Below are 114,755 nucleotides of genomic sequence, written 5' to 3'. Positions count from 1 at the left end.
GTCCAGACCACCAAGGAAATCTACCCAAACACCGAGATGTTCAGCCTGTCCCTGGTGTTTATCGTGTTGATCGGCTGGATCATTTCCAACGCCTTGCAAGTCATGCGGCCATTGACGTTTTGGGCGATGCCCGCTGTCGGTATCTGGCTGCTGGTCGCATTAGCGCCGGCCGCCATACCTTCGCAAATCGTCAACAGCAAGATGCCGGATCAGTTTATTGCCGAGCACCTCGATGCATTGGCGCAAACCTCCTCTTTGCTGAGTAACGACCTGGGGGCGGCGTCGGCGTTGTCCTGGCGTTTGAAGCGGCCACAAATCGACCTGTTCAATACCGTTGGCGAGCTGAAATACGGCCTCGCCGACCCGGCCATGGACTCACGCAAAGTCACCAAGGACAGCGTCGGCAAGTGGATGGCCGAGGCACGAAAAAAAGGCGCGGTTGGCGTGGTCATGCGAGTGAACAGTGTTCAGGAAGTGCAGGAGGTCGAGCTGTTGCCTATCGACGGCGTACGCTATGAGCGAGGCAATCTGCAGATCCTGATATTTCCGAAAACCGGCCCTGACAGCGTTTCTGACAAAGTGCCGACTGGAAACCCCTCATGAAATTCTGGACCCGTGACAAGGGCCGGTTGACGCTGCTGCTGGGCGTTACCGCGTTGATTCTGTTGTTGGGGCTAGGCACCCGTGAGTTATGGGGCGCGGAAACACGTTGGGCCAATATCGCGTTGCAGATGCTGCAAAGTGGTGACTATTTCGACCCCTACCTCAAAGGTGGGGCCTATTACGACAAACCGCTGCCCTCCTATTGGTTGATCACGGCTTCCGCCTGGTTGACCGGCGGTTTGAACCACTGGTCATTGCGCCTCTCCTCGGTGATCGCCGCGTGGCTGAGCGTGTGGCTGGTGTACCTGATCGGCGAACAGCTGTTCCGCAAAGGCACCGGTTTGATTGCCGGGTGGATGCTGGCGACCACCTTCTATTTTGTCTTTTGGGCACGGGTGGCCACGGCCGACATCCTCACGGTGTGCGGCGTGCTGGCGGCGGTGTGGTGGTATTGGCGCGGACCGGACGACACCCGCGTCGGTCGTTACCTGGTGTTTTTCCTGCTGCTGTCCCTGACCTCGCTGTTCAAAGGCTTGATCGGTTTCATCCTGCCGGGTTTGTTGCTGCTGCCGCATCTGGTGCAGGAAGGGCGCTGGAAACGCCACCTCAATCTGCGGCTGTGTGCCGCCCTGCTGATTGCCGGCGTTTTCTACATGACCCCGTTCATGCTCTCGCATGTTTACGGTGCCCCGACTTATGGCGAAAGTGGCCTGGGCCTGGTGTTGCGCGAGAACGTCGTCCGGTTTTTCCAGCCGTTCGATAACATCGGCCCGATTTACACCTACCTGCTTTACCTCCCCGTCTACACCTTGCCGTGGGCGCCTTGCTGGCTGTTGGCGTGCTGGGTCGCGTTGCGCAACTGGCGCAGTGTCGAGCCCAATACCCGCTGGCTGCTCTGGGGCCTGGGGTTGCTGATGTTGTTTTTCACTGCCAGTGGCAGTCGACGCAGCTACTACGTGCTGCCGCTTGTGCCCTTCGCGCAACTGCTGGGAGCGTGGTGGATCACCCGACGCATGGCTGAACGCAACGTGGTCGGCACGTTGGTCAGTCGCGGCTTGAAGATCGGCTTCGGAGTGAGTGCCGTCGCATTAATGGCCGTGCTGGGCGTGCTGTATCCCTGGACCAACAGCGGTGGCGGCGTGATGGACTTCGGTGACAGGGTCAAGCTCGAGGCCAGCAAACGGGCTCCCTTGAATCACTGGCGCATGGTGATGATCGACGTCGACAACAAAGTGCCCATGTACCTGCAAACCGGTGGCCCAACGTTTTATTACGTGCAGCAAACCGACGACTTCCCGCGCACCGGCGACACCGCCGCGCTGATGGCCTGGTTGGACCGCACCAGTGGCCAGCACTGGAATCCGCAACTCACCATTGTTGTCGCGCAGTACCGCAACGGCGATGCGCTGCCGCTGAACTACCTGAGTGCCGACCACCAGGTCATCACCACCACGCCCACCAACGGCGAGCGACTGTTTCACGCCCGCGAAGACCAGAGCGTGGCGTTTATTCCGGAGTGATCCACAACGAAAAATTCAAACTCCGGGCCGCGCTTCCCGGCGTGCCTTTGAGAGCGGTACTATCCTTTCGCCACTATTTACACCGCAGCGGCTGCCCGCCGGTTGCTCACAACAAGGTGCGCGAAACGAATTTCTGCCGGGCAAGCCGCTGAGGGCTGCTAATCTGAATGAAAATGACATGTATTAACGGTTTCTTTGACGTTTTTTTCTCATTTTACGTTCTACATTCCCTGCCATTCAAAACATGCAAATGATTCGCATTGATTGGCTAGCGAATCGCCGTGCATGACCACTAAGAAAGAACAGGAGCTGCCCCCGGAATGACGCCCTCTTTCCCTGCGTTTTTCAAAACCGCACTGCTGACCACCGCTCTGATCAGCGCCGGGCACGTGTATGCCGCTGAGACCGACGGCATCGTGGTCTACAACGCTCAACACGAAAGCCTGACCAAAGCCTGGGTCGAGGGTTTCACCAAGGAAACCGGGATCAAAGTCACGGTACGTAACGGCGACGACACCGAGATGGGCAATCAGCTCGTTCAGGAAGGCGCCGCTTCTCCGGCCGACGTGTTCCTGACCGAGAACTCCCCGGCCATGGTGCTGGTGGACAACGCGGGCCTGTTTGCACCGGTCGCGCCGACCACGCTGGAACAAGTCGATGCGGCTTATCGTCCGGCGCATGGCAAATGGGTCGGAATCGCTGCGCGCTCCACGGTATTCGTCTACAACCCGAGCAAATTGCCTGCAGCCGATCTGCCGAAATCGCTGATGGACCTCGCCGGGCCCAACTGGAAAGGCCGTTGGGGCGCCTCGCCTGCCGGTGCCGATTTCCAGGCCATCGTCGCCGCCGTGCTGGAACTCAAGGGCGAAGCCGCCACCCTTGAGTGGCTCAAGGGGATGAAAGCCAACTACACCGCCTATCGTGGCAACAGCGCCGTGCTCAAGGCCGTCAACGCCGGCCAGGTCGACAGCGGTGTGATTTATCACTACTACAGCTTCGGCGATCAGGCCAAGACCGGTGAAAACAGCAAGAACACCGCCCTCTTCTACTTCAAGCATAAAGATCCGGGTGCCTTTGTCAGCGTCTCCGGTGGCGGCGTCCTGGCCTCCAGCAAACACAAAGAAGAAGCACAGGCACTGCTGAAGTGGATCACTGGCAAGGAAGGCCAGAAAGTCCTCGAAACCGGCAAATCGTTCGAATACGCCGTGGGCAAGAACGCACCGTCCAATCCTAAACTGGTGCCTTTGCAGCAGCTCGATGCGCCAGCAGTCGATGCCTCAAAACTCGACAGCAAAAAAGCCGTGGAGTTGATGACTCAGGCGGGACTGCTCTAATTGATTCCTGAAACCCTCCCAGGGGCTATCGCCACGGCGATGCCCTCGAACTTGCGACGACGCTTCCGTGGCGTCTTCACAGGTCGCGGCGGCGTGTGGGTGATCGGTTTGTCCGTACTGATCTCCCTCCTGTCGCTGCTGCCGATTGCCTTCGTCATCGGCGTGTCGATTCAAACGGGCTGGGCGGCCATCGTGCCGCTGGTCTTCCGGCCTCGCGTCGCTGAACTGCTGATCAACACCGTGTTGCTGGTGGTGATCACCATTCCGTTGTGCGTGATGCTGGGCCTGGCGCTGGCCTGGCTGACAGAGCGCACCAATCTGCCGGGCCGACGCACATGGTCACTGCTGGCCACCGCCCCGCTGGCGGTGCCGGCCTTTGTCCACAGCTATGCGTGGGTGAGCCTGGTGCCACCGATTCACGGGTTGTTTGCCGGCGTGCTGGTCTCGGTCATCGCCTACTTCCCGTTTCTGTACCTGCCGATTGCCGCCACCCTGCGCCGGCTCGATCCAGCCATCGAAGACGTCGGCGAATCGTTGGGACTCAAACCGTGGGCGGTGTTCTTTCGGTTGGTGCTGCCACAGCTGCGCCTGGCCATTTGCGGCGGCGCGTTGTTGGTGGGCCTGCATTTGCTCGCCGAATATGGCCTGTACGCGATGATCCGCTTCGACACCTTCACCACCGCAATTTTCGACCAGTTCAAATCCACCTTCAACGGCCCTGCCGCCAACATGCTGGCCAGTGTGCTGGCCCTGTGTTGCCTGGCGATGCTCACCGCCGAATCCGCTGCTCGCGGCACAGCGCGTTATGCCCGGGTCGGCTCAGGAAGCGCACGCTCTCAGCGGACTGTGCGTCTGGGCTCACGGGATATCGCGCTCGGCCTGCTCCTGCAAGGCATCACCTGCACACTGGCGCTGGGCGTGCCATTGATCACGCTGGGCAAGTGGCTGATTGCGGGGGGCACGCAAGTCTGGCAACTGGACGATCTGCTGCCGGCGCTGCAACAGACGTTGCTGTTAGGCGCTGCGGGCGCGGCCCTCACTACCTGCGCCGCGATCCCGATTGCCTGGCTGTCGATTCGCGCGCCGGGTCGACTGCAACGGGTGCTGGAAAGCTGCAACTACATCACCAGCTCGTTGCCGGGGATTGTCGTGGCGTTGGCCCTGGTCACGTTCACCATCCACTTTGCCCGGCCGATTTACCAGACCACGATCACCGTGTTGCTGGCGTATCTGCTGATGTTCTTGCCCCGGGCCCTGGTGAGTCTAAGGGCCGGTATTGCCCAGGCACCGGTGGAACTGGAAAACATCGCGCGCAGCCTCGGCCGCTCGCCGGGGCGGGCCTTGTGGCTGATTACCCTGCGCCTGGCCGCGCCGGGGGCCGCCGCTGGCGCTGCGCTGGTGTTTCTGGCGATCACCAACGAACTCACCGCCACCCTGCTGCTGGCGCCCAATGGTACGCGCACCCTGGCCACCGGCTTCTGGGCCATGACCAGCGAAATCGACTATGCCGCCGCTGCACCCTATGCCCTGTTGATGATCCTGCTGTCGCTTCCGCTGACCGGACTTCTTTATCACCAATCCAAACGAACGGCTGGCCGATGAACGCTCTTGAACTGCATGCCATTTCCAAGTCTTACGGCGACCATCAGGCGCTGGAAAACATCAACCTGTCGGTACCCGCTGGCAGTCGGACGGTGATTGTCGGACCGTCCGGTTCAGGCAAGACCACCCTGTTGCGGATGATCGCCGGTTTCGAATTCCCGGACACCGGCCGGCTCTCACTCAACGGCCAGACACTCGTCGACGAGACCCACGAGGTGCCGGCGCATCAGCGTTTGATTGGTTACGTGCCCCAGGACGGCGCCCTGTTCCCGCACATGACCGTGGCCGCCAATATCGGTTTCGGGCTTGCGAGCAAGGGCAGCGAAAAAAACGAGCGTATCGCCGAGCTGATGGACAGCGTGTCTCTGGACGCGAACATGGCCAATCGTTGGCCCCATGAACTCTCCGGCGGCCAGCAACAGCGTGTAGCGCTGGCACGGGCATTGGCGCAACAGCCGCGCCTGATGCTGCTGGACGAGCCGTTTTCCGCCCTCGATACCGGCCTGCGCGGCGCCATGCGCAAAATGGTCGCCCGGCTGCTGTCCGATGCCGGCGTCACCACCATCCTGGTCACCCATGACCAAAGCGAAGCGCTGTCGTTTGCCGATCAACTGGCAGTGATGCGCGACGGTCGGCTGGTGCAATCCGGCCATCCCCTGGATCTTTACCGCTACCCCAACGACGAACAGACCGCGCTGTTTCTCGGGGATGCAGTGGTCATGCCGGCCCGCATCGAAGCCGGCTGGGCCCATTGCGACCTCGGCCGGATACCGGTGAACAACCATCGCAACAACAGCGCGGCGCAGATCATGCTGCGTCCCGAACAACTGCAACTGGTCAGCGCCCAGCCCAGTCCCACCGAGGCTACCGGCTGCCGCGCGGTGGTCACCGACCGGGATTTCAGCGGCAATACCTGCACATTGACCGTCGAGCTGGAAGCCCCGACTGCCGGCGAACTGACAGGACGGTCATTAACGGTTCGCAGCTCAGGCATGTATGCGCCCCCTGCCGGCAGCGCGGTTCACGTCTCGACCATCGGCCATGCCCACGTGTTCAGCGACGTTTGACAGCGATGCGTCAAAGATCAAAGCGATCCACTGCTCGGCGCCGCTCGTTGTCGTCGCGTACATCGTAATTGGCGGTGGTCTGGATGTTGCTGTGATGCGCGAGTTTCTGCGCGATCGATAAATCGTGCTCTTCAATCACGCGGGTGATGAATGAACGGCGAAAATCATGCGGCATGATCTTGACCCCGACTTCGGCACCGCGCTGGCGCGCGATGTAATAGATCGCATGTTTGGTCACGCGCTCACGGGTGATATGGCTGCCACGGCGAATGCGGTTGAACAGAAACGGGTCATCCACCTCGCCTTCCTTGAGCTGTGATCGACGGAACTCGAGCCAGGCTTCCAGCTTGGCGAAGGCCCAGGCCGGCGCGTACTTGATCAATTGCTTGTTGCCCTTGGCCGTCACCCGCAGGCTGCGCTCGGCAAAATCGACCTGCGACAGGTCAAGGTTTACCGATTCGGACTTGCGCATCCCCGAACCGTACAAAATCCCGATGATCGCCGCGTCCCGCAACCCTTGTGGGCGTGGATCGGCGGCACACACCGCCATCAACTCCTGGATCAGCGTGCGCCGCAAGTTGCGCCCTTGCGACAATCGGGTGCCGGCAATGCCTTTGACCGAGCGCATTTTCAGCAGGTGTTCCTGGCTGATCAGGCTCATGCGCCACGCCTCATTCATTACCCCGCGGATCGCGTTCACATACAACGAAGATGTGTTGGGCGCATAGCCGTCTTCGCGCAACGCCGCGACCAGCGCAATGACATCTTCTGGCTGCAGCTGATGCCAGGGAATTTCCTCGATGTTCATGTCTTCGAAGCCCAACCGGTCGGCGGCATCCTGCAATACATAACGCATGGTCAGCTGACTGGAGGGCGCGAGCCGGGCCAGGTAGACCGTCAACGGGTTGGTCTTTGAAGCAACAGGATGGGTAACAGGTAAGTCAGTCAAACGAAACGGCCTTGAGTTAAAACACTGCAGTAAAACAACTAAGGATTGAAACATTCCTCATCTAAAGCGGAGACTTCCGTAGGACTTTTCTTCTGAAAACCACGATGAACGGCAGGAGTCTGAACAGTGCCTGTATGGCTCTCAGATAAATGATTTGCCGACCGGGTTTTCATGTTCCTTTCACGAAATTGCGCATACCCTCAATGAGCTGCGACTGTCCCCCACAGGCCTCCAACGTGCCGACCGGAACAGAAAAAGTCAATTGATGCGATTTGTCACACTTTCGGTGTAACCAATTGAAGCAGCTTATTTTTTATCGACTACGCTTGCCTTGGATCCAACACATCCAGTATCAATGTTCGTCCAATTCCAGCCCGAGGTGCCCATGAGTCAGGCGTTTCTCCCCTTTTCCCGCCCAAGTATCGGCGATGAAGAAATTGCAGCCGTCGAGCAAGTATTGCGCTCCGGCTGGATCACCACCGGGCCAAAAAATCAACAATTGGAAGAGCAGTTCGCCAACTATGTCGGATGCCGCCACGCCGTTGCACTTTCCTCGGCCACCGGTGGCATGCACATCACCTTGCTGGCCTTGGGCATCGGGCCGGGCGATGAAGTCATTACCCCGTCCCAGACATGGGTGTCCACCGCCAACATGATCTGCCTGCTGGGCGCGACGCCGGTGTTCGTCGACGTCGACCGCGACACCCTGATGAGCGATCTGGACAGCATCGAGGCCGCCATCACCCCACGTACCAAAGCCATCATTCCGGTGCACTACGCGGGCGCTGCCTACGATCTCGACCCGCTGTATGCGCTGGCTGACAAACACGGCATTCCTGTCATCGAAGACGCCGCCCACGCCGCGGGTACCTTCTACAAAGGTCGTCATGTCGGTTCCAAGGGCACGGCGATCTTCTCGTTTCACGCCATCAAGAACATGACCTGCGCTGAAGGCGCGATGTTTGTCAGCGACGATGAAGCGCTGGCCAATCGGGTGCGCATGCTCAAGTTTCACGGCCTCGGCGTCGACGCCTATGACCGCCTGACTGGCGGCCGCAAACCGCAGGCGCAAGTGATTGAACCGGGTTTCAAATACAACCTGGCCGACATCAATGCTGCCATCGCCCTGGTGCAACTGGAGCGACTTGAAGAAATCAACGCTAAACGCACCCAGCTGGCACAAACGTACTTGCATCGCCTGGAAGGCTGCGCCGTGCAACCGCTGGCGATACCGACTTACCCGCAACAACACGCCTGGCACCTGTTTATCCTGCGCATCGACGCCGAGCGTTGCGGCCTGGACCGTGAAGCGTTCATGAAGGGCTTACAGGAGCAGAACATCGGCACTGGCATCCACTTTATCGCCACCCATTTGCACACGTATTATCGTCAGCGGTTCCCGAACATTTACTTGCCTGACACCGAATGGAATTCGGCCCGGCTGTGTTCGATTCCCTTGTTCCCCGACATGACCTGCGATGATGTCAATCGTGTGGTCGATGCCATTGAAAACGTTATGGACAGATCTCAGTGAAACCTTACCCAATCCGTTGCGTGTCGGTTGTTATCCCGGTCTACAACGAGCAAGACAGTCTGCCCGAGTTGCTGCGGCGTACCGAAGCGGCCTGTGCGCAGCTGCACCATGAATACGAAATAGTGCTGGTGGATGACGGCAGTCGCGACAACTCGGCGCAAATCCTCGAAGAGGCTGCCAGTCGCGAAGGCAGCCCGGTGGTCGCGGTCATTCTCAACCGCAACTATGGTCAGCATGCGGCAATCATGGCCGGTTTCGAACACTGCAAAGGTGATGTCGTCATCACGCTCGATGCCGACCTGCAAAACCCGCCTGAAGAAATTCCGCGACTGGTGGCCCAGGCCGAACTCGGTTATGACGTGGTCGCCACCGTGCGCAACAACCGTCAGGACTCGGCCCTGCGTCGCTGGCCGTCGAAACTGATCAACATGGCCGTGCAGCGCTCGACCGGCGTTGCCATGAGCGATTACGGCTGCATGCTGCGTGCTTATCGCCGGACCATCGTCGACGCGATGCTGGCCTGCCGAGAACGCAGCACCTTCATCCCGATCCTGGCCAACAGTTTTGCCCGGCACACCACGGAAATCCTGGTGATGCACGCCGAGCGGGAACACGGTGAATCCAAGTACAGCCCCATGCGCCTGGTCAATCTGATGTTCGACCTGATCACCTGCATGACCACCACGCCGTTGCGCCTGCTGAGCATCGTCGGTTTCGCCATGGCCGGCCTGGGTGTGCTGTTCGCCATGACCTTGATCTTCTTGCGCCTGGTGTTCGGCGCCGAATGGGCCGGGGACGGTTCGTTCGTGCTGTTCGCCGTGCTCTTCGTCTTTACCGGCGGGCAATTCATCGGCATGGGCCTGCTGGGCGAGTACCTGGGACGCATGTACAGCGACGTCCGCGCCCGCCCGCGCTTCTTTGTCGAAAAAGTCTTGCGTAGCCAACCCGCCGCACCCGCTCCCGTTGTCACCGTTGACGGCCTCACTTCCACTTCAGATCAGGTTCTCTCATGAGCGCAAAAGCTGTTGTCTTCGCCTACCACGATATTGGCTGTGCCGGTATCGAATCCCTGCTCGCGTCCGGCTTTGAAATTGCCGCCGTGTTCACTCATGCCGATGACCCGAAAGAAAACGCGTTCTACGGTTCCGTTGCGCAATTGTGTGCCCAAAAAGGCATCCCGGTGCATGCCCCTGAAGATGCCAACCATCCGCTGTGGATCGAGCGCATCGCCAAACTCAACCCGGATTACCTCTTCTCGTTCTACTACCGCAACCTGTTGACCGAGCCACTGCTGGCCACCGCCCGCAAAGGCGCCTTCAACCTGCACGGTTCGCTGCTGCCACGCTACCGCGGCCGCGCCCCGGCCAACTGGGTGCTGGTGAACGGTGAAACCGAAACCGGCGTGACCCTGCACCGCATGGTCAAGCGCGCCGATGCCGGCGCGATCATCGCTCAGCAAAAGGTTGCCATTGAACGCAGCGACACCGCGCTGACCCTGCACGGCAAATTGCGTGTGGCCGCGGCCGACCTGTTGCGCGACAGCCTGCCTGCCCTGTTGCAAGGCAAAGTCACCGAAACGGCTCAGGACGAGTCCAAAGCCACGGTGTTCGGTCGCCGCACCGCCGCCGACGGCAAACTGTTCTGGAAGAAACCCGCTGAAGAACTGTTCAACCTGGTCCGTGCGGTTACCCAGCCGTACCCGGGCGCGTTCTGCGACGTGGGCGAGCACAAGCTGATTGTCTGGAGCGCCGAAGTGGCCAAGGGCAATGAAGGTCAGGCGCCGGGCCGTGTGATCAGCGTCGATCCACTGCGTATCGCCTGCGGCGAAGACTCGCTGGTGATCACCGCCGGTCAGCGCAATGACAACGGCCTGTACCTGAGCGGCCCGCAACTGGCCAACGAATTGGGCCTGGTCGACGGCTCCGTCCTGCGCGGCGCGGAATCCGGGCGCAAGCCACGTCGCACCCGCGTGCTGATCCTCGGCGTCAACGGCTTCATCGGCAACCACCTGTCCGAGCGCCTGCTGCGCGATGACCAGTACGAAGTTTATGGCCTGGACATCGGTTCGGACGCCATCGACCGCCTGCGCAGCCACCCGAACTTCCACTTCGTCGAAGGCGATATCAGCATTCACTCCGAGTGGATCGAGTATCACATCAAGAAGTGCGACGTGATCCTGCCACTGGTAGCGATTGCCACCCCGATCGAATACACCCGCAACCCGCTGCGCGTGTTCGAACTGGACTTCGAAGAGAACCTGAAGCTGGTTCGCTACTGCGTCAAATACAACAAGCGCGTGATCTTCCCGTCGACTTCCGAAGTCTATGGCATGTGCCAGGACAACAACTTCGACGAAGACACTTCCAACCTCATCGTTGGCCCGATCAACAAGCAACGCTGGATCTACTCGGTCTCCAAACAGTTGCTCGACCGTGTCATCTGGGCCTACGGCCAGAAAGGCCTGAATTTCACCCTGTTCCGCCCTTTCAACTGGATGGGCCCACGTCTGGACCGTCTGGACTCGGCACGTATCGGCAGCTCCCGCGCCATTACCCAGCTGATCCTGAACCTCGTGGAAGGCACGCCGATTCGCCTGTTCGATGGCGGCGAGCAAAAGCGTTGCTTCACTGACATCGCGGACGGCGTAGAAGCCCTGGCGCGGATCATCGACAACGAAAACGACGCCTGCAACGGTCAGATCATCAACATCGGCAACCCTGAGAACGAAGCGAGCATTCGCCAGCTGGGCGAAGAACTGCTGCGCCAATTCGAAGCTCACCCGCTGCGCGACAACTTCCCACCGTTCGCCGGTTTCCGCGACGTAGAAAGCAAAGCCTTCTACGGCACCGGCTACCAGGACGTGTCCCATCGCAAACCAAGCATCGCCAACGCCAAACGTCTGCTGGACTGGACGCCAACCGTGGAGATGAGCGAGACCATCGGCAACACCCTGGATTTCTTCCTGCGTGAAGCCATGCTCGAAATCGCGGACAAGCGCTAATGCAGGCAGGCCTTCGAATCGATGTCGACACCTACCGAGGCACCCGTGAGGGGGTGCCCCGGCTGCTGGAAATCCTCGACGAAGCGCAGGTCAAGGCGACGTTCTTCTTCAGCGTCGGGCCGGACAACATGGGGCGCCACTTGTGGCGCCTGATCCGCCCGCAATTTCTCTGGAAAATGCTCCGTTCCAATGCCGCCGGGTTGTACGGCTGGGACATTTTGCTGGCCGGCACTGCCTGGCCGGGCAAACCGATCGGCCGTGACCTGGGGCATTTGATGCGCCAGGCTCAGGCCGCCGGGCATGAAGTCGGCCTGCACGCCTGGGATCACCATGGCTGGCAGGCCAATGCCGGACGCTGGAGCGACGCGCAACTGATCGAGCAAATCCGCCGGGGCGTCGACACGCTCAGCGACATCCTCGGAAAGAAGATCGACTGTTCGGCCGCCGCCGGTTGGCGTGCGGACGAGCGCGTGATCGAAGCCAAGCAAGCATTCGGCTTTCGCTACAACAGCGACTGCCGGGGCCAGAGCCTGTTTCAGCCGACGCTGGCAAACGGTAGTTTGGGTGCACCGCAGATACCGGTGGACCTGCCGACCTTCGATGAGGTGGTTGGCCCAACGGTCGCTGCCCAGGACTTCAACGCGTTCATTCTTGACCGTTTTTCCCCCGACAAACTCAACGTCTACACCATTCATGCAGAAGTAGAAGGGATTCTGATGGCCAACAATTTCCGTCAGCTGCTGGCCGATGCGCGCCAGCGTGACATTCATTTCCAGCCCTTGGGCGATCTGCTGCCCGACGCGCCCAACACCTTGCCCACAGGACGTGTCGTACGCGGCACCCTTGAAGGTCGCGAAGGCTGGTTGGGAGTGCAAGGCGCATGAGCAAACGCTGGGCACTCCCCCTGCTGCTGGTCCTTTTCGTCCTGGGTTATCTGCTGCCACTGGGCACCCACGGCTTATGGATCCCGGACGAAACCCGTTACGCACAGATCAGTCAGCACATGCTCCTGAGCGGCGACTGGGTGTCGCCGCATTTCATGAGCGTGCGCTATTTCGAGAAACCGGCGGCGGGTTACTGGATGATCGCCGCCAGCCAGGCGCTGTTCGGTCAGAACCTGTTTGGCGTGCGGTTTGCCTCGGCGCTGAGCATGGGCCTGAGCGTGCTGCTGTGCTTCCTGATCGCCCGCCGATTGTGGAACGATCCGCGCAAGAGTTTTGCCTGCGCGCTGCTGTACATGAGTTTCAGCGTCATCGCGGGTCAGGCCGGTTACGCCAACCTTGATCCGCAATTCACCTTATGGGTCAACCTGAGTCTGGTGGCGTTGTGGTTTGCGCTGGACAGCGACGGCCGCCGGCAAAAAATCATCAGCTGGGCGGTGCTGGGTCTGGCCTGCGGCATGGGCTTCATGACCAAGGGTTTCCTGGCCTGGTTGCTGCCGGTGCTGGTGGCCCTGCCCTACATGATCTGGCAGAAACGCTGGAAAGAACTGCTGACCTACGGGCCTGTGGCGATTGTCGTGGCCATCGCGGTGAGCCTGCCCTGGGTGCTGGCGGTTCATTCGGAAGAGCCCGATTACTGGCGTTTCTTCTTCTGGCACGAACACATTCAGCGCTTTGCCGGTGAGGACGCCCAGCATGAAGAGCCGTTCTGGTTCTACCTGCCGCTACTGGTCGGTTTCAGTCTGCCGTGGGCGGCGTTGTTGCCGTCGGCGCTGAAACAGGCCTGGCAAACCCGACGCCAGTCCAGCATCGGCTTCCTGCTGCTATGGCTGGTGATGCCGCTGGTATTTTTCAGCATCAGCAAAGGCAAACTGCCCAGTTACATCCTGCCGTGCCTGCTGCCCCTGGCCTTGTTGCTGGGTCATACACTGGCTGACCGGCTGAAGCTGGAACAGGGACGGGTGCTGGGGCTCAACGGGTTGCTCAACCTGGTGTTGGGTCTGGTGACCCTGATCGCCTTGGTCTACCTGCAACTGAAAAAGCCGCTGTACGACCATGAACTGCACAACCTGGTGCTGGTGTTCATCGGTTTGATCGGCTGGATCATGGCCAACCTGCTGCAAGCCTTCAGGCCATTGCAATGCTGGGCTGCACCGGCATTCGGCAGTTTGTTGCTGATCGGCTTGATACCCGCCGGACTGCCTAACTCGGTGGTCGCCAACAAGACCCCCGACCAATTCATCCTCCATCACATGGATGAACTGGCGCAGACCGGCAAATTGCTGAGCAACGATCTTGGCGCCGCATCGGCGCTGGCCTGGCGCATGAAGCACCCGGATGTGTCCTTGTACAACTCGGTAGGCGAATTGAAATATGGTCTCGCCTATCCTGACTCGGCACAGCAACTGGTCACTGTCGGCCAGGTTCAGCAGTGGATGCGCGACGCCCGCCGCAGCGGCTCCGTCGGTGTGGTCATGCGGGTCAAGGGTGAGGACGAATTGCAGGAAATCGAATTGTTGCCCAAGGACGGTAAACGCTATGAACAGGGCAACCTGGTGATCCTGATTTTCCCTCAGGAGGCGCCATGAGCCTGCTACTGGTTCTGGTCGCGTGCCTGTTGACGTGCCTGGGTCAGATTGCGCAGAAATACGCCGTGGAGAGCTGGCGTGGCCAGGCTTCGGGATGGGGCGCGAAACTGCGCTCGCCCTGGCTGTGGCTGGCGCTCGCCGCGCTCGGGTCAGGCTTGCTGGTCTGGCTGCTGGTGTTGCAGCGCCTCGAAGTCGGCATCGCCTACCCGATGCTCAGCCTCAATTTCGTATTGGTCACCCTGATCGCCCGCTTCGTCTTCCACGAAACCATTGATCGCCAGCACTGGTTCGGCGTCGCACTGGTGATCGGTGGCGTGGTTCTGCTGGGGCAACACGCATGAGCCTGCGTCGCGGAATCACGTTCGCCCTGGGCAGCGTGGTGCTGGGCAGCGCGGCGCAACTGGGCATGCGCTGGAGCATGACGCGCCTGCCCTCGCCGGAAAACTGGCTGACCGCCAGTTTCGAACCGGTCCCGGTGCTGGTCGTGCTGAGCGCGATCCTGGCCTACGCCCTCTCGATGCTCTGCTGGCTGGCCGCCCTGCGGGACTTGCCGCTGGGCCGGGCCTACTCGCTTTTGAGCATCAGCTACGCGCTGGTGTACGTGCTGGCCGCCAGCCTGCCGCTGTTTCACGAATCGTTCAGCCTTTCCAAGACCGTCGGGGTGGCATTGATCATTCTCGGGGTCATCACAATCAACTCTCGTTCAGTCCGTGCGACCGAACTCCGGGGTGCGTCATGAAAATCAGTGTATTTGGTAGCGGTTATGTGGGCTTGGTCCAGGCAGCTGTCCTGGCTGAAGTTGGCCATGATGTGGTCTGCATGGACATCGACGAGAAAAAAGTCGCGCTGCTGCAACAGGGCCACGTGAGCATTTTCGAACCAGGGCTGGCCAGTCTGGTACGTGAAAGCCTGGAAGCTAAACGACTGCAGTTCACCAGCGACGAAAAGCTGGCCGTCCAGCATGGCGAGGTGCTGTTTATTGCAGTGGGCACGCCGTCCCGGGACGATGGTTCGGCGGACCTGAGCTATGTGATGTCGGTCGGTGATGCCGTGGCGCGGCATCGCGAACAACCGGTGATTCTGGTGGAGAAGTCCACGGTCCCGGTGGGCACCGGCGACGCGTTGCAAGCACATATCGACAAGGCCCTGGTGAAAGCTGGCCGTGTGTTGCAGTTCGATATCGTTTCCAACCCCGAGTTTCTCAAGGAAGGTTCGGCCGTCGCCGACTGCCGGCGCCCAGACCGGATCATCATTGGCTGCGAACGTGACGAAGTGCGCGAAGTAATGCGCGACCTCTATGCACCGTTCAACCGCAACCACGACCGCGTCATGTTCATGGACCTGCGCAGCGCCGAACTGACCAAGTACGCCGCCAACTGCATGCTGGCCACGAAAATCAGCTTCATCAACCAGATTGCCGAACTGGCCGAACACCTGGGCGCCGACATCGAATCGGTGCGTCTGGGCATCGGCGCCGACTCGCGCATCGGTTATCACTTCATTTACCCCGGCTGCGGTTATGGCGGCTCGTGCTTCCCCAAAGACATGCGCGCACTGATTCACAGCGCCCAGGAAGCGCACTGCTCCAGCGACCTGCTGCAAGCGGTGGAAGCGATCAACGAGCGTCAGAAACACAAACTGTTCGAGCGGATCAACGCGTTCTACCGTGGTGATCTGCGGGGCAAGACCTTTGCCGTCTGGGGCCTGGCGTTCAAGCCCAACACCGATGACATGCGTGATGCGCCGAGCCGGGTCCTGCTGGAATCGCTGTGGGCCGCCGGAGCCAATGTCCGCGCGTATGATCCGGAAGCGATGCAGGAAACCCAAAAACTCTATCCGAATGAATCGAAGCTGATGCTCATGGGGACGCCCGAATCGGTATTGACCGGCGCCGATGCCTTGATCGTCTGCACCGAGTGGCAACAGTTCAAGGCCCCGGATTTCGACCTGATCGAACAACGTCTGAACGCTCCCGTGATCTTCGACGGACGCAACCTGTACGACGCCGAACGCCTTGAACGCAGCGGTTTCAAATACTTCCCGATGGGCCGTGGCGAGTCACGCAACCTGCCGATCCCGCTTCAGCAATGGCCGGCAGACTCGGTCGTCGCGTGATCACCCTGTCACCCACCCGCCAGCAGTCCCTGGGCATCGGGTTACTGGCACTGATCCTGTTCAGTGCCGGGGTTTATCAGCAGGCGGCCATCGGTTTCGATTCGCGGTTCGTGATGTTTGCCCAGGAAATGCTGCGTAACGGGCCATCGGTGTTCCCCACCACCTATGGCCAGCCTTACGCCGACTACTCCGCCCTTTCGACGCTATTCATCTGGCTGCTGTCCTTGCCATTCGGGCAGGTCAACAGCCTCAGCGCCTGGCTGCCGAGCGCGATGGCGGGTGCGGTGATTGTCACGCTGATGTATCGCTTGCTGGCGTCCTACTCCCGACGCTGGGCGCTGCTCAGCATTGCCTTGATGCTGATGACCAGTACGTTCATCACCGAAGCTCGCGCGGTGTCCCAGGACCTGATACTCGCGGCGGTCGCGTTTTCGGTGTTTTACCTGGGGTATGCCGCCGACCACTTCGCAGCACAACGCCGCTGGTGGCTGATTTTTGCCCTGTTGGTCCTCGGCTTCGGGGTGCGCGGACCGATCGGGCTGGTGGTGCCCACAGGCATTCTGTGCAGCTACTTTTTGCTCAATCGCCAATGGCGGCATTTGTTTGGCTTCGGCCTGACAGCCGCCGTGTTGTTGGCCGTGAGCATCGGCACATTGTTGTGGCTGGCCGACACCGAAGGCGGCCCGGCCTTCATGCAAGACGTGGTGCGCATGCAGTTCATGGGGCGCATGGACGGCAGCGAAGGCGCCAGCGGAGCGCTGTATTATTTCACCAGTTCGATGGGCAACTATGCGCTCGCCTATCCGCTGGCCTGGCTTGCGTTGGCGGCGATTGCGCTGACCCGACCGCGCCAGGCAGGCCCTGCATGGCGCCTGTTGCAGTACTGCATGGCGGCCGGGTTGATTGTGATGATCGGGTTGTCGATCCCGCAGGCGAAAAAGGCCCGTTATCTACTGCCGATGTTGCCGATGGCGGCGATTATTGCGGCGTATCCGTTTCAGGTCGCGCAAGGGCGGTTGTTTGCCGCGTTGCGCGGTTTGATGCAGGGGTTATGGTTGCTGATCCCGATACTCATGATCGTTGGATTGGTGGTCGCTCAGCGCCGGTTTCCCGAGCAACTGACGTCGATCCGCTCGATCGTGATCCTGCTCGGCGTGTTGCAGGCCATCGCCCTTGCCACGCTGTTCAAGCCCCGTTGGCGCGCAGAGACGCTGGCTTTTTGCGCGGTGCTGGCGGTGTGGTCGGTGTACATGAGCGTGTTCGAACCGGTTGAGCGTCGGCTCTATGACACCCGCACATTCAGCCTTGCCGTCTATGAGCAGGTTAAAAAAGCGCCGGCGCCATTGGTGCTGCACAGCATGGGCAAAGATGCCAAGGCGATCAAATTCATGGTCAATATCCCGCATGACTTGCAGCCGCTGTTTACCGACTCGATCCCGGAACTGCAAAGTCTCTCCGGACCCGCGTGGTTGATGATGGACCTGAACGCCTACATCGCCTTGCAAGGCACTGCGCTGGGTAACTTGCAACCGGTGTTGAGCGGGCGATTCGACAAGAATGATTTCGTGCTGCTGCATAAACAAACCCCGTAGAACGGCGCACAGAAAGTTGCTGTTAGCGGCCCCTGCTTGTTTCACGCAGGTGCCTTCAGATCGACCCCCAACGCCTGCGCAAACGCCTTGACCAGCGGACTGCGCACGGTGTTGTGGCGCAGGATCAGATTGAACGGCGTGACGATGTTGATCAGGTCCGGGCGCACCGCGCGAAACTGTCCCTGAGCCACCATCGTCGCTGCATAATGCTGCGGCAGAAAACCGACAAAACGACCGGTCTTGATCAACAGCGCCACGGCTTCCACCTGGGTGGCGGACGCCGAGAAACTGTCGTAGTGAGCAAAGTTCAGCTTGTCCCGATGAATCGCGTAGCGATGGTTGATGCACTCATGGTGCCTGAGCACATCGCTGCCCATTTCGGCGTCCGGCGTCGAAAACAGCGGGTGACCGACAGCGCAATAAACTTCCGAGCGTTCTTCATACAGCGCGTAATAATCAAACTCCTCTCTTTTCTGGTACACCGGCACGATCCCCGCCACTAATCGCCCCTCTACTACGCCCCTTTCCACTTCATCCAGTTGAGACGACTGAAGTTGAAACCTTACTTTCGGCGACTCTTCATTAATTCGTCTAAGCGCTACAACTAACGGTGAATTAGCATCGGAAATCGTATTGTCGATAACGCCCACCCCAAGATCGCCGATAAGTTCGTTTTGCGCTGAACTAAGGCGATCTCGAAAGTTATCGACCGAGGCAAACAAATCGATCGATGCCTGATACACCAATCGCCCTTCTTCGGTCAGGTGAAAGCCTTCTCTACCCCGGGTACACAAGCGCATGCCAATGCGGATTTCCAGGTCAGATATCTGTTTGCTGATCGCCGCCAGCCCCACATTCAGCTCATTTTGCGCCGCACTAAAGCCTCCGGCCTCGACCACGGCCTTGAATACCTTGAGCAATTTGAAGTCCAGCCCACTGAGGGCCAGCGGTGCCCGTTGCAGCGGTTTTGGCGGCGGGTTTCCGGAATTGGAAAGTGGGGTTTCCATAATGCTTATTTACCTCTGGCGCCGTATTCAACAACCTGTGTCCAACAACAAAAATAGTGCCGGTAAATAATAATGACCACAGAAAACCAGGCTTGGCAACTGCCAATAAATTCCGTACTTCAGTGCCAACTCACTGATGTTCAACGACTAAAAGCTGACACTTCGATCAGCTCTCGTGACTTCGCAACTGCGCTTATCCCCTGCCCTTGAATTTGATTAGGCCGAACCTCGCCCGAATGATTTTCGACGCGTGTTCCAGGCCCGGCATACCGATTTCAGTTCGCTTTACCGACGAGGAAAACAACAATGTCTCAAACCACCGACCGTCTCTGGGGTGCCCGCTTCAAAAGCGGCCCGTCCGAAGCCCTGGCGGCCCTGTCCCGTTGCCCCGAGCGCTACTTTCGCCTCACCCCGTACGACCTCGCCGGTTCCAAGGCACATGCCCGTGAACTGCAGCGTGCCGGGCTGCTGACCGAGCAAGAAACCCTGACCATGCTCGATGCGCTGGAGCGCATCGGTGATGACTTCCGCGCCGGCCGCATCGCCCCGACGCTGGACGACGAAGACGTCCACACCTTCATCGAACGCCTGCTGACAGAACGCCTCGGCGCCTTGGGCGGCAAGCTGCGTGCGGGCCGCTCGCGCAACGACCAGACCGCCAACGACCTGCGCCTGTTTTTGCGTGATCACGTCCGCACCCTGGCCGTCGAAGTGCTGGCCCTGCAACAGGCCCTGGTCGATCAGGCCGAGCAACACATCGAAAGCATCTGCCCGGGCTTCACCCACTTGCAGCAGGCGCAACCCATTGTCTTCGCGCACCACTTGCTGGCTCACTCGCAATCGATGCTGCGTGACGTGCAACGCCTGGTGGATTGGGACATACGCACCTCACTGTCGCCACTCGGCGCTGCGGCCATGGCCGGTTCCGCCATTGCTCGCCTGCCGCAACAGTCGGCCAAGGAAATGGGCTACAGCGGCGTCTGCGAAAACTCCATCGACGCCGTCGCCAGCCGCGATCACGTCGCCGAATTCCTGTTTATTGCGAGCATGCTCGGCATCAACATTTCCCGCCTCGCCGAAGAATTTTGCCTGTGGTCGTCGCGGCAATTTCGCTGGGTTGCGCTGGACGATGCCTACGCCACCGGCAGCTCGATCATGCCGCAGAAGAAAAACCCGGACATCGCCGAACTGGCCCGGGGCAAGGCGGGTCGCCTGATCGGTAACCTGACCGGTTTGCTCTCCACGCTGAAATCCCTGCCGCTGTCGTACAACCGCGACTTGAGCGAAGACAAGAACGGCGTGCTCGACAGCGTCGACACCTTGCTGCTGGTACTGCCGGCCATGGCCGGGATGGTCGCAACCATGAAGGTCAACGTCGAAGAACTGCGTCGTCAGGCGCCACTGGGCTTCACCCTCGCCACCGAAGTCGCTGACTGGCTGGCCATGCGCGGCGTGCCGTTCAAGGAAGCGCATGAGATTACCGGTGCGCTGGTCCAGGCCTGCGAGAAACATGACCTCGAATTGTGGGAAGCCTCGCCGGCATTGCTGGCCGAAATCGACCCGCGCCTGACGCCTGAAGTGCGTGACAGTTTGACCCTGGAAGCCGCCATCGCCGCCCGCAGTGGCTGGGGCGGCACCGCACCGCAACAGGTGCGCGAGCAGATCGGCCGCCTGAAAACCGCCCTCGCCGCGCAACAGCAGTGGACCGAGGACTATCAGGGTTTCCGCCTCTGAGGCAAGACACAAAAACCTGTGGGAGCGGGCAAGCCCGCTTCCACAGGGATCAAGTTGGACCTGTGATACCAGTGTACGGAGAAACAACATGAGCCAGACCCAGGCAGAACGACTCCAGTCGGAGCGCAAACTGGCGGAAAACCAGTTCGACATCACGCAATACCAGCATGTGCCACGGCGTTATTACGGGCGGATTTTCTTCGCCACCCTCATCGTCGTCGCCATTCTCGGTCTGGTGCGGGCCTTCGCCGAAGGCAAGATCGAATGGTCGTACATCGGCCAGTTCCTGACCTCCCAGGCGATCATGTGGGGCTTGCTCAACACCGTCGTCATGGCCGTGCTGGCGATGGCGCTGGGCATTATTTTCGGGGTGATCACCGCGATCATGCGCATGTCGGCCAACCCGATCCTGCGCTACGTGGCCGTGACCTACACCTGGCTGTTTCGCGGTACGCCACTGATCCTGCAACTGCTGTTGTGGTTCAACCTCGCATTGATTTTCCCCACCATCGGCATCCCCGGCCTGTTCGAAATGGACACTGTGAGCCTGATGACGCCGTTCGTGGCCGCCCTGCTCGGCTTGAGCATCAACCAGGGCGCCTACACCGCCGAAGTGGTGCGCGCCGGGTTGCTGTCGGTGGACACCGGCCAGTACGAGGCCGCCAAGTCGATCGGCATGCCGCGCCTGCAAGCGCTGCGCCGCATCATTCTGCCGCAGGCCATGCGGATCATCATTCCGCCGGTCGGTAACGAGTTCATCGGCATGGTCAAAATGACCTCGCTGGCGAGCGTTATCCAGTACTCGGAACTGCTCTACAACGCCCAGAACATCTACTACGCCAACGCTCGCGTGATGGAGCTGCTGATCGTCGCCGGTATCTGGTACCTGGCCACGGTCACCGTGCTGTCCTTTGGTCAAAGCCGCCTGGAGCGTCGTTTCGCTCGCGGCGCCGGCAAGCGTTCTTGAGGAGCCCCACATGAGAAGCATCGTCAAGGCCGTGAGCCTGAACAAATATTACGACCAGTACCACGCGCTCAAGGACATCAACATCGAAGTCGAGCAAGGCGAAGTGCTGTGCATCATCGGCCCGTCCGGCTCCGGCAAAAGCACCTTGCTGCGCTGCGTCAACCAGCTGGAAAAGATCGACAAGGGCGGCCTGTGGGTCGACGGCGAACTGGTGGGTTACCGCGTCGTCGGCAACAAACTGCACGAGCTCAACGAGTCGCAGATCGCCCGTCAACGCCTGTCCACCGGCATGGTGTTCCAGCGTTTCAACCTGTTCCCGCACATGACGGTGCTGCAAAACATCATCGAAGGGCCGTGCCAGGTGCTCAAGCGTTCGCCCAAGGAGGCGCACGAAGAAGCCGTGGAACTGCTCGCTCGCGTCGGCCTGGCCGACAAGCGCAACAGCTACCCGATCGAGCTGTCGGGTGGCCAGCAACAACGCGTGGCCATTGCCCGCGCCCTGGCCATGCGGCCCAAGCTGATGCTGTTCGATGAACCCACTTCGGCACTCGACCCGGAACTGGTCGGTGAGGTGCTGTCGGTGATGCGCGATCTGGCGCAAACCGGCATGACCATGATCGTCGTCACCCATGAACTGGGCTTCGCTCGCGAGGTTTCCAACCGCATGGTGTTCATGGACGGCGGGCAGATCGTGGAGGCAGGAAGCCCCGAAGAAATTCTAATAAGTCCGCAAAACCCGCGCACCCAAAGCTTCATTTCTGCCGTTCGAACCTAAGCGCTGTTTGGCGCTCACAACACTCATAAGAGAACGACCATGAAGAACTTCGTTATTCCAGCAGTACTCGCCGGCCTGATGGCTTCCAGCTTCACCTTCGCCGCCGAATTGCCGGCCAGCATCAAGGCCAAGGGCGAGATCGTGGTAGCGATCATGCCGAACTACCCACCGATGGATTTCAAGGACCCGGCCACCAACACCCTCACCGGCCTGGACTATGACCTGGGCAATGCCCTGGCCGAGCGTCTGGGCGTGAAGATCAAATGGCAGGAAACCGGTTTCGAACAGATGATCAACGCGCTGACCACCGACCGCGTGGACATGGTCTTGTCCGGCATGACCGACACTGCCGAGCGTCAAGCCAGCGTGACTTTCGTTGACTACTTCACCAGCGGTCCGCAGTTCTACACCCTGCAGAAGAACAAGGACTTCAACGAGATCATCGACCTGTGCGGCAAGAAAGTCGGCACCAGCCGCCGCACCACCTTCCCGTCGGAAATCGCCGAGTGGAGCAAGGCCAACTGCGAAGCCGCCGGCAAGCCTGCAATCAACGTGATCGGCACCGAAGGTTCGGCCGATGCCCGGGCGCAACTGCGCCAGAGCCGTATCGACGCGGCGATGCAGGGCAGCGAGACCCTGCCTTACCTCAAGACCCAGGAAAAGGACATGTACAAAACCGTAGGCCTGCCGATCTCCTCGCAGTTCACCGGGTTGGGCGTGAGCAAGAAAAAGCCTGAGCTGAGTGAAGCAGTGAAGGTCGCGTTGCAGAGCATGATTGATGACGGCAGCTACCAGACCATCCTGAAGAAATGGGACCTGGAACTGGGCGCGATCAAGACTGTGACCATCAACGCCGGGAAATAAGCGGCAGGCTCGCTCCCACAATGGTCTGGGCCAAACACAATTTTTGGCCGACCAATAAACCTGTGGGAGCGGGCTTGCCCGCGATGGCGATCTGTCAGGTGACATAGATGTTGAATGTGCCGGCCTCATCGCGGACAAGCCCGCTCCCACAGGTTTTGTGGTGTACCTATAAATGAATGGAGTGCCACTGATGTCCTCCTCGCTGCAACCCACCTGGCCCGCCCCGCACAAAGCCTGCCTCGCCCTCGCCTTCGATCTCGATGGCCCGACCGGCGATGCCATGCTCAATGGCTCGATCTGGCACAAGCCCGAGTACTTCGGTTTCGGCGGTTACGGCCCTTACCGGGCGCTGCCGCGGATTCTCGACCTGCTGGACGAATTCAGGATTCCAACGACCTTCTTCGTCCCCGCCTGGGTCGTGGAGAACTGGCCGACACAGTGCCAGGCGATTATCGAGCGCGGGCATGAGGTGGCGTACCACGGCTACAAACACGAATCCTTTTACGCCCTGACGCTGGACCAGCAAAAGGACGTGATGAAGACATCACGCGAGGTGTTCTGGAAACACCTGGCGATCCGCGCCGAAGGCTTTCGCACCCCGTCCGGCGATTGGCGCGCCGAGACCCCGGCGATGCTGGTTGAAGCCGGCGTGACCTATTCCAGCAGCATGCGCGGCGATGACCGGCCGTACCTGGTCAAGGTACCCGGCCACGACACGCCGTTGGTGGAAATTCCCGGCCGCTGGGAAATGGACGACTACGCCTCCCTCGCCTACACCCGTGCCCCGAACTTCCCCTCGGGCCTCGACCGCACCGCCAGCTACGCGCTGACCCTCGACAACTGGTGCCGCGAATACGACGGCGCGATGAACGAAGGCCTGTGCCTGACCACCTTGTTCCACCCCAAGATCACCGGCAAACCGGGACGCATCCTGTTGCTGGAAAAACTCTTTGACCACATGCGCCAGCGCGATGACGTGTGGTTCGCGACCTGCCGCGATGTCGCCCAGTGGTGGCTGAAGGAGCACCACCATGGCTGATTTCACTGTGTGGCCTCAAGGCAAGCGCTGTGCCGTGGTGTTGACCGTTGATTACAACGACATCCACGGCATTCTGACCCAGGCGCCTGAAGTCGCCGGGCGCGACAAGACGCTGTCTGTCTGGCGTTACGGCAGCCAACGCGGAGTCGAGCGCTTACTCGGTTTGTTCAAGGAACTGGGGGTGTCCAGCAGTTGGTGCATCCCCGGCATCGTCGCCGAGGAAAACCCCGAACACCTCCGCGCAATACAGGCCGGCGGGCATGAAATCGCCTGTTCAGGCTATCGCCACCAGAACTATGACACCCTCGATCTCGCCCAACAGAGCGCTGAGATTGCCAAGGGTTGCGCAGCGTTGACCGCGCTGACCGGCCAGCGTCCGACGGGGTTTCGCATCCCGGCCGGCAACGGCGCACCGGGTTTCATCGAGGCCTTGAGGGATCAGGGCATTCGCTGGTCTTCATCATGGCGTGGCGATGACTTGCCGTTCAAGCATCCGACTGCACCGGAAGTCATCGAGTTGCCGCTGCACTATGAACTGGAAGACGAGCCGTATTTCGCCTTCAACCTGAGCCCTGCCGTGCCTCCGGCGCAGTCGCGGATCGCGTCTTACAGCCACACCCTGGGCAACCTGCAAATGGACTTCGCCGGGTTCCACCGGTTTGGCCTGTGCTACGTGCTGCGCCTGCACCCGGAAATCATCGCCACGCCGGGGCGCATCGGTGTCCTGCGCGAATTGCTTGAGGGCATTCAGCAACACAAAGATGTGTGGATCGCCACCGCCGCTGAAGTCGCGCAGTGGTGGGCCGGTTCGGCGCAGCCTGTGGCCGAGGATCACCCGGCCTCGGTGTATGAGCGCCATTATCGGGATTACCTCGTATGACCGAACGCATGCAGCGACTGGCGCAGTTTTGCGTCGACACTCGCTACGAAGACTTGCCCCCGGCTTTGGTGACGCAAGCCAAGCGGCACATTCTCGATACCTTCGGCGCGACGTTGGCCGGTTCTGTGAGCGACGTGGCGAAACAGGCGCAACAGGTGTTCGCGGGTGAAACCGGTGAAACGTTGGTCTGGGGCACCGGATTGCGGGTCGGGGCCATTCAGGCGGCCATGCTCAACGGCGTCGCGGCCCATGCGCTGGAACTGGACGACACCGGTGGCTGCGACCATTCCGGCGCGGTGGTGCTTCCGGCGGTCATGGCGGCGGTATCGATGTCGCCCCCCCTGTCAGCGGTCGCGAGCTGATCACCGCCGTGGTCATCGGCTACGAAGTTGGCCGGCGCGTGCTGGAAGCCTGTGGCGGTTACTCGGCGCACAACGGCGCGGGCTGGCACTCCACCGCCACGTGCGGTGTATTCGGCGCGGCCGCGGCGAGCGCACGGATCCTGCGTCTGGACCTTCAGCAAACGTTATCGGCGCTGGGCATCGCCGGCAGTTTCAGTGGCGGATTGTGGGCGTTTATCCATGACGGCTCGCACAGCAAAAAACTGCACAGTGGCCGCGCCGCGGAAGGTGGATTGCTCGCGGCACGGTTTGCGCAGCAGGGCATCAGTGGGCCAACGAAGTTGTTCGATGATGTCTGGGGCGGTTTTCTGAAAACCCTCGCCGGCGTGACATCGCAGCCCGAGGCACTGGACGCCGACGTGGGCGTCGTGTGGAAACTCGCCCGCTGTTCGATCAAGCCTCATGCCTCGTGCCGGGGCACGCATTCGGCCATCGACGCATTGGGGCTGTTGCTCGATCAATTGCAGGTCGATGTCGATCAGGTCGAAGACATTCATGTTTCGCTGTGCGGGTTTCTTCAAGGCATGTGCGGCGACCAGGAAGTCAGCACCTTGGCGGCGGCGCAGATGAGTTTGCCGTATGCCCTGGCTGCACGGTTGGTTCATGGTCATTGCCGGTTGCAGGCCTATGACGATGCGCAACGCCGTGATCCGCGTATCGCGCACTGGATGTCGCGCGTTCGCCTTGAAGTGGACCCGCAACTGTCAGAGGATGGCGAGCCGGTTGTCAGCCTGCGAACCGTGGACGGTCGGCAGGCAAGCCTGTGTGTCGACGTGCCGCTGGGAGCGCCGGGGAATCCGTTGAGTGATGCGGCGTTGGAACAGAAGTTTTTCAGTCTGGCCGGGCGGGTGATGTCGCAGGAACGGGCGGCGCAATGGCTTGGGCAGTTGTGGCGGCTGGAGGAGATGGAATCGGTTCGTTTGCTGGATCGGTGGCTGGTTTGATCAAGAGGTTGAATCGGCTGACGCCATCGCGAGCAAGCTCGCTCCCACAGGGCAATGCATTCCAAATGTGGGAGCGAGCTTGCTCGCGATGGCCGCGCCTCGGTCTGCCGGTAAACACTCAAAAAACCAAATAAGGACATTTGCCCCACCGTGGCCACTTACTCGCTCGTTATCCGCCGCTTGATGATTGTCTCGCTGACGATTGTCGTCAGCCGCGCCATCACCAGTCCGCTGCTCACGCTGTTCCTGAGCAACAAACTCGGCCTCAACCAACAGGACGTCGGTTTGCTGCTAGGCATCGCGGTGTTTATCGCTACCCTGCTCGCGCTCTACGGCGGCTACATCATCGACCGTCTGGAAAAGCGCCGACTGCTGATCCTCGCCATGCTTTCCAGTGCCATCGGCTTTGTGCTGCTGACCTTTGCCGAAAACCTCTACCTGACCACCGCCACGCTGGTGATCACTGAAACGGCATCGGCGCTGTTCCTGATCGGATCGAAAGCGATCCTCAGCGAAAACCTGCCCATGGGCCAGCGTGCCAAGGCCTTTTCCCTGCGCTACACCTTGACCAACATCGGTTACGCCACCGGGCCGATGCTCGGCGTGGTGATTGCCGGGGTGTACCCGATTGCGCCATTTCTGATTGCCGGTGGCATCGCGTTCTTCAGCATCTTCCTGATGATCGGCATCCCCAAGGACTCGGCCCCGGTGCCCGCCATCGGCCAACCCCAGAGCTTTCTCAAGACGCTGATCACCCTGAAAAACGACCGCACGCTGATCATGTTCACCTGCGGTTGCCTGCTCAGTACTGTGGTCCACGGCCGGTTCACCTTGTACCTGTCGCAATACCTGCTGGTGACTCACGATTCCAAACGCGCCCTGGAAACCATGGCCGCCCTGCTCGCTTGTAACGCCATCAGCGTGATCCTGCTGCAATACCAGATCGGCCGGTTTCTCAAGCGCGAACAACTGCGCTACTGGATTGCCGGCGGCACCAGCCTGTTCATCGTCGGTTTGATCGGCTTCAGCCTGGCCGACAGCCTGGTGTCATGGTGCGTGGCCATGTTCATCTTCACCCTGGGCGAAATGATCATTTACCCCGCCGAGTTCCTCTTCGTCGACACCCTGGCCCCGGAAGAATTGCGCGGCAGCTATTACGGCGCGCAGAATCTCGCCGCACTCGGCGGCGCATTGAGCCCGGTGATCTGCGGCTTCCTGCTGATGCACACCCCCGCACCGACGATGTTCTATGCCTTGAGCGCACTGACCGCAATGGGCGGATTCCTGTGCTTCATGAGTGGACGGCGCGTGGCAATACTGCAAAATTAATGCACTGAAACTGCATTAATATGAATTTGTCAGTAGATGGATTCAACGGCACACTGTGCCCCGTTCCTCCCCCAATAGTTGGAACACCTTCAAGGGCTTTCTGGATATCCCAGCCAAGCCTTTTTTTTGCTCGTTTTTTTGTTCACGGATCAACTTCATCATGCTCGCTCGCTGGTTGCCCGCCGCCATCAACACCCGCCCTTCCGAATGGAGCCGTGCCGCCATCGGCATGGCCCTTGGGACGCTGTTCAGCGTCTGGGTTTGCGGGCAAGTGTTTGGCATGGAAGTGGCGCAGCACCTGATCGGCCCGCTGGGTGCATCGGCCGTGTTGTTGTTCGCTGTGTCCTCCGGCGCCCTCGCCCAGCCGTGGTCGATTCTGGGCGGCTACTTGAGCGCCGGAGTGGTTTCGCTGCTGGTTGCCCATGTGCTCGGGCGAACCCTCGGCAGTGCCTGCCTGGCAGCGGGCATGGCGCTGATGTTGATGTGCTGGCTGCGTTGCCTGCATCCGCCGGCCGGGGCTTTGGCATTGCTGTTGGTGCTGGCCGATCCGGCCACCATTGCCATGGACTGGAAGGCCCTCGGCCCGGTGATGCTCGGTGCCTCGGCGATGCTGCTCAGCGCCCTGGCCTACAACAACCTGACGCGCATTCGCTACCCCAAACGCGCCAGCGAACCGGTGGCCGTGATCCCCGCCGATCACCCGCCTGTTGACAGCCAGGCCATCACTGCCCAAGACCTGAAAATGGCGTTGGCGGACATGGAGGCGTTCTTCGATGTCACGCCTGAAGACCTCGAACAGCTGATCCATGCCAGTGAACTGCACGCCAAGCGGCGCAGTATCAGCGAAGTACTCAGCAAACGCATTTAACCAATCCTTGTGGGAGCCGAGCTTGCTCGCGATAGCAGTGTGTCATTCAACATTTATGTTGGCTGACAGGACCCCATCGCGAGCAAGCTCGGCTCCCACAAGTTTGTTGCAAAAACGCAGACAGGACCTGCACATTTCCCGGTTGTACATCACAAATTTGCACTGGTACGATCCTGCATCGCTCGCGCGCGAGCTTCTCTATAAAGAACAATAAAAGCAGGGAGTTAGTGATGACTGCTCAGGTTTTATCGAAGGGGACTTCGTCCATGGACGCCACGCAAAACGAAGTGCTGGCCGAGGTTCGCAACCACATCGGTCACCTGACCCTCAACCGCCCCGCCGGCCTCAATGCCTTGACCTTGGACATGGTGCGCGACCTGCAGCGTCAGCTAGATGCCTGGGCTCAGGATCCACACGTACACGCGGTGGTCTTGCGCGGTGCCGGCGAGAAAGCCTTCTGTGCCGGCGGCGATATTCGCTCGCTGTACGACAGTTTCAAAAGCGGCGACACGCTGCACCAGGATTTCTTCGTCGAGGAATACGCCCTGGACCTCGCCATCCACCATTACCGCAAACCCGTGCTCGCCTTGATGGACGGCTTCGTCCTGGGCGGCGGCATGGGTCTGGTGCAAGGCGCCGACCTGCGAGTAGTCACCGAAAAAAGCCGTCTGGCGATGCCGGAAGTCGGCATCGGCTACTTCCCGGACGTCGGTGGCAGCTACTTCCTGCCACGCATCCCTGGCGAGATTGGGATGTACCTCGGTGTCAGCGGTGTGCAGATTCGCGCGGCGGATGCGCTCTACTGCGGGTTGGCCGACTGGTATCTGGAGAGCGAAAAACTGGCCGTGCTGGACGACAAACTCGACCAGCTCGAATGGCACGACACGCCGCTCAAAGACCTGCAGGGCTTGCTGGCTAAACTCGCGGTGCAGCAACTGCCCGACGCACCGCTGGAAGCGCTCCGCCCGGCCATCGACCACTTCTTCGCCTTGCCCGATGTGCCGAGTATTGTTGAGCAATTGCGTCAAGTGACGATTGCCGACAGCCATGAGTGGGCACTGACCACCGCCGACCTGCTGGACAGCCGTTCGCCGCTGGCCATGGGCGTGACCCTGGAAATGCTCCGTCGGGGTCGGCACTTGAGTCTGGAAGACTGCTTCGCCCTTGAGCTGCACCTGGACCGTCAATGGTTCGAGCGCGGCGACCTGATCGAAGGCGTGCGCGCCTTGCTGATCGACAAAGACAAGACGCCGCGCTGGAACCCGCCGACCTTGCAGGCGCTGGACGCCAAGCATGTCGCGAGTTTCTTCACAGGCCTTGATGAGAGTGGGAACTGAGCCATGCACGATATCGAATTGAGCGAAGAGCAAGTCATGATCCGCGACATGGCCCGGGACTTTGCCCGCGGCGAAATCGCGCCCCATGCGCAAGCCTGGGAAAAGGCTGGCTGGATCGACGACGGTCTGGTGGCGAAGATGGGTGAACTCGGGCTGCTGGGCATGGTGGTGCCTGAAGAATGGGGCGGCACCTATGTCGACTACGTGGCCTACGCCTTGGCGGTGGAGGAGATTTCCGCGGGTGATGGCGCTACCGGTGCGCTGATGAGCATTCACAACTCGGTCGGGTGCGGCCCCGTTTTGAACTATGGCACTGAAGAACAGAAACAGACCTGGCTGCCGGATCTGGCCAGCGGCCAGGCCATCGGCTGCTTCTGCCTGACCGAACCACAAGCCGGTTCCGAAGCGCACAACCTGCGCACCCGCGCCGAACTGCGCGACGGCCAGTGGGTGATCAACGGCGCCAAGCAATTTGTCAGCAACGGCAAGCGCGCGAAACTGGCGATTGTGTTTGCCGTGACCGATCCGGACCTGGGCAAACGCGGCATTTCGGCCTTCCTGGTGCCGACTGACACTGCCGGTTTTATCGTCGATCGCACGGAACACAAGATGGGCATCCGCGCCTCCGACACCTGCGCGGTGACGTTGAATAACTGCACCATTCCTGAAGCCAACCTGCTGGGAGAGCGCGGCAAAGGCCTGTCCATCGCCCTGTCCAACCTCGAAGGCGGCCGCATCGGCATCGCCGCGCAAGCCTTGGGCATTGCCCGAGCCGCGTTCGAAGCGGCGCTGGCCTATGCGCGGGATCGGGTGCAATTCGACAAGCCGATCATCGAACACCAGAGCATCGCCAACATGCTCGCTGACATGCACATGCAGCTGAACGCCGCGCGATTGCTCATCCTGCATGCGGCGCGCTTGCGCACCGCCGGCAAACCCTGCCTGTCGCAAGCTTCACAGGCCAAGCTGTTTGCCTCGGAAATGGCCGAAAAGGTGTGCTCGTCCGCGATTCAGATTCATGGTGGTTATGGGTATCTGGAAGACTATCCAGTGGAGAAGTACTACCGGGATGCGCGGATTACGCAGATTTACGAAGGGTCGAGCGAGATACAGCGGATGGTGATCGCCCGCGAGCTCAAAAACTATCTGGTCTGAAGCCTAAAAGCATCGCGGGCAAGCCCGGCTCCCACAGGTTATGTGTCAATGGAAAGGACACCGATAACCTGTGGGAGCCGGGCTTGCCCGCGATGGCGTCAGTCAAAACGCCGCATTACTTACCTTTGAACTCAGCCTCACGCTTGGCAATAAACGCGGCCATCCCTTCCTTCTGATCCTGCGTCGCAAACGCCGCATGGAACACCCGGCGCTCAAAGCGCACGCCTTCGGACAGGCTCACTTCGAACGCACGGTTGACGCTCTCCTTGACCATCATCGCAATCGGCAGCGACTTCTTGGCAATCAGCGCCGCAACTTTCAGCGCTTCGTCCAGCAGTTCATCCGCCGGCACGATCCGCGCGACGATGCCGCAACGCTCTGCTTCCACTGCGTCGATCAAACGCCCACTCAGGCACATTTCCATGGCCTTGGCTTTGCCCACGGCGCGGGTCAGGCGCTGGGTACCGCCCATGCCCGGCAGCACGCCGAGGTTGATTTCCGGCTGGCCGAACTTGGCATTGTCGCCCGCCAGGATGAAGTCGCACATCAGCGCCAGTTCACAGCCACCGCCCAAGGCAAAACCGTTGACCGCGGCGATGATCGGCTTGCGGCGGTTGGCCACGCGATCGCTGTCGCTGAACAGGTCGTCGATGTAGATTTGCGGGTAGGTCAGCTCGGCCATTTCCTTGATGTCGGCGCCGGCGGCAAAGGCTTTTTTCGAGCCGGTCAGCACGATGCAGCCGATGTTCGAATCGGCTTCCAGGCCATCAAGGGCGTGATTCAGCTCGCTGACGATCTGCGCGTTCAACGCGTTCAGCGCTTGCGGGCGGTTCAAGGTGATCAGGCCGACGCGGCCATGGGTTTCCAGCAAAATCGTTTCGTAACTCACAGAGGAACTCCTTCTTATAAATTGCGCGAAATAACCATGCGTTGAATATCGCTGGTGCCTTCGTAGATCTGGCAGACCCGCACGTCGCGATAAATGCGCTCCAGCGGGAAATCGTTGAGGTAACCGTAACCGCCGAGGGTTTGCAATGCCGAGGAGCAGACCTTTTCGGCCATTTCCGAGGCGAACAGCTTGGCCATGGACGCTTCGACCAGCGCCGGTTTGCCGCTGTCACGCAACGCCGCCGCGTAATGCACCATCTGGCGGGCCACGGCAATTTGTGTGGCCATGTCGGCGAGGCGGAACGCAACCGCCTGGTGTTCGATGATCGGTTTGCCGAAACTCTCGCGCTCACGGGCGTAGTCACGGGCCGCTTCGAACGCGGCGCGAGCCATGCCCACCGATTGCGACGCAATGCCGACGCGGCCACCTTCGAGGTTGGCCAGGGCGATTCGATAACCTTCGCCCTCTTCGCCCAAACGGTTGGCGACCGGGACTTTAACGTCTTCGAACAGGATCTGGCAGGTGTCGGACGCGTGCTGACCGAGTTTGTCTTCGACCCGCGCGACTTTGTAGCCCGGCGAATCGGTCGGTACGATCAACGCGGTGATGCCACGTTTACCCGCGCTCGGGTCGGTCACCGCGAACACAATCACCACCCCGGCGTTTTGCCCGGAGGTGATGAACTGTTTGCAGCCGTTGAGCACGTAGTGATCGCCTTCCAGCCGTGCGCGGGTTTTCAGGCCGCTGGCGTCGGAACCGGCCTGCGGTTCGGTCAGGGCAAAGGCGCCAAGCATTGCACCACTGGCCAAGGGCTTGAGGAAGCGTTCTTTCTGATCGTCGTTGCCATAGTGCAGGATCGGTACGCAGCCGACCGAGTTGTGCACGCTCATGATGGTCGAGCATGCGCCGTCACCGGCGGCGATTTCTTCCAGGGCCATGGCGTAGGCCAGGTAACCGGTGTCGCAACCGCCCCACTGCTCCGGCACCAGCATGCCGAAGAAGCCGAGCTCGGCCATTTCACCGATGGCTTCCTTGGGGAAACGGTGTTCGCGATCCCACTCGGCGGCGAACGGTTTCAGCCGTTCCTGGGCAAACTGCCGGGCGGCTTCGCTGATCTGCAGTTGTTCGTCATTGGGAATCATGCCAAGTCCTTAAAATAAGCCTGTCGTACAAAATGACGGGTTGAAACACTGAACCTGTAGGAGCGAGCCTGCTCGCGATGGCGGTCTCATAGTCAACATTTCTACTGACTGATACACCGCTATCGCGAGCAGGCTCACTCCTACAGGGACTGAGTGCTTCAGTAGAGGCATTCAACCGCCATGGCCGTGGCTTCGCCGCCGCCGATGCAGATCGCTGCGACGCCGCGTTTCAGGCCTTTCTGGCGCAGGGCCGAGAGCAAGGTCACGAGAATCCGCGCGCCCGACGCACCAATCGGATGGCCCAAGGCGCACGCGCCGCCGTGAACGTTGACCTTCTCGTGCGCGATTTCCAGTTGGGTCATCGTTACCAGACTGACCACGGCGAACGCTTCGTTCACTTCAAACAGTTCGACCTGGTCCAGCGACCAGCCGGTTTTCTTCATCAACTTCTTGATCGCGCCCACGGGTGCCACCGGGAACAGGCCCGGTGTGTCGGCAAACGCCGCGTGGCCGTGAATCACGGCCAGTGGTTTCAGCCCTTGTTTCTCGGCTTCGGAACGGCGCATCAGCACCAGTGCCGCCGCGCCGTCGGAAATCGAACTGGAGTTCGCCGCCGTGACCGTACCGCCCTCGCGGAACGCTGGTTTCAACGAAGCAATCTTGTCCAGTTTGGCTTTCGGTGGCTGTTCGTCGTTGCTGATCAGTACTTGCTCCTTGCCGACCATGACCGACACCGGGACGATCTCGTCCTTGAAGCTGCCGTCCTTGATCGCCTGCTGCGCGCGGGTGGTCGAGGCGATGGCAAAGGTGTCTTGCGCTTCGCGGGTGAACCCGTTGGTTTCCGCGCAATCCTCGGCAAAAGTGCCCATCAGGCGGCCCTTGTCGTAGGCATCTTCCAGACCGTCGAGGAACATGTGATCGAGCACACGGCCGTGGCCCATGCGATAACCGCTGCGCGCGCGGTCCAGCAGGTACGGCGCGTTGGACATGCTTTCCATGCCGCCCGCGACCACCACGTCAGCACTGCCGGCCATCAGCATGTCGTGGGCCAGAATCGCTGCTTCCATGCCCGAACCGCACATCTTGTTGAGCGTGGTGCAACGGGTCGATTTGTCCAGCCCGGCGCCCAGTGCAGCCTGGCGCGCCGGCGCCTGGCCGAGGCCAGCGGACAGCACGCAGCCAAACAGCACTTCTTCAACGGATTCGGCGTTGATGCCGGCGCGCTCGACCGCGGCACGGATGGCCAGGGCGCCGAGCTGCGGCGCGGTCAGGCTTTTCAGGTCGCCCTGAAACCCGCCCATCGGGGTGCGGACGGCGCTGACGATAACAATCGGATCGTTGGCAATGGTCATGTCAAAACTCCTTACTTGGCGGCCATGCGCAAGGCACCGTCAAGACGGATCACCTCGCCGTTGAGCATGCTGTTTTCAATGATATGCCGGACCAGCGCGGCGTACTCGCCGGGTTTGCCCAGGCGCGGCGGGAATGGCACGCCAGCGGCCAGCGAATCGCGCACTTCCTGGGTCATGCCGGCCATCATTGGCGTTTCGAAAATGCCCGGGGCGATGGTCATCACGCGGATGCCAAAACGCGCCAGTTCACGGGCGGCGGGCAAGGTCAGGCTGACGATGGCGCCTTTGGATGCGGCATAAGCCGCCTGGCCGATCTGGCCGTCATAGGCAGCGGCCGAGGCCGTGTTGATGATCACGCCGCGTTCGCCATCGGCGTCCGGCTGGGTTTCGGCGATGGCCGCCGAGGCCAGGCGCAGCATGTTGAAGCTGCCGATCAGGTTGACGTTGATCACCTGGCTGAAACTGGCCAATGCATGCGGGCCGTTCTTGCCGAGGATTTTCTCGCCGCGCACGATACCGGCGCAATTGACCAGACCGTTGAGGCCACCGAAGGCTTTGACCGTGGCCTGCACCGCCGCTTCCGCCGCCGCTTCGTTGCTGATGTCCGCGACCACGCTTTGCGCGCCCAGGCGCTGGGCCTGCGCCGCCACGGCCTCGGCATTCATGTCCACCAGCATCACTTTGGCGCCGGCCGCGACCAGCATTTCAGCCGTGGCGGCCCCCAGGCCGGAAGCACCGCCGGTGACCAGAAAAATCTTGTTTTCGATCTGCATCATTGTTTCCTTGGATTCAAGCTGAAACGTTCTTCGCGGCGGCCTCTTGAGCCTTGGCGATTTCCTGGTTGCGCAAGATAAAGCGCTGCAATTTGCCGCTAGGGGTTTTCGGCAACTCGCTGACAAATTCGATTTCACGGGGATAGGAATGCGCCGCCAGACGCTTGCGCACGTGTTGGCGCAGTTCTTCAGCCAACTCCGGTGTGGCGCGGTATTGCTCGCAGATCACGACGAAGGCCTTGACCAGTTCGGTGCGCTCCGGATCGGGTTTGCCGACCACCGCTGCCTCGACCACGGCCGGGTGCTCGATCAACGCACTTTCCACGTCGAACGGGCCGACGCGGTAGCCGGAGGTGGTGATCACGTCATCGCTGCGACCGACGAAGCTGATGCTGCCGTCCGGGTTCCACTCCACGGTGTCGCCACTTAAATAATAGTCGCCGACGAACGCTTTGGTCGGCGCGCCTTCATAGCCGTTGAACCAGCACATCGGCGACTGGGTACGATCGATGGCCAGAATGCCGGGCTGACCGACGCCGAGCTCCTTGTATTCTTCGTCCAGCACCACGATGCGGTGGCCAGGCGAGGCAAAACCGGCGGCGCCAACGTGAACCGGGTGTTCCAGTGCATGGTGATTGCACAGGACCATGCCCAGTTCGGTCTGGCCGTAATGGTCGTGGATGACCACGCCGAGGTTGTCGGCGAACCAGCGGATCACTTCCGGGTTCAGCGGTTCGCCGGCGCTGCTGACGATGCGCAGCTTGCCCTTGATCGACTTGGCGAACTCGTCGCCGCCCGCGATCAGCAGGCGGTAAGCCGTCGGCGATCCGGTGAGGTTGGTAATCCCGTACTTGTTGATCACCCGGCAGGTACTTTCGAGGGTGAATGGGCCATCGTAAAAGGTGATCGGATGCCCCATCGACATCGGCCCGGTGACGCCGAAATAGATGCCGTAGGCCCAGCCCGGATCGGCCACGTTCCAGAACGCGTCTTCGGGACGCAAATCCACGGCGTCGCGGGTGTAGCTCTGGAACGCGACGATGGCTTTGAGCGGCACCGACAAGGCTTTCGAAGGGCCGGTGGTGCCCGAAGTGAACATCAACAGGAACGGGTCTTCGCCGGTCAGCAGCACCGGTTCGCAGTCGGCGGAATAATTCGCCAGTTCGGCCCAGAAGCTGTAATCGCCACGGACGATGCCCTGGCCTTTGGCGCCACCGACGGTGACGACGGTCGGGCAGTCGGCGACTTCAGCGAGTTTCGGGCGATTGACCGCGTCGGTCACCACGACTTTGGCCCCGGAGCAGCCGAGACGGTGTTCGATGGCTTTGGGGCCGAACGCGGTAAACAGCGGCTGATACACCGCCCCAATGCGCCAGGTGGCGAACACGGTGATCAATAATTCGATGTTGCGTGGCAGGAGGCCGGCGACCTTGTCGCCCTTCTTCACCCCTTGGGCCAGCAGGAAATTGGCAAAACGCGCGGCCTTATCCTGCAAGTCGCAGAAGGTGTACGTGGCGCTGGCGCCATCGCGCCCTTCCCAGAACAGCGCAATGCGCCCCGGCAAGGCATGCCGGTCGCAACACTCGACACAGGCGTTGAGCGCTTGCAGGGAACCGCTGAGTGCGGCGTCGACGGTGTGCTGATAATTGAACTGTGATGTGGCAGACAAGTAATCGCGCATTGCCAGAATCCCTTTGTATTTTTATTAGGTTGGGGGAACCGTAAAAACCAGGGAAATACTCGCTCTGTGGGCAGAACGGGGCAATGGTCAAAGTTATCAAGTTGCGTGACTGCTTTGGCCAAGGTTCAGGAGGTGGGGCGCCTGAGCGGACGCCATCGCGGGCAAGTCACGCTCCCACAAGGGACTGCATTCCAAATGTGGGAGCGTGGCTTGCCTGCGATGGCGTCGGTCGTATCTATACAGGGTTTGGATCAGTGCGCTTCGTTCAGAATCAGGCTGCGGTAATGCCCCGGATTAGACCCCGACCACTTGCGGAACGCCTTGTAGAACGAACTGGCATCGGCAAACCCCAACCGCGTCGCGATCTCGGCGAAGCTGATGCTCGGCTCGGCCAGCCAGACGATTGCCAGTTCCTTGCGCACGCTGTCCTTGAGCCCTTGATAGGTCTGCCCTTCTTCCGCCAGACGCCGGCGCAAGGTTGAGGCCGATATGCACAGTTGCTGCGCCAAGGGTTCGGTCTCGGGCCACTGTTCAGCGGGGAGCTGTCGCAAGTTGTGCTTGATTCGGCTCGCAAGGCTTTCCGGATCACGGTACTTGACCAGGATATTGGCCGGCGCATGGGCCAGGAAACGCTTGAGTTCTTCCGGGCTGCGCTTGATGGGTAAATCCAGGCAGTCGGCCGAGAAAATCATCCGGGTGCGCGGGCGGTCGAAGCGCAGGTTCTCGGAGAACATCACCTGATAGTCGTCGCAAAAATCCGGCGCGGCGCAGCGCAATTCGATGGCCAGAATCGGGATGCGCCGCCCGGCCAACCAGCAGGCCACGCCGTGGACGATCATCCAGTAGGTAAAGTAGGTGAAGGCGCGACGCGGGTCCTGGTCGTCTTCCAGCAGCACGATTTCGGCCAGGCTTTGCTGGCGAACCAATTGCGCGGGCACGTGTTCGAGCATCAACGACAGAAAGCTCAACCCCGTGGTCAAACCAGCAGCGAGGCTGGGCTGAACCATGGAGCAACGACAAAGAAATTCGAGGCTGCCGGACTTGAGCTTGCGCGGGTCCATGCCAAAAAATTCGTCATCGCCACGCCGGGCCAGCAAGCGCCAGAGCCGCGCATAGGCGGTGGCCGGAACACGGGCATCGGTGGTCTGCAGCCAGGCCGGATCGATGCCGACCTTGTTCAACACCTCGTCGGTGGCCTGACCGGGGGCGCAACTTTGCAGCAGCGCTTCGCGCACCAGTTGAATGGAGATGGTGTCTTTTTCCGACATTGAGCGCGGTGAGCCCTGTTGTTTTTTGAGTGTGGGCATCTTACCGCAGCCGTTTGCCCAGTGCAGATCCCTGTAGGAGTGAGCCTGCTCGCGATAGCGGTGTGTCAGTCACCTCAGTTGCTGACAGTCAGTCCGCCATCGCGAGCAGGCTCACTCCTACAGGGGAATGTGTGATGCTCAAGGTCGTTCAGGTTAGGTTCAGGTAAATGGCAATCAACCCCATATGGGAATGAGTGTCATTATGTTACAAATTAGCACCCTATCTAATTCCACCGGTGCTGAATGCTCGTTCCTTTCCTGATCATGCTGCGCGAAGGCATTGAAGCCGCGTTGATCGTTGGCATCATCGCCAGCTACCTCAAGCAAACCGGCCGTGGCCAGTGGATGCCCGCCGTGTGGATCGGCGTGTTCCTCGCCGCCGCCCTGGCCCTGCTGGTGGGCGGTGGCCTGGAGCTGGTCAGCGCCGAGTTCCCGCAGAAACAACAAGAGCTGTTTGAAGGCGTGGTCGGTCTGGTGGCCGTCGGCATTCTCAGTTCCATGGTGTTCTGGATGCGTAAAGTGGCGCGTTCGATCAAGCATTCCTTGCATGTATCCCTTGATCACGCGCTGACCGGTTCCAGAAACCAGGTGTTCGCGCTGATCGCCATGGTGTTTTTCGCCGTGGCCCGGGAAGGCCTGGAGACAGTGTTCTTCCTGCTCGCCGTGTTCCAGCAAAGCGAAGGCCCCGCCGCGCCCATCGGCGCCCTGCTCGGCCTGGCCCTGGCCATCGTCATCGGTTTCCTCATCTATACCGGCAGCATGCGCCTGAACCTCAGTGCGTTTTTCCGCTGGACCGGGTTGTTCATCCTCGTGGTCGCCGCCGGCATTCTCGCCAACTCGGTGCAGGCGCTGCATGAAGCCGGGCTGTGGAATCACCTGCAAACCGTGCTGTTCGATTTCAGCGCCACGCTGCCGATGGACGGCCCGCTGGGCTCGGTGCTGGCAGGCATGTTCGGCTATCAGGACGCGCCAACCGTCAGCACCCTCGGCGCTTATCTGATTTACCTGGTGGTGGCGCTGGGGATGTTTTTTCTCCCGGCCCCGGCACCCGCAAAACAGTCTTCTTCCGTTTCCAGTCAGTAAGGGCTTTCATGTCAACGCCTACTCCAAATGTGGCCGCACCTTCCAGGGCTTTGCGCTGGGCGGTGGCCGGTTCGGTGATCGTGATGATCGCCGCCGGCGGCCTGTTCTACTACGCCTCGAACATGGCCGCGGCCAAACGCCAGGCCAACCATGACGAAATCGTGGTGAACATTCACCCGCACAGCTGCGAGCCGAATGCGTTGACGGTCCCGGCCGGTCGCGCCAGTTTCCGCATCGTCAACCGCTCGGACCGCGCCGTGGAATGGGAAATCCTCGACGGCGTGCTAGTGCTCGAAGAGCGCGAGAACATCGCGCCGGGCCTGAGCCAGGTGATCAACGCCAACCTAGCGCCCGGCGACTACACGATCACCTGTGGCTTGCTCAGCAACCCGCGCGGCACCTTGCACGTGACCTCGACGGCCGCGTCCGACGCCGCCGCCAAGGCCAAACCGTCGATGGCCGCGTTCATCGGGCCGCTGTCGGAATTTCGCGTGTACCTGAGCAGCCAGAGCACGGCGCTGATCAAAGCCGTCACCGCGCTTGAGCAAGCGATCGAGGCCGGCGACCTCAACCAGGCCCAAGCCTTGTACGTGCCGGCCCGTGCCGCGTATCAACGCATCGCCCCGGCCGCCCAGCGCCTGGCCGAACTGGACAACGCGATCAATGCCCGCGCCGACTATTTCGAAAAACGCGAACAGGACCCGGCCTTCGTCGGCTTCCATCGCCTGGAATACGCGCTGTTCCAGCAACGCAACCTCGACGGTCTGACGCCAGTGGCGCAACGCCTGACCAGTGATGTCACCACGCTCAAACAACAATTGCTCGCCGAGCCGCTGCCGCCGGAACAACTGGTGAGCATTGTGGTGCGCAACCTCAACACCCTCGCCGACGTACGCGCCAGCAGCGGTGAAGAAGAACGCTACAGCCACACCGACCTCAACGGATTCGCCGCCAACCTCGACGTCGCGCACAAAGTTGTCGAGCTGTTGCGACCGATGCTGAGCAAGATCGCCGCTGACGTTCTGTCGAAGATCGACAGCGCCCTCGCCGCCTTCGACAGCGAACTCAATGGCCTCAAGGTCAAGGACGGCTACGCCAGCTACGACAGTGTCAGCGCCGAACAACGCAAACAGATCGCCGACAAGGCCCAGGCACTGGCCGACGCCCTCGACACCATCGATCCCGCCCTTGGCCTGTCCGGCCTGTAAGCAGAAGACGACATTCAGATGAACGATTCAGAGCAATTCAACCTCCAGCGTCGCCGGGTCTTGATGGGCATGGGCGCCGCCGGTATCGCATTGGCCGGCAGCGCCCTGAGCTGCCCGGCGATGGCCGCCAGCCCCGCGCAAGTTACCGAAGCGCCGAGCAGCGACCAGACCGAAGACCGCCACGCGTTCCATGGCAAACACCAGACCGGCATCGTCACCCCGCGCCCGGCGTCGGGCATGCTGGTGTCGTTTGATGTGTTGGCCAGCAACCGCGAAGACCTCGAGCGGCTGTTCCGTACCCTCAACGAGCGCATCGCGTTTTTGATGAAGGGCGGCCCGGTGACCCAGGTCGATCCTAAATTGCCGCCAGTGGACTCCGGGATTCTCGGCCCGGTGGTGACGCCGGACAATCTGACCATCACCGTCTCGGTGGGCGAGTCGCTATTCGATGAGCGCTTCGGTCTGGCCAACGTCAAACCCAAGCGGTTGATACGCATGGTCGGTTTCCCCAACGATGCGCTGGAAGCTGACTGCTGCCACGGCGACTTGAGCGTGCAGTTCTGTTCCAACACCACGGACACCAACATCCACGCCCTGCGCGACATCGTGAAAAACCTCCCGGATTTGCTGCTGGTGCGCTGGAAACAGGAAGGCAGCGTGCCGCCGCAGGCCCCGGCGAAACCGGGTGTTCCGGCACAGAGTGCGCGCAACTTCCTCGGTTTCCGCGACGGCTCGGCCAACCCTGACTCCAACAACGCCAACGCCATGGACAGCATTGTCTGGGTCCAGCCCGACAGCGATGAACCGGCCTGGGCGGTAAATGGCAGCTATCAAGCGGTGCGGATTATCCGCAACTTTGTCGAGCGCTGGGACCGCACGCCGTTGCAGGAACAGGAAAGCATTCTCGGACGGGTCAAAAGCACCGGAGCCCCCATGGGCGGCGCCCATGAAACCGAGGTGCCGGACTACGCCAAAGACCCGGAAGGCAAACTGACCAAACTCGACGCGCACATCCGCCTGGCCAACCCGCGCACCGCCGCGACCCAGGCCAACCTGATCCTGCGCCGTCCGTTCAACTACTCCAATGGCGTGAACAAAAACGGTCAGCTCGACATGGGCTTGCTGTTCATCTGTTACCAGGCCGATCTGGAAAAAGGCTTCATCACCGTGCAAACCCGTCTGAACGGCGAACCGCTGGAGGAATACCTCAAGCCTGTCGGCGGCGGCTACTTCTTTACTTTGCCGGGTGTCACGGGCGATCAGGATTTCATCGGTCGCTCGCTGCTGGACGCCACTCATTCAACAACAACCGCCTAACAACGCCCAACACGGAACCGCCCCATGAAAAAGTCGCCACTCGCTTTGCTGCTGACCCTTGGCTTGCTCAACACTCCGTTTTCAGCGTTCGCGGCGACCGCGCCGCTGGACCTGGTGGGGCCGGTCTCGGACTACAAGATCTACGTCACCGAACAACTGGACGATTTGGCCAGCCATACCCAGCCATTCACCGACGCGGTGAAAAAAGGTGACTTGGCCACCGCGCAAAGGCTCTATGCCCCGACCCGCGTCTACTACGAGTCGATCGAGCCGATTGCCGAGCTGTTCAGTGACCTGGACGCGTCCATCGACTCCCGCGTCGACGACCACGAAAAAGGCGTGGACGCCTCCGACTTCACCGGCTTCCACCGCCTCGAATACTCGCTGTTCTCGGAAAAAAGCACCCAAGGCCTGGGCGACCTGGCCGACGGTTTGAACAAAGACGTCAAGGATCTGCAAACCCGCGTCGCTGGCCTGACCTTCCCGCCTGAGAAAGTCGTCGGCGGCGCGGCGGCGTTGCTGGAAGAAGTGGCGGCGACCAAGATCTCCGGCGAAGAAGACCGTTACAGCCACACCGACCTGTATGACTTCCAGGGCAACGTCGACGGCGCAAAGAAAATCGTCGACCTGTTCCGACCGCAGATCCAGAAGCAGGACGCGGCGTTCATCGCCAAGGTCCACAAGAACTTCGCGACCGTGGACAAGATCCTGGCCAAGTACAAGACCAAGGACGGTGGTTTCGAAACGTATGACAAGGTGAAAGAGAGCGACCGCAAGGCGCTGGTTGGGCCGGTGAATACGCTGGCGGAAGATTTGTCGACGTTGCGTGGGAAACTCGGTTTGAACTGAGGTTTTGTAGCGTCTGGGCTGTCCCCATCGGGAGCAAGCTCGCCCCCACAGGGGTTTTGTGTTGGTCACAGTTTCAGTGTGGGAGCGGGCTTGCCCTCGATGGCATTATCACTATCACCGATATTCCCCCCGCTTTCCCGATACCCGCGCTACCATCCCCGCAAACAATAAAAGCTCACGGAAGGCTCACCCCATGACCCCCGCCACCTTCGACCTGCGCCCATTAATGGTGGCCAACATGGCCTGTTCCATGTCGATGATGGCGTTTGTCTCGCTGATCGGCCCGATTGCCCGGGTGCTGGGCCTGGCCACGTGGCAGGCCGGTGCGGCGGTGACGGTGTCCGGGGTGATCTGGATGCTGCTGGCCCGCCCGTGGGGCCAGGCCAGTGATCGCTATGGCCGGCGCCGCATTCTATTGATCGCCACCGCCGGTTTCACCCTCGCCTATTGGGCCTTGTGCCTGTTCATCGACGCGTCATTGCGATTCTTGCCATCGGCGCTGCTGGGGTTCATCGGTTTGATGATCGGCCGCGGCTTGATCGGCGTGTTCTATGCCGCGATCCCGGTGGGCGGCAACGCGCTGATCGCCGACAACATCGAGCCGCAGCACCGCGCCAAAGCCATGGCAGCGTTGGGTGCGGCCAACGCCTGTGGCCTGGTGATCGGGCCGGCCATCGCCGCGTTGCTCTCGCGTTTCAGTTTGAGCCTGCCATTCTACGTCATGGCCGTCCTGCCGTTACTGGCCTTTCTGGTATTGCGCTTCAAGCTCAAGGGCCAGGAATTGCACCTGCGGCAAGTACCGCGCAAGGTGCACCTGAATGATCCGCGCCTGCGCCGGCCCATGGCGGTCGCGTTTGTGGCGATGCTGTGTGTGTCGATTGCGCAGATCACCGTCGGCTTCTTCGCCCTCGACCGACTCGGCATGAGCCCGGCCGATGCCGCGCAAACGGCGGGCATTGCCCTGACCATGGTCGGTTTCGCGTTGATCTGTTCGCAACTGGTGGTGCGCCGGCTGGAATGGCCGCCGCTGCAGTTGATCCGCGCGGGTGCACTGGTGGCGTCTGTGGGATTTGCCAGCAGTATCCTCGCGAATACCGCGTGGGGCTTGTGGCTGTGCTTTTTCGTTTCGGCGGGCGGGATGGGGCTGATTTTTCCGTCATTCGCCGCGTTGGCGGCGAACGCCGTGGACGCCTCGGAGCAAGGCGCGACCGCTGGCTCCATCGGCGCTGCGCAAGGCTTTGGCGTGGTCATCGGGCCATTGGCAGCCACATTGATCTACGACCTGGACCCGCGCCTGCCCTATCTGGCGGCCGCTTCGCTACTGCTGCTGGTGGCCCTGTGGCCAAAGCCCCCGGCAGCGCTGAGCCTTACAGAATCCGATAGAGCAACCGCTCAATCCGCACCCGACTGACGCGCGTGAGGAACTTGGCCACGGCCGGCGGGTAGTCCAACAGCGTTTCGAGGTTCTGGTAACGCTCGATGCGCTGGGTGTTTTGGAAAATCTCCACCAGCTCAGCCTTGCGCGGCTCCAGCAACTCGCCTTTCGGGTCATCGATCAGCAGCGCGTTTTCCAGGTCAAGACGGAACGCTCGCGGGTTGAGGTTGTTGCCGGTCAGCAAGGTGTAGCGCTGGTCGATCCACATGCCTTTGAGGTGATAGGTATTGTCGCCATCGCGCCACAAATGCAGGTTCAGCTTGCCGCTGTCGATGCTGTGTTGATGGCGTTTGGCAAAACGTCGCAGGCTGATCTCATACAGGTACGGCAGCGCCGCGATCACCTTGAACGGCTCGCTGGGCGGGATGTAGAAATCGTTGGCGGTCTTGTCGCCGACCACGATGTCGACCTTCACGCCCCGGCCCAGCGCCCGGTTGATTTCCCGGGTCACCGCCAGCGGCAAGTTGAAGTACGGCGTACAGATGGTCAGTTGATGCTGGGCGGTGGCGATCAGCTCGCAAATCACCCGGTTCAATGGATTGTTCTTGCCCACACCGAGCAACGGACTGACGCACAAATCGCCTTTCAGCGTGGTGCCGGCGGTGGTGTCGTAGGCGGCGTGCTTGAGGCGGCTGCGCAGGTCGCCGATGTCGTTGCGCAGGCTGCGGGTGGTCGGCAGGTTCGGCAAGTCGAGGCGGTGCACGGCTTTGGACGCGATGAACCCGTGCTGGATCAAGTGCTGCATGGAGTTGGCCAGCGCCTGGTTCTGCAGCACGTGATAGCGGTCGAAGCGGTACTTGTCGAACTTGTGCAGGTACACATTGTTCAGGCTCGCACCGCTGTAGATCACGCAGTCATCGATGACAAAGCCTTTCAAATGCAACACGCCAAACAACTCGCGGGTCTGCACCGGCACGCCATACACCGGCACTTCACTGGCGTGGGTGCGCGTCGCTTCCTGATACCACGCAGAGTTTCCCGGTTGCTTGCCGGCACCGATCAGGCCGCGCTGGGCGCGCAACCAGTCCACCACCACGACCACGTCCAGCTGCGGACGCGCCAGTTTGGCGGCGTGCAAGGCATCGAGGATTTCCTGCCCGGCTTCGTCCTGTTGCAGGTACAGCGCGACGATATAGATGCGGTGCGTGGCCTGGGCAATTTTCTCCAGCAGGCAACGACGAAACTCGGCAGCGCCGGAAAGGATGGTGACGGCATCGGCGGTCAGCGGAAAACTGCGCAGTTTGGGCAGCAGAGGGCGTTTGAAAAGCGACGGCATAGGGCTCGCAGTGGGTCGAATCCGAAGAATTCAAGAGCTTACACCATGGATGGGCCTGGGTCTTGTTACCGTCTGTAATGGCCCCATCGCGAGCAGGCTCGCGCCCACAGGGAAACGCATTCCAAGTGTAGGCGTGAGCCTGCTCGCGATGGGCAATAACAGACAATATAAATTTTATATTGACCAAGGAGAACGTACGTTCTACTGTTCGCCACATGAACGAATTAACCAGCAACACTACGCGCGACATCATTCTGGATGTCACCGAAAAGTTGATCTATAAAAGTGGCATCGCCGCCACCGGCATGGACCTTCTGGTGAAAACCGCCGGTGTCTCCAGAAAAAGCATCTACCGCTACTTCGCCAACAAGGAGGAGCTGACCGTCGCAGCCCTGCAACGCCGCGATGTGCGCTGGATGCATTGGTACAGAACTGCCGTCGATCAGGCTGAAACACCGGCCGACCGCCTGCTCAACCTGTTTACCGTGCTCAAGGCCTGGTTCGCCTCGGAAGGCTTCCGCGGTTGCGCCTTCATCAATACCAGCGGCGAAACCGGCGACCCGCAAGACCCGGTCCGCCTGGTCGCCAAGGAACACAAACAGAAGCTGCTCGACTACGTGCGCGAGCTCTGCACCGAACATGGTGCCAGCGATCCGGAGAACACGGCCAGACAGCTGCTGATCCTGATCGACGGTGCCATTACCGTGGCGCTTGTCATGGGTGATCACAGTGCCGCCGATAATGCGCAATGCATGGCGCGAAAGTTATTGGACCTGTAACACTTTATATAAGCGTGACAATGTGTTTGAACGTTATTTTTATTGGGAGACTTTACATGTCTAACGCTGAAGTTCGTCCGCCATTGCCCCCTTTCACCCGCGAGTCGGCCATCGAAAAAGTTCGCCTGGCCGAAGACGGCTGGAACTCTCGCGACCCGCAACGGGTATCGCTGGCTTATACACTGGACACCCAATGGCGCAACCGCGCCGAGTTCGCCTACAACCGCGAAGAAGCCAAAGGTTTCCTCACCCGCAAATGGGCCAAGGAGCTGGATTACCGCTTGATCAAGGAACTCTGGGCCTTCACCGGCAACCGCATTGCCGTGCGCTATGCCTATGAATGGCACGACGACTCGGGCAATTGGTTCCGTTCCTACGGCAACGAGAATTGGGAGTTTGATGAAAACGGCCTGATGGCTAACCGGTTTGCCTGCATCAACGACCTGCCGATCAAGGAAAGCGAGCGCAAGTTCCACTGGCCACTGGGACGTCGGCCGGATGATCATCCGGGGCTGTCCGACCTCGGCCTGTAAATTCACCCAGATCCAATCTGTAGGAGCGAGCCTGCTCGCGATTGCGGTGTATCAGTCACTGTATATATCGACTGACACTCAGCCATCGCGAGCAAGCTCGCTCCCACAGGGGACGATGGTGTTGCGCAGATCCCATGTGGGAGCAAGCTTGCTCGCGATGGGGCCAGACCAGTCGCCGCAGAAGTCGGATCTAGGTAAGATACCGCCCCTTCCCCGCAGCCCTTTCCTGCACCCCGCCGAATAAGCCGATTCCATGCCTTTCGAACTCAGCGTTGACCTCACCACCCTGGCCATTCTGGCTGTCGTTGCCTTTATAGCCGGCTTCATCGACGCGATTGCCGGGGGCGGCGGCCTGCTCACCACGCCGGCACTGCTCACCGCCGGCCTGCCGCCGCACCTGGTGCTGGGCACCAACAAGTTGAGTTCCACCTTTGGCTCGGCCACCGCCAGTTTCACCTTCTACCGACGCAAGCTGTTCCATCCCCGACAGTGGGTGCATGCCATCGTCGGCACCCTGATCGGCGCATTGACCGGCGCCATCGTCGCGCATTACTTGCCGGCCGAGTGGCTGAACAAAATGCTCCCGGTGATCGTCTTCGCCTGCGGCGTGTACCTGTTGTTCGGCGGTACACCCAAGGCACCGCTGGACAGCGATGCACCGATCAAGAAAAAGTGGCAATCGACCCAAGGCTTCAGCCTCGGTTTCTACGACGGTGTGGCCGGTCCCGGCACGGGTGCATTCTGGACCGTCAGCACCCTGCTGATGTACCCCATCGATCTGGTGAAGGCCAGCGGCGTGGCGCGCAGCATGAACTTCGTCAGCAACATTGCGGCGCTGTCGGTGTTCGTGTTTTCCGGGCAGGTGGACTGGATCATCGGCCTGAGCATGGGCGTGTCGGTGATGGCCGGCGCATTCTTCGGCGCTCGCACCGCCATCAGCGGCGGCGCGAAGTTCATCCGTCCGGTGTTCATCACCGTGGTACTGGGCTTGACCGTGCGGTTAGCCTGGCAACACTGGTTCAGCGTGGCCTAAGCGCCGCGCCACGTAGACGTCGATCAGGTACCGGGCAATCGAGCGTGACGCCGGCAACGGCGGCAGCGCGTGGACGTTGAACCACTGGGCGTCTTCGATTTCATCTTCCTGACAGACAATCTCGCCACCGGCGTACTCGGCATGGAAGCCGAGCATCATCGAATGCGGGAACGGCCAGCACTGGCTGCCCAGGTACTGGATGTTCTTGACCTCGATCTGCACTTCCTCGCGAACCTCGCGAATCAGACAGTCCTCAGCCGACTCACCCGGCTCGGCAAACCCGGCCAACGTGCTGTAGACCCCGCTGACAAAACGCGGCGAACGCGCCAGCAGCACTTCATCGCCACGGGTCACCAGCACGATCATGCTCGGCGAAATCCGAGGGTAATAGCGCAAATCACAAGGCTCGCAGTACATCGCCCGTTCACGCGGAACTTGCGTCGCCTCCTGCCCACAATTGCCGCAGAAGCGATGCTCACGGTACCAGGTGCCAATTTGCGCGGCATAGCCGAGCACCTTGTACACCGTGTGATCGCCCTCAAGCATGAACGCCCGCAGGCCTTTCCAGTTGCAACCCGCAACGTCGCTGGCGCTGCGCAGTTCCAGCAGATAGACCGGCTCACCGTCGAGATGGCCGATGCCGTGTTCGGCGAGAATCGGCAAGTCCTGACGCTTGAGCCATTCACGCGGGAACAGCGCGCCATTGTCATCGAACAGGAAGCCTTCCGGGCTGCGGGCCACGGCCCAGCCGCCGGGTTGATCGGTGTCCAGTACTGCAGTGGTCCAGCGAGAAGTCATGTTTAATCAGTCCAGAAATTCGGGTTTCTGTTTGCTCATATGGGCGGCCATGGCCACGCGCAAATCGGTGGATTGCAGCATGGCGGCGTTCCAGGTGGCGACGTATTCGAGGCCGTCGTCGATGCGGTGGTCGCGCATGTAGCTGATCATCTCTTTGGTGCCGGTGACCGCAATCGGCGACTTGCTGGCGATTTCCCGGGCAATGCCCATGACGCCCTCCAGCAGGCTGGCAGTGTCGCTGTAGACGCGATTGACCAGGCCGATGGTGCGCGCTTCCTCGGCGCCAAACGTGCGACCAGTGTAAGCCAGCTCACGTAGCATGCCGTCACCGATGATACGCGGCAAGCGTTGCAAAGTGCCTACATCCGCCGCCATGCCGATATCGATTTCCTTGATCGAGAATTGTGCGTCTTCGGCGGCGTAGCGCATGTCGCAGGCGGCGATCAGATCAATCGCACCACCCAGGCAATAGCCTTGAATCGCTGCCAGCACCGGCTTGCGGCAATGGTCGACGGCATTGAAGGACGCCTGCAGGGCGAGAATCTTGCGGCGCAGCAGGCGTGCATTGCGGCCGACGTCCTTGCCCAGTTCATTGGCCACGCCAGCCAGCATCATCAGGTCGATGCCGGAGGAGAAGTGCTTGCCGGCACCGCTGAGGACTACCACGCGCGCTTCATCGGTGTCGTCGATCCACTGGAAAATCTCGATGATCTCGCTCCAGAACGCGGCATTCATGGCGTTGATCTTTTCCGGACGGTTGATCTGCACATGGGCGATGTTGTCGGCGAGTTCGACGGTGAACGCGGTGTACTGAGACATGGCAGTGATCCTTTTACCGGGCAAAAAATGAGGTCCGGACTATAACAAGGCATTGGCGGGGGGAGTAAGGCAGTGGTTCGGCCAAAAGCGGGACTCTGCAGGGATTTGTGCTGTCTGGGTGAGCCTGCTCGCGAAGGCCACACCACCGATCTAACTGCCCTTAACCGCGACGAACGCCGCGGTCTCATAAGGCACCGTCACCACATCCCGCCCACGCAACGCCGGCTCCCCGGCAATCAACGCCCGAACCTGCTCATCCACCCTCGCCCGCTGCGCCTGCGGCAACGCCGCAATAAAACTGGTTGAACGCACTCGATTGAAAATCACATCCTCAGGCGCCCCTGTATGGCCATGGCTGAAATGCTGCGCCTGCAACGACCCAAACGCCGGGTGAGGAAACGCCTGGCGCCAGGCACCGGTGTAATAGCGCGGCGTATCGCCTTCCAGCGCATTGACGATCGCATCCAGTTTCGGCACCCAACTCACCCGGGTATCGCGCACGTTCCACACCAACCCCAACCGCCCACCCGGTTTCAGGACCCGGGCAATTTCGGTCAGCGCTTCGGCACTGGCAAACCAGTGGAAGGCCTGGGCGCAGACCACCACGTCCACACACGCATCCGGCAGCGGCAGATCCATGGCAGTGCCGCTCACGGCCAACACCTCGGGATGAGCCAGGGAGAGTTTTTCCAGCATCTGCGGTACGGGCTCAACGGCAATCACCTGCGCCCCGGTCGCCAGCAAGCGGCCGGTGAATTTGCCGGTGCCGGCCCCCAGGTCGATCACGGTGCTGTCCGCGTTCAAGCCCAGCGTACCGGTCAACCAGTCGGCTACGGCCGGCGGATAGTCCGGGCGGCCGCGAACATAGGTGTCGGCGCCGGTCTTGTATCCCGCCGCTGCAGAATGATGAACGTGGTCTTTCATGGCAGTTCTCCGCTGGACAACGAATGCTGTCGAGCATAGCGCCAAGGTTTAAGCTTTCCTTGTAATGATCAGCACAAAGAAATGAATAATTGTTCACGCTGCGGTGTTCTTGTATCAGCACCACGAACGATGGTGGATCAAACCCTGGAGCCTTGCCCATGAACCTGCGTTTTGCTGTTTTCACCGCCCCGCTGCTGCTTGCCGGTTGTCTGACGGCAGCGCTGACCAGTTCCCTGGCCCTGGCCCATGGCGACGAAGATGAGCCCGCCAAACCCAACTGCCCGAAAGGCCAGGTCTTCGATTCCAAATCGCAAAAATGCCTCAGGCAGACCAGCAGTCTGGTGCCGGATGCCGACCGCACCAATTACGCCTATCGTCTGGCCAAGGACGGTCGCTACGAAGAAGCCCTGGCCCTGCTTGATACACTGAAAGATCCGAACACGGCCAAAGCCTTGAACTATCGCGGCTACGCGACGCGTAAACTGGGGCGCACCGACGAAGGCATCGGTTACTACCTGCAATCGGTCAAACTCGACCCGCAGTATGCGCAAGTGCGCGAGTACCTCGGCGAGGCCTATGTGATCAAAGGCCGACTGGACCTGGCGCAAGAACAGTTGCAGCACATCAAATCGATTTGCGGCAGCACGTGCGAGGAATACCAGGACCTGGCCGAAGCGATAAACGATTCATCGAAAACCTGACACTGATTAAACGACGGAGGTCGCTATCGCCAGCGATCATGCAATCAGGGCCGAACTGGGCCAACATCTAGCGCGATTGTGGCGCTATGGCTTGCTGCTGTCCCGGCAACGGCATGTGGCCGAAGACCTGGTGCAGGCGACCTGCGTGCGGGCGCTGGAGCGTGCCGGGCAGTTTATCCCCGGCACGCGCATGGACCGCTGGCTGTTGAGCATTCTGCATTCGATCTGGCTCAACGAAGTGCGCGCCCGCCGGGTGCGCCAGGGTCAGGGGTTGGTGGACGCCGAAAGCCAGTTATCGTTTGACGGCGAGCACGCGGCGCAAACCCATGTGCGCGCAGCCCAGGTGATCAGGCGTGTCGACGCGCTGCCCGAAGCCCAGCGCGAAACCGTGTACCTGGCGTACGTCGAAGGCTTGTCGTATCGCGAAGTCGCCGAGGTGCTGCAAGTGCCCGTCGGGACGGTCATGAGTAGGCTGGCCGCTGCACGGGTGAAACTGGCCGAATATCCACCGCTGCATGCTGTACCGAACCCTTCCTCGGGAGAACGTCGATGAACGAACGCGCCGCACCGTCGGACGAGCAACTGGTGGCCTACCTCGACGACCAGCTCGATGCCGAGCAACGCGCCCGCATCGACACGGCCATCGCCGAGGACTCGGCGCTCAACCTGCGCCTGCAATGGCTGGCCCGCAGCAGCCTGCCGTTCAAGGACGCGTTTGCCCAATTGTCGCAACAGGCGCCCATCGATCGCTTGCAGTCCATGCTCGACACCTTGCCTTCGCCTGAACGTCCGTCGATGGATCGTCGCTGGTTTCTGGCGGCCGCGGCCGGGTTGGTGGTCACCAGCGTGGTGGCGGATCGCTTGTTCCTCGGCTGGCAATTGAGCCAGGAAAAGAACAACTGGCGCGGGTTGGTGGCGGATTACATGTCGCTCTACGTGCCTGAAACCCTGGAACACTTGCCCAGCGATGAAGCCACCCAACTTGCGCAACTGCGCTCCATCGATACGCGCCTGGGCCTGAGCCTTGCGCCCGCGAAGCTGACCTTGCCGCGCGCTGAGTTCAAGCGTGCGCAAATCCTCGAATACGATGGGGTGCCGATTGCCCAGATCACCTACCTGGACCCTGCGAATGGCCCGATGGCGTTGTGCGTCACGCTCTCCAATAGCGGCAGCCGGCACTTCGCCCGTGAGCGTCGGCACGGCATGAACGTCGTGTATTGGGCGGACATGGAACACGCATGGATGCTGATCGGGCACAACCCGGCGGCGGAACTCGAAGACATGGCCAAGTTATTGCGTACGCGACTCAGCACATAGTTCTATAGCAGCTGTCGAGCCTGCGAGGCTGCGCAGCTGCTACAAAGAACGCGTCAGGGTTGGGCGGGCAGCCACAAGCGGAAACGTGCACCGCCTAGCGGGGACGGTTCGACCGTCAGGGTGCCGCCCTGCGCCTCCAGCGCCCGACGGCTGATCGCCAACCCCAACCCAAACCCGCCCGTGGCCCGGTCGCGGCTGCGGTCCAACCGATAAAACGGTTCAAAAATCCGCTCACGCTCGTCATCCGGAATGCCGATCCCGTCGTCATCCACCCAGATCTCACAGCCCTTCGCACACACCTGCACGCCAACCTGAATGCGTTTTTCGCAATAGCGCATGGCGTTGCGTAACAGATTCTGGATCGCGCGGGCGGTCAGGCGCGGGTCGAGGGTGAAGCGTTCGAGTTGGCCATGAAGCAGCACATCCATCACGATATGCGGCGACTCCAGCTCTTCATCAACGCTGCCCAGAATGCTGTCGATAAACTCGTCCAGCGCGACTTCAACCTGCTCCGGCACTTGCGCCGGGTTTTGCAGGCGGCTGTAGGACAGCAATTCCAGGACCAATTCATCCAGCTCACGGATGTGCGCGACCAACCCTTGCAAGCGCTCGCGACTGGTCACGGGCAGGTCATCGGACAGCGCCAGCGCCAGGCCAAAATCCAGGCGGGTCAGCGGTGTGCGCAGTTCGTGGGATACAGCGTTGAGCAAGTCGCGCTGCTGGTTCAGCAGGTTTTCGATGTCGCCGGCCATGGTGTCGAAGACATTGGCCAGGCTGCCAATGTTGGAATGTCGGGAAATCCGTGTGCGTTCGCTCAGATGGCCTTTGCCGAAACGCTCGGCGGTGCCTTTGAGGCGTTCCAGATCACGCCAGTGCGGGCGCAGCCACAGCAGCAGGCAGGCGAGCATGGTCGCCCCGATCAGGACGTTGATGCTCCAGTACAACAGGCTGACGTCCATCGGGTCCGGCGGCACGATCATTTGCACCACCGTTTGCTCGTTCAACGGCGCCACGGCGAGCGTGCGCCAGCCCCAGTCGCCGATGCGCACCACGTTCTCGCCGCTTTGCAGGCGTTCGCGCTCGTACAAGGTGAAATCCGGGTCGTCATTGCGCGTCAACGCGATGTGCAGCGGGGCGAAATCCTTGTCCATCTCGACCGCCAACGCCGGCCATTGCGCTTCGGGCACGGCGTGAAACTGTTTGACGATGAGGGTTTGCAAGCCGCGCGAATAGTCGAGGTTGTAGGTGACAAAGCGTTCATGGAAGACCTTGATCACCAGGTCCGGCACCAGGTAAATCGCCGCGCTGAACGAGACGATGGTCACCAGATACAGGCGAAACAGAATCCTGAACATCGTCTCAGCATTCCCACTCGGAACGACTGAACAGGTAGCCCTTACCCCACACCGTCTTGATCTTGCGCGCTTCACCGGCGTGGTCGTCAAACTTGCGCCGCAACTTGGAAATCGCCACGTCCACCGAACGGTCGGTGCCGTTGAATTCGATGCCGCGCAGGCGTTGCAGGATCTGGTCGCGACTCAGCACTTCGCCGGCATGACGGGCCAGCACCACCAGCAGGTTGTATTCGCCGCTGGACAGCTCGACCAATTGCTCACGCCAGGTCACCGTGCGCTCCGACAGGTCGATGCACAGGTTGCCCATGAGGATGCGGTCGTTGGCGGTTTGCGGCTCGCCAAGGCTGCTGCGGCGCAACAGCGTGCGCACGCGGGCCAGCAGGACGCGGGGCTCGCAGGGCTTGGTGACGTAATCGTCGGCGCCCATTTCCAGGCCCAGGACTTGATCGTGGCTGTCGTCGCGGGCGGTGAGCATCAGGATCGGCAGCGTCGCCGAATCCGCCCGCAGCAAGCGGCACACTTGCAGGCCGTCGAGGCCCGGCAGCATCAGGTCGAGGATCACCAGGTCCGGCGGATTGACCCGCGCACGCTCCCGCACATGATCGCCACGGCTGATCACGCTGACCGAATAGCCGTTGCGTTCCAGGTAGCTGGCGATCAGTTCGGAGAGCGCGGTGTCGTCTTCGACCAAGAGGATGTTGGGCATGGGGTGTTCCAGAAAGTGCTGTGGCGACGGATCGGGCGCTATCGCGAGCAAGCTCGCTCCCACAGTTGATTGGGGATGTTCACAACATCTGTGTCTACACCAAATCCCTGTGGGAGCGGGCTTGCCCGCGATGGCGGCTTGACCGTCGCAAAAAATATCAAGTCGCCAAGGATATACGCCCTCACCCCCGCTTGAGTAAAACCCTTACACAATTTCACACAGCACCAACAAAGCTTCACCGCTACCCTCGTCCGCTCCCCGTAGGATGCGGGTGGTCATTATTGGGGTAATTCCATGTCAAAGAATCTGTTCGCCACGCTCGGCCTGCTTGCATTGGCGCTGACGCTGAGCGCCTGTGACAAGTCCTCCACCGCCGAAGAACAGGCGCCGCTGGCTACCGTGCGTATCGAAACCATCGAAGCCCGCCCCCTGTCGATCACCAGCGAATTGAGCGGGCGGATTGCTGCGCCGAGGATTGCCGAAGTCCGCGCCCGTGTCGCCGGCGTCGTGTTGCAACGCACCTTCAACGAAGGCAGCGATGTGAAGAAAGGCGACGTGCTGTTCCGTATCGATCCGGCGCCCTTCAAGGCTGACCTGGACAGCGCCGAAGCGGCGTTACGCAAGGCCGAGGCCAATGCGTTCCAGGCCCGGTTGCAAGAGCAGCGTTATGCCCAACTGATCGAAGGAAACGCCATCAGCGGCCAGGATTACGACAACGCCCGCGCCAACGTCCGGCAAACCGCCGCCGACGTCGCCGCCAACAAAGCCGCCGTGGAACGGGCGAAGCTCAACCTCGGTTATGCCACCGTCACCGCGCCGATTTCCGGTCGCGTTGGCCGTGCGCTGGTGACCGAAGGTGCACTGGTCGGGCAAAACGAAACCACGCCACTGGCGCTGATTCAGCAGCTCAACCCGATCCATGCCGATCTGACCCAGTCCACCCGCGAACTCAATGACTTGCGCCGCGCCTTTCGCTCCGGCCAGTTGCAGCAAGTCGGCCAGGGCCAGGCCAAAGCCACGTTGATCCAGGACGATGGCAGCCTCTACCCGCTGCCGGGCAAGCTGTTGTTCACCGACATCACCGTCGACCCGAGCACTGGCCAGATCATCCTGCGCAGCGAATTCCCCAACCCGGACCTCGACTTGCTGCCCGGCAGTTTCGTGCGGGTGCGCCTGGAACAAGCGGTGAATCAGCAAGGCATCAGCGTGCCGCAACGGGCGATCCAGCGTGACAGCGCCGGCATTGCCCACGTGTTGCTGCTGGACCCCGAGCAGCGCGTCGGCCTGCAACCGGTTGAACTGGGCGCGGTTCAGGACGATCGCTGGATCGTCACCGGCGGCCTCAAACCCGGCGACCGCATCGTCACCGAAGGCCTGCAACACGCACGCCCCGGTGAACACGTGCAGATCGACAGTTCCCCTCTTCCACTTGCCCAGGTTTCCGGGCAGTAAGCAGGACGCTTTTTATGCCGCAGTTCTTTATTGATCGCCCGGTGTTTGCCTGGGTGGTTGCCTTGTTCATCCTGCTGGCCGGCGCATTGGCCATTCCGCAGTTGCCCGTGGCGCAGTACCCGGATGTCGCCCCGCCGCAAATTGAAATTTATGCCCAGTACCCGGGCGCTTCGGCGCAGACCGTGGACGAAAGCGTGGTCAGCCTGATCGAGGAAGAACTCAACGGCGCCGATCATTTGCTGTACTTCGAGTCGCAAAGCAGCCTCGGCAGCGCCACGATCAAGGCGACCTTCCAACCGGGTACAGACCCGGAGATGGCCCAGGTCGACGTGCAAAACCGCCTCAAGGTCGTGGAGTCGCGGCTGCCGCAAGCGGTCAATCAGCAAGGCCTGCAAGTCGAGAAAGTCTCCGCCGGTTTCCTGTTGCTGGTCACCCTCACCTCCAGCGACGGCAAACTCGACGACGTGGCGCTCAGCGATTACCTGGCGCGCAACGTGATGAACGAGATCAAGCGCCTGGACGGCGTCGGCAAGGCGCAGTTGTATGGTGCAGAACGGGCGATGCGCATCTGGATCGACCCGCAGAAGCTGATTGGTTTCAACCTGACCCCGGCCGACGTCAATGCCGCCATCGTCGCGCAGAACGCCCAGGTGTCCGCCGGCAGCATCGGTGATTTGCCGACTCGTACTACACAGGAAATCACCGCGACGATTCTGGTGAAGGGCCAGTTGTCGACGCCGGAAGAATTCGCCGACATCGTGCTCAAGGCCAACCCCGACGGTTCCACCGTGCGCATTGGCGATGTCGCGCGGGTCGAGATCGGCAGCCAGGAATACAACTTCTCCACCCGCTTGAACGGCAAGCCGTCGACCGCCGTCAGCGTGCAACTGGCGCCCGGCGCCAATGCCTTGAGCACCGCCACGTTAGTCCGCGCGAAGATGGATGAACTGTCGCGCTACTTCCCGGCCGGCGTGGAATACAAAATTCCCTACGACACCTCGCCGTTCGTCAAAGTCTCGATCACCAAAGTGGTTTACACCCTGGGCGAGGCAATGCTGCTGGTGTTTGCGGTGATGTTCCTGTTCTTGCAAAACATCCGTTACACGCTGATCCCGACGCTGGTAGTGCCGGTCGCGTTGATGGGTACGTTTGCGACCATGTTGGCGCTGGGCTTTTCGATCAACGTGCTGACCATGTTCGGCATGGTGTTGGCCATCGGCATTCTGGTGGACGACGCCATCGTGGTGGTGGAGAACGTGGAGCGGATCATGGCCACCGAAGGCCTGTCGCCCAAGGAAGCGACGCGCAAGGCAATGACGCAGATCACCGGGGCAATCATCGGCATTACCCTGGTGCTGGTGGCGGTGTTCATCCCGATGGCGTTCATGCAGGGTTCGGTCGGGGTGATTTACCAGCAGTTTTCATTGTCGATGGCCACGTCGATCCTGTTCTCGGCATTCCTCGCACTGACCTTGACCCCGGCGCTGTGCGCGACGTTGCTCAAACCGATTGCCAAGGGTGAACATCACGAAAAAACCGGGTTCTTCGGCTGGTTCAACCGTGGCTTCGAACGCTTGACCGATCGCTATCAAGGCTGGGTTGCCTATGCGTTGAAACGCACCGGCCGATACCTGCTGATCTATGGCGTGCTGCTGATCGGTCTGGGTGTGTGTTTCAGTCGTCTGCCCTCCTCGTTCCTGCCGGTCGAGGATCAGGGGTACACCATCACCGACATTCAGTTGCCACCGGGCGCGAGCAAGAATCGCACGGTGCAGGTGGTTGAGCAGATTGAAGCGCACAACGCCACCGAACCGGGGATTGGCGACAGCACGATCATTCTCGGTTTCAGTTTTTCCGGCAGCGGGCAGAACGCCGCGCTGGCGTTTTCCACGCTCAAGGATTGGTCTGAACGCGGCAGTGACGATTCGGCGAGTTCGATTGCCGACCGGGCCAACGTCGCGTTGAGTCAGATCAAGGACGCCGTGGTGTTCTCGGTTCTGCCGCCACCGGTTGACGGCCTCGGCACCTCCAGCGGTTTCGAGTTCCGTTTGCAGGACCGTGCTGGCCTCGGCCATGCCACGCTGATGCAGGCGCGCAGCGAACTGCTCGCAGCGGCCGAGAAGAGCCCGATCCTGATGAACGTGCGTGAAAGTGCCTTGGCCGAAGCACCGCAAGTGCAACTGGAGGTCGACCGCAAGCAAGCCAACGCGCTGGGCGTTTCTTTTGCCGACATCGGCAATGTGCTGTCCACCGCTGTCGGCTCGGCCTACATCAACGACTTCCCCAATCAGGGCCGGATGCAACGAGTCGTCGTGCAGGCTGAAGGCGATCAGCGCAGTCAGGTGGCTGATCTGCTGAAGATGCACGTACGCAATACCCACGGAAAAATGGTGCCGTTGTCGGCCTTCGTCCAGGCCAATTGGACCCAGGGCCCGGCGCAACTGACCCGTTATAACGGCTACCCGGCGATAGCCATTTCCGGTGAACCGTCGCCGGGTCACAGCACCGGTGAAGCCATGGCGGAAATCGAGCGGTTGGTCGCACAAGGGCCCGCGGGACTGGGTCAGGAATGGACCGGATTGTCGTTGCAAGAGCGATTATCCGGCAGTCAGGCACCGATTCTGCTCGGCCTGTCGCTGCTGATCGTGTTCCTGTGCCTGGCCGCACTGTACGAGAGCTGGTCCATTCCGACCTCGGTGCTGCTGGTGGTGCCGCTTGGCGTGCTCGGCGCGGTATTGGCCGTGACCTTTCGCGGAATGCCCAACGACGTGTTCTTCAAGGTCGGACTGATCACCATCATCGGGCTATCGGCTAAAAACGCGATCCTGATCATCGAGTTCGCCAAGAGCCTCTATGACGAAGGGCATGACCTGATCGATGCCACGCTGCAAGCCGCACGGTTGCGGTTGCGACCGATTGTCATGACGTCGCTGGCATTCATTCTGGGCGTGGTGCCTTTGGCAATTGCCACGGGCGCGAGCTCGGCGAGCCAGCAGGCGATAGGCACCGGCGTGATTGGCGGGATGATCACGGCAACGCTGGCGGTGGTGTTTGTCCCGGTGTTTTTCGTGGTGGTGATGAAGTGGGTCAGACGATTTAACAAAAACCACTGAACCACTTCATTCTATAAACCCTGTTTTTTAAGCCAACTATCCCCCGTGAACTGTCAAATCTGACAGTTCACGGGGTTCGCATTCCTCTTTACGCTGGGTTCAACACTCGACAACGTCGTCGAGCACGCAATGAACCCGAGCGAAGGAATGCCCAGATGAAAAAATCAGCCCGCCCTACACCAAACGCCACTATCGGAACGTGCACCGCAGATCTTGGCGAGCGCGGAAAGTTTGTGGGCGACGAAAAAAAATGAAGTTATACAAAGATCCCGGTGAAGGTCGCTGGTATGCAATGGCCACTCATAACGTCGAGAAAGATAAACCGCACTATTACGATCTCGCCTTCGTCATTCCTGATGAGGGTAATGTGGCCGACAAGGTTTACGAAATTGATGACGACTTCCACAACCTGAAGACCGTCAAAGCCACCTTTTGGGAGCGCAATGGACCAGGCGCCGAAGCGTTTATAGCCAAGTCGGGGCGTTTGACCTTCACCATCAACGAAAGCACTGGGAATGCCACCGCTACCTTCGAGTTTCAGACAGACAAACAAGTCACTGTGACCGAAGGGAAGTTCGACCTGGAAGGCTTTGATCCAAGCCTGATGGTGTCGACGGAGCACAAAGCCTCCGAGAGCTTCACCGCTGACATTCAAGACGGCGAGTTCCCGAAAAATTACAGTGCTGTTGAATTTTCCCTCACCCGGCAAGAGGGTAACGAAATCAACTTTCCACTGGCGCATTGGTTGGGCTGGTCCAAACAACCCGGCACGCCGAATGCCGTCATTTCCCTGTTCGTCGCCACTACGCTTGATGCCAACAAGGAATACACCCTCAGTCGCAACAGCAATGAAGTTCGGGCGATGTACATCGATTTTGATGCCTCCGGGATACGGAGTTACCTCTCCATAGGCGGGACGCTCAAGCTCGACTCCATCCCACTCGAGGATTCATCCTTGTGTGTCTTGAAGGGTTCTATCGAATTCGAAGCCGAACGCTCGGACGGGTCAAAAACCATCAGCGTGAAAAAAGGGCTGTTCCATTTCGACGGCACAAAGCATCCGGCTTGAGCATTTTGATAAAAGGCAAAAGCTCCGAACTTGCCGCATCACTCACGGCAGGGCTATGGTGCTGCAAAGCCCCTGACCGTGAGTCTTCATGCCCTTCCTCGCGCGCACCCACCCTCGCCTGTCCGCCGCCGCTACCCTGGGTGTCGCGGCAGGCATTCTGGCTCCGGTCGATTCGATCATCAGCAAAATCCTTATAGGCTGGAATGTCGGGGTGTGGACTTACCTGATCCTGATGCTCTGGCTCGCCGCCCGCGCCAAAGCGCCGGATGTAAAGCGTATTGCCGAGATTGAAGACGAAAATGCCGGCCTGGTGTTGTTCGTGGTGAGCATCGCCGCGCTTGCCAGCCTCGCGACCATCACCTTCGAACTGGCCGGCAGCAAGGAGCTGGAAACCACCCGCAAGCTCCTGCATTACGGCTTCACCGCGCTGACGATCATCGGTTCATGGCTGCTGATCGGGGTGATTTTCAGCGTGCATTACGCTCGCCTGTTCTACACCTGGGACGGCAAGGACCTGGCGCTGCGTTTCGCCGAAGGACTGGAAACCCCCAATTACTGGGACTTCCTGTACTTCTCTTTCACCATTGGCGTGGCGGTGCAAACCTCGGATGTCGGTGTGGCGACACGGGGTATTCGCAAAATCGTGCTGGCGCAATCGTTGATCAGTTTTCTGTTCAACACGGCGATTCTGGGGTTTTCGATCAATATTGCGGCGGGGTTGTTTGGCTGATGGCTGCACAAACGTTCTAGTCATTGTTCCCTGCGTGGGTGTCAAATAAGTCGGCAATCCGTTTCGCAGGTGCAGCATGACCCATCACAACTGGATCGACCTGGCTCAAGACGCCGACACCGGCATCGAAACCCTGCGCGCCCATTTCGAGGGCCACGCTTACGATCCGCACTGGCATGACAGCTATCTGGTGGGCGTGACCGAGCAAGGTGTCCAGCAGTTCAATTGTCGGCGCACCCGCCACCAAAGCACGCCGGGCAAGGTATTCCTGCTGGAACCGGGGGACATTCATGACGGTGAGGCGCCGACGGAGGATGGTTTCACCTACCGCATGTTGTACCTCGACCCACTGTGGTTGCAGCAGGAACTGGGCGCCGTTTTCGAACATGCCCCCGACCATAGCCAATTGAGTTTTGCCACCACCCTGGCCAGCGACACCCGACTGGCTCAGGCCACCAGTCTGGCCTTTCAGACACTGCATGGAGGCGAACTGAAGATCGTGCGCCAGGCCGCCCTCGACGGTTTACTCGGACGCCTGACCAGCCACCTGCGCTGGCGCGCCCGTTATGCCGAAGACCCGCGCCTGCCGCTGGTCGCGCAAAAAGCCCGGGAGTACTTGCACGCCAATGCTCAATACGACATCGGCCTCGACCAGGTGGCCGCGGCAACCGGTGTAGACCGATACCGCCTGACCCGCGCCTTCAAGGCAGCCTACGGCCTGGCGCCCCATGCCTATCTGGTGCAATTGCGCCTGGCCACTGCCCGACGCCTGTTGGCCCGTGGCGCACAGCCGGCGACGGTGGCGATGGAACTGGGTTTTGCCGACCAGAGCCATCTGGGGCGCTGGTTCGTTCGGGCGTATGGTTTGACGCCGGCCATGTACCGCAAGCGCTGCTCAAATCTTCCAGACGCTTGAAACGTACTTTGTGAGGATCAGCTTCTGAAATCATTCACGGAGCCCATTCTCATGCCGTCCACTTTCCTTACGATGTTGCCCTTTGTGCTGTTCGCTTTTGTCGCCTCCATTACGCCGGGGCCGACCAACATTCTGGTCATGAGCAACAGCGCTCGTTATGGTTTCAAAGCCGCATTGCCCATTGTCTTCGGCGCTTGCACGAGCGCCGGCTTGATCGTGTTGGCGGTAGGCAACGGCATTGGTGAAACGTTGGATAAGCTGCCGCTCATTGAATCTTTTATGAAGTGGACGGGAGTGCTCTGGCTCAGCTATCTGGCCTGGCAGATTTACCGCTCGCCGGCCATGCTCCCCCACACAGAGCACGCCGCACCGCACAAAGTCGGACTTTGGGCCGGTGCCAGCCTGCAACTGGTCAATCCTAAGACCTGGATGATGGCGTTGGCCGTCATCAGCGTGTTTGCAGGCTCCGGGGAAGATCGCCAGGTACGAACGCTTTGTCCTTCGATGATCTTTTTTCTGGTTGCGTTGCCGTGCATGGGATCCTGGGCCCTGCTGGGCGCGGGGTCAGCCAAATGGATACGTTCGTCCAGCGCCATGAGACGCTTCAATCAATTCATGGCGTTTTTGCTGTTGGGATCGGCCTGGCTGAGTGTGCTGGCGTAACGTGAACCGGACAGAAAAAAATGCCCCGACCGAGGTCGAGGCATTTTTTCGCTGATTGATCATCAGAAGAAATAGCTCACTCTCAAGCTACTGCTCCAGTCCTGATTGACCGTCGTCCCTTGACTGCCGCCCACCTGACCGGACACCTGCCAGTTGCGTTGCGCCGGCGTCCACTTGAGCCCGGCGCCATACTCGAAAGAGCTACTGGCCCGGTCATCATCAAAGCTGTCGTCGTTGATCTTGATTTCGTTGGTTTTCACAAACTCATGGTTGAGCGCCGTGGACAGACTCGGCTCCAACGTGCTGCCGTTATCGAGCGCAATGACGCGGCCGCCACGAATACCCACTTTGCCCTGCAACGAACGCATGGTATCGGCGCTGACTTCGAGGCCATTGTCGAGCTTGTAGTTATCGCTTTGAGTGACGCCTGTCGAGACCTGGAATTGAGGCTCGATGAAGTAGCCATTTTTTAGGTAGATATGTTTGCCCACGGCCACCGAACCGCTTGCGCCCAAGGCCTTGTAGTCGCCCTTGGCCCGGGAGCCATCACTCATGGTCACTTTGGCTTTGTTATCGAACTGGTTGATTTTGGCCATGACATTGACGAACACACCACTTTCAACATCGAAGGTACTGCCGTAAACCCCGGCATTCAGGCTGTCGACAATGGCACTGGAACCGTACTTCAGGTCGATGTTGGTACGGCTCGCTCCGACGAACCCGCCCAGCACCCAAGAGCGTCCGCCCAATTCGACGACCGTATCGGCACCACCGGTGATACCGGTCTGGTTCTGGGTGTATCCATCGCCATAGGCGTTGTCGACATTGTACTGGTTGCCATAAGTGCGGACCCAAACGCTGTTGCTCAGGTTCACCGCGCCGTCATCCATCGCACGCATTGAGGCGTCGGGGCGGATGCTGAGACTACGATCGCCCACCTGGTCGTTGAGCATGGCCGCTTCGGCGTTCAACACGCTGCGCGCACTGCCGGCCAGAGCCAACGCGGTATTGCTTGAAGTACTGACCGTTTCCTTGTCGGGATTGAGGTACAAACCCTCACCTTCCTTCTCCAACCGATACACAAAAGTGCCTGCATCGACGGTGGAGCGATTGGCCAGCGAAAAGTGCGCGTTGCCGGCCGCGATGTTACCCACCTTCACCGGCTCGGCCGTGACCGGCGTAGTGCCGGTCGCAGCGATTTGCAGTTTAAAATCCCCGTTTGCGTTTTGGGCGTCAAGGAAATCGGTGGCGCCGTTGCCGAGGTCGGTGCCCATCACGATCATGCCCTTACCCGAAAGATTAACCACGTTCAGTTGCTGGAACTGCTCGTTGGTCCCCATGCGAACGACACCATCATTCAAGGCAAGATTTTCCAAGGCGCTGTCGCCAGTCATCACCCACTGCGCGGCGTTATTGATATTCACATTACGGGAATTGTTGATCTGACCGGTCAACACCGAACCGTTGTCCAGAAGCACGTTGCCATTGGTGCCGGTTACGACATTACCCGTCATGTTGCTGCCATTGTTCAGCGTCAGGCTGGAAACATTGTCGACATTGCCCTTGAGCGTAGAAAGGTTATCCAGCAGTACGTTGCCATTGGTATCGGTGAGCACGTCACCGGTCATGCTGCTGCCGTTGTTCAGCGCAAGGCTGACGACATTGTCGACGTTGCCGTTGATGACGGAGCCATTGTTCAGGCCGACCGTGGCAGCCGTTCCGGCAACCGCCTGCACATTACCGTTCAACGTGCTGCGGGAATCGAGGCTGACCCGCGTAACGTTCTGCAGATTGCCATCAATAGAGGCTGCGTTTTGCATCAACAGTGCGACGGTGCTGCCGGTATCGGCAATGACATTACCGCTTAATGCACTGGCGTCGACGGTGAGGTTGGCCGTGGAGCGATTGGTCGCCAGGAGCGCCGTGCCATTGCCGCCGATCAGTTCCGTGCCGTTGAGAACATTGATGGTTGCGACCGATCCCGCAGCACCGGACGAGCCCAGCACGATTGCTGAACCTGTTCCTCCTGTCACGCGGCTACCATTGAGCGTCACATCGCTCGCGTTGACGCCGGTCGTGTCGGTAATGATTTGCAGGCCATCTTGCTCACCGGAAATAACGCTCCCAGTCGCCGATAGCGTTGCGCCGCCCAATTGCACGCCGTAACTGGTTGCTCCGGTGCCGCGAAGGGTCGAGTTTTCGACATTCAATACCGCGAAACCCACCGCGTTTGCACCTCCCAAAGCGCCGGTGATCGTACTGCCCCCCTTGACCGTGGCACTAGAAGATACCGGCGTGTTGATATTGCGCCCCAACAGCACACCAAAACTATTCCCGCTGGTGATGTTCGTGTTGTCAATTGTGGCAGTACTGTCGATCAGCTGAACCGCTCCCCTGCCGGTCGTACTATTGACGTTGGCTCCAGAGATGTTCAGCACCGAAGTATCCGCACTGATGCGCTGGCTTTGGCCACCGTTAAAAACGACGGTGGCTTTTTGTGAATCAATAGACAAGGTAGTTGCGTTATTGATCGTCAATGTTCCCCCTTGAGATACCCCCCAACTTTCCGGCGCGGGTGGATTAGTCACTACTGCGCTTTCGCCTGGCAACAGTGTTCTGCTGTAGGCGTCGGGAGTGGAAACGAGAACAGTCGCAACTGCGGTCGTAATCAATGTTCTTTTAAAAAAAACCGGATATTTAAAACACGAAAAAAAATACATGAAGGACTCCTCAAACCTGCACAATCACACAAGATTTTTCTGGCAGAATAAAAGTCCCACCAGAAGCGCCAGGCAGCCTAAAGATAAAAATTAAATTCTGATGTAGGAAAAATCCTTGTTCATTGGAAAATGATCCTCCAATGGCGTGCCCTTCATCAGATCCTGCCTCCGCTCAATGGAAAAGCATCGCAAGGAAGAAATTCAAACCTCCCTTGCGATGTTAAAAAACCATTTGATTAATTAAGGGGCTGGAGCGGCCGGCGCCGCCGTTTGGTCGCAATAATTGAAACTATTGCTGATGGTATCCAGCGGTTTGAAAACGGGTACAGATGTTTGCTGCCCATTAATCTCGGTTGTATACCAATATTTCCCGAAGGCAATCGCTCCGCGTACCGGTTGTGCTGCTTTGAAAACTGCGGGGCTGCCCACCGGTGCCACATCAGGCACATCGGCGGCCTTAATGACATAATCTTGCGAAGCCTCCGTACCTGGAATCAACTGAGTACCCGCCAGATCGCGATAGGCCGCGAAATGGGCTGTAATGGTTTTACCTGGTGGCAGGAGCGGACTCTTTGCAATAAGCAAACCCAGTTTGTATGCGCTTGTAGGGCTGGTCATCCCGAAGCACTCGATGAAATCACGATTTGCAGGGTTGCGGATAGCGATCGTAGGCGAAGGCAAAGGAATTGGAACGCCACTGACTGTCACCGGTTGCGGCAGGGATTTCATGACGTTCTTGTCAGAACCTGACTTCTGAATCGTCCAGTAAGCCGATACTTCTGGAGTAGGAAGTCCGGAAATGATGTTTGCCGGAACGTCAACTACAAACCCATTTTCGTCTGTAAATGAAACATATTCGGCAATCTTCAGATCATTGATATAGCACGTGGCCGTCTGTTCCGGGGTGATATCTGGATCACTGAGCGCAAATACGACTGTGAATTTACCAGCCTTGTCGCGATCGCCAGGCAGCAAACTATTCGGCGTACCAGAGGCACCAGTGACAACGGGTAGTTGCATAGCCCGGTTTGTCAAATCCGGAAGATCTGGATTCGTTGGACCCGCGTAGTCAAACGCCAACATAAAGGTTGCTTCTGGCGACTCAACGTTGGGGGTCATCCCGGTCCGGGTGATTACAGACATGATCGTGACAGCTTTTGGCTCGTCGGCATCAGCAAATAGTTTTGCAAGGTCTGCATAAGTAAGCGCGAAACTCAGATTCGCACCAGCCCATGGTTGTGGAGCCGTTTCTACAAAGTTGGTCGCGTCAGCCGCATCCTCTAAAATCAAAAAGATTTCGTCGCCCGTTTCCGCATGTTGGATAAACGCGTTTTCGACAATCGCAAAAATCCCACTGGCAATATCGTCCAGAAAAAGCGGAGTGTTGTAGTTTGGATCGGTTTTTGGCACCAAAGGTGCTTTTGTCAGCAACGGTCTTTGCGCAAGAGCCAATGTCAGAAAGGCGGTCGACACTGACTCCAGACTTTGGTTGCCGGGAAGGTCTTTCCAGTCATACACGATATTGACACGCCCGTTCGGGAGTTGACTCAACATCGTATTTGGAAATGAGATAGCACCACTTGCAGGGACTTGATCGTCCCAGACCAAAACCCTCTGAGTGCCGGACACGAGCCAGATGCGCAGATGATCGTCCAGTCGCCGAAGGGGATAACCAACGTTCATTGTAATGTTCAAGTTGGCGTTCGCGGGCAGTGCCCTCCAGGCCTCATTGATAGTGACTTGCGAATCCGTAGGTTTATTGACAAAGACAGGAGCTGGCGTTGGCCTTACTTCTCGTCTTGGGTTTTTCGTATTGAATGGCGCAGTCTGGTCGATTACAAATTTCAGGGTATTGGAAGGTTCCTCGTTACCACCACCTCCCTTATAAAGTTTAATCATCACCTCATAGGTAGTAGGTGTTGCCGGCGTAGGTTGCTCCGGAAACAAGCTAGCGGGTATTTTAAATGGAATGACACCATCAGGCCTGTCAGCAATTGGCCCTAGGGAAAATGTTTGATCGTGGGCGACTAAAGTCCCACCTTCTACTCCTAAGTAAAAATCAAAATCATCTCCGTCGAGCTCACTAAGGGTGCGAATAAAATTTAAGGTAATTTCCCCGCTATCCAGAACACTTTTCGCGATAAAGCCCTCAGCCAGCGTGTCTATTGTAATAGCCGAGAAAGGTCCAGCATCACTAACACCAACGGATTCAGCTCTTTGCTTTTTAGGTACAGATTGCAGTGTCATCTTTGCTTCTCCTTGTGCATTAAGGCCAGTAGGGCCACTTTCGCCGGGTGTTACTCTGTCTATTCTCACCAAACCTTTTCGTGACTCACCGATCAGCCGCCCAGCTCTAAGCAACTGCCAATAGACGAGGGCCGAGTCGTTATCAATAAGAGGTTTTATATGAGGATCAAATGGAATGCCTTGCTCATATCCTTTATCAATGTCCTGCTGTTGCAATTTTTTATCAAAAGCGCCATATGTATTGGATACAGGCGGACCACTTCCATTCAAACTTAAGTAACCTTGCCAGTGCACTTTGGCAATATCGTCAGGTACTGCAATGCCCGTTGAGGCAGGTATCGCAACGGTTGCGCCGGATGTCAGTGGTGGAGCCGTATTGTTATTCAGATATCCCCAAACCGTGGCATGGGGAAATGTCAGTTCCGCCAGAACGAGAGGTACAGTGTGATCAATCGTCAACTTTCTTTCTGGCGAAGGGTCGGGGATACCGCCTGAACCTTTCCAGACTTTATAAGATAAAAATTCGATGCCATCGATTGCCAAATGCTGCGGTGTCAGTGCGAAATATAAAAAGGCTGGTTGTGGCGGGCTGAAAAATTCAGTGTAAAGCCTTTGCTCAACTCCGCCTCGACGTGTCATGACCCAAAGTTCATCGTTATTCAGAGGGTTGACCCAATAAGGAATAGCAATACGAGTACCATTACGCAGAATATCGAGGGGGACATATCCCTCGATATCGCTATCGTCGATACCCTCGACTGAAAGTGGCGCCGCCAATATTCCTGCGTCTGACTCCGAAGACTTCTTTGCCGTCATCGCATTTACCTGTTTGATGGTAGAAGCACTGCGCGTAACTTCTCAGTCGCTCATGGAAGAATTAAGCGCTAAGCCATCGCACTTGCCTACTGTCATAACTGACAGGTAAATCGACCATTCGTCTGGAAACTAGCCGTGGTACAGGTCCGTCGGCGATGAACTCGACTTGACGAAGAGGCAGGGATTAGTGTTCCCTGAAACCGGTTTCACTGCGATAAAAAAGCCAATCCAACAACAAAAAGCTACCGCCATGAACGATTTCTCCGCCGCCCAGCGTAACCGCGTCACCATGCTCGACGTTGCCGAACACGCTGGCGTGTCCAAGGCCAGCGTCTCGCGTTTCATTGGCGACGACCGCGCCCTGCTCTCCGATGCCACGGCCTTGCGCATCGAGCAGGCAATTGCCCAACTCGGCTACCGCCCCAACCAGATGGCCCGTGGTCTGAAACGCGGACGCACTCGCCTGATTGGCATGCTGGTGGCCGATATCCGCAACCCTTATTCAATTGCCGTGATGCACGGGGTGGAAACCGCCTGCCGTCAGCACGGCTACAGCCTGGTGGTGTGCAACACCGATCGCGATGACGAGCAGGAACGTCAGCACCTGGCGTTGCTGCGCTCCTACAACATCGAAGGCTTGATCGTGAACACCCTGGGCCATCACCGCGACGAACTGCGCGAGTTGCATCGGGAGATGCCGATGGTGCTGGTGGATCGCAAGGTTGAGCAGCTTGAGAGTGACCTGGTCGGGCTGGATAACCCGGCGGCCGTGGAGATGGCCCTCGCCCACTTGCAGGAACGCGGTTATCGCGATGTGTTGATGGTGACCGAGCCGTTTGACGGCACCAGTTCCCGGATCGAGCGGGTCAGCAGTTTCAAGATGCAGATTGAGCAACGTCCGGCGCTGAATGGTGCAGTGGTCGAAACCGGTAGCGAGTTGACCGCCCACGTTAAGACCTTCTTGAACACTCCCGGCTCCGGCCCGAAAGCGCTGTTTTGCGCCAATGGCATTGCGGCGTTGGCCAGTACGCATTCGTTGCGTGAGTTGCAGTGCAATTTGTTTGCGGATGTAGGGTTGATCGCGCTGGATGACCTGGATTGGTATCCGTTGGTGGGCAGCGGGATTACCGCCCTCGCCCAGCCGACGGCCGAGATTGGCGCGAGCGCGTTTGAGTGTCTGCTCAAACGGTTGCGTGGGGATGCCGGAGCGGCGCGGACACTGGATTTTTCTGCGCAGCTGGTTGTTCGGGGATCAACCCTTGGGAATCTTTGGTGAACGTTATGGCCCCTTCGCGAGCAGGCTCGCTCCCACAGTTGAACGCATTCCAATGTGGGAGCGAGCCTGCTCGCGAAGAGGCCCCGAAAAACACCGCCCTATTCAGCCATGCATTTTTTTTGAACAAAAATGAAACCGGTTTCAGAGGTATAAAAACAATGAATACACCCCCCGTTTCCATCAGCCTGTCCAGCTACGGCGCAGACCTTGTGCGCCAACGTGGCCAAGGCAGTTTTATCGATGTGCTGGCCGCCGCCGGCGCTACGCGCATTGAATGGCGCGAAGAGCTGCTGACCGATGAAAACCCGCTGCAACTGGCCGACAACAGCCAGGCCCAGGGCCTGGAAAGCATCTATTCATCGCCCATGGAGCTGTGGCTGGCCGGTCAGTCAAAACCCAATCCAGCGCTGACCGCGACCCTGCAGCGTGCCCAAGCGTTCGGCGCCAAATGGCTGAAAGTTTCCCTGGGGTACTTCACCGACAACAATGATCTTCAGGCACTCAGCCGCGCCCTCGCCCAGAGCCCGGTACAGGTGCTGGTGGAAAACGACCAGACCTTGCACGGCGGTCGCATCGAACCCTTTCAACGCTTTTTTACTCAAGTCGAACACCACAACCTGCCGATCAAAATGACCTTCGACATCGGCAACTGGCACTGGCAGGACCAATCCGCCGCCAGCGCCGCACGGTTGCTCGGTCGGCATGTCGGTTACGTGCACTGCAAAGCCGTGACCCGCCGGGCCGACGGAAAACTGGTTGCGATCCCGCCAACCGCCAATGATGTGCACGAGTGGGAACACCTGCTGCGACACATGGCCCAAGGTGTTATGCGGGCGGCGGAATACCCGCTGCAAGGCGATGACCTGGTGCAACTGACCACCGAACACGTCGCTGCCCTCGCCCGCCTTGGCCAATCCCGGTTGGAGAACGCTCATGTCTGAGTTCGATATCCTGTCGTTCGGCGAAACCATGGCGATGTTTGTCGCCGAGCAAAGCGGTGATCTGGCCGACGTCGGCCAGTTCCACAAACGTATTGCCGGAGCGGACAGCAACGTCGCGATTGGCCTGTCACGGCTCGGCTTCAACGTGGCGTGGCTGAGTCGAGTGGGCGCCGATTCATTGGGCCGATTTGTCGTCGATACGCTGCGCAAAGAAGGTCTGGATTGCAGCAACGTCGCCATCGACCCAGCGCATCCGACCGGTTTCCAACTCAAGTCCCGTACCGACGATGGCAGCGATCCGGCCGTCGAGTATTTCCGGCGTGGTTCGGCCGCCAGTCACTTGTCGGTGCAATCGATCTCCTCGTCATTGCTCGACGCCCGGCACTTGCACGCCACCGGTATTCCACCGGCGCTGTCTGCATCTGCCCGGGAAATGTCCTTCGAACTGATGACCCGCATGCGCAATGCCGGACGCAGCGTGTCGTTCGACCCGAACCTGCGCCCGAGCCTGTGGGCCAGCGAGCAACAGATGATTACCGAAATCAACCGCCTCGCGGGCCTCGCCCATTGGGTGCTGCCGGGGTTGAGCGAAGGCCGTTTGCTGACCGGGTTTGAAGACCCGGCGGACATTGCGGCGTTTTATCTGGATCTGGGTGTTGAAGCGGTGGCGATCAAACTCGGCCCGCATGGGGCGTATTACCGCACCTCACTGGATCAGGGGTTTATCGCAGGCATACCGGTGCAAACCGTGGTGGATACGGTCGGCGCTGGCGATGGCTTTGCGGTCGGGATGATCAGCGCGTTGCTGGAAAACCAAAGCGTTGCCGATGCGGTGCGGCGTGCCAACTGGATTGGCAGTCGTGCGGTGCAGAGTCGGGGGGATATGGAAGGGTTGCCGACCCGGCTGGAATTATCTACTGAATTTGAAGGCGTCAATCGCCATCAAGCTGTGCGCCTACAGGCGTTGTAGGAACCGAGCTTGCTCGCGATGAGACCCGCACAAACGCTGAAGATGTAACTACCTGCTGCGACAAAAACAACAAGCTCAGGAGCACTGCCCATGAAAACCGCCTCACTCGCCACCCGCCGCTGGTGGTACATCATGCCCATCGTGTTCATCACCTATAGCCTGGCGTATCTGGACCGCGCCAACTATGGCTTCGCCGCTGCCTCGGGCATGGCCGCCGACCTGATGATCACGCCGGGCCTGTCGTCGATGCTCGGCGCGCTGTTCTTCCTTGGATACTTTTTCTTCCAGGTGCCCGGCGCGATCTATGCCCAGAAACACAGCGTCAAAAAGCTGATTTTCGTCAGCCTGATCCTCTGGGGCGGGCTCGCGACGCTGACCGGGATCGTCTCCAATGCCTACTGGCTGGTCGTCATTCGCTTCATGCTAGGCGTGGTTGAAGCCGCGGTCATGCCGGCGATGCTGGTCTATCTGTGCCACTGGTTCACCCGTGCCGAACGCTCACGGGCCAACACGTTCCTGATCCTCGGCAACCCGGTCACCATGCTCTGGATGTCGGTGGTGTCGGGCTATCTGGTACAGCATTTCAGCTGGCGCTGGATGTTCATCATCGAAGGTTTGCCGGCAGTGCTGTGGGCATTTATCTGGTGGCGCCTGGCGGACGATCGTCCGGCGCAGGCCAAGTGGCTCAGCGATCAAGAGAAGCAGGACCTGGAAAGCGCCCTCGCCGCCGAACAGGTCGGCATCAAAGCGGTGAAGAACTACGCCGAAGCCTTTCGCTCGCCGAAGGTGATCATCCTGGCGTTGCAGTTTTTCTGCTGGAGCATTGGCGTTTACGGCTTCGTGCTGTGGCTGCCATCGATCCTCAAGGCCGGTGCGCAGATGGACATGATCGAAGCCGGCTGGCTCTCGGCGCTCCCGTATCTGGCCGCAGTGATCGGCATGCTGCTGGTGTCGTGGGGCTCGGACAAACTGCAGAAGCGTAAACGCTTCGTCTGGCCGCCGCTGCTGATTGCCTCCATTGCGTTCTACGGTTCCTACGCCTTGGGCGCCGAACATTTCTGGTGGTCCTACACCTTGCTGGTGATTGCCGGCGCCTGCATGTACGCGCCGTACGGGCCATTTTTCGCCATCGTCCCCGAAATCCTTCCGGCCAACGTGGCGGGCGGTGCCATGGCATTGATCAACAGCATGGGCGCGCTCGGTTCGTTTGGCGGCTCCTATCTGGTCGGTTACCTGAACAGCTCCACCGGCTCGCCCGGCGCTTCTTACTTGCTGATGAGCGGCGCGTTGATGCTCTCGGTGGTGCTGACGATGTTCCTCAAGCCCGGCGCCAGTGACCGGGTCGTGGCCAAGGCCGATACGCAACGGCCAGTGACGGCTCACCCTTGAACATGAAGTTGAGATGATGACGATGAAAAAGCAGGTCGTGCTGTACAAGAAACTCTCGCCGCTGTTGATGGCTCGCCTGCATGAGCACACCGACGTGACGCTGATCGATAACCTCAACCCCGAAGGCATTGCACAACTGCGCGACGCCCTGCCCCGCGCCCAGGGTTTGCTCGGCGCGAGCCTGAAACTGGACGCGGAGTTATTGGACCTGGCGCCGAATCTGAAAGCCATCGCCAGCGTCTCGGTCGGTGTCGACAATTACGATATCGACTACCTGACCGAACGCCGCATCTTGCTGAGCAACACGCCGGATGTACTGACTGAAACCACGGCAGACACCGGTTTCGCGCTGATTCTGGCGACCGCCCGGCGCGTGGTGGAATTGGCCAACATGGTTCGCAACGGCCAATGGCAACGCAACATTGGCCCGGTGCATTTCGGCACGGATGTGCATGGCAAGACGCTGGGCATCATCGGCATGGGGCGTATTGGTGAAGCCTTGGCTCAGCGCGGGCATTTCGGATTTGGCATGCCGGTGATTTATCACAGTCATTCGCCGAAACCGGCGGTGGAAGCGCGTTTCAATGCACAGTACCGCAGCCTGACGGAGCTTTTGCAGCAAGCTGATTTCATTTGCCTGACCTTGCCGCTGACGGCTGAAACCGAAGGGCTGATCGGCGCCGAGGAGTTCGCCTTGATGCGCCCGGAAAGTATTTTCATCAATATTTCCCGGGGCAAGGTGGTGGACGAAGCAGCGCTGATCGAGGCGCTGCGTACAGGACAGATTCGGGCGGCAGGGCTGGATGTTTTTGAGCGTGAACCGCTGCAGTTGGATTCACCGTTGATGACGTTGAATAACGTAGTGGCGACGCCTCACATGGGCTCGGCGACGCATGAAACGCGGGAGGCGATGGCGCGGTGTGCGGTGGATAATCTGCTGATGGCGTTGGCTGGAGAACGGCCGAAAAACCTGGTGAATGCCGGGGCGTGGCAGGCTTAAGACATTTGCTGTTCTTCAGGCGGCCATCGCGAGCAAGCTCGCTCCCACATTGGATCTGTGGCGTTCACAAACCCCTGTGGGAGCGAGCTTGCTCGCGATGAGGCCAATAACTTCAGGCTCTACGCGCCTCCAGCAGGTCCGCCGCACACAACGCAATCCGCCGACACGCATCCGCCAGCTTCACCTGATCCACCACCAACCCAATCCGGATATGCCCCGCCGCACTCGGCCCGAACGCCTCGCCGGCCAGTACCGACACCCCATAACCCTCAAGCAACCGTTCGGCAAAGCCCTGGGCGCCGAGCCCTGTCTGGCGTACGTCAACCATCACAAACATGCCGCCATCCGGACGGATCGGCTGGATGCCGGGGCATCCGCTCAACCGTGCGCACACCAGATCCCGACGCTGACGATATTCCTCGCGCATCAGCGCCACTTCCGGCAAGTTTTGATCCAGCGCCAATTGCGCGGCGTTCTGGATGAAGTCCGGAATCCCGAACAACATGCACAACGACAGATTCACCAGGTGCTCGGCCATGGGTTTCGGCCCGATCGACCACCCCACGCGCCAGCCGCTCATGGCGTGGGATTTGGACAGGCTGTTGATGGTCGCGGTGCGCTCGGCCATGCCCGGCAAACTCGCCGGGCTGATGTGTTCGCCCTCGAACAACAAGTCGCTGTAGACCTCATCGCTGATCAGCCACAGGTCATGGCGCACGCACAATGCTGCCAGCGCTTGCCAGGTCTTCAAGGACAGGCTGGCACCCGACGGATTGTTCGGACTGTTGAGCAACAGGACACGGGTCTTGGGCGTGATCAGCGCCGCCACATCCGCCGGGTCAACGCGAAAGCCGTTCTCCGGCCGCACCGCCACCGGCACCACTTTAGCGGCACAGGCGCCGAACACCCCTTCATAGGTCACGTACATCGGTTCGGCGACGATCACTTCATCACCAGGATCGAGCAGGCATTGCGCAACGGAATACACCGCGCATTGCGCCCCCGGAAACACGATCACATGATCGGCGTCCACCGCCTGACCACTGCGTTGCCTATGGCGTCGCGCGATGCTGCTGCGCAATCCGCGGCTGCCGCGCACGTCCGGGTAGTGGGTGTCGCCGGCCTGCAAGCTGTCGATAGCGGCCTGGACAATCGGTGGTGGCGTGTCGAAATCCGGATCGCCGATCGACAGAAGCAGGACATCAATGCCCTGCTCGCGCATGTCCAGCGCTCGGTCATGAATCCGCCAGGCTGCCGCTCCATCGCCGGCGATTCGTTGGGTCAAGGCTGAATAGCGCATGTGATTCTCCTGTCGCGCGCGGACTCCCAGCCTTCACCCTATCTCAAATCACGAAACGCGCCACCATCGCATTCAAATCCACCGCCAGGCGCGACAGTTCATGGGTGGCGACGCTGGTCTGGTTGGCACCGGTCGCGGACTGAGTGGCCAGGTCGCGGATGTTCACCAGGTTACGGTCGACTTCGCGGGACACTTGCGCCTGTTCTTCCGACGCACTGGCGATCACCAGGTTGCGTTCGTTGATCAAGTGGATCGACTGGGTGATCTGCTCCAGCGCGACACCGGCGGCGCGGGCCATTTCCAGGGTGCTCTGGGTGCGCTGATTGCTTTGCTGCATCGACGAAACCGCTTGGCCGGTGCCGTTCTGGATGCCGGCGACCATTTTTTCGATTTCCTGGGTCGATTGCGCAGTGCGATGGGCCAATGCCCGCACCTCGTCTGCCACCACGGCGAAGCCTCGTCCGGCTTCACCGGCACGGGCAGCTTCGATGGCGGCGTTGAGTGCCAGCAGGTTGGTTTGTTCGGCGATGGCGCGAATAACGTCCAGCACTTTGCCGATGTCACGGCCCTGCGCGGCCAGCCCTTCGATCATCACCGAGGTGTTTTGCACGTCGTGGGTCATGGTCTGGATTGCGTTGACGGTTTCCACCACCCGGTCACGGCCTTCGCGGGCGGCTTGGGTCGATTGGCTGGAGGCTTCCGAGGTCGACACCGCGTTGCGCGCGACCTCTTCCACGGCGGCGGTCATTTCGTTGACGGCGGTGGCAGCTTGTTCGATTTCGTTGTTTTGCTGTTGCAGGCCGCGCGAGGCTTCCTCGGTCACGGTGCTGAGCTCTTCAGCGGCAGCGCCCAGTTGCGTGGCGGAACCGGCGATCTGTTCGATGGTTTGGCGCAGGTTGGTTTGCATGGCGGCCAAGGCGCCGAGCAAACGAGCCGGTTCGTCCTTGCCGTCAATCTCGATAACTTTGGTCAGGTTGCCGCCGGCGATGGTTTCGGCCGCCTGCACCGCGCGGTTCAGCGGGGTGACGATGCTGCGGGTCAGCAGCCAGGCCAGCAGCACAGTCATGAGCGACGCCAGCACCGACACCAGAATGATGCCGTACACGGCGGTGTTGTAGTTTTCTTCGGCGGTGACACCGGCCGTTTTCGCGGCCTCATTGTTATAGGCCACCAGCTTATTCAGCTGTTCGCCCATCAGGTCGGTGCCGTCCTTGATCCGCGTGTTGATCAAGGTGCGCAGCTCCTCGACCTTGTTCTGGCGCGAAAGGTCCAACATTTCGCGCTGCGCTTGCATGTAATTGTCCAGCGTCGCGCTGAACACTTTATACAGCGCCGCTTCGTCCGGGCCCATCGGCAATGCGGCATAGCTGGCCTGCGCCTTGCGCGCCTTGTCGGTGAGCACGGCAATGCGGGTTTCGGCTTCTTGCAGGCTGGCCGGTTCGCGGTTGACCAGAATCCGGAACGACAAAATGCGCATGCGCAGGATATTTTCGGTGACATTGCCCAGGAAGCTGACGCTGGGCAGTTGAGTACTGCTCATATCGATTGAGGATTGACGGATGATCGACATGCGGTTCACGGCAAACACACCCAGCACGATGACGAGCAAGGCAATGAAAGCAAAACCGAGGAAGGCGCGAGGCGCGATGTTCAGATTACGCAGTGACATAAGTGGATTCTCGGGTGATTGAGGCTGCGAGCATCCTTGCCGGTGATCACTGAAGGGGCGTTCCTTCAGCTCGGCGCCACTGTCGAATCGGGTGTGTGAGCGTCTATAAGTTGTATCGGCCGGGGATGAGGATTTTTGCGGGGGATGAGCAAATATATTTCGGGGGGGATGAGTGTTTCACTCATGAAACACAAATCCCTGTAGCAGCTGCCGAAGGGTGCGTTCGACTGCGAAGCGGTCGCGTTTTTTAGATCCTGCGACTGCTGCGCACTCGAACGCAGCCTCGCAGGCTCGACAGCTGCTACTTAGCGATTCGCCAGACCCGTGCGATGTCGCTCGCGCGATCTTTCAGCAACCGTGGCGCCTCGGCGCACGCCTGTTCCAGCGTCATCGGACCACTGGCCAAGGCAAACGCCGCATCGATGCCGTGCTCGTACAACGCCTGATAACCCTCGCCCAACGTGCCCGCGATCACGATCACCGGCACGCCTTGCTGCCGGGCAATGCGCGCCACGCCGAACGGCGTCTTGCCGCGCAAGGTCTGCGCATCGAAACGCCCTTCGCCGGTAATCACCAGGTCGGCACCTTGCACGGCTTCAGCCAGCCCAACCAACTCGGCAACCACGTCCACACCGGCCTGAAACTGCGCCCCGAGAAACGCCTTGGCGGCAAATCCCAGACCGCCGGCCGCCCCACTGCCCGGTTCGTCCTTGACGTCGTGACCCAACGCACGCGCACACAGTTGGGCAAAGTGCCCCAGCGCGTTATCCAGTTTCTGGACTTGCTCGGGCGATGCGCCTTTCTGCGGGCCGAAAATCGCCGAAGCGCCGTGAGGGCCGCACAGTGGATTGTTAACGTCGGCAGCAATGTCAAAACGCACGCCACTCAGGCGCGAATCCATGCCGCTCAGATCAATGCGATCCAGTTGCGCCAACGCCAAACCGCCCGGTGCCAGGGTTTGCCCCTGCGCATCCAGCAACTTCACGCCCAGCGCCTGCATCGCCCCGGCACCGCCATCGTTGGTGGCGCTACCACCAATTGCCAGAATCACCCGTTGCGCACGGGCATCGAGTGCCGCGCGAATGAGCTCGCCGGTGCCGAAGGTGCTGCTGGTGCACGCGTCGCGTTTGCCCGGCGGAACCAGTTGCAGGCCACTGGCCTCGGCCATTTCGATGATCGCGGTGTGGTTGTGCGGGAGCCAGCCCCAGGCGGCGTCAACGGTTGCACCGAGTGGCCCCCGCACCTTCGTGCGGCGCCATTCGCCCTTGCACGCGGCCAGAATAGACTCGACCGTGCCTTCGCCGCCGTCGGCCATCGGGCATTTGACCAAGTGCGCGTCCGGCCACACGTCTGCCAGCCCCAATGCAATGGCGTCGGCCACGCCTTGGGCGCTGAGGCTGTCCTTGAACGAATCGGGGGCGATGACGATTTTCATGCGAATTCTCCAGTTCCAATGCGCTCCATGCTGCCAGTAGCCCCGGACAATAACGCCAGTCCGCTGCACAAGTGGGTGTGGCGTTTATTGTTCATTTTCACAAAACCGCACGACTACACACTGTGTTGTAGCCGCTGCCGAGCCTGCGAGGCTGCGTTCGGCCGCGAAGTCGTCGTAAACCCGGCAAGCGCAATTTCCCTGACACACCGCAGTGCATGATTTTACGACTGCTGCGCAGCCGAACGCAGCCTCGCAGGCTCGGCAGCTGCTACAGGGGTTGTGTTCGGTCAGTCGGTTTGGGGCAGGAGCTGGACGCCGAGGTAGAGCGCAAGCATCCCGTCCAGCCTGAGAGGATCAACCCCACTCAACTCGGCAATCCGCTCCATCCGATACCGCAAGCTATTGCGATGAATCCCCAGCGCATCAGCACACGCCTGGCTCTGACCATCGTGATCACACCAGCTGCGCAGCGTCGCCAACAGTTGACCGTTGCCATCCTTGGCAATGACTTTGCGCAGCGGCTTGAGCAATTCGTCCAGCGCATCGTCATTACGATGCCGCCACAGCATCACCGGCAATCGATAACGGGTCAGCGTCAGCAAGCGCGAACGCGGCAACACATCGCGTCCATACGCCAACAAATCACCCACGCGCCGGTAGCAGCGGCGCAGCCCCGATAAGCCATCGGCCTGCCCGCCCACGGCGATGCGCAAAATGTTCCAGCCCAGGCCGTCGAGTTTTTCCAGCAGCCGATCATTCTCGATCGATTGCGAAGCCGGTCGGCACCACAGCAACGACGACTTCGCCGAACTCACGCACCAACTGTCCGGGTAACGCGACATCAGCCAGGCGCTCAGCGCTTCAACGGTTTGCGCCGGGCCGTGTTCCAAGCCCAGTTCAAAAAGATACGGCACCCGCGTCATCTGCGGCTTGAGCCCCAATTGCTGCGCCTCATCGAGCAAGCGCGGCGAGTCCCCGGCCTCGCTCAGCAGCAACGCGAGCAGATCGTCACAACGCTGACGCCGCCATTGCTGGTCGGCCTGCTGATTGCGCTGGCCGACCAGCATCTCGGCGGTCATCCGCACCAACTCGGCATAGGTGCGCAACGGCTCGGGCTCGCCAGTGATGCCAAGCACGCCAATCAAGCGCCCATCCAGCAGCAGCGGCAAGTTGATCCCCGGTTGCACGCCCTTGAGATGCATTGCCGTTTGCGCGTCGATTTCCACCACCCGCCCGTTGGCCAGCACCAATTGCGCACCCTCGTGGCGGGTGTTGATGCGCTCCGGTTCGCCGCTGCCGAGAATCAATCCCTGGCTGTCCATCACGTTGACGTTGTACGGCAGGATGGCCATCGCCCGGTCGACGATGTCCTGGGCCAGGTCGTGATCGAGTTCGAACATAACGGTGATCCTTGAAAACGGGGTGGGACGGGTTGTTCACCCGCACAGGCCTTGGTCGCAAACCCTGTGCTCAGGCACAAAGACAACCACCCAAGGCGTGGCCGAGACTCACTGGGCGATCAACGTTACCCTTGCATCGCAAAAAATCATAATAAAGAGAGAGCCGCCATGTCACAGAGCGCCGCCGCTACCCAGGCCATCGTTGACGAGAAAAACGCCGTCTACAAACGCATTACCCTGCGTTTGATCCCCTTCATCTTCATCTGCTACCTGTTCAACTACCTCGACCGGGTGAACGTTGGATTTGCCAAACTGCAGATGCTCGACGCCCTGAAATTCAGCGAAACCGTGTACGGCCTCGGTGCCGGGATCTTCTTTATTGGCTACGTGCTGTGCGGCGTGCCGAGCAACCTGGCCCTGACCAAATTCGGCCCGCGACGCTGGATCGCGCTGATGATGATCGTCTGGGGCACGCTCTCGACGTGCCTGCTGTTCGTCACCACCCCGACCGAGTTCTACACCCTGCGCCTGTTCACCGGCGCCGCCGAAGCCGGGTTCTTCCCGGGCGTGGTCCTGTATCTATCGCAATGGTTCCCGACCTTCCGCCGGGGCCGCATCATGGCGCTGTTCATGTCGGCGATCCCGGTGTCCGGCCTGCTCGGCAGCCCGTTTTCTGGCTGGATCCTCAATCACTTTGGTGCAGGCCAGGGCGGCTTGGCCGGCTGGCAGTGGATGTTCCTGCTGCAAGGCATTCCGACTGTGATCCTCGGTGCCCTCGCCTATTTCCTGCTGAGCGACAGCTACGCCAACGCCAAATGGCTGACCCCTTTCGAGCGCTCGGTACTGGAAGCGGATCACGCTGAAGACCTGGCCAACAAGCCGAAAACCACCACGGATTCGTTGCTGGCGGTGTTCAAAAACCCGGCGATCTGGGCGTTTGGTTTGATCTACTTCTGCATCCAGAGCGGCGTGTACGCGATCAACTTCTGGCTGCCGTCGATCATCAAGAACCTGGGCTTCAGCGATAACCTGGTGATTGGCTGGTTGAGTGCGATTCCGTACCTGTTGGCGGCGGTGTTCATGTTGCTGGTCGGTCGCTCGGCGGACCTGCGCAAGGAACGTCGCTGGCATTTGGTGGTGCCAATGTTGATGGGCGCGGTGGGTCTGTTGATCGCGGTGAATTTCGCGACGACGCCGGCGATTGCGATTCTCGGCCTGAGCATCGCCACCATGGGCGCCCTCACCGGCCTGCCGATGTTCTGGCCGGTGCCGACGGCACTGCTGAGCGCGGGCGCGGCGGCGGGTGGTCTGGCGTTGATCAACTCCATGGGGCAGATGGCAGGTTTCCTCAGTCCTTACCTGGTGGGCTGGGTCAAGGACAGCACCGGTTCGACGGATGCTGCGCTTTATCTGCTGGCGGGTGTGATTGTGGGTGGCAGCTTGCTGGCACTGCGGATGACGCGGACGTTGCGGGTGTAACGAAGCCTCTGCCCCTGATCGTTCCCACGCGCGTGGGAACGATCATCTCGAGACCGCTTTAGCTATACGGGTCGACGTTATCCAGCATCCGGTTCACCGCCAGTTCACCCAGCATGACGGAGTTTTGAATGCCCAGCAGTGTATGGCGCTGTGTGCCGTTCAGTTGCCCGGCGAAATCACTCAACATCACACTCGCTGACGCCAACGTCTCGCAGGCGTTGACCAGCAGGGTTTCGTGATCGGTGTCGGGGCCGATGGAATAGATGGTGCTGGGTTTGCGTGGGGTGTCTTTGGGGATGACCGGTTTGAGGTAGTAATCGAGGGCGCGGTCGGCGGCGGTGTTGAGTTTTTTGGGATTGGTGGATTCGTACGGCGAATCGTCGTCGGTGTCGATGTCGGTTTCTGGTGGGTTGGGTGTGATCTTGAACATAGATGAAACTCCTTGCGTCGAATAAGGAGCCATCACTTTCGCTACCAAACGAAGAGGTGGTGGCCATACGCAGATTGGTAGACCGGGACGCAAGGAGACCGGCGCGCCCGAAGACGCCCTGTGCATGACCACCATAAAGTCGAGACGAAAGACGCCACGAAATAGTGATGCTGCGAACCTTACGTAAATCCCGGGCTACCAAACCCGATCGCTGTTTTTCAGCGACGAGCAAACGATAGAGCCCAGCCCCAAGGCGCACAAGCCGGCGGATTCTGGCGCAGTCGTAGGCAACGGCGCAAGGTTATGTAGCCTCCAATCCCTTCCCTCCCGCCCGTTTAAACATTGCTGTTTATTGCCACAGGCTCATTCCTACACTGGCTCCACCATTGAGCTGATATTCCGATTGCTCCCGACGACGGTTTTGGTATTTGATTGAGGCCTTTCCCCCCCCACCGGTAAAAGGATTTCCTCATGAGCTATCGCACGCTGGGTCATTCAGGTTTACAGGTCTCTACCCTGACCCTGGGCACCATGATGTTCGGCGAACAGACCAGCACCGAAGATTCCCTGCGGATCATCGACAAGGCCTGGGACCAGGGCATCAATTTCATCGACACCGCCGACGTTTACACCGGCGGGCGTTCCGAAGAAATCGTCGGCGAAGCGATTGCCGGCAACCGCCACGAATGGGTGCTGGCGACCAAGGTTGGCTTCGGCCCGGTGGACGGTGTACCGAACCGCAGCGGCTTGAGCCGCAAACACCTGTTCAACGGCATCGACGCCAGCCTGACCCGTTTGGGCACTGACTACCTCGACATTTATTACCTGCACCGCGAAGACCACAACACGCCGCTGGAAGTGACCGTGTCGGCGATGGGCGACCTGATTCGTCAGGGCAAGGTTCGCTATTGGGGTTTGTCGAACTACCGTGGCTGGCGCATTGCCGAGGTGATCCGTGTGGCCGATCAACTGGGCGTCGACCGGCCAGTGATCAGCCAACCGCTGTACAACATCGTCAACCGTCAGGCCGAGACCGAACAAATCACCGCCGCCCACAATTATGGTCTGGGTGTTGTGCCTTACAGCCCGTTGGCGCGAGGTGTGCTCAGCGGCAAATATGCGCCGGATGTGAAGCCGGACGCCGATAGCCGCGCCGGGCGTGCCGACAAACGCATTCTGGAAACCGAATGGCGGGTTGAGTCGTTGCGCATTGCCCAGCAGATTCAGCAGTACACCCAGGAACGTGGCGTGGGGATTGTCGAGTTTGCGATTGCCTGGGTGCTGAACAACGGCGCGGTCACTTCAGCGATTGTCGGGCCGCGCACCGAAGAACAGTGGGACGCGTACACCAAGGCGCAAGCGGTGAAGATTACGGCGCAGGATGAGGCGTTTATTGATTCGCTGGTGGTGCCGGGGCACTCGTCGACGCCGGGGTTTAATGACGTGAGCCATTTTGTGTCGGGCCGTAAACCCCGCACCCACTGAAGAAACACACAACCCGTGTGGGAGCGTGGCTTGCCCGCGATGGCATCGACGCGGTCTGAGGGATGTACCGCGGTGTCTGCATCGCGGGCAAGCTACGCTCCCACACTAGGTTTGTGGTGATTGATCAGCCGATATTCGACTGTAAAACCACGTATCCTCTGCGCCCTGTTTCACCTTCAACCTCGCGAGGGCAGTTTGTCTAAAGGTATCGCTTTATCGGTGTCGGCCTCGGTGCTGTTTGCCGTCATGTACTACTACACGTCGTTGCTCACGCCCCTGAGCGGCGTGGAAATTTTCGGCTGGCGCATGTTGCTGACCGTGCCCTGCATGACCGTGTTCATGGTGGTGTCCGGCGAGTGGACGCGCGTGGTGGAGATTGTCCGGCGCGCCATGGCGAATCCGACATTGATCGCCGCCCTGATCGCCTCCTCGGCCCTGCTTGGCGTGCAACTCTGGCTGTTCATGTGGGCGCCGCTCAACGGCTACAGCCTGGACGTATCACTGGGGTATTTCCTGCTGCCACTGACGATGGTGCTGACCGGGCGAATCGCCTACGGCGAACGCTTGTCCTACCTGCAAAAAGTCGCCGTGGTACTGGCCTGCCTCGGCGTGATCAATGAGGTGTATCAGGTCGGTGGTTTTTCCTGGGCGACGTTGCTGGTGTGCATTGGTTATCCCACCTATTTCATCGTGCGCAAGCGCCTGGCCTCGGACAACCTCGGTGGTTTGTGGCTGGACATGGCGTTGACGCTGCCGGTGGCATTCTGGTTTGTGCAAAGTGGCGAGCAAGGCTTCGGCGTGTTCGATCAACACCCGTGGCTGTCGCTGTTGATCCCGATCCTGGGGGTGATCAGCGCGTCGGCATTGGTGGTCTACATCATCGCCAGCCGCTTGTTGCCGTTTAGTCTTTTCGGGTTGTTGAGTTACGTCGAGCCGGTGTTGTTGCTGGGCGTGGCGTTGCTGCTGGGGGAAAGCATCAAGCCTGGGGAATGGTTGACCTATATTCCGATCTGGATGGCGGTGGTGGTGCTGGTGTTCGAAGGCTTCAAACACCTGATGCGACAGCGCCGCCCTTAAGCCTTACACAAAACAAATGCAGGAGTGAGCCTGCTCGCGACAGCGTCTTCTAATTCAACATCAATGTTGACTGAAAGACAGCTATCGCGAGCAGGCTCACTCCTGCAGGTTTAGTGGTGTGGCGGGTTACTCGGTGGCGAGCACGCCACGACGAACCTGGTCGCGTTCGATCGATTCAAACAGCGCCTTGAAGTTGCCTTCGCCGAAACCATCGTCGCCTTTACGCTGGATGAATTCGAAAAACACCGGCCCCATCAGGGTTTCCGAGAAGATCTGCAACAGCAGGCGCTTGTCACCCGACTCGGACGAACCGTCCAGCAGAATGCCCCGCGCTTGCAGTTGATCCACCGGCTCGCCGTGGTTTGGCAAACGGCCTTCGAGCATTTCGTAATACGTTTCCGGTGGCGCGGTCATGAAGCGCATGCCGATGCTTTTCAGGTGATCCCAGGTCTTGATCAGGTCATCGGACAGGAACGCAACGTGCTGGATGCCTTCGCCGTTGAACTGCATCAGGAACTCTTCGATCTGCCCGGCGCCCTTGGACGACTCTTCGTTCAGCGGGATGCGGATCATGCCGTCCGGCGCGGTCATGGCCTTGGAGGTCAGGCCGGTGTATTCGCCCTTGATGTCGAAGTAGCGAATTTCGCGGAAGTTGAACAGCTTCTCGTAGAAGTTGGCCCAGTAGGCCATGCGACCGCGATACACGTTGTGCGTCAGGTGGTCGATGATTTTCAGGCCGGCACCGACCGGATTGCGGTCCACACCTTCGATGAACACGAAGTCGATGTCATAGATCGAGCTGCCTTCGCCGAAACGGTCGATCAGGTACAGCGGCGCACCGCCAATGCCTTTGATCGCCGGCAGGTTCAGTTCCATCGGACCGGTTTCGATGTGGATCGGCTGGGCGCCGAGTTCCAGTGCGCGCTTGTAGGCGAGCTGCGAATCCTTGACGCGAAACGCCATGCCGCATACCGACGGGCCGTGCTCGGCCGCGAAGTACGAAGCAACGCTGTGCGGTTCGTTGTTGAGGATCAGGTTGATCGCGCCCTGGCGATACAGGTGCACGTCTTTGGAGCGGTGGGTCGCCACCTTGGTGAAGCCCATGATCTCGAAGATCGGCTCCAGGGTGTTCGGGGTTGGCGATGCGAATTCGATGAACTCAAAGCCCATCAGGCCCATTGGGTTTTCGTATAAATCTGCCATTTTGGCGCCTCATCATGCTTTTAGAATTAACAGTTAAAAAGTGTTAGTTGCTAGCAATGCTGAGACCGGCGGGTGGCGCACAGGAGATGCCCCGCACGCTGCGGGCGAGGAAGTCACCGTAGATCAATTGAAACCCAAAACTCTTCATTGTCGACCCAAGGCTCTTGCGGGCGAGGCTTCTGCTGCCAGAAGACGTTTATTATTGTATGCGTAACCCGATTCTACACAGCGTAAATCGGTTTGTCCGCCTTCTGTATCAAATCCCCTTTTCCCCTACTCGCGCAAGGGGTTTATTACAGAGGAAAATCCCCGCCAGAATCAACACGCCGCCAAGGTACATCGCCAGTGTCAACGGCTCGCCCAGCAACAGTGCGCCGAGGATGACGGCGGTCAACGGGTTCAAGGCTATGAACACTCCTGAACGCGTCGCGCCGATCTGGCGGATGCCGTCGTAATAACCAATGTAGGCCAGCGCCGAACCCAAAACCCCGAGGTACATCAGGCTCAGCCATTGTTGCGGACCGAGGCTGAGCAGCGCGCTGACACTCAGTTCACCGCGCACGGCACTGGTCACCCAGAGCATCGCCGTGCCCAACAGAATCGAATACGTCACCGTCTGCACCGGCCCCAGCGAATGATTCAGCGCTTTGGAGAACAGCGAATAAATACCCCAGCCGAGCACGCAGCCGAAAATCAGCAAGTCACCTATCCAGGCATCAGCGTTGCCGGCCAATAGCTGCGGGTTACGACTGGCAATCACCACACTCGCCCCGGCCATACAAATCACGATGCCGAAGACTTTGGCCCGGCTCAGGCGCTCCTTGAACAGCAACCATGAGGCGAGGCCGATCACTGCCGGGTTCAGCGCAACAATCAACGAGGCTCGCGAGGCGTTGATGTAATGCAGCCCATAAAAGAAGCACAGGTTATAGAAGAAGATCCCGAAGAACCCCAGCAGCGCCAGTCGCAGCCATTGTTGCGGGTTCGGCCGGATCAACGGGATACGCGCCAACAGCAGAAACAGCAACAACGCCGCGCTGGCCAGCAGGAACCGCAGGCTGGCGGCGAACAACGGGCTGAGACTGTCGGCGAGAAAACGCCCGGCCACAAATGTCCCGCCCCAGATCATGGTGACGGCGGCGAGTTTCAGATACACCGGTGTGTGCGAAGTCATTGTTTTCGCAGAGATTGTCATGGAGAAGCAAAACCAGGGCGAGGAAGATGACGTATCATTCGACTAATCAACGATCATCGTAAAATGAGTAAAAACTCATGACCCTGACTCAACTCGAGATTTTCTCGCTGGTTGCTGAACTGCGTGGTTTCACGGCGGCAGCCAATCGCCTGGGGATTTCCCAGTCGGCGGTGTCTCACGCGCTCAAGTCGCTGGAACAGGAACTCGGCGTCGAACTGCTGCGGCGGCACCAGTCCCAGGTCGAACTGAGCGATATCGGCCAACAACTGTTAATGCGCGCCCGAACAATGCTCGGGCTGGCCAACACCTTGCGCCAGGAAGCGGCCGATGCGCGCGGGATGAAGCGCGGCACGTTGCGCATCGGCTCGTTTGGCCCGACCTCATCGATCCGCCTGCTGCCGCAGATCCTGCAGCACTACCGCACGGCGCATCCGGGCATTGAAGTCCACATCGACGAAGGCCCGGATCGCCAGGTGATTCAATGGCTTGAAGAGCGGCGAATCGACATCGGTTTTGTGGTGCTGCCTGAAGAACGCTTCGACACCTTCGCACTGCTGGAAGATCAGATGGTCGCACTGGTGCCTGCCGAGCACGCACTGGCCGATCGCGACAATCTGAGTTTGAGCGATTTGTGCAACGACCCGTTCGTGCTGACGGAGGCAGGCTCATCGGAGCTGGTGTCGCGACTGTTCAGCGCCGCTCGCCTCATACCGAACATCCGATATCGCTGCTCACAATTGCTCAGCACGCTGGACACGGTCAGCCGCGGCGATGCGTTGACGGTCGTGGCTGAAAGTTCTCTGCCCGACAACGTCAACAGTCGCTATGTGAAAAAACCACTGTCGCCCCCCGTTATTCGCCAGGTCGGACTGGCGGTGCTGGACCAGCGTCAGGCGTCACCCGCGACGCTGGCCTTTATCAAACTGGCCACTGGCCTGAACGCTCATTGAGCGGCATAAGCGCCAAGGGCCAACTATCATGGCCACTACCTGAACTCTTTATGGGAGGCGTGTTGTTGTCCTGCCCGCAGTTGAGAGCCCTGTTTCTGTGTGAGAGATTTCGCGAATGCCATTGAGTGCCAAACGCCGTCGCCCGTTGCGCATCCGCATTCTGGTGACCCTGCTGTGTGGATTGCTTCCGGTGATATTGGGTTTTGCCATTCTCTATATGCAGGCTGGACGAGCTCTTGAGCAAAGCACCCGGGTGACCGCAGACGAAGCCGTGCGCCAGTTCGAACTGATGCTGGACAACACGGCGCAGTCCGCGAGCGAGTTGTTGCCGCTGGCCGGAAAAAATTGCGACGACGTCATACTGGCCTTGCGTGAACAAGTCACCCGCCGCCCGTTTGTGCGCTCGGCCAGCCTGGTGTGGGATGACAACCTTTATTGCACTTCGTTGTTTGGTAACACTCAGCAAAAGGTCGACGCCGCAAACTACGTGCAAGGCAAGTTGCGACTTATGAACGGCAACCCGGTCACCCCCGATACGGCGTTGCTGGTGTATCGCCTGAATGAGGGAAAACAGGGGGCGATGACGACGCTGGACGGTTACCACTTGACTAATGTGCTGCGCCTGATTGGTCGCAAGACGATACTGCTGTTGCAAGTGGGGCCGTACTGGTTGTCGGTCGACGGCAAAGTCCACGAAGGCGCCCTGCCCGCTTTGCCCTTGGCCGAAAGCGAACAGACGTCCTCGCGCTATGCCTTTTCAGTCGTCTCCGGTTTCCCAGAAGGGGAAAACTGGCGTTACATGGCCAGCGAATATCCGCCGTTGTTCAGCCTGCTGATTTTTTTTGGCGTGGCATCGGGCGCCATCGGGCACGTCTTGCAAAGGCGTTCATGGTCGCCCATTCATGAAATGCAGCGCGCCCTCGCGGCCGACGAGTTTGTTCCTTGGTTTCAGCCCGTGGTGCATGGCGATACCCGGAAGTGGTCCGGCACCGAAGTGTTGATGCGCTGGAAGCACCCAAAGGAAGGCCTGGTCCGGCCTGATCTGTTTATCCCGTTCGCCGAAGACTCCGGGTTGATCGTGCCCATGACCCGTTCCCTCATGCGCCAGACTGCGCAATTGCTGGGGCCTGTTTCTTCCTCGTTCGCCGAGCCCTTTCACATCGGCATCAATATCACTGCCAGCCACTGCAAGGACCTGGAACTGGTCAAGGACTGTCGTGAGTTTCTCAGTGCCTTTGCACCCGGCTCCATTTACCTGGTGCTGGAACTGACCGAGCGCGAATTGATCAAGCCCAGCGACATTACGTTGGAGCTCTTTGAACAACTTCATGCACTGGGCGTGATGATTGCGATTGACGACTTTGGCACCGGGCATTCCAGTTTGGGTTATCTGCGACAGTTCAATGTGGACTTCCTGAAAATCGACCAGAGTTTCGTGGCCATGATCGGCATCGACGCCCTTTCACGGCATATTCTGGACACCATCATCGAACTCTCGGCCAAGCTCGATCTGGGGATCGTTGCCGAAGGTGTCGAAACCGAAGAACAAAGCGACTATCTGACCGCCCACGGTGTGAACTTCCTGCAAGGTTATCTGTTCGGTCGACCGATGCCCGCCGCAGAATTCATTAGCGCATTAACCCACCATTAACTAATGGTTTTATGCGACGAATCATCGGCATCGCGCACCAAATTGAATCAAAAGACTACTGTTGTTACATGAAGAAAATGTCAGGATTTACTCTTGGCCAATTAACTACTACAATTTTTCGTACCTGTGCAAGATGAGCAGGTGAGCCACTATCACCGAGTCGCTTCAAGGCTCTTGGCTTATAGCTTTGTTTGCGGTTGGTATCAGCCAAACACACTATTGGAGTAAAGATATTGTCCAGACTCGCTGAATTTCGTGCAGCTGAAAAGGCCCTTCAGGAACAGCTCAAGCAGCTGGAATCGCTGAAGAATGATGCCGGCCTCAAGAAAGAAATCGAATTCGAAGAAAAGCTCCAGGGGCTGATGAAAACCTACGGCAAAAGCCTGCGTGACATCATCGCCATCCTCGATCCGAACCCGGCAAAATCCGGCCTGCAACAAGCAAAAACACCTAAAACCCGCCGCGCTCGCGTGGTCAAGGTCTATCAGAACCCGCACACCGGCGAACTGATTGAAACCAAGGGCGGCAACCACCGCGGCCTGAAGGCCTGGAAGGAACAATATGGCGCAGCCACTGTTGATTCCTGGCTGCGTGGCTAACAGCTTGCGGTTATCAAAAAGCCCTGCTCATGCAGGGCTTTTTCATGAATACTCACTAAATGCAACGATCTGACGGGATCAACTCGCAACTTACCGATCAACTTTATGCTTAATGCCTTTGGGTATCTAAAAATGTCGGAAACCGCCAAAATCCACTGACACGTAAACCCCCGACACTAAAGTTTCAAGCTGTTACGCACCGCCTCGATTTCTTCCTGACTTGCCTTATAAGCCTCGGCCTGCCCTGCGTAAGAAAGAACATAGGCTTTATCGGCATCCACCGCCCCGACCAATGTTTGCGACAGCACGTGTCGCCCGTTCTGGGTAATGGTGCAGGTTGTTTCCAGCGCCGACAGGCGGCTCAATGTCGCGGGATGTATTTTGTTGCAGACACTTTGATAGCCGCTTTGAAAGAAGTCTTTCTGCACCGCTTTGCGCATCTCAAGCAAAACGCCCTGCACATTCACTTGATGACCGCTTTCGACTTGAGTCATCGTCAACTCCATGACCATGACTGGCGTGCCGCTTTGATCGTTTTTGACCGCACGCTGACGGGAAACAGCTGAATTGGCCGCGTCTGGCGCAAGGGCTTCGACTTCCCAGCCACTGGGCCACGTCACCTGTGGCGCCTCGGCATGAGCAATGGCAACCATTGAAAACAGGCCCAGCAGGACGAACATCGGCTTACAGAATCGAACCATTGCAATAAACACTCACGAATTGAACCGTAAAGTCTGAGCCTCGCCCGCCTGTCAGGCAATAGCAGACCGTTTGGGTTTGGTGATGTCAGAGCCCTTGCGTATCATTGTGACCATTCGTTAGCCCCACTTATTTTCCGGAGGGCCCATGAGCCTGCACGAATTGAACACCTTCCCAGGCGTCACCGCCCAGCCTGACACCGCCACCCAGAAATTCGTCTTCAACCACACCATGCTGCGGGTCAAGGACATCACCAAGTCCCTGGACTTCTACACGCGTATCCTCGGTTTCTCGCTGGTGGAAAAACGCGATTTTCCAGAAGCGGAATTCAGCCTGTATTTCCTCGCCCTGGTCGACAAGAACCAGATCCCGGCCGACGCTGCCGCCCGCACCGAGTGGATGAAGTCGATTCCCGGCATTCTCGAACTGACCCACAACCACGGCACCGAGAACGACCCTGACTTCGCCTACCACAACGGCAACACCGACCCGCGTGGTTTTGGTCATATTTGCATCTCCGTGCCTGACATCCGCGCGGCGTGCGAACGTTTTGAAGCGCTGGGCTGTGACTTTCAGAAGCGTTTGAATGACGGACGCATGAAGAGCCTGGCCTTCATTAAAGACCCGGATGCTTACTGGGTTGAAATCATTCAGCCTGCTCCGCTTTAACCTTCACCAAACATACCCCTGCAGGAGTGTGTGAAGCACAAAAAACCCCATGATCACTCATGGGGTTTTGTGTTTTCAGCGGCGGCGTTTATGCGGGGGCCGAGGTCCGGATCAGGTGATCGAATGCGCTCAGGGAAGCCTTGGCGCCCTCGCCCACCGCAATCACGATCTGCTTGTACGGCACGGTGGTCACGTCACCGGCAGCAAACACGCCCGGCATCGAGGTTTCACCGCGAGCATCGACGATGATCTCGCCACGAGGCGACAACTCGATGGTGCCCTTGAGCCAATCGGTGTTAGGCAGCAAACCGATCTGCACGAAGATGCCTTCGAGGTTGACCGTGTTGAACTCGCCCGAATCGCGATCTTTGTAGACCAGACCGGTCACCTTCTGGCCATCACCTTTTACTTCACTGGTCAAGGCACTGGTAATGACGGTGACGTTCGGCAGGCTGAACAGCTTGCGTTGCAACACCGCATCGGCGCGCAGTTTGCTGTCGAACTCCAGCAGCGTGACGTGGCTGACGATACCGGCCAGGTCGATGGCCGCTTCAACGCCGGAATTACCGCCGCCGATCACCGCCACACGCTTACCCTTGAACAGCGGACCGTCGCAATGCGGGCAGAAACAGACGCCTTTGGCTTTGTATTCCTGCTCGCCCGGCACGCCCATTTCACGCCAGCGCGCACCGGTGGCGAGAATCAGCGCCTTGGTTTTCAGTGTGGCACCGCTTTCGAAACGGACCTCATGCAACTCACCGGGATTCTTCGCCGGGATCAGCGCGGTGGCGCGTTGCAGGTTCATGATATCGACGTCGTATTGCTTGACGTGTTCTTCGAGCGCGCTGGCCAGTTTTGGCCCTTCGGTTTCCTGCACGGAGATGAAGTTTTCGATGGCCATGGTGTCGAGCACCTGCCCACCAAAACGTTCTGCCGCGACACCGGTGCGAATGCCTTTACGCGCGGCATAGATCGCCGCTGCTGCACCCGCTGGACCACCGCCGACGACCAATACATCAAAGGCGTCCTTGGCGCTGAGCTTCTCGGCTTGACGCTCGATGCCGCTGGTGTCGAGCTTGGCGAGGATTTCTTCCAGGCCCATGCGGCCCTGGCCGAAGTTCACGCCGTTCAGGTAGATGCTTGGCACTGCCATGACTTGGCGCTCATCGACTTCGGCCTGGAACAGCGCGCCATCAATGGCGACGTGGCGGATGTTGGGGTTCAACACGGCCATCAGGTTCAGCGCCTGGACCACGTCCGGGCAGTTCTGGCAGGACAGCGAGAAGTAAGTCTCGAAGCTGAACTCGCCTTTGAGTGAGCGAATCTGTTCGATCACTTCAACGCTGGCCTTCGAAGGGTGGCCGCCGACTTGCAACAGCGCCAACACCAACGAGGTGAATTCGTGGCCCATCGGGAGGCCGGCAAAGCGCAGGCTGATGTCGGCGCCCGGGCGATTGATCGAGAACGATGGCTTGCGTGCGTCATCACCGTTATCGAGCAAAGTAATTTGCGTGGAAAGACTGGCAACGTCTTTCAACAGTTCGAGCATTTCCTGGGATTTCGCACCGTCGTCGAGGGAGGCAACGATCTCGATCGGCTGGGTGACCCGTTCCAGGTACGATTTCAACTGGGCTTTAAGATTGGCGTCCAACATACGGGCGATTTCCTTTCTGGTATTTCGTGAAAAGCAGGCATAAAAAAACGCCCGAGCGAATCTCGCCCGGGCGTTTTTGAGGGCGGTTGCAGCTTACTGAGTAGGTGCGGCGTACCGCCCTGTTGTAGCGCTCACAGACTTAGATCTTGCCGACCAGGTCCAGGGACGGCGCCAGAGTGGCCTCGCCTTCTTTCCACTTGGCCGGGCAAACCTGGCCTGGGTGAGCAGCGACGTACTGGGCAGCCTTGATCTTGCGCAGCAGCTCGGAAGCGTCGCGGCCAACGCCGCCATCGTTCAGTTCAACGATTTTGATCTGGCCTTCAGGGTTGATCACGAAGGTGCCACGGTCAGCCAGGCCTGCGTCTTCGATCAGCACGTCGAAGTTGCGGGAGATGGCGTGAGTCGGGTCACCGATCATGGTGTACTGGATTTTGCCGATGGCTGGCGAAGTGTTGTGCCAGGCAGCGTGGGCAAAGTGGGTATCGGTGGAAACGCTGTAGATCTCGACGCCCAGTTTCTGGAACGCGTCGTAGTTGTCAGCGAGGTCTTCCAGTTCGGTCGGGCAAACGAAGGTGAAGTCAGCCGGGTAGAAGAAAACGACAGACCATTTGCCTTTCAGGTCAGCGTCCGACACTTTTACGAAGTCGCCATTTTTGAAGGCGTCAGCTTTGAACGGTTTAACGTGGCTGTTGATGATAGGCATCGATGACTCTCCGTCAGGGTTGAAAAGTTGGGTTAACAAGTTGATGGGGTGAATCCTACCCACTCGATCCCCGGATGGCTCATTGGCAAACCTCATGCTGGTGATTTGTTTTCGCTATTAGCCGACGGTATTAATAGAAGAAAACGTGATCTACAGCGCCAACGGCTTTTCCGCGAGTCGGGCCATGCCCAGAAACGGGCTGGCTTCAACATAGCGCATGGCGGACTTCATATCCTTCCAGCCCACGTAACTCATCAACGACTTCAAGTCCCAACCACTCTGATGGGCCCAACTGGCAAAGCCGCGTCGCAAGGAGTGACTGGTGTAGTGCTCGGCGGGAATGCCGGCGCGCTCAAGGGCCTGGCGCAGTAGCGGGATGACGCTGTTGGCGTGCAACCCCTCCTCGCTCAGGTGCCCCCAGCGATCGATGCCTCGAAACACCGGCCCACGAACCAATGCGGCTTCGGTGATCCACTGGATGTAAGCGTTCACCGGGCAAAGGCGTTGCAAGGCTGGGGTCTGGTAGGTCTTGCCGAGGTTCTCGCGGTCGCTCTTGGTGCGCGGTAAGTAGAGTGTGATGCCAGAGCTGGCGATCGCTTGAACGTGCTCGATTTGTACACGGCACAGCTCATCACTGCGAAACCCGCGCCAGAATCCCAGGAGGATCAGCGCCATGTCGCGCCGCGCCCGCAGGAGCGCCGGTCGATCCTGCTGCGCCCTGGCTTCTGCCGCTTCTTTTTCCAACCAGGCAACCACCTGCTCCAGATGTTGCAGTTGCAACGGTTCGGCCTGTTTTTCCTGAGCCGGGTGCAGCGCGCGAATCCCCTTGAAGACCTTGCGCACCACTGGCGCCTTGGTCGGATCAGGAAATCCCTGACTGTGGTGCCACTGCGCCAGCGCCGACAGACGCAACTTCAGCGTATTGATCGACAACTCCCCCGCATACGCCACCAGATAGCGCGCGACGCTGTCGGCGGTGGCCGGCAGAAACCCGCCCCACGTGACTTCGAAATGCTCAATGGCTGCCCGGTAGCTGCGCCGGGTGTTGTCGCGCGTGGCGGCCTGTAGGTATCGATCCAGCTCGGTCATCGGTTCAACTCTCTAAAACGTACCGCGTTGGCGGGTGCAATCGTGCCGTGCGGCTCATCACACGGGGTAATACCAGTATATCCCGCATGACATATTGACATCATTTATCTTTATTTTTCAGATGGTACACTGCGTACTTTAGTGGCATGTACCACAGTACGAAATCGTAGGAGAACTCATGGCTCGTGGCGGCGTAAATAAAGCAGTGGTGCAAGCGGCACGGTTGGCGATCCTCGCCCGTGGCGAAAACCCAAGCATCGATGCAGTACGGATCGAAATGGGCAACACCGGCTCGAAAACCACGATCCATCGCTACCTGAAGGAACTGGATGACGGCCGTGAACGGGCCGAGCCCGTGGCGGAACCCATCGATGACGAACTGGCGGATCTGGTGTCGCGCCTGGCCCAACGCCTGAAAGAGAAGGCCCAGGAACCGATCGACCAGGCTCGCGAGCAGTTCGACCAGCAGCGCAAAACACTGGAAAGCCAGCTTTCAGAAGCCCAGGAAGCCAATATCGAATTGCATCAGCAGTACGAGATGCAAAGCCTGGCACTGACCCAGGAATCCGAATCGCTACAAGAAACCCGCTCCATGCTGCAAACCGAGCAAACCCGCAATGCCGGGTTGAATCAGGCACTGGCCGGTTTCGAATTGCGCTTGCAGGACAAGGACGAGCAGATTCGCTCACTGGAAGAAAAGCACCTGCACGCCCGCGAGGCCTTGGAGCACTACCGCAACGCCGTCAAGGAACAGCGCGAGCAGGAACAAGGCCGCCACGAAAGCCAGGTGCAGCAGATTCAAATGGAGCTGCGTCAGGCACAGCAAAGCGCGATGGTGCGTCAGGACGAGATCACTCAGCTGCACCGCGACAATGAGCGTTTGTTCACTGAAAACCGCGGCTCCCAGAGGGAGCTGAGCCTGTTGCAGGATCAACTCAAGCACACCAATAGCCGGCAGGATCAACTGCTGGAACAGGTCAACCGCATCGACAGCGAACGCACCCTCCTCCAGGAACGCTTGCGCGTCGCCCTGCTGGAAAGTCAGTCGCTGAAACAGAGCGTCGACGAGCAGTCGCAGGCTAATAAAGCGCTGGAAATTGAATTACTCAAGACTCAGGCGAGCCTCGATGAAAGCATGCGCCTGGCGGCTGCTGTTGCAACAGCGCCAGACGCAGCCAAGGACGATTAACCGGCGACAGGCGTACGCATGGTGACGAACTCTTCGGCGGCCGTCGGGTGCACGCCGATGGTTTCGTCGAAATCGCGCTTGGTCGCCCCTGCCTTCAAGGCAATCGCCAAGCCCTGGACGATCTCGCCAGCATCCGGCCCGACCATGTGGCAGCCCAACACCTTGTCGGTCTTAGCCTCTACCACCAGCTTCATCAGCGTGCGCTCCTGGCACTCAGTCAGGGTCAGCTTCATTGGGCGGAAACGGCTCTCGTAGATCACCACCTCGTGGCCCGCTTCGCGAGCGTCTTCCTCGCTCAAGCCAACGGTGCCAATGTTCGGCAGGCTGAACACAGCGGTCGGAATCATCTTGTAATCCACCGGGCGGTATTGCTCAGGCTTGAACAAGCGTCGAGCCACAGCCATGCCTTCGGCCAGAGCGACCGGCGTCAGCTGAACACGACCGATTACATCGCCGAGCGCCAGGATCGACGGCTCTGCCGTCTGATACTGCTCATCGACCTCGACAAAGCCTTTCTTGTCGAGTTTGACGCCGGTGTTTTCAAGCCCGAGGTTGTCGAGCATCGGACGCCGGCCAGTCGCGTAGAACACACAATCCGCTTCCAGCTCGCGACCATCCTTGAGTGCAACCTTCAGACTGCCATCAGGCTGCTTGTCGATACGCTCAATGTCGGAGTTGAACTGCAGGTCCATGCCACGCTTGGTCAATTCTTCCTGCAAATGCTTGCGCACCGCGCCATCGAAACCGCGCAAGAACAACTCACCGCGGTACAGCAACGTGGTCTTGGCACCCAACCCGTGGAAGATACCGGCGAACTCAACGGCAATGTAACCACCGCCCACCACCAGAACGCGCTTCGGCAGTTCCTTGAGGAAAAACGCCTGGTTGGAGCTGATTGCATGCTCGTGTCCCGGGATTTCCGGGATCTGCGGCCAGCCACCGGTCGCAATCAGGATGTTTTTAGCGGTATGGCGTTCACCATTGATCTCGACCGTGTGCGGATCGACGATTTTGGCGTGGCCTTCATGCAAGGTGACGCCGCTGTTGACCAGCAAGTTGCGGTAAATGCCATTCAGGCGATTGATCTCGCGGTCCTTGTTGGCGATCAGCGTGGCCCAATCAAACTGCGCCTCGCCCAGCGTCCAGCCAAAACCGGAAGACTGCTCGAAGTCTTCGGCGAAGTGCGCACCGTAGACGAGCAATTTCTTCGGCACACAGCCGACGTTCACGCAGGTACCGCCCAGATAGCGGCTCTCGGCCACGGCCACTTTTGCGCCAAATCCGGCGGAAAACCGTGCAGCTCGAACACCACCGGAACCGGCGCCAATCACGTACAAATCAAAATCAAAGGCCATTTTCAATCTCCTCGGCAGTCCACAAGCATACCCGCAGACGTTCGCCGGGCAAGTGCTGCAAACGATATAGGGCCAGAAAATAAAAAAGCCACCCGAAGGTGGCTTTTCAATACAAGCGAGTCAACAGCTATCAGTAAGCCTTGCCAGTCTTGTAGAAGTTCTCGAAGCAGAAGTTGGTCGCATCGATGTAGCCTTCAGCGCCACCACAGTCGAAACGCTTGCCTTTGAACTTGTAGGCCATCACGCAGCCGTTCTGGGCTTGCTTCATCAGGGCGTCGGTGATCTGGATTTCACCACCCTTGCCTGGCTCGGTTTGTTCGATCAGGTCGAAGATATCCGGGGTCAGGATGTAGCGACCGATGATCGCCAGGTTGGACGGTGCATCTTCCGGCTTTGGTTTCTCGACCATGCTGTGAACGCGGTAGATATCATCGCGAATCATCTCACCGGCGATCACGCCGTACTTGTGAGTTTCTTGTGGGTCGACTTCCTGAATGGCGACGATCGAGCAGCGGAACTGCTTGTACAGCTTGACCATCTGGGTCAGAACGCCGTCACCTTCAAGGTTTACACACAAGTCATCCGCCAGCACCACGGCGAACGGTTCGTCACCGATCAGCGGGCGACCGGTCAGGATCGCGTGACCCAGGCCTTTCATTTCGGTCTGACGGGTATAGGAGAACGAGCAATTGTCGAGCAGCTTGCGGATACCGACCAGGTATTTCTCTTTGTCGGTGCCCTTGATCTGGTTTTCCAGCTCGTAGCTGATGTCGAAGTGGTCTTCCAGGGCGCGCTTGCCGCGACCGGTAACGATGGAGATTTCGGTCAAACCGGCATCCAGAGCTTCTTCGACGCCGTACTGGATCAGTGGCTTGTTTACCACCGGCAGCATTTCTTTGGGCATGGCTTTAGTCGCTGGCAGGAAGCGAGTACCGTAACCGGCTGCTGGGAACAAGCATTTCTTGATCATATAAGTCCTTGAAAGGGCTGTGTGTACGAGTTTCGGCGCAGTCTAATCAGGCGGCGTGCACCTTACAATGCCCCGCACTGGCTAACCGATGCCAACATAGAGAAATATTCTCGCGGATAGTTCCGCATATCGCTGCACAGATCCTTCGACAGCTTCTAATAGATAGCAGATAACCCGGAACCTGCACTGGCGATCACACCAGACATGCAATCGCACCACCATACGCCCATCAGCACTCTCTGGGTGCATTTGGCGTTATCATGGCGCAATTGAACAAGCCAACGAGGCAGATAGATGTCGGAAGCAAAAAGCGTCAACGGGTTCCTGATCAAACAGAAAGACGGCGAATGGTGGATAAAGAACTTCGGCGATACCGAGACGATCACCGGGCCGTTCCCTACCGAAGCACGGGCGATTGAAGTGGCATCCGTATTGCAGCTTGAACACCCAGCACCCGCCAAACGTCGCGGCAAAGACAAGACTTGATCTGAACCGGTTTCTGACCAGGCCCTGCTTCGCGCAGGGCTTTTTTGTGATTACACGCAAGGGAAGTGGCCCTTCGCTATAACCTTTTGATGCCAGCGCTGTCACAGGCTTAGCCCCATCATCCTGACGACGACAACGACATGACTAAATTTTTGCCTCTGATTGCAGTATTGGCCCTGAGCGGCTGCGCCACCTCGGAAACGGCTTACCTGAAAAACGGCGAACAGGGGCTGGCCATCGACTGCTCCGGCGAAGCCAACTCGTGGGCCACCTGCTACGAAAAAGCCGATGCATCCTGCGCTGGCACCGGCTATCGAATCGTCGGGACCGACGGCACGCCGTCAACCAAGGAAAGCGACAAGACCCTTGGCGTCGATGTAGGCAATTTCAAGAACCGCAGTGTCTTGGTGGTCTGCAAGTAAGTCCGACGCTACATGTGAATTTCAGCAAACTTAATCCCGAGACCGCGCACGGTCTCGATCAGGTCGTCGAGACGGCTGAACGATTCGACTTCGTCGTTATCGTCCACCAGAAAATAACTGCGCCCGGCGCTTTTCTTGAAAAACACGATCCACTCCCCTGGATTCGCCGGGTTCTGAATCACATGGGTGGCAGAGATGTGACCCTCTGTATGCCGCTCCCGAACCTGCTCTCGCTTCATGCCTGACTCCAGAAATGACAATGCCGTCAAAGCACAGCCTTGACGGCATCGATGTAGATTGTCGCTAGTGTATCAGCCGGAAATGCAGGCGTTGGCGGCTTTCTGCACATCCTTGGGGCGTACCGGCACATTGGACATGCGCTCATGCAGCTTGATGCTGCTGCCACCGGAACGCTCTTCAATATCAAAGACGGCGGCCGGGTCCGACGAGAACTTCGCCGGAACGATCACGCGCACCCCGTCTTTGTGTGGCTCAACCTGCAAAGCACCACGGCTATCGGCCAGTTGCTCAACCAGGCACTGTGCATACTCATGGGGCTTTTTTCCTGAGATCACGTTCATGGTCGGCAGCGTCTCGTTGATCTCAGTCACGCTGGCGCAGCCACTTACGACCAACGCCAACGGCAGGACTAACACACCCCACTTCATACAAAAACCTCCGATAAAGACCCTCGGACAGCACAATTGCTGATTTTCTCCGAGGCGCACCGCTTTTATCGCCCACAGAATGCCGAATAACTGTTTTTAATTGCCAAAGCGAACCATGACGACCCGATAATAACCTGTGCGGGCTGATAAACTGCGCCAATCGCCCATGCTATCGTTTTGATTTTGTAGAAAAAGCCCTTCTGGAGGCGCCTCATGAAATTTATCCACCAGCGCGAGCACCTCAATGAAGACGACATCGTCGTCATCCAGTGCTCCCAAATGTGCAACATCCGCTTGATGAACGACGCCAACTTCCGCAGCTTCAAGAATGGTGGTCGTCACACCTACCACGGCGGCGCATTCGATACTTTCCCGGCCCGGATTACCGCGCCGAGCACCGGTTTCTGGAACATCACCATCGACACGGTCAACCGCCGGCCGATCAGCGTGACCCGCAAGCCGACCCTGACTCATTCGATCAAGATCATCCGTCGCTCCAGCACAAAACTGAGCTGAGCAACGTCCGCACACGAAACAAGGCAGGTATGACCGTGGCTCAAACGACCAAGTACGTCATCAAATACAAACTCAACGGTGAGCGCCGCTTCGAGTTTGCCCAGCTTGAAAACGGCACCGCTGAAGAAGCCAAGGCCGCGCTCGACGCCATTCATGGCCAGAGCGACGATGTCATCAGCGAGATCAGCGTCAGCAAAGCACTGTAACAGCCCCCGGAGCGGCCACAGGGATGTCTGCTTCCGCGCCTGAAGTTTGACCGCAAGCGCCGGAGTGTTCGCCCCGCCCCTGCTGCCTAGACTGGCCACCTCAACCTTGGGTTAAGGAGTCAGAACATGCTGGAGCAACAACTCGATCAGGATGGCTGCGCCATTATCAGATCACTCCTGAGTGCCGAATCCTGCGACGAGATCAGCGCATTTTACGCGCAGCCCGGGCTTTTTCGTTCACAGGTGATCATGGCTCGTCACGGCTTTGGCCGTGGCGAGTACAAATACTTCAAATACCCTCTGCCGGATCCCGTCGCGCGCCTGCGCAACGCGCTTTACCCGAGCCTGGTGCCGATTGCCAATCGCTGGCACGAATGCATGGGCCTGCCGACGCGTTTTCCCGCGACGCATGCAGACTTTTTGCAGCGCTGCCATGCCGCCGGTCAGGAACGCCCGACCCCCTTGTTGCTGCAATATGGCCCGCAGGACTACAACTGCCTGCACCAGGACCTGTACGGCGAACACGTCTTTCCGCTGCAAGTGGCGATTCTTCTGTCAGAACCCGACGAAGATTTCACCGGCGGCGAATTCGTGCTGACCGAACAGCGCCCGCGCATGCAGTCACGTCCTCTGGTCATGGACCTGAAGAAAGGCGATGCCTTGATCTTTGCCGTCAGCCAGCGCCCGGTCAAAGGTGTTCGCGGCTACTACCGAGTGAACATGCGCCACGGCGTGAGTCGCCTGCACAGCGGAAAACGGCATACCCTTGGAATCATTTTTCACGATGCGTTATGAACCATGAACCCTTTCACCCTGGATTTGTTTGCCGACACCGAACCCGAACAACCGCTACGGCGCGAGCAGATCGGTGAACAAGCCTGCGTCTTGCGCGGCTTTGCCCTGCCCTGGCTGGAATCGTTGCTGACAGCGCTAGAGGGGGTTTTGACCGTCGCGCCGTTTCGGCAGATGGTCACCCCCGGCGGCTTCACCATGTCCGTAGCCTTGAGCAGTTGCGGTGCCCTGGGCTGGACCACCGACCGAAGCGGCTACACCTACACGCGCAATGACCCGCAGACCGGGCAACCCTGGCCGAAAATGCCTGAGGTGTTTTTTGAACTGGCACAAGCGGCGGCACGCGAAGCGGGATTTACGGATTTTGTTCCCGATTCCTGCCTGATCAACCGCTATGTCCCCGGCGCGAAGATGTCTTTGCACCAGGATAAAGACGAAGGTTCCTACGCAGCGCCGATCGTTTCGGTATCGCTAGGGCTGCCCGCAACGTTCCTGTTCGGCGGTTTTGAGCGCAGCGATAAAAGCCAGCGTGTGCCCCTGTTGCATGGCGATATTGTGGTCTGGGGTGGCGTCGACCGTTTGCGCTATCACGGCGTATTGCCGATCAAGGACGGGCATCATCCGAAGCTGGGCGAACAACGGATCAACTTCACGTTTCGTAAGGCCGGTTGAAAGACTCGAATTTGACCGCAAGACCCGGAGTGCCACGCCCCTCTCGCCTGATTAATCTGAATGAAACGGGTCAATGGAACTACAGACATGACAACTCATTCGACTAAAACAGCTACCGAAATCGATCCTCGCTGGGCCGCCGTTGTAGCGCGCGATCCAGCCGCAGACGGGCAGTTTGTCTACGCGGTCAAAACCACCGGCATTTATTGCCGCCCGAGCAGCCTGGCGCGCTTGCCGAATCCGCAGAACGTCGAGTTTTTCGACACGCCGGAGCAAGCCCAGGCGGCGGGATACCGTCCCAGCAAACGCGCAGCAAAAGACCAAAGCGATGTTGCCGCCCAACACGCGGCCACCGTGGCAGCGGCCTGTCGGCACATCGAATCCGCCGAAAATCTGCCGCCGCTCAATGAACTGGCGGACGCAGCGGGCCTCAGCAGCTTCCATTTCCACCGAGTGTTCAAAGCCGTCACCGGGCTGACACCCAAGGGTTACGCCACGGCTCATCGCTCGCGCAAGGTGCGTGATCGTCTGGCGGGTGGTGGCTCGGTCACCGATGCCTTATATGACGCTGGTTTCAATTCCAACAGTCGTTTCTATGAAGCGGCGGATAACTTGCTCGGCATGAAGCCGGGCGACTACCGCGCTGCCGGGCAAAACAACGACATCCACTTTGCCGTTGGCCAGTGTTCCCTGGGGGCCATTCTGGTGGCGCAAAGTGAACGCGGGGTTTGCGCGATTCTGCTGGGGGATGATCCGCATCAACTGGTCTGCGATCTGCAGGACAAATTTCGGCGTGCCAACCTGATCGGCGCCGATCATGACTTCGAGCAACTGATCGCCCAGGTCGTAGGGTTTATCGAAGCGCCGGCCCTTGGCCTGGATTTGCCGCTGGACGTGCGCGGCACGGCGTTCCAGGAGCGTGTCTGGCAAGCCTTGCGCGAAATTCCCGCTGGCCGCACCGCGAGCTATGCCGAGATTGCCCAACGCATCGGGTCGCCCAAGGCTGTGCGCGCCGTGGCCCAGGCGTGCGGCGCGAACAGTCTGGCGGTGGCGATCCCTTGCCACCGCGTGGTGCGCAGCGACGGCAACCTGTCAGGCTATCGCTGGGGCGTTGAGCGCAAGCGTCTGTTGCTGGAACGCGAGACGCGCTGATCAGCGATTCACATCGACCACCACCCGCCCGCGCAATTGCCCGGCGAGCAGGCGCGGCGCGGCATCGATGGCTTCGCTCAAAGCGATTTCATGGCTGATCAGCGGCAGCAGCGCGAAGTCCAGATCCTTGGCCAGTCGATTCCAGGCCAGTACGCGCCTGGCCTTGGGCTGGGTCACGCTGTTGATCCCGGCCAAGTTCACGCCACGCAGAATGAACGGGGCGACCGAGGCCGGGAAGTCCATGCCTTGCGCCAGACCACACGCCGCTACCGTGCCGTTGGCCTTGGTGCTGGCGCAGGCGTTGGCCAACGTGTGGCTGCCGACCGAGTCAATCACCCCCGCCCAACGCTCCTTGGCCAACGGTTTGCCGGGGGCGGACAATGTGGCACGGTCGATGATTTCACTGGCGCCCAGCTGCTTCAGGTAATCGTGTTCGGAAGTTCGACCGGTGGAAGCGACGACGCGATAACCCAGCTTGCTCAGCAGCGCGATCGCGAAACTGCCGACACCGCCGTTGGCACCGGTGACCAGCACTTCACCTTGATCGGGCGTCACACCGTTATGTTCCAGCGCCAGGATGCTCAGCATGGCCGTGTAACCGGCAGTACCGATGGCCATGGCTTGGGCCGCTGTAAATTCCTTTGGCAGCGGGATCAGCCAGTCACCGTTCAGGCGTGCCTTCTGCGCCAATCCACCCCAATGCCCTTCGCCCACGCCCCAGCCATTGAGGACCACTTGATCTCCGGCCTTGTAGTCCGGGTGATCGCTGGTTTCGACAGTACCTGCCAGATCGATCCCCGGCACCATCGGGAATTTTCGCACCACCGGGCTGCTGCCGGTGATTGCCAAGCCATCCTTGAAGTTCAGCGTGCTGTACGCCACGCGGACCGTTACGTTCCCTTCGGGCAGTTGATCGTCATTGATCTCTTGCAGTGTGGCCCGGTAACCGCTGTCGTCTTTGTCGATCAAAATGCCCTTGAACATCGTTACCTCTCAATGGAATCAACCAGGATGTGGAGCCCTTGAAATACCATAAAGAAACATTTCGCCGTACAAGACTTTAAGCCAAACCGCTGGCCAGCCAAAAGTAGACTGGCCCTTCACCCTCGATAGCTGGTAAAAAACCGGTTCAACCGTCCTGCCCTGTTTTGACGTCGGAGATTGAAATGAGCCAATGGCCAGACACCCGCATTCTTGACCTGCTCGGGATTGAGCTGCCGATCATCCAGGCCCCCATGGCCGGCGCCAACGGATCGGCCATGGTCATCGCCGCGAGTAACGCCGGCGGCCTGGGCTCGATGCCGGCTGCATTGCTGACCATCGAGCAATTGCGCGAAGAGCTGAAGACGATTCGCCAACACAGCCAGCGCCCGTTCAACATCAACTATTTCTGCCATCAACCTCCGGCCCCTGACGAGCAACGCGCCCGGGACTGGAAGAACGTGCTGGAACCTTACTACCGGGAACTGGGCGTCGATTTCGATGCGCCGACACCTGTTTCAAACCGCGCGCCGTTCGATGTGGCCGCCTGCGAGGTCGTCGAAGCGTTTCGCCCTGAAGTGGTCAGTTTTCATTTCGGCCTGCCGGAAAAGTCCCTGCTGGACCGGGTGAAAGCCACCGGTGCAAAAATTCTCTCCTCGGCGACCACGGTTGAAGAAGCTGTCTGGCTCGAACGGCACGGCTGTGACGCCATCATCGCCATGGGTTACGAGGCCGGTGGTCATCGCGGGATGTTTCTCAGTGATGATCTGAGTAGCCAGGTCGGGACGTTTGCCTTGGTGCCACAGATTGTCGATGCGGTAAAAGTGCCGGTGATTGCCGCCGGCGGGATCAGTGATGCGCGCGGCGTTGCGGCCGCCTTCATGTTGGGCGCTTCAGCGGTGCAAGTAGGCACGGCTTATTTGTTCACGCCAGAAGCCAAGGTCAGCGCGTCTCACTACAAGGCATTGCGCACGGCCAAAGAAAGCGAGACCGCTGTCACCAACATTTTTACCGGCCGCCCGGCACGCGGCATTCTCAATCGGGTGATGCGTGAAATCGGGCCGATCAGCGATAAAGCGCCGAAATTCCCACTCGCCGGCGGTGCGCTGATGCCGTTGCGAGCCAAGGATGAAGCGGATTTCAGCAACCTCTGGGCCGGGCAAGCGTTCCGGTTGAGCGCTGAAATGACCACAGCCGAATTGACCCGTCGCCTGGCGGATGAAGCATTGGCCAAACTGCTCCGTCGATAAAGCGATCCCCGGTAGCCGCTGCCGAGCCCGCGAGGCTGCGTCCGGCGGCGCAACCGGACGCAGGCTTCGCCCGCGGCTACAGGGTTGAGCGCGGCTAATACCGATTCCCCACTCATAAACCAACACATTCCGTTTGAAGGCATTTCGCTATATATTCGACTATATAGCGTTTCACCTCCTTGCTGCATTTGCCTATAACGGAGCCGTTTCATGACCATGGGTGCCTCACGTTTTGCCCCTTCTTGCCTCGCCAGCCTGATCGCCCTCTTCGCTTTCGGCTCCGCGCACGCGGACGAAGTCCAGGTCGCTGTCGCCGCCAACTTCACAGCCCCTCTCCAGGTCATCGCTGCCGATTTTGAGAAAGACACCGGGCACAAACTGATCGCGGCGTATGGTGCCACCGGCCAGTTCTACACCCAGATCAAGAATGGCGCGCCGTTCGAAGTGTTCCTCTCGGCCGACGACACCACCCCGCAAAAACTTGAATCCGAAGGCGACACGGTCAAGGGTTCGCGCTTCACCTACGCCATCGGCACCCTGGCGCTGTGGTCGGCCAAAGAAGGTTACGTCGACGCCAAGGGCGAAGTACTGAAGAAGAACGAGTACCGGCACTTGTCCATTGCCAACCCGAAAGCTGCACCGTACGGTCTGGCCGCGACTCAGGTACTGGCCAAGCTGGGCCTGACCGACAAGGTCAAGGATAAGATCGTAGAAGGCCAGAACATCACCCAGGCTTACCAATTCGTCTCCACCGGCAACGCAGAACTGGGCTTCGTAGCCTTGTCGCAGATCTACAAAGACGGCAAAGTCACCAGCGGTTCGGCGTGGATCGTTCCAGCTGACATGCATGACCCGATCAAACAAGACGCGGTGATCCTCAACAAAGGCAACGACAACCCGGCCGCCAAGGCACTGGTTGAATACCTGAAGGGTCCGAAAGCCGCTGCTGTCATCAAATCCTATGGTTACCAACTCTAAATGACGCTGACGAGTGCCGACTTCGCTGCCATCTGGCTAACCCTCAAACTGGCGTCCCTGACGACTGCGATCCTGTTGGTCATCGGCACTCCAATTGCGTTATGGCTGTCACGCACCCATTCCTGGTTGCGCGGCCCGGTCGGGGCGATCGTCGCCCTGCCCTTGGTCCTCCCGCCCACGGTGATTGGCTTTTATCTGTTGCTGGCGCTGGGGCCTCACGGTTTTGTCGGTCAGTTCACCCAATCGCTGGGGTTTGGCACCCTCACCTTCAGCTTTGCGGGGTTGGTCGTCGGCTCGGTGCTGTACTCGATGCCATTCGTGGTTCAACCGCTGCAAAACGCCTTTTCCGCCATTGGCACTCGCCCCTTGGAAGTGGCCGCGACCTTACGCGCCAATCCGTGGGACACCTTCTTCAGCGTGATCCTGCCGCTCGCACGGCCGGGTTTTATCACAGCGGCGATTCTCGGCTTCGCCCACACCGTCGGTGAGTTCGGTGTGGTCTTGATGATCGGCGGCAACATCCCGGACAAGACGCGCGTGGTGTCGGTGCAGATCTACGATCACGTCGAAGCCATGGAATACGCCCAGGCCCATTGGCTGGCCGGGGCGATGCTGGTGTTCTCCTTTGCGGTGTTGCTGGCGCTCTACTCCAGCCGCAAAACCAAAGCGATCTGGAGCTGATCGATGATCGATATGCGTCTGCAATTGAGCTATTCGGGGTTCGCCCTGGACGTGGACCTTCAATTGCCCGGTCGTGGCGTGACCGCGCTTTATGGACACTCAGGCTCGGGAAAGACCACCTGCCTGCGCTGCATCGCCGGACTGGAACAAGCCCCACAGGGTTTTATCCAGGTCAACGATGAAGTCTGGCAGGACAGCGAAAAGAAGATTTTCGTACCGCCGCATAAACGTGCGCTGGGGTATGTCTTCCAGGAAGCCAGTCTGTTCCCGCACCTGTCAGTGCTGGCGAACCTGCAATTCGGCCTCAAGCGCATCCCGAAACAGCAGCGCCGGGTCGACATGGGCCATGCCACGGAATTGCTGGGGATCGGGCATCTGCTGGAACGTCACCCGCAGCACCTTTCCGGCGGCGAGCGGCAGCGGGTCGGCATTGCGCGCGCGCTGCTCACCAGCCCGAAACTGCTGCTGATGGACGAGCCGCTGGCGGCGCTGGACAGTCAACGCAAAAACGAAATCCTGCCTTACCTGCAACGCCTGCACGATGAGCTGGACATCCCGGTGCTGTATGTCAGTCACTCGCAGGATGAGGTCGCGCGATTGGCCGATCACATTGTCTTGCTGAGCGAAGGCAAGGCGCTGGCCAGCGGCCCCATCGGCGAAACCCTCGCCCGTCTCGACCTGCCACTGGCGCTGGGCGACGATGCGGGCGTGGTGATCGAGGGTCATGTCAGCGCGTATGACGCCCACTATCAGTTGCTGACCTTGCAGTTGCCCGAGACCGAACTGGGCATTCGCGTCGCCCATGCGCCCATGCCCTTGGGTCAGACACTGCGTTGCAAGGTTCAGGCGCGCGATGTCAGCCTGAGCCTGCGAAGCGTCGAGCAAAGCAGCATCCTCAATCGCCTGCCGGTGACCGTGATCGGTGAAATCAGCGCCGACAACGCTGCCCATGTGCTGATACGCCTGAATGCCGCCGGCACGCCATTACTGTCTCGTATCACCCGCTACTCCCGGGATCAGTTGGGCGTGCATCCTGGCCAGCAACTCTGGGCACAAATCAAAGCGGTGGCAGTGCTGGCCTAAGTCTTTTGGCACCAACGACAAATGAGCGCGGTCAATGGCTGTACTGACCCCTGATTTGTTGTCGAGGTTGACTCGCCATGTCCGATACCGCGCTGCCAGATGTTCTGCCACCCGACCTGCACTATGTCGATGACACGCAGCCCGGAATCAGCCGAAAGCTGCTGCGTGGAAAGTTTGTTTACTTCGATCCGGCGGGCCAGCGCATTACCGATACGGACGAAATCAAACGCCTCAACGCGCTCGCCGTACCGCCGGCCTATATGGATGTGTGGATTTGCGCCGACCCGCGCGGCCATCTGCAAGCCACCGGCCGCGACGCTCGTGGTCGCAAGCAATACCGCTACCACGCACGCTGGCGCGAAGTGCGCGATGCCGACAAATACTCGCGGCTGCGCGACTTCGGCCTGGCACTGCCGAAACTGCGCAAACAGCTTGAAACGCTACTGGCCGCGCCAGGCTTCAGCCGAGACAAGGTCATGGCCACCGTCATCACCTTGCTCGATGCAACGCTGATCCGGGTCGGCAACACGCAGTACGCCCGGGACAATCGTTCCTATGGCCTGACGACGTTGCGCAGCCGTCACGTTGAAGTCAACGGCAGCGCTATCCGCTTTCAGTTCCGCGGCAAGAGTGGCGTCGAGCACCAGATCACCGTGAGAGACCGACGCCTGGCTCGGATCATCAAGCGTTGCCAGGAAATCCCCGGACAAAACCTGTTTCAGTATCTGGATGAGAACGGTGAGCGACACACCGTCAGTTCCGCCGACGTCAACGCGTACCTGCAAACCCTCACCGGCGCGGATTTCACGGCCAAGGATTACCGCACGTGGGCAGGCAGTGTCCTGGCATTGTCGGTGTTGCGCGAATTGCAGTGGGAGCCGGAGTCCGACGCCAAACGCCAGGTGGTAGAGATGGTCAAGAGCGTCGCCAGGCAGTTAGGCAACACGCCCGCGGTGTGCCGCAAATGCTACATCCACCCAGCGGTGCTCGACGCTTTTATGCTCGGCGCTCTGGCAGAGTTGCCTCGGCCAAGGTTGCGTAAAGGGCTCAGGCCAGAGGAAGTCGGGCTGGCCATGTTCCTTGAGCGCATGATCGCCAGCGCTGAAGCGACGAACTGACCTGTCTATTTTTTGCACGACCAGAAAGAACTTCTATAGTTGATCTGAACCAGAATCAGCTGCGGTGACGCCATGGAAGACATTTTCGTTGTGAAGCGTTGCAACAAGATCATCATTCATGGTCGCCGAGCCGGTGAATCCGGTCACCCGCCACCCGACGCCGCCGTCTGGTACCGCATCGCCGACACTCGCACTCATGGTTTCATCGGTGACGGCTTTGACGCTGAAGCCGATGCCAGACGGGAATGCCAACGGCTGAATGCCACATCGCAAGTGATGGCCCGGCAAGGATGATGAACAGGTACCGGTCTATTCCGGGTCTATACTGAAAAACAGCTGAAGGATCGGCGACCCCAACGGCTGAAAGCTCGCACCTGGCGGGCTTTTTGCTGCCATTTGCCAGGTTTCTTCAACGGAGGTGTTTTCCATGTCCGAAAAAGAGTCCATCACCACCCTCCTCACCCTGCTTGACTCCCGGCAGGCTCGGCTTGCCGCCGCGTGCAAGGAAATTGCCGATTGGGTCGATCATCAAGGGGGGCACCCAACAGCCCTCAGAATTCGTGATCGGCTAAACGACATCGAAAAAGACACTCCCCTGATTCGAAACACGCTGTCGTCGCTAAAACCTGTCGATCCGCCCCTGCCACGGTTCAGATGAGTCGGGCACGCGACGCGAGAACAGAGCCTGTTTCAGGACGCATGAACGGCGACCTTATCGTCACCGCGATTGTGCCTGCCTGAGTGTCTGCCGCTACACCTGCAAACCCGGCCTGGCGCTGGGCTTTTTTTTGCGACATTTCTTTCACGCCGCATTTACAACACGCGCCCTACAGTGAGTCACTCCTTTGAAGAATCACCTTGGTCTGCCCGCATGCAGACCTTTTTTTTGCCTGTCAGGCAGCCATCGAACGCTGGCGTTTGCGCGGGGTCAAACAATCACACGTCACGAAGGAGACGTTCCATGGTCACCCACTACAAAGTCAGCGGGCATCTGGCCTGCGGTCACAACGGCAGCAACCTCACGTCCACCCAGGAACTGAACCGCGTGAAATGCAGAAGCTGCCGAAACACCGACGCGTACAAGGAAGCGCGCAAGGCCCAACGCAATGCAACACGCCGTGCCGCACGCAAGGCCAAAGCCACTCACACCGCCAATGACTGGCGCGCAGCCTGGACTGAACGGCTAACCGCCATGGCCGGGTTGCAAAGACTGCCTCGTGGTTTCAGCGGCCAGCCTTTTGTATAACAGGCTCATTCGACAGCAGGGTCGACTTCGTTCGACCCACTGCTGATCAACGCGCTAGCGGGCGCCATCACTTCCGCGAGCGACATACGCTTGAATGCTTCGAACAGTCGCCGCCCCTCTTCAGGCGCGCAGGTGATGGCCAAACGCATGGTCGCCTCGCCCAGTTGCCAGATCAAAAAAGCCGTATCGCAAACTTGCTGGGTATCACTGCCTGGAAACACACGAAGCATCGCATCCGCCAGCAACCTGCCCGCCACTCGACTCTCTTCCAGTTCCAGCGCCAGCAGTTGCTTGTCGGCTTGCATCCCCGACCAGATATCACGCATTACAGGCTCCGCCTGAGCGATGTTGTAATACTGCTCAAGCAAGTCCGAATAGGCCTCACGCAGCCCTTGCGCATCCTGGACCGCTACCAATGCCGTTTCTATGCAACGGCGACTCTCTGCGTTAAAGCGTTCGGCCAGCGTGCGGATCACCGAGCTCTTGTCCGGAAAATACTGATAAAGCGAACCAATCGAAATCTCCGAGCGTTCGGCAATTTCACTCATCTTTAATGAGTCGCTGCCCTTGGTTGCGATCAGTTTTGTTGCCACCGCCAGAATGCGCTCCTGCCGCTCGCGACTGCGTTGTTGCGTGGGGTTGCGTCGGCTCGGCTCTGAAACCGCCTGTTCGCGCTCGGTGATAGTTTTCTTCGGCACTGGTGGGAATCCCGGTCGATAACGTGACATGCACTCACCTTAGCACCGCCTATCAACCCACCCAAGGGGGGGATGGCCGTACGTCGGTTCCGCTCTTTCGTTTATTGACGGCAGAACGTGAGCGTTTATCATCTTTTTAACGTGAGTGTTACTCACATTAACCCGATGGAGATGAACGCGATGAAGACCTCTCAAGACCGCATCCTCATTCTCGGTGCGACCGGTAAAACAGGGAGCAGGATTACTCAACGGCTACAACATGCGGGATTGCCCGTGCGGCTGGGCTCTCGTGGCGCCAATCCACCTTTCGACTGGGAAGATCGCGGCACTTGGGAGGCCACGCTTGATGGCATCGACGCCGTATACATTTCCTATCAACCAGACCTCGCCGTTCCGGGTGCCGTCGAAACGATTCAGGCGTTTACCGACCTGGCGGTCAAAAGCGGCGTCCGCAAACTGGTGCTGCTGTCCGGACGCGGAGAGGCCGAAGCGGAACAAGCCGAACGCGTCATACAAAACAGCGGCGTCGACTGGACGATCCTTCGCTGCAGCTGGTTCTTCCAGAACTTCAGTGAGGCACATTTTCTGGAGCCGATTGTTCAAGGAGAAGTAGCCCTTCCCGTTGGCAACATCGCCGAGCCCTTTGTCGACGTGGAAGACATCGCCGAGATTGCCGTCCTGGCGCTGACGCAACCCGGCCACTCAGACCAGCTTTATGAACTCACAGGGCCACGGGCGCTGACGTTTGCCGAGGCGGTCGATGAGATTGCTCGAGGGACCGGCCGCGATATCAGCTTCGTCGCCGTACCGCCGGATGCCTATAGAGAGGCGCTGGAACAGGCGCACCTTCCAGCCGAGTTGACCAACCTGGTGCTGTACCTCTTCACAACGGTGCTCGACGGGCGCAACACGCCCCTTGCCGATGGCGTCCAGCGTGCACTGGGCCGTCCCGCGCGGGACTTTAGCGATTATGTGCGGCGCACTGCGGATACGGGGGTTTGGGCGAGTGAAGGCTGAACGAATAAATACGGCAAACATCCCGAATGAGATCAATACTCATCCTGTCATGTTGTGGACACTATGATGGGACGCCGATTCGGCTTGGCTCAGTAACGTTCGAGGTGACGCCATGTTTTTGAAAGTGATTTTCATCTACTGGCCGCTGCTGGCGATCATCATCGCCGCAGCGCTGAGCCGACTTGTCCATAACGCCAAGGTTGCTGATCGGGCGCTAGAAGCGCAGCAGTTTTCAAACGTGATTGCGGAGCAATTCTGAAATCAAGAGCCGGAAACAAACAAGGGCTTGCATCAGCTTTCGCCCGCAAACCCTTGATTTTAGATGGTGCCCGAAGCCGGAACCTTATTTATTCTTAAAATCACCGCATTCATTGGAGTCAACCGACAACCTTAGAATCAAATGTACTGACTAATGTACTATTTTGTGAACGCTGGGGGGTTGAGGTCGTTACGCCAGAGTGAGTACGCAAGGGCAGCAATCGGCCGATTCTGTTGAAAAAGTAGCTCCCCTGTCTGGCCTGCGGCAAAATTGCTTCATTGGCCGGCGGGGGATCACACAGCATGATGGGACAGTTATCGAGTGGGCAGGAGCGACTGTTTTACTCGTTCAACCTTGAAGATCACATCCCAGCCAATCACCTTCTGCGCAGCATTGATCGGTGTCTCGATCTGAGTGATTTGCGCCATCACCTCGCCGACTTCTATAGCCCGATTGGGCGCCCGTCGATTGATCCTGAATTGATGATCCGCATGTTGATCGTGGGCTATTGCTACGGCATACGCTCAGAGCGGCGGTTGTGCGAAGAGGCCCATTTGAACTTGGCGTATCGCTGGTTCTGCCGATTGAGCCTTGAAGATGAAGTCCCCAATCACTCGACCTTTTCCAAAAACCGACACGGCCGTTTTCGGGACAGCGATCTGTTTCGCTGGCTGTTCAATGAAGTGCTGCGTCGTTGCATGGACGCCGGTCTGGTCAAGGGCGAAGGCTTTGCCGTGGACGCCAGCATCATCAAAGCGGATGCGAGTCGGCAGCGCGGTGTACCGGGTGATGAACCGGTCAACTGGAGCGATCCGGCCCTGAGCACCCGCGCCGTGCGTGAGTATCTTGAGGCACTCGATGAAGAGGCTCTGGCCGAAACGCTACCGAAGCGTCTATCGCTGACTGATCCTCAAGCCCGCTGGACCGCAGCTCCAGGTGGCCCAGCGTTCTACGCTTACTCCACGAATTATCTGATCGATACCGAGCACGGCGTGATCATGGATGTGGAACCCACACCGGCTCATCGAACCGCAGAAGTCGAGAGCACCAAGACGATGATCGATCGCGTTGAGGCGCAGTTCGACATCAAGCCGGAACGCCTCATTGGCGACACCGCTTACGGTACCGCGCCGATGCTGGCCTGGATGGTGGAGGAAAAGGACATCGAGCCACATGTGCCGGTGTGGGACAAAACCGAACGCAAGAACGACAGTTTTTCGAGCAACGATTTCCGCTGGAATGAAGAGACTGAGGAATACTGCTGCCCGGCTGGCAATGCATTACGTAGCGAATGGCGAGCCTTCAAGAACGAGCGTTCGCACGTCACCAAAGCCAACACCATCATCTTCCGATCCAGACAGACTGACTGCGCGACGTGTCCGATGAAAGCCAAGTGCTGCCCGAACACGTCGTTTCGCAAGATCGCTCGCAGCGTTCATGAAGCCGCTCGTGACGTGGCTCGACGCATCGCGGCGACGCCGGAGTACGTGCGCTCTCGCCACGAACGTAAGAAGGTCGAAATGTTGTTCGCCCACCTCAAGCGCATCCTGAAATTGGATCGCTTGCGACTACGTGGCATGAGAGGCGCGACCGATGAGTTCACACTGGCGGCTGCGGTACAGAACCTGCGTCGACTGGCCAAACTTACATCCCAAGGGCCGCCTGCCCCGGGATAGGTGCGCCTGCACTAAGCCAAAAACCTCAAATTAACCCAATAACAAAGCAACAATGGTCAACGAAGGGCCGAGAAACCACTCAATGTGGTGAGTAGGTTCTCTGGTGGTGGCTGTGCCTGAGTTCAGGTGATCTGAAAATCCGACTTTTTCAACAGAATCGGCCAGAAGCTGCCTTTCGCCAGTGGCAGCTATGTATCACGACCTGAAATTGTCATCACTGAAAAATGGTCGCGACAGCTAGATGAGTTCACTAAGACGGGGATTGAAGCAGGTAGCAGCATTACATGATGCGCCTATTCCCTTGGTCTGAATTGCCTGAGCTGATACTCGAGGGAGTCATAAAGTTGAAGAATTTCGTCGCCTGTGACATCCAGTCCGCACTCGAAACACTTCAATCTGAGTAAGTCTTTAAACGAGGCGAACCGATGCAGGGCAGGCTGAAGATCAGCGCCGCAATTTGGACACGTCACCGTACAGGTGTCTACTTCTAGCATCACAGCCACCGCTCTCTGGCTCGTTTCAGATATTAAACGATATCGGGAACCTCTAACTTTGAGAAAAATCAACAAGCTGTCGCATCCGGTCACGGAGGGCGGCGCCTGACTGGCCCCTATTTTTGCTCGTGACGGTAACACCGTCACCAACCCAGCCGAGATCAATCCTGACTGCGGCTCCTGGCCGCTTTCTGACCCTCGCGGCGGGCAGAAAACGGCCAATAGCAGCCGGTCACAACCGACGGAGAACAGCCAAAAGCGCATAATCATGACCGTCCGCCATTCTCTCTAAGCAGACGCGTAAGTGAACGGCTCCAGCAAAATTTGAGGTTCGACCCACAACCTTAAACCGTAGGGAATTACCGAATACCCGTCGTATCGCCCAGTGAAAGTATTCGAAGCTGCAAACTCCAAGAATTTACCGCGCTTGTCA

General features: G+C 59.3%; 106 protein-coding genes and 1 pseudogene (2 of these 107 cut by a window edge). 73 read left to right on the top strand and 34 right to left on the bottom strand.

The window, feature by feature from the left end:
* The 5 genes from arnT (AB4N43_RS01400) to AB4N43_RS01380 all read left to right on the top strand — a co-directional run.
* A protein-coding gene (gene arnT / locus AB4N43_RS01400) for a lipid IV(A) 4-amino-4-deoxy-L-arabinosyltransferase (RefSeq protein WP_050590165.1) crosses the window boundary here: on the top strand, positions 1-603 show its 3' end. The gene continues 1,146 nt to the left of window position 1, outside the view; only the last 603 of its 1,749 coding nucleotides appear in the window; its start codon lies beyond the left edge, outside the window; its stop codon occupies positions 601-603.
* Complete coding sequence (locus AB4N43_RS01395; RefSeq protein ID WP_027923071.1) at positions 600-2,123, top strand: ArnT family glycosyltransferase; 1,524 nt, start codon at positions 600-602, stop codon at positions 2,121-2,123. Before arnT (AB4N43_RS01400) ends, AB4N43_RS01395 begins: the two co-directional genes overlap by 4 nt.
* A 320-nt stretch (positions 2,124-2,443) precedes the next feature.
* Positions 2,444-3,457: an iron ABC transporter substrate-binding protein gene (locus AB4N43_RS01390; protein WP_027923070.1), complete on the top strand. Its 1,014-nt coding sequence runs from the start codon at positions 2,444-2,446 to the stop codon at positions 3,455-3,457.
* A gap of 3 nt (positions 3,458-3,460) precedes the next feature.
* Positions 3,461-5,059: an ABC transporter permease gene (locus AB4N43_RS01385; protein ID WP_460154190.1), complete on the top strand. Its 1,599-nt coding sequence runs from the start codon at positions 3,461-3,463 to the stop codon at positions 5,057-5,059.
* Positions 5,056-6,126 carry an ABC transporter ATP-binding protein gene (locus tag AB4N43_RS01380; RefSeq protein WP_027923068.1) on the top strand — a complete coding sequence of 357 codons (1,071 nt, stop codon included), beginning with the start codon at positions 5,056-5,058 and terminating at the stop codon, positions 6,124-6,126. The genes AB4N43_RS01385 and AB4N43_RS01380 overlap by 4 nt, the downstream gene beginning before the upstream one ends.
* A gap of 10 nt (positions 6,127-6,136) precedes the next feature.
* On the opposite strand, the gene AB4N43_RS01375 is transcribed toward AB4N43_RS01380, so the two are convergent.
* Positions 6,137-7,075: a site-specific integrase gene (locus AB4N43_RS01375; protein WP_050590164.1), complete on the bottom strand. Its 939-nt coding sequence runs from the start codon at positions 7,073-7,075 to the stop codon at positions 6,137-6,139.
* A 385-nt stretch (positions 7,076-7,460) separates the two neighbouring features.
* Here AB4N43_RS01375 and arnB point away from each other — a divergent pair, with 385 nt between their 5' ends.
* Genes arnB through AB4N43_RS01330 form a run of 9 tightly spaced genes read left to right on the top strand, consistent with a single transcriptional unit; the run spans position 7,461 to position 17,847 of the window.
* Positions 7,461-8,609: a UDP-4-amino-4-deoxy-L-arabinose aminotransferase gene (arnB, locus tag AB4N43_RS01370; protein WP_460152895.1), complete on the top strand. Its 1,149-nt coding sequence runs from the start codon at positions 7,461-7,463 to the stop codon at positions 8,607-8,609.
* Positions 8,606-9,622 (top strand): undecaprenyl-phosphate 4-deoxy-4-formamido-L-arabinose transferase, encoded by a 1,017-nt coding sequence (arnC, locus tag AB4N43_RS01365; RefSeq protein ID WP_027923065.1) that lies wholly within the window; start codon positions 8,606-8,608, stop codon positions 9,620-9,622. The genes arnB and arnC overlap by 4 nt, the downstream gene beginning before the upstream one ends.
* Positions 9,619-11,610: a bifunctional UDP-4-amino-4-deoxy-L-arabinose formyltransferase/UDP-glucuronic acid oxidase ArnA gene (gene arnA / locus AB4N43_RS01360; protein WP_460152893.1), complete on the top strand. Its 1,992-nt coding sequence runs from the start codon at positions 9,619-9,621 to the stop codon at positions 11,608-11,610. The genes arnC and arnA overlap by 4 nt, the downstream gene beginning before the upstream one ends.
* Positions 11,610-12,494: a 4-deoxy-4-formamido-L-arabinose-phosphoundecaprenol deformylase gene (arnD, locus tag AB4N43_RS01355; protein WP_460152892.1), complete on the top strand. Its 885-nt coding sequence runs from the start codon at positions 11,610-11,612 to the stop codon at positions 12,492-12,494. Before arnA ends, arnD begins: the two co-directional genes overlap by 1 nt.
* Positions 12,491-14,140, top strand: coding sequence for a lipid IV(A) 4-amino-4-deoxy-L-arabinosyltransferase (arnT, locus tag AB4N43_RS01350; protein WP_027923062.1), 1,650 nt, complete (start codon positions 12,491-12,493; stop codon positions 14,138-14,140). The genes arnD and arnT (AB4N43_RS01350) overlap by 4 nt, the downstream gene beginning before the upstream one ends.
* The gene (gene arnE / locus AB4N43_RS01345) at positions 14,137-14,481 is read left to right on the top strand and encodes a 4-amino-4-deoxy-L-arabinose-phosphoundecaprenol flippase subunit ArnE (protein ID WP_027923061.1); all 345 of its coding nucleotides are present in this window, start codon (positions 14,137-14,139) and stop codon (positions 14,479-14,481) included. The genes arnT (AB4N43_RS01350) and arnE overlap by 4 nt, the downstream gene beginning before the upstream one ends.
* Entirely contained in the window at positions 14,478-14,879 is a 402-nt protein-coding gene (arnF, locus tag AB4N43_RS01340) for a 4-amino-4-deoxy-L-arabinose-phosphoundecaprenol flippase subunit ArnF (protein WP_059182914.1), read from the top strand. Before arnE ends, arnF begins: the two co-directional genes overlap by 4 nt.
* Complete coding sequence (locus AB4N43_RS01335; RefSeq protein WP_460152889.1) at positions 14,876-16,255, top strand: UDP-glucose dehydrogenase family protein; 1,380 nt, start codon at positions 14,876-14,878, stop codon at positions 16,253-16,255. Before arnF ends, AB4N43_RS01335 begins: the two co-directional genes overlap by 4 nt.
* On the top strand, positions 16,228-17,847 hold the full coding sequence (locus tag AB4N43_RS01330) for an ArnT family glycosyltransferase (RefSeq protein WP_460152887.1): 1,620 nt from the start codon (positions 16,228-16,230) through the stop codon (positions 17,845-17,847). The genes AB4N43_RS01335 and AB4N43_RS01330 overlap by 28 nt, the downstream gene beginning before the upstream one ends.
* Positions 17,848-17,888: 41 nt before the next feature.
* On the opposite strand, the gene AB4N43_RS01325 is transcribed toward AB4N43_RS01330, so the two are convergent.
* Positions 17,889-18,854 carry a LysR family transcriptional regulator gene (locus AB4N43_RS01325; protein ID WP_460152886.1) on the bottom strand — a complete coding sequence of 322 codons (966 nt, stop codon included), beginning with the start codon at positions 18,852-18,854 and terminating at the stop codon, positions 17,889-17,891.
* Positions 18,855-19,160: 306 nt separating this feature from the next.
* On the opposite strand from AB4N43_RS01325, the gene argH reads away from it, so the two are divergent.
* From argH to AB4N43_RS01270, 11 genes and pseudogenes are all read left to right on the top strand, one after another.
* On the top strand, positions 19,161-20,588 hold the full coding sequence (gene argH, locus AB4N43_RS01320) for an argininosuccinate lyase (protein WP_460152884.1): 1,428 nt from the start codon (positions 19,161-19,163) through the stop codon (positions 20,586-20,588).
* Positions 20,589-20,676: 88 nt separating this feature from the next.
* Positions 20,677-21,555 carry an amino acid ABC transporter permease gene (locus AB4N43_RS01315; RefSeq protein WP_027923055.1) on the top strand — a complete coding sequence of 293 codons (879 nt, stop codon included), beginning with the start codon at positions 20,677-20,679 and terminating at the stop codon, positions 21,553-21,555.
* Between the two features lie 10 nt (positions 21,556-21,565).
* Complete coding sequence (locus AB4N43_RS01310; protein WP_027923054.1) at positions 21,566-22,330, top strand: amino acid ABC transporter ATP-binding protein; 765 nt, start codon at positions 21,566-21,568, stop codon at positions 22,328-22,330.
* Between the two features lie 39 nt (positions 22,331-22,369).
* Positions 22,370-23,194, top strand: coding sequence for an ABC transporter substrate-binding protein (locus AB4N43_RS01305; protein WP_027923053.1), 825 nt, complete (start codon positions 22,370-22,372; stop codon positions 23,192-23,194).
* Positions 23,195-23,384: 190 nt separating this feature from the next.
* On the top strand, positions 23,385-24,233 hold the full coding sequence (locus AB4N43_RS01300) for a polysaccharide deacetylase family protein (protein WP_027923052.1): 849 nt from the start codon (positions 23,385-23,387) through the stop codon (positions 24,231-24,233).
* Entirely contained in the window at positions 24,226-25,113 is an 888-nt protein-coding gene (locus tag AB4N43_RS01295) for a polysaccharide deacetylase family protein (RefSeq protein ID WP_460152882.1), read from the top strand. The genes AB4N43_RS01300 and AB4N43_RS01295 overlap by 8 nt, the downstream gene beginning before the upstream one ends.
* Positions 25,110-26,458, top strand: a pseudogene (locus AB4N43_RS01290) (MmgE/PrpD family protein). Before AB4N43_RS01295 ends, AB4N43_RS01290 begins: the two are co-directional and overlap by 4 nt.
* Before the next feature lie 150 nt (positions 26,459-26,608).
* Positions 26,609-27,787, top strand: a complete 1,179-nt coding sequence (locus AB4N43_RS01285; RefSeq protein ID WP_027923049.1) for an MFS transporter — start codon at positions 26,609-26,611, stop codon at positions 27,785-27,787.
* Between the two features lie 160 nt (positions 27,788-27,947).
* Entirely contained in the window at positions 27,948-28,655 is a 708-nt protein-coding gene (locus AB4N43_RS01280; RefSeq protein WP_460152880.1) for an HPP family protein, read from the top strand.
* 230 nt (positions 28,656-28,885) lie between these two features.
* A complete protein-coding gene (locus tag AB4N43_RS01275) occupies positions 28,886-29,992 on the top strand; it encodes an enoyl-CoA hydratase/isomerase family protein (protein ID WP_460152878.1) in 1,107 nt (368 codons plus the stop codon).
* Positions 29,993-29,995: 3 nt separating this feature from the next.
* Positions 29,996-31,147 carry an acyl-CoA dehydrogenase family protein gene (locus tag AB4N43_RS01270; RefSeq protein ID WP_027923046.1) on the top strand — a complete coding sequence of 384 codons (1,152 nt, stop codon included), beginning with the start codon at positions 29,996-29,998 and terminating at the stop codon, positions 31,145-31,147.
* Positions 31,148-31,262: 115 nt separating this feature from the next.
* On the opposite strand, the gene AB4N43_RS01265 is transcribed toward AB4N43_RS01270, so the two are convergent.
* The 6 genes from AB4N43_RS01265 to AB4N43_RS01240 form a co-directional block, all read right to left on the bottom strand.
* Entirely contained in the window at positions 31,263-32,036 is a 774-nt protein-coding gene (locus AB4N43_RS01265) for an enoyl-CoA hydratase (RefSeq protein ID WP_027923045.1), read from the bottom strand.
* A 14-nt stretch (positions 32,037-32,050) separates the two neighbouring features.
* Positions 32,051-33,178 (bottom strand): acyl-CoA dehydrogenase, encoded by a 1,128-nt coding sequence (locus tag AB4N43_RS01260; protein ID WP_007945943.1) that lies wholly within the window; start codon positions 33,176-33,178, stop codon positions 32,051-32,053.
* A gap of 158 nt (positions 33,179-33,336) precedes the next feature.
* A complete protein-coding gene (locus AB4N43_RS01255; RefSeq protein ID WP_410921690.1) occupies positions 33,337-34,530 on the bottom strand; it encodes an acetyl-CoA C-acyltransferase in 1,194 nt (397 codons plus the stop codon).
* An 11-nt stretch (positions 34,531-34,541) separates the two neighbouring features.
* A complete protein-coding gene (locus AB4N43_RS01250; protein WP_027923042.1) occupies positions 34,542-35,303 on the bottom strand; it encodes an SDR family NAD(P)-dependent oxidoreductase in 762 nt (253 codons plus the stop codon).
* A gap of 16 nt (positions 35,304-35,319) precedes the next feature.
* Positions 35,320-36,984: an AMP-binding protein gene (locus AB4N43_RS01245; RefSeq protein ID WP_059182907.1), complete on the bottom strand. Its 1,665-nt coding sequence runs from the start codon at positions 36,982-36,984 to the stop codon at positions 35,320-35,322.
* Between the two features lie 251 nt (positions 36,985-37,235).
* On the bottom strand, positions 37,236-38,252 hold the full coding sequence (locus AB4N43_RS01240) for an AraC family transcriptional regulator (RefSeq protein ID WP_059183091.1): 1,017 nt from the start codon (positions 38,250-38,252) through the stop codon (positions 37,236-37,238).
* A gap of 282 nt (positions 38,253-38,534) precedes the next feature.
* Here AB4N43_RS01240 and efeU point away from each other — a divergent pair, with 282 nt between their 5' ends.
* The 5 genes from efeU (at position 38,535) to AB4N43_RS01215 (ending at position 44,159) form a co-directional block, all read left to right on the top strand.
* Positions 38,535-39,374: an iron uptake transporter permease EfeU gene (gene efeU, locus AB4N43_RS01235; protein WP_410921692.1), complete on the top strand. Its 840-nt coding sequence runs from the start codon at positions 38,535-38,537 to the stop codon at positions 39,372-39,374.
* An 8-nt stretch (positions 39,375-39,382) separates the two neighbouring features.
* On the top strand, positions 39,383-40,582 hold the full coding sequence (gene efeO, locus AB4N43_RS01230) for an iron uptake system protein EfeO (RefSeq protein ID WP_460152874.1): 1,200 nt from the start codon (positions 39,383-39,385) through the stop codon (positions 40,580-40,582).
* Between the two features lie 18 nt (positions 40,583-40,600).
* Complete coding sequence (efeB, locus tag AB4N43_RS01225; RefSeq protein WP_194940097.1) at positions 40,601-41,899, top strand: iron uptake transporter deferrochelatase/peroxidase subunit; 1,299 nt, start codon at positions 40,601-40,603, stop codon at positions 41,897-41,899.
* 24 nt (positions 41,900-41,923) lie between these two features.
* Positions 41,924-42,748 (top strand): iron uptake system protein EfeO, encoded by an 825-nt coding sequence (efeO, locus tag AB4N43_RS01220; protein ID WP_460152872.1) that lies wholly within the window; start codon positions 41,924-41,926, stop codon positions 42,746-42,748.
* A gap of 193 nt (positions 42,749-42,941) precedes the next feature.
* Positions 42,942-44,159 carry an MFS transporter gene (locus AB4N43_RS01215; protein ID WP_460152870.1) on the top strand — a complete coding sequence of 406 codons (1,218 nt, stop codon included), beginning with the start codon at positions 42,942-42,944 and terminating at the stop codon, positions 44,157-44,159.
* Here AB4N43_RS01215 and pssA read toward each other — a convergent pair.
* The gene (pssA, locus tag AB4N43_RS01210) at positions 44,116-45,459 is read right to left on the bottom strand and encodes a CDP-diacylglycerol--serine O-phosphatidyltransferase (RefSeq protein WP_027923035.1); all 1,344 of its coding nucleotides are present in this window, start codon (positions 45,457-45,459) and stop codon (positions 44,116-44,118) included. The genes AB4N43_RS01215 and pssA overlap by 44 nt on opposite strands.
* Before the next feature lie 215 nt (positions 45,460-45,674).
* Here pssA and AB4N43_RS01205 point away from each other — a divergent pair, with 215 nt between their 5' ends.
* The 3 genes from AB4N43_RS01205 to AB4N43_RS01195 all read left to right on the top strand — a co-directional run bounded on the left by AB4N43_RS01205 (position 45,675) and on the right by AB4N43_RS01195 (position 47,804).
* Positions 45,675-46,238, top strand: a complete 564-nt coding sequence (locus AB4N43_RS01205; protein WP_460152868.1) for a TetR/AcrR family transcriptional regulator — start codon at positions 45,675-45,677, stop codon at positions 46,236-46,238.
* A gap of 56 nt (positions 46,239-46,294) precedes the next feature.
* Positions 46,295-46,771, top strand: coding sequence for a nuclear transport factor 2 family protein (locus AB4N43_RS01200; protein WP_027923033.1), 477 nt, complete (start codon positions 46,295-46,297; stop codon positions 46,769-46,771).
* A gap of 253 nt (positions 46,772-47,024) precedes the next feature.
* Positions 47,025-47,804 carry a TSUP family transporter gene (locus tag AB4N43_RS01195; protein WP_027923032.1) on the top strand — a complete coding sequence of 260 codons (780 nt, stop codon included), beginning with the start codon at positions 47,025-47,027 and terminating at the stop codon, positions 47,802-47,804.
* Here AB4N43_RS01195 and nudC read toward each other — a convergent pair.
* The 3 genes from nudC to AB4N43_RS01180 form a co-directional block, all read right to left on the bottom strand.
* Entirely contained in the window at positions 47,772-48,602 is an 831-nt protein-coding gene (gene nudC, locus AB4N43_RS01190) for an NAD(+) diphosphatase (RefSeq protein ID WP_059182900.1), read from the bottom strand. The two genes, AB4N43_RS01195 and nudC, sit on opposite strands and share 33 nt — an antisense overlap.
* Positions 48,603-48,608: 6 nt before the next feature.
* Positions 48,609-49,421 carry a crotonase/enoyl-CoA hydratase family protein gene (locus AB4N43_RS01185; protein ID WP_027923030.1) on the bottom strand — a complete coding sequence of 271 codons (813 nt, stop codon included), beginning with the start codon at positions 49,419-49,421 and terminating at the stop codon, positions 48,609-48,611.
* A gap of 150 nt (positions 49,422-49,571) precedes the next feature.
* Positions 49,572-50,345, bottom strand: coding sequence for a class I SAM-dependent methyltransferase (locus tag AB4N43_RS01180; RefSeq protein ID WP_460152865.1), 774 nt, complete (start codon positions 50,343-50,345; stop codon positions 49,572-49,574).
* 158 nt (positions 50,346-50,503) lie between these two features.
* Between AB4N43_RS01180 and AB4N43_RS01175 the strand changes: the two genes are divergently transcribed.
* From AB4N43_RS01175 to AB4N43_RS01165, 3 genes are read left to right on the top strand one after another with little or no spacing between them, the layout of a single operon-like run.
* A complete protein-coding gene (locus AB4N43_RS01175) occupies positions 50,504-51,046 on the top strand; it encodes a tetratricopeptide repeat protein (RefSeq protein WP_027923028.1) in 543 nt (180 codons plus the stop codon).
* A gap of 55 nt (positions 51,047-51,101) precedes the next feature.
* On the top strand, positions 51,102-51,599 hold the full coding sequence (locus tag AB4N43_RS01170; RefSeq protein ID WP_460154189.1) for an RNA polymerase sigma factor: 498 nt from the start codon (positions 51,102-51,104) through the stop codon (positions 51,597-51,599).
* The gene (locus tag AB4N43_RS01165) at positions 51,596-52,363 is read left to right on the top strand and encodes an anti-sigma factor family protein (protein WP_027923026.1); all 768 of its coding nucleotides are present in this window, start codon (positions 51,596-51,598) and stop codon (positions 52,361-52,363) included. Before AB4N43_RS01170 ends, AB4N43_RS01165 begins: the two co-directional genes overlap by 4 nt.
* A gap of 53 nt (positions 52,364-52,416) precedes the next feature.
* Here the strand turns inward: AB4N43_RS01165 and AB4N43_RS01160 are convergent, their stop codons facing one another.
* Positions 52,417-53,718: an ATP-binding protein gene (locus AB4N43_RS01160; RefSeq protein ID WP_460152863.1), complete on the bottom strand. Its 1,302-nt coding sequence runs from the start codon at positions 53,716-53,718 to the stop codon at positions 52,417-52,419.
* A 4-nt stretch (positions 53,719-53,722) separates the two neighbouring features.
* The gene (locus AB4N43_RS01155; RefSeq protein ID WP_027923024.1) at positions 53,723-54,424 is read right to left on the bottom strand and encodes a response regulator; all 702 of its coding nucleotides are present in this window, start codon (positions 54,422-54,424) and stop codon (positions 53,723-53,725) included.
* A gap of 294 nt (positions 54,425-54,718) precedes the next feature.
* Here AB4N43_RS01155 and AB4N43_RS01150 point away from each other — a divergent pair, with 294 nt between their 5' ends.
* From AB4N43_RS01150 to AB4N43_RS01125, 6 genes are all read left to right on the top strand, one after another.
* A complete protein-coding gene (locus tag AB4N43_RS01150) occupies positions 54,719-55,876 on the top strand; it encodes an efflux RND transporter periplasmic adaptor subunit (RefSeq protein WP_027923023.1) in 1,158 nt (385 codons plus the stop codon).
* A 14-nt stretch (positions 55,877-55,890) separates the two neighbouring features.
* Entirely contained in the window at positions 55,891-58,989 is a 3,099-nt protein-coding gene (locus AB4N43_RS01145) for an efflux RND transporter permease subunit (protein ID WP_059182898.1), read from the top strand.
* A 250-nt stretch (positions 58,990-59,239) separates the two neighbouring features.
* The gene (locus AB4N43_RS01140) at positions 59,240-60,058 is read left to right on the top strand and encodes a hypothetical protein (protein ID WP_460152860.1); all 819 of its coding nucleotides are present in this window, start codon (positions 59,240-59,242) and stop codon (positions 60,056-60,058) included.
* A gap of 88 nt (positions 60,059-60,146) precedes the next feature.
* Positions 60,147-60,788, top strand: coding sequence for a DUF1345 domain-containing protein (locus AB4N43_RS01135; protein ID WP_027923020.1), 642 nt, complete (start codon positions 60,147-60,149; stop codon positions 60,786-60,788).
* Positions 60,789-60,864: 76 nt separating this feature from the next.
* Positions 60,865-61,704 (top strand): AraC family transcriptional regulator, encoded by an 840-nt coding sequence (locus AB4N43_RS01130; RefSeq protein WP_194940098.1) that lies wholly within the window; start codon positions 60,865-60,867, stop codon positions 61,702-61,704.
* 51 nt (positions 61,705-61,755) lie between these two features.
* Positions 61,756-62,367 (top strand): LysE family translocator, encoded by a 612-nt coding sequence (locus AB4N43_RS01125; RefSeq protein WP_460152858.1) that lies wholly within the window; start codon positions 61,756-61,758, stop codon positions 62,365-62,367.
* 62 nt (positions 62,368-62,429) lie between these two features.
* On the opposite strand, the gene AB4N43_RS01120 is transcribed toward AB4N43_RS01125, so the two are convergent.
* Complete coding sequence (locus tag AB4N43_RS01120; protein ID WP_460152856.1) at positions 62,430-65,087, bottom strand: autotransporter outer membrane beta-barrel domain-containing protein; 2,658 nt, start codon at positions 65,085-65,087, stop codon at positions 62,430-62,432.
* 240 nt (positions 65,088-65,327) lie between these two features.
* Positions 65,328-68,150, bottom strand: coding sequence for a hypothetical protein (locus AB4N43_RS01115; protein ID WP_172825945.1), 2,823 nt, complete (start codon positions 68,148-68,150; stop codon positions 65,328-65,330).
* A gap of 250 nt (positions 68,151-68,400) precedes the next feature.
* On the opposite strand from AB4N43_RS01115, the gene AB4N43_RS01110 reads away from it, so the two are divergent.
* The 5 genes from AB4N43_RS01110 to AB4N43_RS01090 all read left to right on the top strand — a co-directional run bounded on the left by AB4N43_RS01110 (position 68,401) and on the right by AB4N43_RS01090 (position 73,726).
* Positions 68,401-69,426, top strand: coding sequence for a LacI family DNA-binding transcriptional regulator (locus tag AB4N43_RS01110; RefSeq protein ID WP_027923015.1), 1,026 nt, complete (start codon positions 68,401-68,403; stop codon positions 69,424-69,426).
* A 158-nt stretch (positions 69,427-69,584) separates the two neighbouring features.
* Entirely contained in the window at positions 69,585-70,367 is a 783-nt protein-coding gene (locus tag AB4N43_RS01105; RefSeq protein ID WP_460152853.1) for a sugar phosphate isomerase/epimerase family protein, read from the top strand.
* A complete protein-coding gene (locus tag AB4N43_RS01100; protein ID WP_059182894.1) occupies positions 70,360-71,337 on the top strand; it encodes a sugar kinase in 978 nt (325 codons plus the stop codon). The genes AB4N43_RS01105 and AB4N43_RS01100 overlap by 8 nt, the downstream gene beginning before the upstream one ends.
* A 90-nt stretch (positions 71,338-71,427) precedes the next feature.
* On the top strand, positions 71,428-72,726 hold the full coding sequence (locus tag AB4N43_RS01095; protein WP_027923013.1) for an MFS transporter: 1,299 nt from the start codon (positions 71,428-71,430) through the stop codon (positions 72,724-72,726).
* Between the two features lie 22 nt (positions 72,727-72,748).
* Positions 72,749-73,726, top strand: coding sequence for an NAD(P)-dependent oxidoreductase (locus AB4N43_RS01090; RefSeq protein WP_460154188.1), 978 nt, complete (start codon positions 72,749-72,751; stop codon positions 73,724-73,726).
* Between the two features lie 112 nt (positions 73,727-73,838).
* Here the strand turns inward: AB4N43_RS01090 and AB4N43_RS01085 are convergent, their stop codons facing one another.
* The 4 genes from AB4N43_RS01085 to AB4N43_RS01070 all read right to left on the bottom strand — a co-directional run bounded on the left by AB4N43_RS01085 (position 73,839) and on the right by AB4N43_RS01070 (position 79,530).
* On the bottom strand, positions 73,839-75,026 hold the full coding sequence (locus AB4N43_RS01085; RefSeq protein WP_027923011.1) for a pyridoxal phosphate-dependent aminotransferase: 1,188 nt from the start codon (positions 75,024-75,026) through the stop codon (positions 73,839-73,841).
* 43 nt (positions 75,027-75,069) lie between these two features.
* Positions 75,070-76,695 carry a methyl-accepting chemotaxis protein gene (locus AB4N43_RS01080; protein ID WP_027923010.1) on the bottom strand — a complete coding sequence of 542 codons (1,626 nt, stop codon included), beginning with the start codon at positions 76,693-76,695 and terminating at the stop codon, positions 75,070-75,072.
* A gap of 301 nt (positions 76,696-76,996) precedes the next feature.
* Positions 76,997-78,130 (bottom strand): glycerate kinase, encoded by a 1,134-nt coding sequence (locus AB4N43_RS01075; RefSeq protein ID WP_027923009.1) that lies wholly within the window; start codon positions 78,128-78,130, stop codon positions 76,997-76,999.
* 287 nt (positions 78,131-78,417) lie between these two features.
* Positions 78,418-79,530, bottom strand: coding sequence for a sugar diacid recognition domain-containing protein (locus AB4N43_RS01070; protein WP_059182892.1), 1,113 nt, complete (start codon positions 79,528-79,530; stop codon positions 78,418-78,420).
* A 168-nt stretch (positions 79,531-79,698) separates the two neighbouring features.
* Here AB4N43_RS01070 and AB4N43_RS01065 point away from each other — a divergent pair, with 168 nt between their 5' ends.
* Positions 79,699-81,009: an MFS transporter gene (locus tag AB4N43_RS01065; RefSeq protein ID WP_027923007.1), complete on the top strand. Its 1,311-nt coding sequence runs from the start codon at positions 79,699-79,701 to the stop codon at positions 81,007-81,009.
* Positions 81,010-81,067: 58 nt separating this feature from the next.
* On the opposite strand, the gene AB4N43_RS01060 is transcribed toward AB4N43_RS01065, so the two are convergent.
* The gene (locus tag AB4N43_RS01060; RefSeq protein WP_460152849.1) at positions 81,068-81,439 is read right to left on the bottom strand and encodes a DUF6124 family protein; all 372 of its coding nucleotides are present in this window, start codon (positions 81,437-81,439) and stop codon (positions 81,068-81,070) included.
* A gap of 471 nt (positions 81,440-81,910) precedes the next feature.
* Between AB4N43_RS01060 and AB4N43_RS01055 the strand changes: the two genes are divergently transcribed.
* Both AB4N43_RS01055 and rarD read left to right on the top strand, forming a co-directional pair.
* Entirely contained in the window at positions 81,911-82,924 is a 1,014-nt protein-coding gene (locus tag AB4N43_RS01055) for an aldo/keto reductase (RefSeq protein WP_027923005.1), read from the top strand.
* Positions 82,925-83,119: 195 nt separating this feature from the next.
* Positions 83,120-84,001: an EamA family transporter RarD gene (rarD, locus tag AB4N43_RS01050; RefSeq protein WP_027923004.1), complete on the top strand. Its 882-nt coding sequence runs from the start codon at positions 83,120-83,122 to the stop codon at positions 83,999-84,001.
* Positions 84,002-84,127: 126 nt separating this feature from the next.
* On the opposite strand, the gene hppD is transcribed toward rarD, so the two are convergent.
* Both hppD and AB4N43_RS01040 read right to left on the bottom strand, forming a co-directional pair.
* The gene (gene hppD / locus AB4N43_RS01045; protein ID WP_027923003.1) at positions 84,128-85,204 is read right to left on the bottom strand and encodes a 4-hydroxyphenylpyruvate dioxygenase; all 1,077 of its coding nucleotides are present in this window, start codon (positions 85,202-85,204) and stop codon (positions 84,128-84,130) included.
* A gap of 256 nt (positions 85,205-85,460) precedes the next feature.
* On the bottom strand, positions 85,461-86,378 hold the full coding sequence (locus tag AB4N43_RS01040; protein WP_371258944.1) for a DMT family transporter: 918 nt from the start codon (positions 86,376-86,378) through the stop codon (positions 85,461-85,463).
* Positions 86,379-86,476: 98 nt separating this feature from the next.
* On the opposite strand from AB4N43_RS01040, the gene AB4N43_RS01035 reads away from it, so the two are divergent.
* The 3 genes from AB4N43_RS01035 (at position 86,477) to AB4N43_RS01025 (ending at position 89,599) form a co-directional block, all read left to right on the top strand.
* Positions 86,477-87,349 (top strand): LysR family transcriptional regulator, encoded by an 873-nt coding sequence (locus AB4N43_RS01035; protein ID WP_027923001.1) that lies wholly within the window; start codon positions 86,477-86,479, stop codon positions 87,347-87,349.
* 115 nt (positions 87,350-87,464) lie between these two features.
* Positions 87,465-89,000, top strand: coding sequence for an EAL domain-containing protein (locus tag AB4N43_RS01030; RefSeq protein ID WP_027923000.1), 1,536 nt, complete (start codon positions 87,465-87,467; stop codon positions 88,998-89,000).
* A gap of 233 nt (positions 89,001-89,233) precedes the next feature.
* Positions 89,234-89,599 carry a histone-like nucleoid-structuring protein, MvaT/MvaU family gene (locus AB4N43_RS01025; protein ID WP_027922999.1) on the top strand — a complete coding sequence of 122 codons (366 nt, stop codon included), beginning with the start codon at positions 89,234-89,236 and terminating at the stop codon, positions 89,597-89,599.
* 176 nt (positions 89,600-89,775) lie between these two features.
* Here the strand turns inward: AB4N43_RS01025 and AB4N43_RS01020 are convergent, their stop codons facing one another.
* Positions 89,776-90,300 carry a DUF4946 domain-containing protein gene (locus tag AB4N43_RS01020; protein ID WP_027922998.1) on the bottom strand — a complete coding sequence of 175 codons (525 nt, stop codon included), beginning with the start codon at positions 90,298-90,300 and terminating at the stop codon, positions 89,776-89,778.
* A 145-nt stretch (positions 90,301-90,445) separates the two neighbouring features.
* Between AB4N43_RS01020 and gloA the strand changes: the two genes are divergently transcribed.
* Positions 90,446-90,967, top strand: a complete 522-nt coding sequence (gene gloA / locus AB4N43_RS01015; protein ID WP_007946202.1) for a lactoylglutathione lyase — start codon at positions 90,446-90,448, stop codon at positions 90,965-90,967.
* Positions 90,968-91,055: 88 nt separating this feature from the next.
* Here gloA and ahpF read toward each other — a convergent pair whose 3' ends face one another.
* From ahpF to AB4N43_RS01000, 3 genes are all read right to left on the bottom strand, one after another.
* Positions 91,056-92,621, bottom strand: a complete 1,566-nt coding sequence (ahpF, locus tag AB4N43_RS01010) for an alkyl hydroperoxide reductase subunit F (protein WP_027922997.1) — start codon at positions 92,619-92,621, stop codon at positions 91,056-91,058.
* A gap of 139 nt (positions 92,622-92,760) precedes the next feature.
* Positions 92,761-93,324 (bottom strand): alkyl hydroperoxide reductase subunit C, encoded by a 564-nt coding sequence (gene ahpC / locus AB4N43_RS01005; protein ID WP_027922996.1) that lies wholly within the window; start codon positions 93,322-93,324, stop codon positions 92,761-92,763.
* A 150-nt stretch (positions 93,325-93,474) separates the two neighbouring features.
* Positions 93,475-94,413, bottom strand: coding sequence for a site-specific integrase (locus AB4N43_RS01000; RefSeq protein WP_027922995.1), 939 nt, complete (start codon positions 94,411-94,413; stop codon positions 93,475-93,477).
* A gap of 178 nt (positions 94,414-94,591) precedes the next feature.
* Here AB4N43_RS01000 and AB4N43_RS00995 point away from each other — a divergent pair, with 178 nt between their 5' ends.
* On the top strand, positions 94,592-95,602 hold the full coding sequence (locus AB4N43_RS00995; protein WP_194940105.1) for a DNA-binding protein: 1,011 nt from the start codon (positions 94,592-94,594) through the stop codon (positions 95,600-95,602).
* On the opposite strand, the gene gorA is transcribed toward AB4N43_RS00995, so the two are convergent.
* Both gorA and galU read right to left on the bottom strand, forming a co-directional pair.
* Positions 95,599-96,957, bottom strand: coding sequence for a glutathione-disulfide reductase (gene gorA, locus AB4N43_RS00990; protein ID WP_027922993.1), 1,359 nt, complete (start codon positions 96,955-96,957; stop codon positions 95,599-95,601). The two genes, AB4N43_RS00995 and gorA, sit on opposite strands and share 4 nt — an antisense overlap.
* A gap of 130 nt (positions 96,958-97,087) precedes the next feature.
* A complete protein-coding gene (galU, locus tag AB4N43_RS00985; RefSeq protein WP_010460715.1) occupies positions 97,088-97,927 on the bottom strand; it encodes a UTP--glucose-1-phosphate uridylyltransferase GalU in 840 nt (279 codons plus the stop codon).
* Between the two features lie 294 nt (positions 97,928-98,221).
* Here galU and AB4N43_RS00980 point away from each other — a divergent pair, with 294 nt between their 5' ends.
* The gene (locus tag AB4N43_RS00980) at positions 98,222-98,413 is read left to right on the top strand and encodes an SH3 domain-containing protein (RefSeq protein ID WP_027922992.1); all 192 of its coding nucleotides are present in this window, start codon (positions 98,222-98,224) and stop codon (positions 98,411-98,413) included.
* A gap of 140 nt (positions 98,414-98,553) precedes the next feature.
* Positions 98,554-98,835: a hypothetical protein gene (locus AB4N43_RS00975; protein WP_027922991.1), complete on the top strand. Its 282-nt coding sequence runs from the start codon at positions 98,554-98,556 to the stop codon at positions 98,833-98,835.
* An 8-nt stretch (positions 98,836-98,843) separates the two neighbouring features.
* Here AB4N43_RS00975 and AB4N43_RS00970 read toward each other — a convergent pair whose 3' ends face one another.
* Entirely contained in the window at positions 98,844-99,074 is a 231-nt protein-coding gene (locus AB4N43_RS00970) for a hypothetical protein (RefSeq protein ID WP_194940106.1), read from the bottom strand.
* Positions 99,075-99,146: 72 nt separating this feature from the next.
* Positions 99,147-99,503, bottom strand: a complete 357-nt coding sequence (locus tag AB4N43_RS00965; protein ID WP_027922989.1) for a hypothetical protein — start codon at positions 99,501-99,503, stop codon at positions 99,147-99,149.
* Positions 99,504-99,716: 213 nt separating this feature from the next.
* Between AB4N43_RS00965 and AB4N43_RS00960 the strand changes: the two genes are divergently transcribed.
* The 5 genes from AB4N43_RS00960 (at position 99,717) to ada (ending at position 102,841) form a co-directional block, all read left to right on the top strand.
* Entirely contained in the window at positions 99,717-100,019 is a 303-nt protein-coding gene (locus AB4N43_RS00960) for a DUF1883 domain-containing protein (protein ID WP_016984992.1), read from the top strand.
* Positions 100,020-100,048: 29 nt separating this feature from the next.
* Positions 100,049-100,225, top strand: a complete 177-nt coding sequence (locus AB4N43_RS00955) for a hypothetical protein (protein ID WP_155953714.1) — start codon at positions 100,049-100,051, stop codon at positions 100,223-100,225.
* 126 nt (positions 100,226-100,351) lie between these two features.
* Complete coding sequence (locus tag AB4N43_RS00950; RefSeq protein WP_027922987.1) at positions 100,352-101,020, top strand: 2OG-Fe(II) oxygenase; 669 nt, start codon at positions 100,352-100,354, stop codon at positions 101,018-101,020.
* Positions 101,021-101,023: 3 nt separating this feature from the next.
* Positions 101,024-101,689: a DNA oxidative demethylase AlkB gene (gene alkB, locus AB4N43_RS00945; protein ID WP_027922986.1), complete on the top strand. Its 666-nt coding sequence runs from the start codon at positions 101,024-101,026 to the stop codon at positions 101,687-101,689.
* An 87-nt stretch (positions 101,690-101,776) separates the two neighbouring features.
* Complete coding sequence (gene ada, locus AB4N43_RS00940; protein ID WP_059182885.1) at positions 101,777-102,841, top strand: bifunctional DNA-binding transcriptional regulator/O6-methylguanine-DNA methyltransferase Ada; 1,065 nt, start codon at positions 101,777-101,779, stop codon at positions 102,839-102,841.
* On the opposite strand, the gene acuI is transcribed toward ada, so the two are convergent.
* A complete protein-coding gene (acuI, locus tag AB4N43_RS00935; protein WP_059182884.1) occupies positions 102,842-103,825 on the bottom strand; it encodes an acrylyl-CoA reductase (NADPH) in 984 nt (327 codons plus the stop codon). It abuts the gene before it with no gap.
* Positions 103,826-104,007: 182 nt separating this feature from the next.
* Between acuI and AB4N43_RS00930 the strand changes: the two genes are divergently transcribed.
* From AB4N43_RS00930 to AB4N43_RS00895, 8 genes are all read left to right on the top strand, one after another.
* Positions 104,008-105,072 carry an NAD(P)H-dependent flavin oxidoreductase gene (locus AB4N43_RS00930; RefSeq protein WP_027922983.1) on the top strand — a complete coding sequence of 355 codons (1,065 nt, stop codon included), beginning with the start codon at positions 104,008-104,010 and terminating at the stop codon, positions 105,070-105,072.
* Positions 105,073-105,282: 210 nt separating this feature from the next.
* Positions 105,283-106,050 carry a molybdate ABC transporter substrate-binding protein gene (gene modA / locus AB4N43_RS00925; protein ID WP_460152839.1) on the top strand — a complete coding sequence of 256 codons (768 nt, stop codon included), beginning with the start codon at positions 105,283-105,285 and terminating at the stop codon, positions 106,048-106,050.
* Positions 106,051-106,731 carry a molybdate ABC transporter permease subunit gene (modB, locus tag AB4N43_RS00920; protein ID WP_027922981.1) on the top strand — a complete coding sequence of 227 codons (681 nt, stop codon included), beginning with the start codon at positions 106,051-106,053 and terminating at the stop codon, positions 106,729-106,731. It abuts the gene before it with no gap.
* Between the two features lie 3 nt (positions 106,732-106,734).
* Positions 106,735-107,814 carry a molybdenum ABC transporter ATP-binding protein gene (modC, locus tag AB4N43_RS00915; RefSeq protein WP_410921707.1) on the top strand — a complete coding sequence of 360 codons (1,080 nt, stop codon included), beginning with the start codon at positions 106,735-106,737 and terminating at the stop codon, positions 107,812-107,814.
* 77 nt (positions 107,815-107,891) lie between these two features.
* Positions 107,892-108,932 carry a DNA topoisomerase IB gene (locus tag AB4N43_RS00910; RefSeq protein WP_460152836.1) on the top strand — a complete coding sequence of 347 codons (1,041 nt, stop codon included), beginning with the start codon at positions 107,892-107,894 and terminating at the stop codon, positions 108,930-108,932.
* 72 nt (positions 108,933-109,004) lie between these two features.
* Positions 109,005-109,226, top strand: a complete 222-nt coding sequence (locus tag AB4N43_RS00905) for a hypothetical protein (protein ID WP_027922978.1) — start codon at positions 109,005-109,007, stop codon at positions 109,224-109,226.
* Between the two features lie 133 nt (positions 109,227-109,359).
* Positions 109,360-109,590 (top strand): hypothetical protein, encoded by a 231-nt coding sequence (locus AB4N43_RS00900; protein WP_007946177.1) that lies wholly within the window; start codon positions 109,360-109,362, stop codon positions 109,588-109,590.
* 303 nt (positions 109,591-109,893) lie between these two features.
* Entirely contained in the window at positions 109,894-110,178 is a 285-nt protein-coding gene (locus AB4N43_RS00895) for a hypothetical protein (RefSeq protein ID WP_027922977.1), read from the top strand.
* 5 nt (positions 110,179-110,183) lie between these two features.
* Here the strand turns inward: AB4N43_RS00895 and AB4N43_RS00890 are convergent, their stop codons facing one another.
* Positions 110,184-110,906, bottom strand: a complete 723-nt coding sequence (locus AB4N43_RS00890; protein ID WP_050590163.1) for a TetR/AcrR family transcriptional regulator — start codon at positions 110,904-110,906, stop codon at positions 110,184-110,186.
* A 150-nt stretch (positions 110,907-111,056) separates the two neighbouring features.
* On the opposite strand from AB4N43_RS00890, the gene AB4N43_RS00885 reads away from it, so the two are divergent.
* The 3 genes from AB4N43_RS00885 to AB4N43_RS00875 all read left to right on the top strand — a co-directional run bounded on the left by AB4N43_RS00885 (position 111,057) and on the right by AB4N43_RS00875 (position 113,828).
* On the top strand, positions 111,057-111,893 hold the full coding sequence (locus AB4N43_RS00885; RefSeq protein ID WP_059182878.1) for an NAD(P)H-binding protein: 837 nt from the start codon (positions 111,057-111,059) through the stop codon (positions 111,891-111,893).
* A gap of 112 nt (positions 111,894-112,005) precedes the next feature.
* Positions 112,006-112,152, top strand: coding sequence for a hypothetical protein (locus tag AB4N43_RS00880; RefSeq protein ID WP_172825944.1), 147 nt, complete (start codon positions 112,006-112,008; stop codon positions 112,150-112,152).
* A 302-nt stretch (positions 112,153-112,454) separates the two neighbouring features.
* The gene (locus AB4N43_RS00875) at positions 112,455-113,828 is read left to right on the top strand and encodes a transposase (RefSeq protein ID WP_460152538.1); all 1,374 of its coding nucleotides are present in this window, start codon (positions 112,455-112,457) and stop codon (positions 113,826-113,828) included.
* A 782-nt stretch (positions 113,829-114,610) separates the two neighbouring features.
* On the opposite strand, the gene AB4N43_RS00870 is transcribed toward AB4N43_RS00875, so the two are convergent.
* Positions 114,611-114,755: the 3' portion of a hypothetical protein gene (locus AB4N43_RS00870; RefSeq protein WP_027922974.1), read on the bottom strand. The gene runs 233 nt beyond the window's last position; the window shows 145 of its 378 coding nt (coding positions 234-378); its start codon lies off the right edge, out of view — the gene reads right to left on this strand; the stop codon is at positions 114,611-114,613.

It is taken from the genome of Pseudomonas sp. S2_B07 (assembly GCF_054668435.1).
The sequence above is the reverse complement of the archived record's forward strand: the minus strand, read 5'-3'. Positions and strand labels throughout refer to the sequence as shown.

Bases quoted from the DNA above. Each gene is read 5' to 3' on its own strand.
- AB4N43_RS01100 (WP_059182894.1), top strand. From the start codon at position 70,360: ATGTCTGAGTTCGATATCCTGTCGTTCGGCGAAACCATGGCGATGTTT.
- efeB (WP_194940097.1), top strand. From the start codon at position 40,601: ATGAACGATTCAGAGCAATTCAACCTCCAGCGTCGCCGGGTCTTGATG.
- AB4N43_RS01130 (WP_194940098.1), top strand. From the start codon at position 60,865: ATGACCCATCACAACTGGATCGACCTGGCTCAAGACGCCGACACCGGC.
- AB4N43_RS01135 (WP_027923020.1), top strand. From the start codon at position 60,147: ATGCCCTTCCTCGCGCGCACCCACCCTCGCCTGTCCGCCGCCGCTACC.
- AB4N43_RS00980 (WP_027922992.1), top strand. From the start codon at position 98,222: ATGTCGGAAGCAAAAAGCGTCAACGGGTTCCTGATCAAACAGAAAGAC.
- AB4N43_RS00885 (WP_059182878.1), top strand. From the start codon at position 111,057: ATGAAGACCTCTCAAGACCGCATCCTCATTCTCGGTGCGACCGGTAAA.
- AB4N43_RS01325 (WP_460152886.1), bottom strand. From the start codon at position 18,854: ATGGAAACCCCACTTTCCAATTCCGGAAACCCGCCGCCAAAACCGCTG.
- AB4N43_RS00965 (WP_027922989.1), bottom strand. From the start codon at position 99,503: ATGAAGTGGGGTGTGTTAGTCCTGCCGTTGGCGTTGGTCGTAAGTGGC.
- AB4N43_RS01260 (WP_007945943.1), bottom strand. From the start codon at position 33,178: ATGATTCCCAATGACGAACAACTGCAGATCAGCGAAGCCGCCCGGCAG.
- AB4N43_RS01165 (WP_027923026.1), top strand. From the start codon at position 51,596: ATGAACGAACGCGCCGCACCGTCGGACGAGCAACTGGTGGCCTACCTC.
- AB4N43_RS01270 (WP_027923046.1), top strand. From the start codon at position 29,996: ATGCACGATATCGAATTGAGCGAAGAGCAAGTCATGATCCGCGACATG.
- arnA (WP_460152893.1), top strand. From the start codon at position 9,619: ATGAGCGCAAAAGCTGTTGTCTTCGCCTACCACGATATTGGCTGTGCC.
- AB4N43_RS01145 (WP_059182898.1), top strand. From the start codon at position 55,891: ATGCCGCAGTTCTTTATTGATCGCCCGGTGTTTGCCTGGGTGGTTGCC.
- efeO (WP_460152872.1), top strand. From the start codon at position 41,924: ATGAAAAAGTCGCCACTCGCTTTGCTGCTGACCCTTGGCTTGCTCAAC.
- AB4N43_RS01300 (WP_027923052.1), top strand. From the start codon at position 23,385: ATGTCCTCCTCGCTGCAACCCACCTGGCCCGCCCCGCACAAAGCCTGC.
- arnT (WP_027923062.1), top strand. From the start codon at position 12,491: ATGAGCAAACGCTGGGCACTCCCCCTGCTGCTGGTCCTTTTCGTCCTG.
- gorA (WP_027922993.1), bottom strand. From the start codon at position 96,957: ATGGCCTTTGATTTTGATTTGTACGTGATTGGCGCCGGTTCCGGTGGT.
- AB4N43_RS01330 (WP_460152887.1), top strand. From the start codon at position 16,228: ATGGCCGGCAGACTCGGTCGTCGCGTGATCACCCTGTCACCCACCCGC.
- efeU (WP_410921692.1), top strand. From the start codon at position 38,535: ATGCTCGTTCCTTTCCTGATCATGCTGCGCGAAGGCATTGAAGCCGCG.
- AB4N43_RS01295 (WP_460152882.1), top strand. From the start codon at position 24,226: ATGGCTGATTTCACTGTGTGGCCTCAAGGCAAGCGCTGTGCCGTGGTG.
- nudC (WP_059182900.1), bottom strand. From the start codon at position 48,602: ATGACTTCTCGCTGGACCACTGCAGTACTGGACACCGATCAACCCGGC.
- efeO (WP_460152874.1), top strand. From the start codon at position 39,383: ATGTCAACGCCTACTCCAAATGTGGCCGCACCTTCCAGGGCTTTGCGC.
- AB4N43_RS01070 (WP_059182892.1), bottom strand. From the start codon at position 79,530: ATGTTCGAACTCGATCACGACCTGGCCCAGGACATCGTCGACCGGGCG.
- pssA (WP_027923035.1), bottom strand. From the start codon at position 45,459: ATGCCGTCGCTTTTCAAACGCCCTCTGCTGCCCAAACTGCGCAGTTTT.
- AB4N43_RS01215 (WP_460152870.1), top strand. From the start codon at position 42,942: ATGACCCCCGCCACCTTCGACCTGCGCCCATTAATGGTGGCCAACATG.
- AB4N43_RS01075 (WP_027923009.1), bottom strand. From the start codon at position 78,130: ATGAAAATCGTCATCGCCCCCGATTCGTTCAAGGACAGCCTCAGCGCC.
- gloA (WP_007946202.1), top strand. From the start codon at position 90,446: ATGAGCCTGCACGAATTGAACACCTTCCCAGGCGTCACCGCCCAGCCT.
- AB4N43_RS01125 (WP_460152858.1), top strand. From the start codon at position 61,756: ATGCCGTCCACTTTCCTTACGATGTTGCCCTTTGTGCTGTTCGCTTTT.
- ahpF (WP_027922997.1), bottom strand. From the start codon at position 92,621: ATGTTGGACGCCAATCTTAAAGCCCAGTTGAAATCGTACCTGGAACGG.
- AB4N43_RS01335 (WP_460152889.1), top strand. From the start codon at position 14,876: ATGAAAATCAGTGTATTTGGTAGCGGTTATGTGGGCTTGGTCCAGGCA.
- acuI (WP_059182884.1), bottom strand. From the start codon at position 103,825: ATGTTCAAGGGCATTTTGATCGACAAAGACGACAGCGGTTACCGGGCC.
- AB4N43_RS00950 (WP_027922987.1), top strand. From the start codon at position 100,352: ATGCTGGAGCAACAACTCGATCAGGATGGCTGCGCCATTATCAGATCA.
- AB4N43_RS01155 (WP_027923024.1), bottom strand. From the start codon at position 54,424: ATGCCCAACATCCTCTTGGTCGAAGACGACACCGCGCTCTCCGAACTG.
- AB4N43_RS01315 (WP_027923055.1), top strand. From the start codon at position 20,677: ATGAGCCAGACCCAGGCAGAACGACTCCAGTCGGAGCGCAAACTGGCG.
- AB4N43_RS01195 (WP_027923032.1), top strand. From the start codon at position 47,025: ATGCCTTTCGAACTCAGCGTTGACCTCACCACCCTGGCCATTCTGGCT.
- ada (WP_059182885.1), top strand. From the start codon at position 101,777: ATGACAACTCATTCGACTAAAACAGCTACCGAAATCGATCCTCGCTGG.
- arnB (WP_460152895.1), top strand. From the start codon at position 7,461: ATGAGTCAGGCGTTTCTCCCCTTTTCCCGCCCAAGTATCGGCGATGAA.
- AB4N43_RS01150 (WP_027923023.1), top strand. From the start codon at position 54,719: ATGTCAAAGAATCTGTTCGCCACGCTCGGCCTGCTTGCATTGGCGCTG.
- AB4N43_RS01030 (WP_027923000.1), top strand. From the start codon at position 87,465: ATGCCATTGAGTGCCAAACGCCGTCGCCCGTTGCGCATCCGCATTCTG.
- AB4N43_RS00890 (WP_050590163.1), bottom strand. From the start codon at position 110,906: ATGTCACGTTATCGACCGGGATTCCCACCAGTGCCGAAGAAAACTATC.
- arnD (WP_460152892.1), top strand. From the start codon at position 11,610: ATGCAGGCAGGCCTTCGAATCGATGTCGACACCTACCGAGGCACCCGT.
- AB4N43_RS01090 (WP_460154188.1), top strand. From the start codon at position 72,749: ATGAAAAAGCAGGTCGTGCTGTACAAGAAACTCTCGCCGCTGTTGATG.
- AB4N43_RS00930 (WP_027922983.1), top strand. From the start codon at position 104,008: ATGAGCCAATGGCCAGACACCCGCATTCTTGACCTGCTCGGGATTGAG.
- argH (WP_460152884.1), top strand. From the start codon at position 19,161: ATGTCTCAAACCACCGACCGTCTCTGGGGTGCCCGCTTCAAAAGCGGC.
- modC (WP_410921707.1), top strand. From the start codon at position 106,735: ATGATCGATATGCGTCTGCAATTGAGCTATTCGGGGTTCGCCCTGGAC.
- AB4N43_RS01110 (WP_027923015.1), top strand. From the start codon at position 68,401: ATGAACGATTTCTCCGCCGCCCAGCGTAACCGCGTCACCATGCTCGAC.
- AB4N43_RS01305 (WP_027923053.1), top strand. From the start codon at position 22,370: ATGAAGAACTTCGTTATTCCAGCAGTACTCGCCGGCCTGATGGCTTCC.
- AB4N43_RS01085 (WP_027923011.1), bottom strand. From the start codon at position 75,026: ATGCGCTATTCAGCCTTGACCCAACGAATCGCCGGCGATGGAGCGGCA.
- AB4N43_RS01255 (WP_410921690.1), bottom strand. From the start codon at position 34,530: ATGACCATTGCCAACGATCCGATTGTTATCGTCAGCGCCGTCCGCACC.
- AB4N43_RS01380 (WP_027923068.1), top strand. From the start codon at position 5,056: ATGAACGCTCTTGAACTGCATGCCATTTCCAAGTCTTACGGCGACCAT.
- AB4N43_RS00875 (WP_460152538.1), top strand. From the start codon at position 112,455: ATGATGGGACAGTTATCGAGTGGGCAGGAGCGACTGTTTTACTCGTTC.
- galU (WP_010460715.1), bottom strand. From the start codon at position 97,927: ATGATCAAGAAATGCTTGTTCCCAGCAGCCGGTTACGGTACTCGCTTC.
- hppD (WP_027923003.1), bottom strand. From the start codon at position 85,204: ATGGCAGATTTATACGAAAACCCAATGGGCCTGATGGGCTTTGAGTTC.
- AB4N43_RS01310 (WP_027923054.1), top strand. From the start codon at position 21,566: ATGAGAAGCATCGTCAAGGCCGTGAGCCTGAACAAATATTACGACCAG.
- AB4N43_RS00900 (WP_007946177.1), top strand. From the start codon at position 109,360: ATGTCCGAAAAAGAGTCCATCACCACCCTCCTCACCCTGCTTGACTCC.
- AB4N43_RS01055 (WP_027923005.1), top strand. From the start codon at position 81,911: ATGAGCTATCGCACGCTGGGTCATTCAGGTTTACAGGTCTCTACCCTG.
- AB4N43_RS01175 (WP_027923028.1), top strand. From the start codon at position 50,504: ATGAACCTGCGTTTTGCTGTTTTCACCGCCCCGCTGCTGCTTGCCGGT.
- AB4N43_RS01120 (WP_460152856.1), bottom strand. From the start codon at position 65,087: ATGTATTTTTTTTCGTGTTTTAAATATCCGGTTTTTTTTAAAAGAACA.
- AB4N43_RS01180 (WP_460152865.1), bottom strand. From the start codon at position 50,345: ATGAAAGACCACGTTCATCATTCTGCAGCGGCGGGATACAAGACCGGC.
- AB4N43_RS01200 (WP_027923033.1), top strand. From the start codon at position 46,295: ATGTCTAACGCTGAAGTTCGTCCGCCATTGCCCCCTTTCACCCGCGAG.
- AB4N43_RS01160 (WP_460152863.1), bottom strand. From the start codon at position 53,718: ATGTTCAGGATTCTGTTTCGCCTGTATCTGGTGACCATCGTCTCGTTC.
- AB4N43_RS01035 (WP_027923001.1), top strand. From the start codon at position 86,477: ATGACCCTGACTCAACTCGAGATTTTCTCGCTGGTTGCTGAACTGCGT.
- AB4N43_RS01080 (WP_027923010.1), bottom strand. From the start codon at position 76,695: ATGTCACTGCGTAATCTGAACATCGCGCCTCGCGCCTTCCTCGGTTTT.
- AB4N43_RS00960 (WP_016984992.1), top strand. From the start codon at position 99,717: ATGAAATTTATCCACCAGCGCGAGCACCTCAATGAAGACGACATCGTC.
- ahpC (WP_027922996.1), bottom strand. From the start codon at position 93,324: ATGCCTATCATCAACAGCCACGTTAAACCGTTCAAAGCTGACGCCTTC.
- AB4N43_RS01020 (WP_027922998.1), bottom strand. From the start codon at position 90,300: ATGGTTCGATTCTGTAAGCCGATGTTCGTCCTGCTGGGCCTGTTTTCA.
- AB4N43_RS01250 (WP_027923042.1), bottom strand. From the start codon at position 35,303: ATGCAGATCGAAAACAAGATTTTTCTGGTCACCGGCGGTGCTTCCGGC.
- arnE (WP_027923061.1), top strand. From the start codon at position 14,137: ATGAGCCTGCTACTGGTTCTGGTCGCGTGCCTGTTGACGTGCCTGGGT.
- AB4N43_RS01115 (WP_172825945.1), bottom strand. From the start codon at position 68,150: ATGACGGCAAAGAAGTCTTCGGAGTCAGACGCAGGAATATTGGCGGCG.
- AB4N43_RS01060 (WP_460152849.1), bottom strand. From the start codon at position 81,439: ATGTTCAAGATCACACCCAACCCACCAGAAACCGACATCGACACCGAC.
- AB4N43_RS01040 (WP_371258944.1), bottom strand. From the start codon at position 86,378: ATGACTTCGCACACACCGGTGTATCTGAAACTCGCCGCCGTCACCATG.
- AB4N43_RS00895 (WP_027922977.1), top strand. From the start codon at position 109,894: ATGGTCACCCACTACAAAGTCAGCGGGCATCTGGCCTGCGGTCACAAC.
- alkB (WP_027922986.1), top strand. From the start codon at position 101,024: ATGAACCCTTTCACCCTGGATTTGTTTGCCGACACCGAACCCGAACAA.
- AB4N43_RS00970 (WP_194940106.1), bottom strand. From the start codon at position 99,074: ATGAAGCGAGAGCAGGTTCGGGAGCGGCATACAGAGGGTCACATCTCT.
- AB4N43_RS00955 (WP_155953714.1), top strand. From the start codon at position 100,049: ATGACCGTGGCTCAAACGACCAAGTACGTCATCAAATACAAACTCAAC.
- AB4N43_RS01105 (WP_460152853.1), top strand. From the start codon at position 69,585: ATGAATACACCCCCCGTTTCCATCAGCCTGTCCAGCTACGGCGCAGAC.
- modB (WP_027922981.1), top strand. From the start codon at position 106,051: ATGACGCTGACGAGTGCCGACTTCGCTGCCATCTGGCTAACCCTCAAA.
- arnF (WP_059182914.1), top strand. From the start codon at position 14,478: ATGAGCCTGCGTCGCGGAATCACGTTCGCCCTGGGCAGCGTGGTGCTG.
- AB4N43_RS00975 (WP_027922991.1), top strand. From the start codon at position 98,554: ATGACTAAATTTTTGCCTCTGATTGCAGTATTGGCCCTGAGCGGCTGC.
- AB4N43_RS01240 (WP_059183091.1), bottom strand. From the start codon at position 38,252: ATGTCGGAAAAAGACACCATCTCCATTCAACTGGTGCGCGAAGCGCTG.
- AB4N43_RS01275 (WP_460152878.1), top strand. From the start codon at position 28,886: ATGACTGCTCAGGTTTTATCGAAGGGGACTTCGTCCATGGACGCCACG.
- AB4N43_RS01390 (WP_027923070.1), top strand. From the start codon at position 2,444: ATGACGCCCTCTTTCCCTGCGTTTTTCAAAACCGCACTGCTGACCACC.
- AB4N43_RS00995 (WP_194940105.1), top strand. From the start codon at position 94,592: ATGGCTCGTGGCGGCGTAAATAAAGCAGTGGTGCAAGCGGCACGGTTG.
- modA (WP_460152839.1), top strand. From the start codon at position 105,283: ATGACCATGGGTGCCTCACGTTTTGCCCCTTCTTGCCTCGCCAGCCTG.
- AB4N43_RS01185 (WP_027923030.1), bottom strand. From the start codon at position 49,421: ATGTCTCAGTACACCGCGTTCACCGTCGAACTCGCCGACAACATCGCC.
- AB4N43_RS01280 (WP_460152880.1), top strand. From the start codon at position 27,948: ATGCTCGCTCGCTGGTTGCCCGCCGCCATCAACACCCGCCCTTCCGAA.
- AB4N43_RS01140 (WP_460152860.1), top strand. From the start codon at position 59,240: ATGAAGTTATACAAAGATCCCGGTGAAGGTCGCTGGTATGCAATGGCC.
- AB4N43_RS00905 (WP_027922978.1), top strand. From the start codon at position 109,005: ATGGAAGACATTTTCGTTGTGAAGCGTTGCAACAAGATCATCATTCAT.
- AB4N43_RS01205 (WP_460152868.1), top strand. From the start codon at position 45,675: ATGAACGAATTAACCAGCAACACTACGCGCGACATCATTCTGGATGTC.
- AB4N43_RS01000 (WP_027922995.1), bottom strand. From the start codon at position 94,413: ATGACCGAGCTGGATCGATACCTACAGGCCGCCACGCGCGACAACACC.
- AB4N43_RS01245 (WP_059182907.1), bottom strand. From the start codon at position 36,984: ATGCGCGATTACTTGTCTGCCACATCACAGTTCAATTATCAGCACACC.
- AB4N43_RS00910 (WP_460152836.1), top strand. From the start codon at position 107,892: ATGTCCGATACCGCGCTGCCAGATGTTCTGCCACCCGACCTGCACTAT.
- AB4N43_RS01095 (WP_027923013.1), top strand. From the start codon at position 71,428: ATGAAAACCGCCTCACTCGCCACCCGCCGCTGGTGGTACATCATGCCC.
- AB4N43_RS00880 (WP_172825944.1), top strand. From the start codon at position 112,006: ATGTTTTTGAAAGTGATTTTCATCTACTGGCCGCTGCTGGCGATCATC.
- AB4N43_RS01395 (WP_027923071.1), top strand. From the start codon at position 600: ATGAAATTCTGGACCCGTGACAAGGGCCGGTTGACGCTGCTGCTGGGC.
- AB4N43_RS01065 (WP_027923007.1), top strand. From the start codon at position 79,699: ATGTCACAGAGCGCCGCCGCTACCCAGGCCATCGTTGACGAGAAAAAC.